General features: G+C 42.6%; 72 protein-coding genes and 14 pseudogenes (1 of these 86 running past the window's edge). 36 read left to right on the forward strand and 50 right to left on the reverse strand.

Annotated features, from left to right (window positions below):
• The first annotated feature begins 374 nt into the window (after positions 1-374).
• The 3 genes from DXA05_RS13195 to DXA05_RS13205 all read left to right on the forward strand — a co-directional run bounded on the left by DXA05_RS13195 (position 375) and on the right by DXA05_RS13205 (position 3,980).
• Complete coding sequence (locus DXA05_RS13195; RefSeq protein WP_015532999.1) at positions 375-755, forward strand: hypothetical protein; 381 nt, start codon at positions 375-377, stop codon at positions 753-755.
• Between the two features lie 35 nt (positions 756-790).
• The gene (locus tag DXA05_RS13200) at positions 791-1,648 is read left to right on the forward strand and encodes an IS3 family transposase (RefSeq protein WP_015533000.1); all 858 of its coding nucleotides are present in this window, start codon (positions 791-793) and stop codon (positions 1,646-1,648) included.
• A 775-nt stretch (positions 1,649-2,423) separates the two neighbouring features.
• Entirely contained in the window at positions 2,424-3,980 is a 1,557-nt protein-coding gene (locus DXA05_RS13205) for an ATP-binding protein (RefSeq protein WP_004315119.1), read from the forward strand.
• A 10-nt stretch (positions 3,981-3,990) separates the two neighbouring features.
• Here the strand turns inward: DXA05_RS13205 and DXA05_RS13210 are convergent.
• Positions 3,991-5,192, reverse strand: a pseudogene (locus tag DXA05_RS13210) (hypothetical protein).
• A gap of 161 nt (positions 5,193-5,353) precedes the next feature.
• Between DXA05_RS13210 and DXA05_RS13215 the strand changes: the two are divergent.
• Positions 5,354-6,531: pseudogene (locus DXA05_RS13215) on the forward strand (AAA family ATPase).
• Between the two features lie 32 nt (positions 6,532-6,563).
• Positions 6,564-10,112 carry a pyruvate:ferredoxin (flavodoxin) oxidoreductase gene (gene nifJ, locus DXA05_RS13220; RefSeq protein ID WP_128859243.1) on the forward strand — a complete coding sequence of 1,183 codons (3,549 nt, stop codon included), beginning with the start codon at positions 6,564-6,566 and terminating at the stop codon, positions 10,110-10,112.
• 152 nt (positions 10,113-10,264) lie between these two features.
• On the opposite strand, the pseudogene DXA05_RS13225 reads toward nifJ, so the two are convergent.
• From DXA05_RS13225 to DXA05_RS13240, 4 genes and pseudogenes are all read right to left on the reverse strand, one after another.
• Positions 10,265-11,130 (reverse strand): annotated as a pseudogene (locus DXA05_RS13225) (glycine betaine ABC transporter substrate-binding protein).
• A 20-nt stretch (positions 11,131-11,150) separates the two neighbouring features.
• Positions 11,151-11,975 carry a proline/glycine betaine ABC transporter permease gene (locus tag DXA05_RS13230; protein WP_128859244.1) on the reverse strand — a complete coding sequence of 275 codons (825 nt, stop codon included), beginning with the start codon at positions 11,973-11,975 and terminating at the stop codon, positions 11,151-11,153.
• Positions 11,972-13,198, reverse strand: coding sequence for a glycine betaine/L-proline ABC transporter ATP-binding protein (locus tag DXA05_RS13235; RefSeq protein ID WP_128859245.1), 1,227 nt, complete (start codon positions 13,196-13,198; stop codon positions 11,972-11,974). Before DXA05_RS13235 ends, DXA05_RS13230 begins: the two co-directional genes overlap by 4 nt.
• A 299-nt stretch (positions 13,199-13,497) precedes the next feature.
• A complete protein-coding gene (locus tag DXA05_RS13240) occupies positions 13,498-13,836 on the reverse strand; it encodes an MGMT family protein (protein ID WP_128859246.1) in 339 nt (112 codons plus the stop codon).
• 83 nt (positions 13,837-13,919) lie between these two features.
• Here DXA05_RS13240 and DXA05_RS13245 point away from each other — a divergent pair, with 83 nt between their 5' ends.
• On the forward strand, positions 13,920-15,308 hold the full coding sequence (locus DXA05_RS13245; protein ID WP_128859247.1) for an LruC domain-containing protein: 1,389 nt from the start codon (positions 13,920-13,922) through the stop codon (positions 15,306-15,308).
• An 80-nt stretch (positions 15,309-15,388) separates the two neighbouring features.
• On the opposite strand, the pseudogene DXA05_RS13250 reads toward DXA05_RS13245, so the two are convergent.
• From DXA05_RS13250 to DXA05_RS13295, 8 genes and pseudogenes are all read right to left on the reverse strand, one after another.
• A pseudogene (locus tag DXA05_RS13250) lies at positions 15,389-18,212 on the reverse strand (substrate-binding domain-containing protein).
• A 435-nt stretch (positions 18,213-18,647) separates the two neighbouring features.
• A complete protein-coding gene (locus tag DXA05_RS13260; protein WP_008025948.1) occupies positions 18,648-19,535 on the reverse strand; it encodes a carbohydrate kinase in 888 nt (295 codons plus the stop codon).
• A gap of 35 nt (positions 19,536-19,570) precedes the next feature.
• Complete coding sequence (locus DXA05_RS13265) at positions 19,571-20,737, reverse strand: MFS transporter (RefSeq protein ID WP_128859248.1); 1,167 nt, start codon at positions 20,735-20,737, stop codon at positions 19,571-19,573.
• A 559-nt stretch (positions 20,738-21,296) separates the two neighbouring features.
• The gene (locus DXA05_RS13275) at positions 21,297-23,144 is read right to left on the reverse strand and encodes a GH32 C-terminal domain-containing protein (RefSeq protein WP_117683573.1); all 1,848 of its coding nucleotides are present in this window, start codon (positions 23,142-23,144) and stop codon (positions 21,297-21,299) included.
• A 125-nt stretch (positions 23,145-23,269) separates the two neighbouring features.
• A complete protein-coding gene (locus DXA05_RS13280; protein ID WP_015531541.1) occupies positions 23,270-25,222 on the reverse strand; it encodes a DUF4960 domain-containing protein in 1,953 nt (650 codons plus the stop codon).
• A 37-nt stretch (positions 25,223-25,259) separates the two neighbouring features.
• Positions 25,260-26,390 carry a glycosyl hydrolase family 28-related protein gene (locus tag DXA05_RS13285; RefSeq protein WP_015531542.1) on the reverse strand — a complete coding sequence of 377 codons (1,131 nt, stop codon included), beginning with the start codon at positions 26,388-26,390 and terminating at the stop codon, positions 25,260-25,262.
• Positions 26,391-26,412: 22 nt separating this feature from the next.
• Positions 26,413-28,170, reverse strand: a complete 1,758-nt coding sequence (locus DXA05_RS13290) for a RagB/SusD family nutrient uptake outer membrane protein (protein ID WP_117683572.1) — start codon at positions 28,168-28,170, stop codon at positions 26,413-26,415.
• 24 nt (positions 28,171-28,194) lie between these two features.
• Positions 28,195-31,278, reverse strand: a complete 3,084-nt coding sequence (locus DXA05_RS13295) for a TonB-dependent receptor (protein ID WP_117683571.1) — start codon at positions 31,276-31,278, stop codon at positions 28,195-28,197.
• Positions 31,279-31,555: 277 nt separating this feature from the next.
• On the opposite strand from DXA05_RS13295, the gene DXA05_RS13300 reads away from it, so the two are divergent.
• Positions 31,556-32,428, forward strand: a complete 873-nt coding sequence (locus tag DXA05_RS13300) for an aldose 1-epimerase family protein (RefSeq protein WP_009039311.1) — start codon at positions 31,556-31,558, stop codon at positions 32,426-32,428.
• Positions 32,429-32,598: 170 nt separating this feature from the next.
• On the opposite strand, the gene DXA05_RS13305 is transcribed toward DXA05_RS13300, so the two are convergent.
• Positions 32,599-34,479 carry a DUF4980 domain-containing protein gene (locus DXA05_RS13305; RefSeq protein ID WP_128859250.1) on the reverse strand — a complete coding sequence of 627 codons (1,881 nt, stop codon included), beginning with the start codon at positions 34,477-34,479 and terminating at the stop codon, positions 32,599-32,601.
• A gap of 224 nt (positions 34,480-34,703) precedes the next feature.
• Between DXA05_RS13305 and DXA05_RS13310 the strand changes: the two genes are divergently transcribed.
• Positions 34,704-35,726: a WYL domain-containing protein gene (locus tag DXA05_RS13310; RefSeq protein WP_008644805.1), complete on the forward strand. Its 1,023-nt coding sequence runs from the start codon at positions 34,704-34,706 to the stop codon at positions 35,724-35,726.
• 90 nt (positions 35,727-35,816) lie between these two features.
• Here DXA05_RS13310 and DXA05_RS13315 read toward each other — a convergent pair whose 3' ends face one another.
• Together DXA05_RS13315 and DXA05_RS13320 are read right to left on the reverse strand one after the other, a co-directional pair.
• Positions 35,817-36,662 carry a patatin family protein gene (locus DXA05_RS13315; RefSeq protein WP_120144084.1) on the reverse strand — a complete coding sequence of 282 codons (846 nt, stop codon included), beginning with the start codon at positions 36,660-36,662 and terminating at the stop codon, positions 35,817-35,819.
• Positions 36,643-38,865, reverse strand: a complete 2,223-nt coding sequence (locus DXA05_RS13320) for a cation:proton antiporter (RefSeq protein ID WP_128859251.1) — start codon at positions 38,863-38,865, stop codon at positions 36,643-36,645. The genes DXA05_RS13315 and DXA05_RS13320 overlap by 20 nt, the downstream gene beginning before the upstream one ends.
• Positions 38,866-39,049: 184 nt before the next feature.
• Here DXA05_RS13320 and DXA05_RS13325 point away from each other — a divergent pair, with 184 nt between their 5' ends.
• Complete coding sequence (locus DXA05_RS13325) at positions 39,050-39,577, forward strand: hypothetical protein (RefSeq protein ID WP_004314253.1); 528 nt, start codon at positions 39,050-39,052, stop codon at positions 39,575-39,577.
• On the opposite strand, the gene DXA05_RS13330 is transcribed toward DXA05_RS13325, so the two are convergent.
• Together DXA05_RS13330 and DXA05_RS13335 are read right to left on the reverse strand one after the other, a co-directional pair.
• A complete protein-coding gene (locus DXA05_RS13330) occupies positions 39,541-39,855 on the reverse strand; it encodes a hypothetical protein (protein ID WP_008025926.1) in 315 nt (104 codons plus the stop codon). The two genes, DXA05_RS13325 and DXA05_RS13330, sit on opposite strands and share 37 nt — an antisense overlap.
• Positions 39,842-40,072 (reverse strand): annotated as a pseudogene (locus DXA05_RS13335) (hypothetical protein); the annotation flags it as partial. The gene DXA05_RS13330 and the pseudogene DXA05_RS13335, both read right to left, overlap by 14 nt.
• A 127-nt stretch (positions 40,073-40,199) precedes the next feature.
• Between DXA05_RS13335 and DXA05_RS13340 the strand changes: the two are divergent.
• A complete protein-coding gene (locus DXA05_RS13340) occupies positions 40,200-41,384 on the forward strand; it encodes a C1 family peptidase (protein ID WP_004314251.1) in 1,185 nt (394 codons plus the stop codon).
• 707 nt (positions 41,385-42,091) lie between these two features.
• On the opposite strand, the gene DXA05_RS13350 is transcribed toward DXA05_RS13340, so the two are convergent.
• A complete protein-coding gene (locus DXA05_RS13350; protein WP_128859252.1) occupies positions 42,092-42,943 on the reverse strand; it encodes a helix-turn-helix transcriptional regulator in 852 nt (283 codons plus the stop codon).
• Between the two features lie 239 nt (positions 42,944-43,182).
• Here DXA05_RS13350 and DXA05_RS13355 point away from each other — a divergent pair, with 239 nt between their 5' ends.
• The 13 genes and pseudogenes from DXA05_RS13355 (at position 43,183) to DXA05_RS13415 (ending at position 62,722) form a co-directional block, all read left to right on the forward strand.
• Positions 43,183-44,541 (forward strand): DUF4925 domain-containing protein, encoded by a 1,359-nt coding sequence (locus tag DXA05_RS13355; RefSeq protein ID WP_128859253.1) that lies wholly within the window; start codon positions 43,183-43,185, stop codon positions 44,539-44,541.
• Between the two features lie 31 nt (positions 44,542-44,572).
• A complete protein-coding gene (locus DXA05_RS13360; RefSeq protein WP_128859254.1) occupies positions 44,573-47,419 on the forward strand; it encodes a TonB-dependent receptor in 2,847 nt (948 codons plus the stop codon).
• A 135-nt stretch (positions 47,420-47,554) separates the two neighbouring features.
• Entirely contained in the window at positions 47,555-48,235 is a 681-nt protein-coding gene (locus DXA05_RS13365; RefSeq protein WP_120067354.1) for a hypothetical protein, read from the forward strand.
• Positions 48,236-48,275: 40 nt separating this feature from the next.
• On the forward strand, positions 48,276-50,150 hold the full coding sequence (locus DXA05_RS13370) for an alpha-L-fucosidase (protein WP_128859255.1): 1,875 nt from the start codon (positions 48,276-48,278) through the stop codon (positions 50,148-50,150).
• Between the two features lie 103 nt (positions 50,151-50,253).
• Positions 50,254-50,568: a nucleotidyltransferase domain-containing protein gene (locus DXA05_RS13375; protein ID WP_009039295.1), complete on the forward strand. Its 315-nt coding sequence runs from the start codon at positions 50,254-50,256 to the stop codon at positions 50,566-50,568.
• Positions 50,565-50,969 (forward strand): HEPN domain-containing protein, encoded by a 405-nt coding sequence (locus tag DXA05_RS13380; RefSeq protein WP_009039294.1) that lies wholly within the window; start codon positions 50,565-50,567, stop codon positions 50,967-50,969. The genes DXA05_RS13375 and DXA05_RS13380 overlap by 4 nt, the downstream gene beginning before the upstream one ends.
• 237 nt (positions 50,970-51,206) lie before the next feature.
• Complete coding sequence (locus tag DXA05_RS13385) at positions 51,207-52,079, forward strand: electron transfer flavoprotein subunit beta/FixA family protein (RefSeq protein WP_004314244.1); 873 nt, start codon at positions 51,207-51,209, stop codon at positions 52,077-52,079.
• A gap of 2 nt (positions 52,080-52,081) precedes the next feature.
• Positions 52,082-53,101, forward strand: a complete 1,020-nt coding sequence (locus DXA05_RS13390) for an electron transfer flavoprotein subunit alpha/FixB family protein (RefSeq protein ID WP_008025914.1) — start codon at positions 52,082-52,084, stop codon at positions 53,099-53,101.
• A gap of 6 nt (positions 53,102-53,107) precedes the next feature.
• The gene (locus DXA05_RS13395; protein WP_055235590.1) at positions 53,108-54,814 is read left to right on the forward strand and encodes an acyl-CoA dehydrogenase family protein; all 1,707 of its coding nucleotides are present in this window, start codon (positions 53,108-53,110) and stop codon (positions 54,812-54,814) included.
• A gap of 151 nt (positions 54,815-54,965) precedes the next feature.
• On the forward strand, positions 54,966-56,720 hold the full coding sequence (locus DXA05_RS13400; protein WP_008025912.1) for a rhomboid family intramembrane serine protease: 1,755 nt from the start codon (positions 54,966-54,968) through the stop codon (positions 56,718-56,720).
• Between the two features lie 7 nt (positions 56,721-56,727).
• Positions 56,728-57,146, forward strand: a pseudogene (locus DXA05_RS13405) (hypothetical protein).
• A gap of 37 nt (positions 57,147-57,183) precedes the next feature.
• Positions 57,184-62,244 carry a DUF4132 domain-containing protein gene (locus DXA05_RS13410; RefSeq protein ID WP_128859256.1) on the forward strand — a complete coding sequence of 1,687 codons (5,061 nt, stop codon included), beginning with the start codon at positions 57,184-57,186 and terminating at the stop codon, positions 62,242-62,244.
• Positions 62,245-62,251: 7 nt separating this feature from the next.
• A complete protein-coding gene (locus DXA05_RS13415) occupies positions 62,252-62,722 on the forward strand; it encodes a GAF domain-containing protein (protein ID WP_044130181.1) in 471 nt (156 codons plus the stop codon).
• 111 nt (positions 62,723-62,833) lie between these two features.
• Here DXA05_RS13415 and DXA05_RS13420 read toward each other — a convergent pair whose 3' ends face one another.
• The 6 genes from DXA05_RS13420 to DXA05_RS13445 form a co-directional block, all read right to left on the reverse strand.
• The gene (locus tag DXA05_RS13420) at positions 62,834-63,148 is read right to left on the reverse strand and encodes a chaperone modulator CbpM (RefSeq protein WP_008025905.1); all 315 of its coding nucleotides are present in this window, start codon (positions 63,146-63,148) and stop codon (positions 62,834-62,836) included.
• 14 nt (positions 63,149-63,162) lie between these two features.
• Positions 63,163-64,134 carry a J domain-containing protein gene (locus tag DXA05_RS13425; protein WP_128859257.1) on the reverse strand — a complete coding sequence of 324 codons (972 nt, stop codon included), beginning with the start codon at positions 64,132-64,134 and terminating at the stop codon, positions 63,163-63,165.
• Positions 64,135-64,221: 87 nt separating this feature from the next.
• Positions 64,222-65,925: a phosphoethanolamine transferase gene (locus DXA05_RS13430; RefSeq protein WP_055235592.1), complete on the reverse strand. Its 1,704-nt coding sequence runs from the start codon at positions 65,923-65,925 to the stop codon at positions 64,222-64,224.
• Positions 65,912-67,111, reverse strand: a complete 1,200-nt coding sequence (locus DXA05_RS13435; RefSeq protein ID WP_044129982.1) for a BamA/TamA family outer membrane protein — start codon at positions 67,109-67,111, stop codon at positions 65,912-65,914. Before DXA05_RS13435 ends, DXA05_RS13430 begins: the two co-directional genes overlap by 14 nt.
• Positions 67,112-67,200: 89 nt before the next feature.
• The gene (locus DXA05_RS13440) at positions 67,201-68,214 is read right to left on the reverse strand and encodes a low specificity L-threonine aldolase (protein WP_055235593.1); all 1,014 of its coding nucleotides are present in this window, start codon (positions 68,212-68,214) and stop codon (positions 67,201-67,203) included.
• 169 nt (positions 68,215-68,383) lie between these two features.
• A complete protein-coding gene (locus DXA05_RS13445; RefSeq protein ID WP_004313999.1) occupies positions 68,384-68,602 on the reverse strand; it encodes a winged helix-turn-helix domain-containing protein in 219 nt (72 codons plus the stop codon).
• A gap of 236 nt (positions 68,603-68,838) precedes the next feature.
• Between DXA05_RS13445 and DXA05_RS28375 the strand changes: the two are divergent.
• The 5 genes and pseudogenes from DXA05_RS28375 to DXA05_RS13465 all read left to right on the forward strand — a co-directional run.
• A pseudogene (locus tag DXA05_RS28375) lies at positions 68,839-69,129 on the forward strand (thiamine pyrophosphate-binding protein); the annotation flags it as partial.
• Positions 69,130-69,141: 12 nt separating this feature from the next.
• A pseudogene (locus DXA05_RS28380) lies at positions 69,142-70,577 on the forward strand (thiamine pyrophosphate-dependent enzyme).
• 155 nt (positions 70,578-70,732) lie between these two features.
• Positions 70,733-71,649 (forward strand): annotated as a pseudogene (locus DXA05_RS28385) (DUF2157 domain-containing protein).
• On the forward strand, positions 71,633-72,607 hold the full coding sequence (locus DXA05_RS13460; protein ID WP_128859258.1) for a DUF4401 domain-containing protein: 975 nt from the start codon (positions 71,633-71,635) through the stop codon (positions 72,605-72,607). Before DXA05_RS28385 ends, DXA05_RS13460 begins: the two are co-directional and overlap by 17 nt.
• Entirely contained in the window at positions 72,594-73,091 is a 498-nt protein-coding gene (locus tag DXA05_RS13465) for a GDYXXLXY domain-containing protein (protein WP_004307158.1), read from the forward strand. The genes DXA05_RS13460 and DXA05_RS13465 overlap by 14 nt, the downstream gene beginning before the upstream one ends.
• Positions 73,092-73,456: 365 nt before the next feature.
• Here the strand turns inward: DXA05_RS13465 and DXA05_RS13470 are convergent, their stop codons facing one another.
• From DXA05_RS13470 to DXA05_RS13495, 7 genes are all read right to left on the reverse strand, one after another.
• Positions 73,457-76,351 carry a MepB protein gene (locus DXA05_RS13470; RefSeq protein ID WP_128859259.1) on the reverse strand — a complete coding sequence of 965 codons (2,895 nt, stop codon included), beginning with the start codon at positions 76,349-76,351 and terminating at the stop codon, positions 73,457-73,459.
• Positions 76,352-76,727: 376 nt separating this feature from the next.
• Positions 76,728-77,666 carry a site-specific integrase gene (locus DXA05_RS13475; protein ID WP_004311770.1) on the reverse strand — a complete coding sequence of 313 codons (939 nt, stop codon included), beginning with the start codon at positions 77,664-77,666 and terminating at the stop codon, positions 76,728-76,730.
• Positions 77,667-78,116: 450 nt separating this feature from the next.
• On the reverse strand, positions 78,117-80,108 hold the full coding sequence (locus DXA05_RS13480) for a hypothetical protein (protein ID WP_284515547.1): 1,992 nt from the start codon (positions 80,106-80,108) through the stop codon (positions 78,117-78,119).
• A complete protein-coding gene (locus tag DXA05_RS27595; protein ID WP_284515548.1) occupies positions 80,056-80,742 on the reverse strand; it encodes a PL29 family lyase N-terminal domain-containing protein in 687 nt (228 codons plus the stop codon). Before DXA05_RS27595 ends, DXA05_RS13480 begins: the two co-directional genes overlap by 53 nt.
• Positions 80,743-81,116: 374 nt before the next feature.
• Positions 81,117-82,055 carry a site-specific integrase gene (locus tag DXA05_RS13485; RefSeq protein ID WP_004307167.1) on the reverse strand — a complete coding sequence of 313 codons (939 nt, stop codon included), beginning with the start codon at positions 82,053-82,055 and terminating at the stop codon, positions 81,117-81,119.
• A 190-nt stretch (positions 82,056-82,245) separates the two neighbouring features.
• Entirely contained in the window at positions 82,246-83,883 is a 1,638-nt protein-coding gene (gene groL / locus DXA05_RS13490) for a chaperonin GroEL (RefSeq protein ID WP_004301061.1), read from the reverse strand.
• A gap of 43 nt (positions 83,884-83,926) precedes the next feature.
• Positions 83,927-84,199, reverse strand: coding sequence for a co-chaperone GroES (locus DXA05_RS13495; protein ID WP_004301062.1), 273 nt, complete (start codon positions 84,197-84,199; stop codon positions 83,927-83,929).
• 244 nt (positions 84,200-84,443) lie between these two features.
• Here DXA05_RS13495 and DXA05_RS13500 point away from each other — a divergent pair, with 244 nt between their 5' ends.
• Entirely contained in the window at positions 84,444-85,490 is a 1,047-nt protein-coding gene (locus DXA05_RS13500; protein WP_099146567.1) for a L,D-transpeptidase, read from the forward strand.
• Between the two features lie 388 nt (positions 85,491-85,878).
• Here the strand turns inward: DXA05_RS13500 and DXA05_RS13505 are convergent, their stop codons facing one another.
• The 3 genes from DXA05_RS13505 to DXA05_RS26515 form a co-directional block, all read right to left on the reverse strand.
• Complete coding sequence (locus DXA05_RS13505; RefSeq protein WP_004301066.1) at positions 85,879-86,607, reverse strand: DUF5039 family protein; 729 nt, start codon at positions 86,605-86,607, stop codon at positions 85,879-85,881.
• A gap of 59 nt (positions 86,608-86,666) precedes the next feature.
• On the reverse strand, positions 86,667-87,215 hold the full coding sequence (locus tag DXA05_RS13510; protein ID WP_004314010.1) for an NUDIX hydrolase: 549 nt from the start codon (positions 87,213-87,215) through the stop codon (positions 86,667-86,669).
• A 70-nt stretch (positions 87,216-87,285) separates the two neighbouring features.
• Positions 87,286-87,459, reverse strand: a complete 174-nt coding sequence (locus tag DXA05_RS26515; RefSeq protein WP_008015767.1) for a hypothetical protein — start codon at positions 87,457-87,459, stop codon at positions 87,286-87,288.
• Between the two features lie 147 nt (positions 87,460-87,606).
• Here DXA05_RS26515 and DXA05_RS13515 point away from each other — a divergent pair, with 147 nt between their 5' ends.
• The 4 genes and pseudogenes from DXA05_RS13515 (at position 87,607) to hydF (ending at position 92,874) form a co-directional block, all read left to right on the forward strand.
• The gene (locus DXA05_RS13515) at positions 87,607-89,076 is read left to right on the forward strand and encodes a 4Fe-4S dicluster domain-containing protein (protein WP_128859260.1); all 1,470 of its coding nucleotides are present in this window, start codon (positions 87,607-87,609) and stop codon (positions 89,074-89,076) included.
• Positions 89,057-90,142, forward strand: a complete 1,086-nt coding sequence (gene hydE, locus DXA05_RS13520) for a [FeFe] hydrogenase H-cluster radical SAM maturase HydE (RefSeq protein WP_128859261.1) — start codon at positions 89,057-89,059, stop codon at positions 90,140-90,142. Before DXA05_RS13515 ends, hydE begins: the two co-directional genes overlap by 20 nt.
• 45 nt (positions 90,143-90,187) lie before the next feature.
• A complete protein-coding gene (gene hydG / locus DXA05_RS13525; protein WP_165861517.1) occupies positions 90,188-91,609 on the forward strand; it encodes a [FeFe] hydrogenase H-cluster radical SAM maturase HydG in 1,422 nt (473 codons plus the stop codon).
• Positions 91,610-91,685: 76 nt separating this feature from the next.
• Positions 91,686-92,874, forward strand: a pseudogene (gene hydF / locus DXA05_RS13530) ([FeFe] hydrogenase H-cluster maturation GTPase HydF).
• Between the two features lie 141 nt (positions 92,875-93,015).
• Here hydF and hisS read toward each other — a convergent pair.
• From hisS to DXA05_RS13570, 8 genes and pseudogenes are all read right to left on the reverse strand, one after another.
• The gene (gene hisS, locus DXA05_RS13535) at positions 93,016-94,380 is read right to left on the reverse strand and encodes a histidine--tRNA ligase (protein WP_128859262.1); all 1,365 of its coding nucleotides are present in this window, start codon (positions 94,378-94,380) and stop codon (positions 93,016-93,018) included.
• A gap of 240 nt (positions 94,381-94,620) precedes the next feature.
• A pseudogene (locus tag DXA05_RS13540) lies at positions 94,621-95,300 on the reverse strand (zinc metallopeptidase).
• Positions 95,301-95,420: 120 nt separating this feature from the next.
• Positions 95,421-96,719, reverse strand: a complete 1,299-nt coding sequence (locus DXA05_RS13545) for an alpha-L-fucosidase (protein ID WP_117683553.1) — start codon at positions 96,717-96,719, stop codon at positions 95,421-95,423.
• A gap of 109 nt (positions 96,720-96,828) precedes the next feature.
• A pseudogene (locus tag DXA05_RS13550) lies at positions 96,829-98,099 on the reverse strand (adenylosuccinate synthase).
• Entirely contained in the window at positions 98,096-98,584 is a 489-nt protein-coding gene (locus DXA05_RS13555; RefSeq protein WP_008025868.1) for a transcriptional repressor, read from the reverse strand. Before DXA05_RS13555 ends, DXA05_RS13550 begins: the two are co-directional and overlap by 4 nt.
• Positions 98,585-98,840: 256 nt before the next feature.
• The gene (locus tag DXA05_RS13560; RefSeq protein WP_004314019.1) at positions 98,841-99,506 is read right to left on the reverse strand and encodes a DNA alkylation repair protein; all 666 of its coding nucleotides are present in this window, start codon (positions 99,504-99,506) and stop codon (positions 98,841-98,843) included.
• A gap of 6 nt (positions 99,507-99,512) precedes the next feature.
• On the reverse strand, positions 99,513-101,561 hold the full coding sequence (locus DXA05_RS13565) for a dihydrofolate reductase (protein WP_049703436.1): 2,049 nt from the start codon (positions 101,559-101,561) through the stop codon (positions 99,513-99,515).
• A gap of 95 nt (positions 101,562-101,656) precedes the next feature.
• The gene (locus tag DXA05_RS13570) at positions 101,657-102,121 is read right to left on the reverse strand and encodes a helix-turn-helix domain-containing protein (protein ID WP_004301101.1); all 465 of its coding nucleotides are present in this window, start codon (positions 102,119-102,121) and stop codon (positions 101,657-101,659) included.
• A gap of 270 nt (positions 102,122-102,391) precedes the next feature.
• Here DXA05_RS13570 and recQ point away from each other — a divergent pair, with 270 nt between their 5' ends.
• Positions 102,392-104,200: a DNA helicase RecQ gene (gene recQ / locus DXA05_RS13575; protein WP_008025863.1), complete on the forward strand. Its 1,809-nt coding sequence runs from the start codon at positions 102,392-102,394 to the stop codon at positions 104,198-104,200.
• A 206-nt stretch (positions 104,201-104,406) separates the two neighbouring features.
• Here the strand turns inward: recQ and DXA05_RS13580 are convergent, their stop codons facing one another.
• On the reverse strand, positions 104,407-105,225 hold the full coding sequence (locus DXA05_RS13580; RefSeq protein WP_009039275.1) for a tetratricopeptide repeat protein: 819 nt from the start codon (positions 105,223-105,225) through the stop codon (positions 104,407-104,409).
• Positions 105,226-105,252: 27 nt separating this feature from the next.
• Positions 105,253-106,203 (reverse strand): cysteine synthase A, encoded by a 951-nt coding sequence (gene cysK, locus DXA05_RS13585; RefSeq protein ID WP_128859263.1) that lies wholly within the window; start codon positions 106,201-106,203, stop codon positions 105,253-105,255.
• A 131-nt stretch (positions 106,204-106,334) separates the two neighbouring features.
• On the opposite strand from cysK, the pseudogene DXA05_RS13590 reads away from it, so the two are divergent.
• Together DXA05_RS13590 and DXA05_RS13595 are read left to right on the forward strand one after the other, a co-directional pair.
• Positions 106,335-108,169 (forward strand): annotated as a pseudogene (locus DXA05_RS13590) (sulfatase-like hydrolase/transferase).
• 95 nt (positions 108,170-108,264) lie between these two features.
• Positions 108,265-108,954, forward strand: coding sequence for a phosphatase PAP2 family protein (locus DXA05_RS13595; RefSeq protein WP_118408791.1), 690 nt, complete (start codon positions 108,265-108,267; stop codon positions 108,952-108,954).
• 217 nt (positions 108,955-109,171) lie between these two features.
• On the opposite strand, the gene leuB is transcribed toward DXA05_RS13595, so the two are convergent.
• From leuB to DXA05_RS13620, 5 genes and pseudogenes are all read right to left on the reverse strand, one after another.
• The gene (leuB, locus tag DXA05_RS13600; RefSeq protein ID WP_004311790.1) at positions 109,172-110,233 is read right to left on the reverse strand and encodes a 3-isopropylmalate dehydrogenase; all 1,062 of its coding nucleotides are present in this window, start codon (positions 110,231-110,233) and stop codon (positions 109,172-109,174) included.
• 60 nt (positions 110,234-110,293) lie between these two features.
• Positions 110,294-111,840: pseudogene (locus DXA05_RS13605) on the reverse strand (alpha-isopropylmalate synthase regulatory domain-containing protein).
• Complete coding sequence (gene leuD, locus DXA05_RS13610) at positions 111,822-112,418, reverse strand: 3-isopropylmalate dehydratase small subunit (RefSeq protein WP_004307192.1); 597 nt, start codon at positions 112,416-112,418, stop codon at positions 111,822-111,824. Before leuD ends, DXA05_RS13605 begins: the two are co-directional and overlap by 19 nt.
• A gap of 41 nt (positions 112,419-112,459) precedes the next feature.
• Positions 112,460-113,854: a 3-isopropylmalate dehydratase large subunit gene (gene leuC / locus DXA05_RS13615; RefSeq protein WP_004311792.1), complete on the reverse strand. Its 1,395-nt coding sequence runs from the start codon at positions 113,852-113,854 to the stop codon at positions 112,460-112,462.
• Between the two features lie 81 nt (positions 113,855-113,935).
• A protein-coding gene (locus tag DXA05_RS13620) for a 2-isopropylmalate synthase (RefSeq protein WP_004315472.1) crosses the window boundary here: on the reverse strand, positions 113,936-115,343 show its 3' portion. Its footprint extends 89 nt past the window's final position; the window shows 1,408 of its 1,497 coding nt (coding positions 90-1,497); its start codon lies off the right edge, out of view; it ends in the stop codon at positions 113,936-113,938.

Below are 115,343 nucleotides of genomic sequence, written 5' to 3' on the forward strand. Positions count from 1 at the left end.
CTAAAAAGCAAACATATCTACAACTTTTTATAGGATTAAGAAAGAAGAAGAGGAAAACCATCGAAATAAAAAAGAGATTACCACCAAATTTGACGAAGAACCTGAAAAACATAAAAACATCTGCCACCTGCAACCAAACGCATGTAATACAGTAGTTAATAAGTAGTTAGAACGTGGCAGATACCTGTGGCAGATAGGTTGCAGATAAAGTATCTGCAACACGTTATATAATCAAAGAAAAAGCCTTGATTCCTTTATGCAAAGCTATGGGATAATTGGGATCACTCTATGGAGAAATGACAGTGTCTCTACGGGGAAACGACAGTATCTGTAGTGTACTAAATAAGTTGACACTTCTTAAATGCGAAATTCCCATGAAAGAATTAAAAAAGAAGTACACTCCTTACACAGAATCCGAACGAATGTCTTATATTCGTGAGTATTTATCTACTTCGGAAACGAAGTATCAGTTTGCCAAACGTACCGGTATTTGCCGTCGTCTGCTGATTCTTTGGCTTGATAAGTATCATATAAATGATAAAGTTATGAGTACAGACCACCCCTCTTTCAACAAATACTCTGCTGAGTCTCTCAATGAACTGGAGAAAGAACTCGCTGCATTGCGTGCCGAAAATCGCAAACTTCAGCGTGCTCTTCAGGAGGAAAGTCTTCGTCATGAAGCTTGTGAGGAATTAATAAATCTTGCTGAGTCAACCTATCACATCAAGGTTCGAAAAAACTCCGATGCCAAGTAATCGATACCTTGTCACAGGGGAACTCTGCCCGTCATATGCGCGGTAGGCTACAGTTCCTCTGTGATTACTTCGGCATAACCAGACAAGGTTATTATAAGCATGTCAACAGAAAAAAGGAAATAGACATCCTCACATCAAGCATTGTGTTGTATTGTAATGAGTTACGTAAACTTATGCCTAAGGCTGGTATACGTGAACTCTATGCATGCTGTCTCCGCAAGTTTGGTGTCAGGATGGTCATTGGGCGTGATCAATGCTATAATATTTTTCGTGCTAATGGCCTGTGTCAACGTGTCAGACATGTGAGACCAAAGACAACAAATTCTAATCATAATTATTACATTTATCCGGACTTGCTAAATGTTACTCCTAAATTTGTAGCTGACACATTCGGTTCAATGGTTGTAGCGGACATAACCTATGTTGCCACGTACCAGGGATGGGCTTACCTGTCTCTTCTTACCGATGCGGGCAGTCGGGCGATAGTTGGATATGCCCTGTGCAAAACACTTGAAGCGGAAGGTCCCTTAAAGGCACTGAGGATGGCTATAGACTTTTACAACAGATACAATGTTGATTTGAGTAGTCTCATACACCATTCTGACCGGGGAGTGCAATACTGCTCAAACCTGTATGTGGATATGCTCAAGAAACATCATATCAATATTAGTATGACGCAGTGTGGAGATCCGCTACATAATGCCCTGGCTGAACGGATGAATAACACGATCAAGAATGGGTGGTTGTTTGACTGCGAAGATGACAGCTTTGAACAGTTGGATAAACGTATAAGCGACGCCATATATGCATACAATTATGTTCGACCCCATCAAGGTATACAAATGAAAACACCGATGGAACATATTCGTAAGTACGCGGAAAAAGGTAGTTGAAGTCCCGCTCGTCGGGACGGGTGCTCCCGCCCCTTGCCGCGAGGGCGATCCCCGAGCGAAGAGTTTTTGTTGTTTAATGAAGTTTACAGCCCGAAGTCTTGCATTTATAAGAAAAGATACATATGTTTGCAACATCTTTAATATGACAACTTATTAAGGAATTACAAAGGGACAAGTAAACTTATTTAGGTTTTAAAATATATTGAGTTAACTAACTTAGGTATAACAAACGAAGTTGTCAACTAAATCCAGTACAGTACAATCCTTACCTAGAAACTGTAGTGTCCCGCCTTAGAAACTCTCGTTTCCTGCCGTGGAAACTGTAATTTCTAATGCCGGAAACGACAGTTCCCCGCCTGGAAACGGGAAGTTAATGTATACAATAAACTTTTGCACTCATGGAGAATTAGTTTATGTAAGGTTTATACTGTGTTGCAGATACTTTATCTGCAACCTATCTGTCGCAGGTATCTGCCACGTTCTAACTACTTATTAACTACTGTATTACATGCGTTTGGTTGCAGGTGGCAGATGTTTTCATGTTTTTTCAACTTTATAGAGGAGGATTACGCATTAAAATTAGGGTCACAACCGTAAGTCATAAAACAAATTCACCTCTGTGTCCTCCGTGTCCTCTGTGGTGAAAACCGTGCAAGAATGAGCTAAATGATAATTTTCCAGTTAAACAAAATTATAACGCCCGTTCTTTGAGATATTGAAAACGAAATATTACGAAAATAATGATTATCTTTGAACCACTAAAAGGAAAATAACAATGAATGACCTGCTTCGTAAACTCCCTATCGGGATACAGACCTTTGAGAAACTTCGTAAGGGCGATTATCTATATGTAGATAAAACAGAGCTTGTATGGAAAATAGCTTATACATCTACTCCATACTTCCTGAGTCGTCCACGCCGTTTTGGTAAAAGTCTTCTTCTCTCTACCTTTGAAGCCTACTTTGAAGGAAAGAAAGAACTCTTCGAAGGGCTTGCCATTGAAAAACTGGAAACGAAATGGGAAAAGCATCCTGTGCTGCATCTGGATTTAAATGCCGAGAAGTACGATTCCCCAGAAAGACTTTATGATATCCTCAGCCGTCAACTCACCTTATGGGAAATCCAATATGGCAAAGGAATAGACGAGAACACTCTTTCCGGTCGTTTCTCCGGCGTCATCCGTCGTGCCTACGAACAAACCGGTAGCAGCGTCGTAGTTCTGGTAGACGAATACGACAAACCTCTATTGCAAGCTTTAGGCAATGATGTCTTACTGGATGAATACCGTAAAACTCTGAAAGCCTTTTACGGAGTATTGAAAAGTGCCGACCGCTACCTACGTTTCGTCTTCCTCACAGGAGTAACGAAATTCTCACAAGTAAGTGTATTCAGTGACCTCAACCAATTGCAGGACATCACTTTATGGCCCGATTACGGAACCCTTTGCGGCATCACTCTTCAAGAATTATTGGATACCTTCCAGCCGGAAATCAAGATACTGGCAGCCAATAATTCCATTTCTTATGATGACGCGGTACAACGAATGACACGTCTCTACGATGGCTATCATTTTTGCATTAATTCAGTAGGTATCTTCAACCCGTTCAGTGTACTGAATGTCCTGAAATCAAAAGTGTTCGACAATTACTGGTTCCAGACCGGCACACCGACTTTCCTCGTCGAGATGCTGCAAGAAACCGAATACGACCTGCGTACTTTGCTTGACGGGATCGAAGCACCGTCTTCCATGTTCTCCGAATATCGTGTAGATTCCAATAATCCGATTCCGTTAATTTACCAAAGTGGCTATCTGACGATAAAAGATTTCGATAGGGAATTTGGTAACTATCTATTGCAATTTCCTAATGATGAAGTCCGCTACGGCTTCATTAATTTCCTGGTTCCATTTTACACCGGAGTGAGAAACAGTGACCAAGGATTTTACATCGGCAAGTTTGTACAAGAACTTCGTTCGGGAGACTACGATGCCTTTCTTACCCGCCTGCAAGCCTTCTTTGCCGATTTCACCTACGAATTGAACGAGCAGACAGAGCGTCACTACCAAGTAGTTTTCTATATTGTCTTCAAACTTATGGGACAGTTCACCGATGCCGAAGTACGCAGCGCCCGCGGTCGTGCAGATGCCGTAGTGAAAACACCTAAATATATCTATGTCTTCGAATTCAAGCTGCATGACACAGCAGAAGCGGCATTGAAGCAGATCGACGATAAAGGCTATCTGATACCGTATCAGGCAGACGGACGTGAAGTGATAAAGATCGGGGTAGAGTTCAGTGCGGAAAAACGCAATATCAGTCGCTGGCTGGTGTGAACAGATAAAGTTAAATATTATCAGGAGTTACCCATATCCATGCGCGATAGCAACTTCTCCTATGAACAGGAACCAAAGGTAAATAACCGGAGTACACTCTACCTTCCCTGATTTCCAACGGATAAGTTGCGGACATTCGTTCATGTTCCTGCAAGGCTTCACCTTCCGAAGGATGATAATCAATCACAAAACGCCCTGTTGAACCAGAACGTACATAACGGTCATATAAAAAACGCGCAACAACTCCCATATTCATGCGCAGATTAATTTCCACACAGGGATGAATCCGAAAAACCGGCTTTTCATTTTCCGGAAACCGACAAATCATCATATCAACCCCAAGATAACCTTTATAAACGGTTCCTACCAACGCAGAAAGTCTATATTTCAAACAGTTCTCCAAATCCGTCAGAACCTTTGAAGGGACATATTGCGAAAGTTGTTTCCAGATTGCCTCATTAGAAAGCAAACGATTCCCTTCATACATTCCACTCTTTCCGGTATGGAAGAGGGAATATCCCATAAATGTCACTTCACCTGTACCATCGGAATAAAACTCCATGGCAAAGTCTTCTACCTTATTATATATAGTTCCGCAATGATTCCACCCTGCGAAGCAGCCACACGCGTACACCAACCGGATATAAAAGGAGTAAATATGCCTTTACACCAGTTCAAGCCTTTACCGCTTCCCGAAAGCGGAGCTTTCAACAGGCAGCATTCCCGCTCTTCCACAAAGGTTTTCCATTCTTCTTGTGTCTTCAAATAATAAGATTCTCCGCAGAAATATTCATTCAGTTGTAATTCCGGAAGCAATGAGACGGCTTTAGAACGATGGGAGTATTCCCGCAGACCGTTTAATTGCTCCATAGAAGGCAACAGGGCTTCATCCACGCCCAGCCCTGAAAGCCGTTTCCGCAAAGCTACATCCCACCCCCAAGGACGAATATCCAAATTCGGTTCAATAGCAAGTTCCGGCTCTGTCATCAAATCAACCGAAAGTCCTAATAATTCCTGTATCTTCTTCACATAGCCGAGATTATAGGCGGAAGAAGCTAATACAGCACTCCCCTCCTCTACATACCACATCGGAAGCAAAGCCAACTCGGAAGCCATACGTCTGGCCGAAGCCGGAGCCATATAGTTCGTTTCACCGCTAGCCAACGCCAAGTCATGTTCCGGATTGAATATATAAAGAGCCTTTTTTGTCATTTCAAATGAATTCAAAACTTTATTCTGCAAATATATACAGGAAATAGTCAGGAATGACTACAATAACAGAAAGTTGGAATTAAACACACAATTTTGCCATCTCTACTTTGCAAATCCTAAAAAAAGCAGTATATTTGCCACCCGAAAAACAAAGAACTGAAATGGAATCATTCTACCGCACACACGCCTACCTCGTTGAGCACACCAATGCCCCCGTTCGCCGCGATCTTATGGACGAGATCGACTGGAGCGACCGCCTGATTGGTATCAAAGGGACACGTGGCGTAGGAAAAACCACTTTCCTTCTCCAATACGCCAAAGAGAAATTCGGGAACGACCGTTCCTGTCTGTTCATCAACATGAACAACTTCTATTTCTCGGGCCACAGCATTGTAGACTTCGCCAACGAATTTCAGAAACGTGGCGGAAAAGTATTGTTGATCGACCAGGTGTTCAAACATCCGGAATGGAGCAAAGAGTTACGCATGTGTTACGACCGTTTTCCTAACCTGAAAATTGTCTTCACCGGCTCGTCCGTGATGCGACTGAAAGAAGAAAATCTTGAATTACGTGATATCGCCAAGAGCTATAACCTGCGTGGATTCTCTTTCCGTGAATTCCTAAACTTGCAAACAGGCATGAAATTCAGGCATATAGCCTCGAAGAAATTCTTAGCACTCACGAACAGATTGCCAAAGGAGTACTCTCCAAAGTCCGTCCGTTGGATTATTTTCAGGATTATCTGCACCACGGATTCTATCCGTTCTTCCTTGAAAAACGTAACTTTTCGGAGAATCTGCTGAAAACGATGAACATGATGGTGGAAGTAGATATACTTCTCATCAAACAAATTGAACTGAAATATCTTTCAAAGATAAAAAAATTGCTATATTTGCTCGCTGTCGACGGGCCGAAAGCTCCAAATGTGAGCCAACTGGCAAGCGACATACAGACATCTCGCGCCACGGTGATGAACTATATCAAGTATCTGGCAGATGCGCGACTCATTAATCTGGTTTATCCGAAAGGGGAAGAATTCCCTAAAAAACCTTCAAAGATAATGATGCACAACTCCAACCTGATGTATTCCATCTATCCGGTGAAAGTGGAAGAGCAGGATGTGCTCGACACATTCTTTGCAAATTCTTTATGGAAAGACCATAAGGTACATAAAGGAGATAAAAACGTCTCTTTTATGGTAGACGAAGTAATGCCGTTCAAAATTTGCCAGGAAGGCGCAAAGATCAAGAACAATCCGAATGTAACGTACGCGTTGCATAAGGCTGAAATAGGTCGGGGCAACCAGATACCTCTCTGGATGTTCGGCTTTTTATATTAAAAGATTTATTTACTTAAATATTTAATTTAGTTATGACTAAACAGAAGAAATTCATCACTTGTGATGGTAACCAAGCTGCAGCGCATATCTCGTATATGTTCTCTGAAGTAGCAGCTATCTACCCCATCACTCCTTCTTCGACTATGGCTGAGTACGTAGACGAATGGGCTGCCGCAGGACGTAAGAACATCTTCGGCGAAACAGTATTAGTACAGGAAATGCAATCTGAAGGTGGTGCTGCCGGTGCAGTTCACGGTTCTCTTCAGGCTGGTGCGTTGACTACTACTTACACTGCTTCCCAGGGTCTTCTCCTGATGATCCCTAACATGTACAAAATTGCCGGTGAGTTCTTGCCTTGCGTATTCCATGTGTCTGCTCGTACATTGGCTTCTCACGCATTGTGTATCTTCGGTGACCACCAAGACGTAATGTCAGCTCGTCAGACTGGCTTTGCTATGTTGGCTGAAGGCTCTGTACAGGAAGTTATGGATTTGGCTGGTGTTGCTCACTTGGCTACCATCAAATCTCGCGTTCCGTTCATGAACTTCTTCGATGGTTTCCGTACATCTCACGAAATCCAAAAGATTGAAATGTTGGAAAATGATGATCTTGCTCCGCTGATCGACCAAGAAGCTTTGGCTGAATTCCGTGCCCGCGCACTGAACCCGATGAAACCGGTAGCTCGTGGTATGGCTGAAAATCCTGACCATTTCTTCCAACATCGTGAATCATGCAACAACTACTATGAAGCAGTTCCTGCTATCGTAGAAGAATACATGAATGAAATTTCTAAGATCACAGGTCGTAAATACGGTTTGTTCGATTACTATGGTGCAGAAGATGCAGAACGCGTAATTATCGCTATGGGTTCTGTAACAGAAGCTGCCCGCGAAGCTATCGACTACCTGGTAGCAAACGGCGAAAAAGTGGGTATGGTTGCCGTACACCTATATCGTCCGTTCTCTGCTAAACACTTCTTGGCTGCTGTACCTAAGACTGCTAAAACTATCGCAGTTCTTGACCGTACTAAAGAACCGGGTGCTAACGGCGAACCTCTTTACCTTGACGTTAAAGACTGCTTCTACGGTGCAGAAAATGCTCCGGTTATCGTTGGCGGTCGCTACGGTTTGGGTTCAAAAGATACTACTCCTGCTCAAATCCTTTCAGTATTCGAAAACTTGGCTATGCCAATGCCGAAGAACCACTTCACTATCGGTATCGTAGACGACGTTACTTTCACTTCTCTTCCTCAAAAAGAAGAAATCGCTTTAGGCGGCGAAGGTATGTTCGAAGCTAAATTCTACGGTTTGGGTGCTGACGGTACAGTAGGTGCTAACAAGAACTCTGTAAAGATTATCGGTGACAACACTGACAAACACTGCCAGGCTTACTTCTCTTATGACTCTAAGAAGTCGGGCGGTTTCACTTGTTCTCACTTGCGTTTCGGTGACAATCCAATCCGTTCTACTTATCTGGTAAATACTCCGAACTTCGTTGCTTGTCACGTTCAGGCTTACCTGCACATGTACGATGTAACTCGTGGTTTGCGTAAGAACGGTTCTTTCTTATTAAACACAATTTGGGAAGGTGAAGAACTGGCTAAGAACCTGCCTAACAAGGTTAAGAAATATTTCGCACAGAACAACATTTCTGTATACTATATCAACGCAACACAGATTGCACTAGAAATTGGTTTGGGTAACCGTACCAACACAATCCTTCAATCTGCATTCTTCCGTATCACAGGCGTTATTCCTGTAGAACAAGCTGTTGAGCAGATGAAGAAATTCATCGTTAAGTCTTACGGCAAGAAGGGTGAAGACGTTGTTAACAAGAACTATGCTGCCGTTGACCGTGGTGGTGAATACAAGACTTTGGCTGTTGATCCTGCTTGGGCTAACCTTCCGGATGACGCAAAAGCTGAAAACAACGATCCTGCATTCATCAACGAAGTAGTTCGTCCGATCAATGCACAAGACGGTGACTTGTTGCCAGTATCTGCATTCAAGGGTATCGAAGACGGTACTTGGTATCAAGGAACTGCTAAATACGAAAAACGTGGTGTAGCTGCATTCGTTCCTGAATGGAATGCTGAAAACTGTATCCAGTGTAACAAGTGTGCATACGTTTGTCCTCACGCTTCTATCCGTCCGTTCGTACTCGACGCTGAAGAGCAGAAGGGTGCTAAGTTCGAACAACTGAAAGCTGTAGGTAAAGCATTCGACGGTATGACATTCCGTATCCAGGTGGACGTTCTCGACTGTCTGGGTTGCGGTAACTGTGCTGACATCTGTCCGGGTAATCCGAAGAAGGGTGGCAAAGCATTGACAATGAAACACCTCGAAAGCCAATTGGCTCAAGCTGAAAACTGGACTTACTGTGCTGAAAACGTGAAGACTAAACAACATCTTGTTGATATCAAGGCTAACGTGAAGAACTCACAGTTCGCTACTCCGTTGTTTGAGTTCTCCGGCGCTTGCTCTGGTTGTGGTGAAACTCCGTACGTGAAATTGATTTCTCAATTGTTCGGTGACCGTGAAATGGTTGCTAACGCTACCGGATGTTCTTCTATCTACTCTGGTTCTGTTCCTTCTACTCCGTATACTACAAACGAAAACGGACACGGTCCTGCTTGGGCTAACTCACTGTTCGAAGACTTCTGTGAATTCGGTTTGGGTATGGAACTGGCTAACGAAAAGATGCGTGCTCGTCTCGTGAAAGTGATGAACGAGGCTATTGCTGCTGATTGCACTCCTGCTGAAGTGAAAGAACTGTTCGCTGAATGGATCAACAATATGCTGGATGCGGACAAGACTAAGGAATTGGCTGCTAAGATCATTCCGGTTGTTGAAGCTAACAAGGATAAATGTAACCACTGCAAACAAATCGCTGAACTGCAACAATATCTTGTAAAACGCAGCCAGTGGATCATTGGTGGTGACGGTGCTTCTTACGATATCGGTTACGGTGGTCTTGACCATGTAATCGCTTCCGGTAAGGACGTTAACATCCTCGTTCTGGATACTGAAGTTTACTCTAACACAGGTGGTCAGTCTTCTAAAGCTACTCCGGTAGGTGCTATCGCTAAGTTCGCTGCTGCTGGTAAGCGCGTACGTAAGAAAGACCTCGGTCTGATGGCTACTACTTACGGTTATGTATATGTTGCACAGATCGCTATGGGTGCTGACCAAGCTCAAACTCTGAAAGCTATCCGTGAAGCTGAAGCATATTCAGGACCATCTTTGATTATCGCTTACGCTCCATGTATCAACCACGGTCTGAAAGCAGGTATGGGTAAGAGCCAGGAAGAAGAAGAAAAAGCTGTTAAGTGCGGTTACTGGCACTTGTGGCGTTACAACCCGGCTTTGGAAGAAGAAGGCAAGAACCCATTCCAATTGGATAGCAAAGAACCGAACTGGGAAGATTTCCAAGGTTTCTTGAAGGGTGAAGTTCGTTACGCTTCTGTAATGAAACAATATCCTGCTGAAGCTGAAGAACTGTTTAAAGCTGCTGAAGAAAACGCTAAATGGCGTTACAACAGCTACAAACGTTTGGCTAGAGAAAACTGGGGTGCTGAATAATAGTAATACCCTATAAATATAAAGCGGTAATCTTGTAGAAGATTACTGCTTTTTTATTGTATGAACTCTGTCCAACATAAACAGTACTCCCTTTTTCCCACTAGAGTTCATGTCTATTTTATATTTAAAATTAAGAATCACAATGCTCCAATCTATTTATTCTCTGACTTCGGGATCCAACTATCCACCAACTGCCGATGTTCATCCTCCATTTGCGGGCTATTTCTTCTTCATCCATCCGGGCATCCTTCATAGCTGTCATAAAAGAGCTAAGTTCTTCTGTCGTTAGTTTAATGTTGCCAAAGAATTCGGCAGCAAACGGATCTTTCTCACTGAATCCTTTCCATGCAATAGCATGTATTTCTTCCAAGTCTCCATATACTTTCTTCGGATCATCCAAGAATTTCAAGTCAAACTGGTCGAACATCCAATGCGGTGTCCACCCCGTGATGACAATCCATTCTCCTTTGTCCATCGCTTTTTTCAAAGAAGCCAGCATGGTGGAACTACTTGAAGTCATGAGGGTATACCCATCAAGTCCATAAGCAGCAATGGCCTTATCGGTCGTCTTCATTATCCCTGCTCCGGCATCAATTCCCACTATTTCGGAAGAAAAACGGTCTTTGTTAGCTTCCAGCTCACTAATAGACTGGATCGTAACATATTGAGGAACAACCAGTCCTACACGGGCTTCTCCATATACCTCACCCAGGAATTCGATGCTGTCTCCATACTGATCCATATAATCTTTCATCGTTATTGGTAACCAGGCATCCAGAAAGACATCAGATTTCTTTCCTGACATAGATACAAAGATGGGGGCAAGGTCAGCATTTTGCAGTTCAACCTCATATCCATGTTCTTCCAATACCACCTTAGCCAAATGACTCATGGCAATACCTTCCAGCCAATTGGCATAGGCTATTTTTACTTTCTTTTTCTCTAAGTCTGAATTAGTACAGGAAGCCAGCAAAAGTATAACTGACAATACTATTCCTACTATTTTATATATTCTCATACGTATTTTATCCTTTCCGTTTAGTTCTTATTTTTTCGTCCTGCCATTCCTTGTGTGATACGGTCTAAGATGATAGCTAAAATAACAACTGCGATACCACCTTCAAACCCAAGTCCGATTTTCATTTGGGTAATACCTTTCAATACAATTTCTCCCAGACCACCGGCAGCAATCATGGCAGCAATGACAACCATAGAAAGCGACATCATTATTGTCTGATTGACACCTGTCAGGATGGTTGGCAACGCCAAAGGAAGCTGCACTTTATACAATAACTGCCAACGGGTAGCCCCGAACGAACGGGAAGCTTCCACTACATTTTTAGGAACTTGCCGAATTCCCAATCCGGTAAGGCGGACCACAGGAGGCATAGCAAAGATAATGGTGGCAAACACTCCCGGCACTGCTCCCAATCCGAAAAACAAAACGGCAGGAATCAGATAAACAAAAGCAGGCATCGTCTGCATTAAGTCGAGAACAGGACGAAGTATTTTCTCTGCACGCGGACTGTTTGCCGTCCACACTCCTAAAGGTACACCAACAATCAGAGCCAGACAGGTAGATGAAAAAACGAGAGCCAGGGTTTGCATAGTAGCCTCCCAAAATCCCATTCCATAAATCAGTAATAATCCTAATGCGGTGAAAATTGCCGTACCATGTCCTGCCTTCATCCATGCGAGTGCAGCAAGCACTAGAATGGTTATATAAAAAGGTATTCCAAAAAGTACGTGTTGGAATCCTATAATAAAACTACCGATGCCTGCATTCACGGCATCAAAGAAAGTGGAAAAATGTACCATCATCCAATTGATGACCATCTCTATATATTGTCCTATATTTATCATAAATCTATTGCGTTTTGAATTATTTCGTTTATTTCTTCTTTATCTTTCCCCGTCACTTCGATGATTAAGGAGGAAAGCGGGATTGTCCCTAAAAACTCATGCGTCTCATCAATCACCCATACCGGCGAATTGCTCTTTGTCATTAAAGGAAGTATATCCTCCAACACTGTATCCTCCAATACAGAATGCACCTCGGTACGCACAATCGTATCAATGGATTTTTCCTGTCTGCTACGTAACTTAAGCAGGTCGTTCAGACGTACTTCTCCGACCAGTTTATCATCGGCGTCTATGACAGGTAATACGGTGATATTCTTCGCACGCATCTTACGAATCAATACTTCAGGTCCCTCTTTCTTCAGACGGGCCACCAGTGGTTTGTCAATCATTAAAGAAGAAGCGGTGATAATTTTACTCCTGTCCACGTTTTCAACAAAACGGGCTACATAATCGTTAGCCGGTTCGGTCAGTATTTCTTCTGAAGTACCTACCTGCACCACCTCTCCGTCTTTCATAATGGCAATACGGTCGCCCAGTTTAATCGCTTCACTCAAGTCATGGGTAATAAAGACAATTGTTTTTTTCATCTTCGATTGCAAAGCCAACAGTTCATCCTGCATTTGCACACGAATCAGAGGATCGAGTGCAGAGAAAGCCTCATCCATTAGAAGTACTTCAGGATTATTAGCCAGGGCACGGGCCAGTCCGACACGCTGTTGCATTCCACCGGAAAGCTCGCCTACCATCTGATTTTCGTATCCTTTCAATCCGACAAGCATCATGCTTTCCATAGCTTTCTTCGCACGTTCCTCTTTCTTCACTCCCTGAAGTTCGAGACCGAATGCAATATTGCTCAATACGGAACGGTGAGGTAACAGACCGAAATTCTGGAAAACCATCGCCAGCTCTTTCCGACGAACCTGCAATAATTCTTTTTCGGAAATTTTAGATATATCTACTCCGTTTACAAGCACTTGCCCGGTAGTAGGACGTATCAGACGATTGATACAACGCAGTAATGTCGATTTTCCACTTCCCGAGAGTCCCATTATCACGAAAAACTCTCCTTCATTAATTGAAAGATTGGCATCTTTCACTCCTACCGTACAACCGGTATCTTTCAGAATTTCCTCTTTACTCTTATCTTTTTTCAACATCTTGAGGGCTTTCTGCTTCTCGTTACCAAAGATAAGGTACAAATCCTTTATTTCTATTTTACTCATATAATATATTGGTTTAGATTATAATATTTGTTTTGTTTTCAACTGCCGCATTCCTTATTCTCACTTACGATAAACAAGTTGAATGTTCGCATGGTTCAGTCATGTCACATGATAACATGACGGTCCGACGTTTTTTAAATGGTTTAAAAAAAACAGACAGAGTAGTTTAAAAGGAATAGAATTTGATAAGATTATCCTCTTAATGAACAGTAGAAAACAGTATTTTCATAAATAAATAACAGTCTGTTCTTGCATATTGTTGGCACAAAGGTAAGGAAAATAGATTAAATATGCAAATTTCATTCAGGTACGGAGTAATTCCAAAGATGCTTTTTCAAGTCTACGCATCCATTTTGTTTGAAAGAGATCCCTTCTTCCAACAAGAGTTGTTTCTGCTCTGTCCAACCCGGAACAAGCCGTCCCGACGCATTGACAACCCGATGACAAGGCGCAGATAAATCATCCGGAATCTGTTTCAAAGCACGCCCCACCATACGGAAACATTGAGACATTCCCAATAATGCGGCAATTCCCCCATAGGTAGAAACTTTACCTACCGGAATTTCTCGGACAACCTGATACACCTCTTGACAAAAGGATGCGAAAAGGCTCGCCTTATCTACTTTATAATCTTTCATCACTCAAACATTACTTTATTTCAGTTCCAAAACTAGATAAAAAGAAAAGAATTTGCAAATAATAAAAGCATTTCAAATAAAATATGCAACTTTATTTGCTTTATTTACAAATAATCCCGACCTTTGTACCCATTAAAAGCAACCCTATTATTAACAAAACAAGCACTGCTGTTATGAAAAAGAAGACAATTCTATTCGCTTCTTGTTTATTGGGAGTATTCGCTTTCAGCTCCTGTGAGAAGAACCTTTATGATGAAAGCAAGCAACCTGAAAAAGAAATTCAAGTAAAAGACCTGAATATACCCGCAGGCTTTCAATGGAAATTAACTCAAGTAGCCGCAGGAACAGTAGCTGCTACTACCCCCACTATGGTTTCCTTCTTTTTGGATGAAGCATGTAGTAAAGAAGAGAAAATAGCCGACATTCCTGTAGATACAGAAATTTCAAGTCTCCCTTTGAGCATCCCAACCTACGTAAATACATTGTATGCCCAGTACAAAACCAGCACCAATGAAACAAAAAAAGTAGCCATACCTGTAAATGCAGATAGAAGTTTCTCACTGAACATTGCTAATGATGCCAAATCCAAATCTAACACCACCCGGTCAATCACTCGTGGGCATGATATAGAAGATGACATCCAATTGGCAAAAGGAGTCATTTTTCATCCCAAAGATGGTTGGGGAACAATCATGTTTGAAGACCAATTCCCATCATTAGGAGATTATGACTTTAATGATTTTGTAGTCAATTATAAGGTGCAGTTCCAAGGCATTAAAAAGGTTGACAAAAAATACACTGCGCAGTATATGCAAATAGGATTACGTCTAAAAGCTATCGGAGGAATATTCCCTTATTCTCCTTATTTAAGACTGAAAGAAATAGATTCTGACGAAGTGGAAAGTATAGAAGTTTATGAAACTAAAAACGTGATTCCTGCGATCGACGGAGTAGATCTTGTCCCCAATAAACATCTTATCATTGATTACAGCCCTTTAATTAAGAATCTGGCTAAACCTGCAGGCAGCCAATATTATAATACAGAAAAGAATGCTTTGGTAGCAACAAGTGATTTACCGGAGATCAATATTCTGATCACCCTAAAAAAGAGAAAAGAAGTAAAGGAAATATTAGAAGGCGATGAATTCGACTTGTATTTAAAACGTAATGATAGCGGAACAGAAATCCATATGAATGGTATTGAACCGATCACTTACCAATATCCATTCAATGATAAAAATCTGCTACCGGTATATACAAACGGGGACGAAGAAGATGATAATTATTATTTTAGTGCAGGACGCCTGATTTGGGGATTAAGAGTACCAGGCAACGCAGCGCATGCTATTGAAAAAGCTAATTTCTTGGAAGCCTATAAAGGATTTGCAAAATGGGCGCAAAGTAGTGGCAAAAACGAACAAAACTGGTATAATCAAGGAAACGCAGATAAAAGTTTATTGATTCATAACTAACACATATCAATAAATCCCGGTAAACATTGAAAATTCAAGTTACCGGGATTTATTGTATTCTGACGTGAATAGTTTTGATTCTATCCTTTCCTTTTCAGCAAATCTGTCGGACTTTCACCAAACTGCTCTCTATAACATTTGGTAAAATAAGAAGGAGAACTAAAACCGACTTCATAACCAATCTCCGCCACTGTCATATCTGACGAAGCAAGCAGGGAAGCAGCCTTCTTCAAGCGAGCGATGCGAAGCAATTCATTCGGAGAATAATTAGTCAGGGATTTTATTTTGCGATAGAGTTGCACACGACTTAATCCCATATCCTTACCCAAATCCTCTACATTCAAATTTGAATCTCCCATCTTTGCTTCAATTAAAGCCTTGAATTTTTCCACAAAGTCTTTATCCATATCACAGACATCCTCTTTCGCCAACGTTTGTCCGTCACCAAAGAACTGTTTCAGGCGGCGATGTGAATCTATCAGATTACGAACGCGTGCCAACAGCAATTGCGAACTGAAGGGCTTGGAGATATAAGAATCCGCACCTCCGTCATATCCCTGAATCCGTTGTTCATCCAAAGAACAGGCTGTCAATAGGATGACAGGGATATGGCAGGTTTGCAGTTCGCTTTTCAGCCGACGGCAACACTCTATTCCATCAATACCAGGCATCATCACATCAGAGATTATCAAGTCCGGAACATATTTCATTGCTTTGCGGATACCCTCCGAACCGTCTGCTGCTTCAATAACAGTATAATCGGTATGGAGTAATCCGCGTACATACGAACGGATATCTGCATTATCATCAATTACCAAAACAGAGGTTTGGAAGAATCATAGCCTTTTTCCAGTTCCTCTTCTTCGACAGCTAAAGTTTCATTCAGGTTGGAAGAGGCAGGAGAACCGGAAGAAGCAGGATTTAAAGGAACTGCAGAGATTGATGACTTTAGAGAATCTTCGGCCAGAATAGTCTCACAAGTCTGTACCGGTAAATCAACGGTAAAGACAGTGCCCTGCTTTTCATCACTTTCCACAGAAATTGTACCTTTATGCAATTCAACGAAAGCTTTAACCAGTGCAAGCCCGATTCCCGAACCGGCGTGGTGCATGTCTATTTTATAAAAACGATCGAAAATACTCCGGATATGTTCGGCGGAAATCATTGAACCGGTATTGGCAACAGTAAAACGAATCCAGCGAGTATCCTCTTTCGTCAAGGAAGATAAACGAACCGTTATCTTTCCATTTTCCGGTGTGAACTTGAACGCGTTGGAAAGAAGATTAAAATAAATACGTTCCAACTTTTCCATATCCGCCAATGTATGGTAATCCGTATCCGGCATATTATCAAAAAAGAAATGAATGTGTTTCTTCCGGGCCGCTGCAAGGAATGATTCGTTCCAGCCCTCAAAAGAGGAAAGAACATCTACCTGACAGGTGTATATTCCATCTTACCGTTCTCGTATTTACGGAAATCCAGAATCTGATTGACAAGACGTAAGAGGATATTCACGTTTCGTTGAATCAGCATCAACATTCGATGCTGATCTACACTTAGTGTATGATCGGCCAATAAATGTTCTACCGGATCGGCAACCAATGTCAGCGGAGTACGGAAATCGTGAGATATATTTGTGAAAAAAACCAGTTTGGCATGCGTTGCCTCTTCCAGTTGATGAGAAAGCTGGATGAGCTGATCCCGTTGCTCTTCCAGTTTGTCCCGCTGTTCTTCTAATTGGTCGCGTTGTTCCTCTAACTTGTCCCGCTGCTCTTCCAACTGTTTCTTCTGCTCGGAAAGTTCCTTATTCAGACGATTTTTAGCACGGAGAGATTTATAGACTACCAATAATAAGCCTGCCACCAATAGAAGAATGACCAAACCGCCATACATCACCACCTGCTGTGTAGCAACACGAGACAGATATCCGCCGATACGTCCGTTCAATGTTTCAATCTTCTGATCCAGTTCCGAGATGTGAGTTGTCTGAAGTTGCATGACATGCGCATTCGTACAGTCGACCACCGCAGTGTTCATGACCGTTTCCCGGGGATAAGGCTTTTTCTCAAGGATATTCATTGCCAGTTGCATCACTTTGTCGCCATTGGTCGGATAAATAAAAGTAGCATTCAACACACTGTCGAGTACCATTTCCAATCCGTTGCCTTTGCCGGGGAGAGCATCGATACCGACAAAAATCATTTCCTTCTCCCGTCCCACTTTCTTTGCAGCCTGATAAGCTCCCGGAGCGATACGGTCATTATGCGCATACACGGCGTCTATCTTCGGATGCCGACGGAGCATACTATCCATTTCCACTTCCGCCGGTTCACGCTCCCACGCAGCATCCGCTTTATCAATCAGTTTGATATCCGGAAAGTTACTGATAGCAGCCATAAATCCTTGATGGCGTTCCATGGCAGGAGTTGAGCCACCCAGTCCGGTAAGTTCCACCACATTCCCTTTTCCTTTCAGGCTTGACGCAATATAATTACCTACCGCACGTCCTATTTCATAATTGTCGGCACCGATATAGGCAGTATATTTATCAGAAAGAATCTTCCGGTCTACCAGGATGACAGGTATTCCCTTTTGATAGGCTTCCTCTACAATCGGAGTCATGGGGGCCGCTTCGTTGGCAGAAATAATCAATAAGTCAACCCCTTCATCTATAAAATAATGAACGTCTTCCGCCTGTTTGCGATTATCATCCGCAGCCGACCGGATTTCAACCGATACCCCATCGTAGAACATTGCTTCGCGAAGAATTTCATCATTCATCTTATGCCGCCAGGAGTCATCACTACATTGCGCCACCCCGATACGGAAACGCGGTGCATCCTGCCGACAAGCCGTCATGCCAAGAAGACAGAGCAAGACTGCTATCCACTTTGTATATCCCATCATTCTAATCATTCTCATTTTTTTCGTATTTCTTTCTATGACCCAAATGGACGATTGAGAACAAAAATAAGAAATAAAACTGTGAGTATGCTATCTATCACCCAATTATTCTCATCATTACCCTCCAAAGAAATGCAAAACAGTTCCCAATATTCAACCGGAAACTATTAACAAAAGTATAAAGCGTAAGACAAACACTCAATAAATGTTATAAAACATCTCTTTTTATTTGGATTATTTGCAGATTTAGCAGAAGTCCGTATCTTTGCAATGTGTTTTTCATAGTATTAGATTTAAGGTTAACAAAGGTTGGAGCAAGGCGTTGCTCCTTTTTTTATACCCCTACCTCTCATATCATACGAATCATGCAAAAAGAACAAGAGGTATATTCCCACGGAATGAGATATACCTCTATACTTACTTTCCATCAAACAATTACATTAGTCTGTCTTTCAAAACCTGCGGAAGTTCGGGCATTGCACCGCTTTGCGTGCAGACATAAGCAGAAACTTCAACAGCAAGTTTGTGAGCTTCGGGAACCGGTTTTCCATTCAAAATGGAAGCACAGAAAGCAGCCGTAAAGGAATCACCTGCCCCCACCGTATCGGCAACCGGAACTCTCGGTGTCTCCTGGAAAGAGACAACACCCGGGGTAAACACATAACTGCCATTAATTCCGCAAGTCAGAATCAGCATCTTCAGGTTGTATTTTGCCAACAGAATCCAACATTTATCCTGTAAGTCGATGCCGGGATAGCCAAACATACGGCTGATGGTCACCAGTTCTTCGTCGTTTATCTTCAGAATGTTGCAACGGCGGAAAGATTCGCGCAATACCTCTTTGGTGTAGAAGTCCTGGCGGAGATTAATATCAAAGATTTTCAGTTGTCCGTCTATATCGGGCATCGTATCCAGAAAACGGTTGATAGTGGCACGGCTCACTTCATTACGTTGAGCCAGGGAACCGAAGCAAACGGCACGCGTACTCAATGCCAAACGTTTCAGTTCATCCGTAAAAGGTATGTTATCCCATGCCACGCCTTCTTTGATTTCGTAACAAGGTACACCCTCGTTATCCAGTGTCACCTGTACCGTACCGGTAGGATAATCCACTTGTTCAATCTGCGTTTTCAGTTTCTTTTCGTTGAATACGTTCAGAATCTCGTCTCCCAACTCATCTTTGCCCACGGCACTCACCACGCGACTGTCAAAACCAAACTGTGATACATGATAGGCAAAGTTTGCCGGAGCACCACCTATTTTCTTTCCTTCGGGCAACACATCCCAAAGTGCCTCGCCCATTCCTACGATTATATTATTCATGATCTACGGATTTTATTGTTTCCAAAGTTATAAAATTATTTTTTAATACGGAACGTATAGAACAAGAGATAAAGCACGCCCACTGTCATTACGGCTACTGCCCCACTCTGTCCCATGGCATCGGATGCTACTCCCATAGCCAACGGAAATACCGTGCCGCCGAACAGTCCCATAATCATCAGACCGGAAACTTCATTTTTCTTACCCGGCAGGTAAAGCAATGCCTGCGAGAAGACTACGGAGAACACATTGGAATTGCCGAAACCAATCAGACCGATACATACATAAATCATTGTCTTGTCATGGAATATAAACAAGCCTGCCATCGCTATCAGCATCATCAAAACGCTAATGCCGAAGAAAGACTTCGGTGACATCTTACGTAAAATGAAAGAACCGAGGAAGCAGCCTGCCGTACGGAAAATAAAATAAAGGCTTGTCGCAAAAGCCGCGTCGTCGAGTCCCATGCCGAGACGTTCCATCAAAATCTTGGGGGCAGTGGTATTTGTTCCCACATCAATTCCTACGTGGCACATGATGCCGATGAAAGAAAGCAGGATAAACGGTTTGCCAAGCAAAGCGAGACATTGTCCGAAAGTAGACGGTTTGCCTTCTTCTTTTTCCTCTTTAATCTGTGTGACATTGAGCAATAGGATAGCAATGACGGCTACAATCATGTAAATCGGGAACAGGATGCGCCAGCCCAAATCAAAAGTCGGGATGGCTTGTGTCGCTCCCCACATGGCAATATAAGGAGCAAGGAAAGAGGCAATGGCTTTCACAAACTGGCCGAAAGTCAGGCTACTTGCCAAACGGTCGCCACGTACGATGTTAGAAAGCAACGGATTCAGGGAAGTCTGCATCAACGCGTTTCCGATGCCCAGAAGGGAGAAAGAAATCAGCATCAGCATATAGCTGTCTCCGAAAACCGGCAATAACAAAGAAGCAAAAGTCACAAGCAAACTAAGCAATACGGTTTTCTTCTGACCGATACGGCTCATCAACATACCTGTGGGTACGGAGAAGATGAGGAACCAGAAGAATACCAGTGAAGGGAAGATATTCGCCTGCGAGTCCGACAGACCGAGGTCTGCCTTTACATAATTGGAGGCAATGCCTACCAGGTCAACAAATCCCATGGCAAAGAAGCAAAGCATCACCGGGATTAGTTTGGAAAGGGAAGAGTTTTTACTGTTTTCCATTGTTTTTTTTATCTAAATATGTTATCATCATTTGTTTATATCATAAATTTAGGCACGGATTACGCGGATTACACGGCTTCTCGAATGATGGCTGTCAGATAGCAACCCTGTAATCCGCGTAATCCGTGCCTAATAATATAAAATTATATTTTGCATGAGTACTTATTCTATTTATATCATGCAGTTATATGATTCAATTTGCAATCTGCTGTTAGTCGTGTGGGTACTTACCGTTAGTTATCTGTTCGTCGCCTATATGAATCACGCTCTCCTTATTGCATCAATACCTCAAGCCTACGGTATTTTTATCTTAAACCTACGGTATAGTAACCTTGAAGCTACGGTATTACTAACTTCCCACGGCCGTGGTAGGAATTCGTCATGGCTGTGGGAAGATCTTTCCACGGCCATGGTAGGAACTCGTCACGGCTGTGACGAATCAGTAATACCGTAGGTTTAACACAAGTATATCCCTACTATCCACCTACTATCCCTTAAGGAAAGACGTATTCATCCATAGGGAAACATACAAAGAGCGCATAGGGCGAACAAGAGATATTTATGGCTTCAACTTATGGACCACAAACGAATCTACTTTATAAGCTCCTCCTTTACTGTAAAAATCGATATGATTGTAAGGTTCCGAAGGGAATACCTGATTGGTCATCACAAAACGTCCACCATCTCCAAAGGCTTCCACACTGGATTTATCCACAAACAGACGGAGTTTCAATGCCTCTTTGCCGCCTTGTTCCTCGTTTCCACCTTGTTCAATTGCTGTCCAGGTCAACATCGGGAAATTCTCATTGAAGCTGACCTCTCCGCTCTTGCGACGATCCATTGAGAATTTCTTTTCTTTCATGTCATACTGCATATCCACTTCTTCGCCTTTGTCATTGTAGAGACGGAAGCCGATTACGTCTGCATGTTGATTTTCAATCGTCAGTTCTATTTCGTATGCACCGTCATTGCTGGGAATCATTTCTTTAATTGTGCGTGTTCCGTTTACTTTGAACGAGCGTTTCTTGGAAGCATCACGCAAAGCCAGCAGTTCGGGAGAGGGAGCTGATTGGAGGTAAGTCTCACCATCTACGGTAAACAGGCTCAAGTCGCGGGGAACGGAGTTCGGGCTACGGTATTGGGAGGTAGGAACATCGTTGGCGTATTGCCAGTTGCTCATCCATGCGATAGCGATGCGGCGGTTGTCGGGAGCATCACTCCAAGTCACGGTGGCATAATGGTCTTTTCCCCAGTCCATCCATTTGGTTTTGGAGGGTGATTCGTTTACAAACTCTTTTCCGTTGAAGGAGCCTACAAAATATTGAGTAGCACTTCCTCCGAAAGGACCTCCGGGATTCAAATTACAAAGCAGCACCCATTTCTTATCATTGGTACCTTCTACTGGAAGTTCAAACAAATCGGGACATTCCCAAACACCACCATGTGCACCTTGCCCTTCACCGAAACGACTTTCAAAGGTCCAATCTTTCAGATTAGGAGAAGAGAATATCTGCATCTCCTGCCCTACTGCTAATACCATGATCCAGCGTTTGGTGCTTTCATACCAAAATACTTTCGGGTCGCGGAAGTCACGCGCTTCGGACGTCAGTACCGGATTATTCTCATATTTGGTGAAAGTACGTCCGTTGTCAGTACTGTAAGCAATGCTTTGTACTTGTCGGTCACTGTTTTGTGTATAGATGGCGATAATGGCACCTGCACCAAAACCAGCTGTATTATCAAAATCGACAACTGCCGAGCCACTGAAAATTGTCCCCAATGCATCGGGAGCAATAGCTACAGGAAGATGTTTCCAGTTTACAAGATCTTGGCTGATAGCATGTCCCCAACTCATATTTCCCCATTTGGAACCATAAGGATTGTATTGATAGAAAAGGTGGTATTCACCGTCTTTATATACCATTCCATTAGGATCATTCATCCACCCATAAAGAGGTGAGAAATGATAAGTAGGACGGAACTTTTCACGGTTGCCCGTATCGAACGTGTCGGACAATTTCATTTCCTTGCAACAAACAGCAGAAAGTTTCCCCCGTATAGGATCATTCGAGCCTAATTTAAATTTCAACAGTATGTTTTTACCAGCATAAGCCGAAAGATCCAGCGGAACAAAATAGTCCACTCTGTTCACTGCCAGACGAACATCCGCAACATTCACCTCTTTATTATTAACGATCATGCTGACACGTACATCAGGCATTACCTCCTCTACAGGTAAAAGCAAATAACGTTGATTTGTATTTATCTGTACCAGGCAATGTCCTTCACCCAAATCTTTTATTAATAAGGAAGAAGTATCGGCCGAAGCATCCAAAAATGAGAAAATCATCATAACCAGAATAGTCAAAAAGGTCTGTACTTGTTTAAACGAGAATAATACATTCATGTCAGATGGTATTAGAGTTAATTATTAATATTCAATGTCTTCTATTTGTCACCATGCAAAGATAGGTGCAACGGATAGTTACACCTATCACTTTTGTTTCAAAAGATAAAAAAAATGTTACCGATCTATTTCTTAGCGCTTAGATAATGTAATATATTCTTCGTCATGAGCACAATATTATCTTGATAAACGTTTATATTACTATTCTGATTCCATTCGTAAGCAGCCAGACCGAGAGCTATACATGTACCTTGATATTCCGCTGTCGGAGCAAACTCTACCATTCCGGCACAACAATAATCCGTTACGTGTCCCCAAGTCGCCAAAACGGTAGCTTTATTTTCTTCTTCAAACGCTTTCACCACATTTCCTGCATTGGGATAAAGAGCGGGGAAGCCATAAGAATTCAAGTCCCACATACAGTTATGGTCTTCACGCCGTCCAGGCCCGATCAACGGGAATGTTTCATGGGGGAATTGGGAAGAAGTAACCATACCAGCAAAAACCGGATGAGCCCGATGATCATACTCCATTCCGATATTGGCATTAATTGTCCAAATGTCTGCCCCATCTCCTCCTTCACCATCTGCAAATATTCCTGGTAGCCGTTCGGTACGTCCAAATGGTACAACCAATTGAGTCGCATGATTGCTTAAGAACAGATTTCCGCCATTCTTATAATAAGTAGCCAACGCGGCAATTGCATCAGCAGACAAAGGTAATTTATCCCATCCTGCTCCAATGCCGACACGGTCTATATGTACCCAAATAACATCATAAGCAGAAAGGTCCTCATCAGTCAATGTAGCGGAAGTAATGACTTTACCATTTACAAATTGCTTCTTGAACCACGCATAGGAAGCTTTTTCATCATCATCTTCTATCTCTTCGGGAGTATCATACGTTATCACGTAAGCTGCATTTGTCAAATCCTGCGCTTCGGAAGGTTTCACCTTTATATTTTCTTCCGTCACTCCACAATCTATCACTTCGGACGACTCGCTGATATAAAATACCTGATTGCTGCTCGTATTCTCTATCGTGAAACTTGCGAAACGATTATTTTCACCTTCCGCAGCATTTACAGTCACAGGGTTTTCTATATTGTCACTCCAAGACACCTGAATGGTGTTCGATGTGAAATGATTATATTCGCCTTTCACATGAATCACGCCATAGTCTGCTTCTTTGCCATTGAGTTGATTTTCGCTTCTGTTTACAGTGAACAAGTTATCGCTTATCAGATTGTTTTGTCCGCTTATATCAAAGAAAGTCATTTTGTTTCCTGTAAATTCATTATCCGAGATATTCACCCGGTTACAACCTATAAAATTAGCACAGCGATCATCATTTGCCGTTAGTTTGTTGTGAGAAAATATCAGATTACTTTCTCCGGAAATACGTGCCGTTACACCGCCCTGTGTTGAGCCGAATACAGAATTGGTTACCATATTCTGTATGCCACCATTCATATCAATGCCATTCACTACATCGGTTGCATCTATCCGAGCTAATGTTATGGCGTCACACCCTTGGAGTTTAATGCCCTGGTACATATTTTCCATTTTAATATTGAAGAAGTGCAGGCGGTCATTATCATGTTCTACATAAATTCCGGTTCCCTGATGGTCCCCCTTCCCCACAAGCGTAAGTCCGTTTACCTCCACACCGCTAATGCGGTTTTTGCGTCCGTCTATATCGGCAACAGGGGCAACGTGTAACGCATATTCGGCATTTCCAAGCACCAGACGACTTTCCCGCGTATCGGCAGCAGCAGTAACCGCTTCATCGTTCACACCTTTCAATGTTACGAAATTACGCGTAAGTTGAATGGGACTATCCAAACGAAAAGTACCTTCGGGAATAAGTATCGTTCCTCCCTCGGGCGGAAGATCGGCTATAATAGCATTTATAAGATCAGCACAATCAGTGGACCCATCGGTTGGAAGTCCGAATTGGGTTATGTCTATAATCTTCTGACCGTTACATTCATCACAGAGAGTATAGGTATCGTCATTGCTGCAAGATGTGCCCAACATCAGGAGCATTCCGCTTATTAAGAATTTATTTATCTTCATGGTGTTACTATATTAATAATGGTGTATGTTGAGGAGGTTATTCTACTATGCTCACCTTATCAGATGATACACAATTAGAAACTTCAGTTCCTGAGTTCACCAGGAATACCCGATAACTCTCCAAATTATCTATAAAGCAGTTTTTGAACACATTTCCTGTTCCTTGAGTAGCATTTACGGCCACAGCATCAGTATAAGCCCATTCACATGACAAACTGTTGGATACAAACATATTGTTGTTACCCTTTACATTGATTATGCCAAAGTCATCACCATGGTCGAGCATCTGATTTTGAAGAGCTCCGGTAAGCCAAAAAATATTCTTATTTACCCGATTATCATTACCACTCAACACGAGAATACCATTGTAGTAGCTTTTAAAATTATTACCTTCAACAATACAGTTATTACAACCATCAAGCACTAAATTTTCACGCCCGTCAGGATAGACCTGATTATTAACAAACGAAAGTTTGTTCACTCCCTGCGCCTTACAGGTTATGCCAGTGGGCTGAGCACCCAGTTGGCAATTCTTGATATTAATATTCTCGCCACCAATCAGCACCATACTATTGGGAAGCTCACATACCCAGCAATTGATTATCTGCATGTTTTTCGCTTGTTCTATCTTGACGCCTGTATGCAAATTTATACCAATAATATTAGAAAGCATTCCATCATCACTCGTACCGGCAAAGTGTATGCCGATGTTCTTAGCTTCCGTACCACCGGACACCATCAGGTTCATAATCTTTACACCCTTCACGCCTGTCTCTACTTTTATAGCAGCTTCGGCATTACGCGCCACCAATTTACTTCCGCCACCAGGGCCCAACAACTCATTTATTCCATTCACATCAATATTGCTACGCATACCGGGATTCAACCCTTTGAATGTCACATTGTGCTTATTAATCACAATGGGAGCGTCGAGCACAAAATCACCTTCAGGAATAACCACTACTCCCCCTTCGGAAGGCAAGGAAGCAATAGCACTATTAATGGCTTTCGAACAATCCGTCTTTCCATCGCCAACAGCTCCGAATGTGGTAACATCGCCTTCGATTTCAGTATGAGTGCCATAACACAACAGATTATCATCACTATCGCAAGCCGTGAACAAACACAGACAGAAAGTGCTAAGCAAATATCTTTTTATTTTCATCATATTTATATTTAAGGAATTTATACTAGTTAAACTTACCATATCCGGGATTCTGCACATAATTGCCTTCAGAGAAGTTATATTGTGCATTGGGAATAGGCAAATATTCATCTCTACCACGAACAAAGCGAGCACCACGATAATAAACGCGCTTATTCTGCTCCACACTAATGTAACTGTTCATGGTTTCCGCAGCAATCCCCCAACGTACCAAGTCGAAGAAACGGTCACCTTCCATAGCAAACTCCATACGGCGTTCCCAACGTAATGCCTTGCGGGCAAAGTCCTGACTCCAGCCCTCAGCAGGATATTCGCCTATCAGATAATTAGCTGCATCCTGTTCGGAATGTTTAAAGTCTTTTACATAAGGACTATTTTTGGCACGCAGACGAATACGGTTAATAATTTTGCGAGCCTCTTCCAGTCCGGTAGCTTCGCCAATCTCTATCAAGGCTTCAGCCTTCCATAACAATACATCAGCATAGCGGATTATCTGCCAGTTGAGATGAGAAGCTCCCCAAGGCCAACCTTGGAACATATCTTCACTTTCAGGCGAGATGTAGAAGCGCTTTGTACAATTAAAGCCATATTCACCGCTGTTACGTATCCAGTTTGCTTTACAAGGCTCAACGGTATATGTTTTCCAAGTGATACCAGGACGACCGGTAACGAAATCCAAACGAGGATCCACAGTTGCATCAATGTTGGTGAGCTCACTTCCTTCGTATATTCCATAGTCATCGGCGTTGAAAGTATCAAACAAAGGCAATCCATAGTTATCTGTCTTATAGGCATTGATCAAGTTCTGACTGGGTAAGAAAAATCCGTCACCACCATAAGGACCTTTAGGAGCATTCAACAGATTACTCCAGTTTATATTCCCGGCACCATCGGTTTCATCATCCATCGAATATTGTACGGCAAACACAGACTCTACCCCATTTTCATATTCCAATTGATCAAGTTTCTGAAAATCGTTCAAAAGAGTATATGCCTTTCCTTGCGCACCTACTTTGTCGCAAAGAGTCACCACTTCAGCTAACAATTGTTTATCAATAGCAACCACTTGGTTATTATCATCTTGTCGGTAAGCCTGATAAAGTCTAGCTTTGGCAGCATAAGCATAAGCAATGTTCTTAGTGACACGCCCTACTTGAGATTGAGTATCAGGCAAATCGTTAGCAGCATCAAGAAATTCTTGTGCTATTTTACCCAGAAGTTCTTCACGGGTAAACTGATTGTTGGGAATGTACTTATAGTCATCATTTTCCACATTCTCATCAAAATAAGGTACTTGCTTGAAAAGGCGAACCAGTTCAAAGAAGAAGTGTGCACGAATCACTTTCATTTCGGCTTTACGACTTTTAATCATCGGCAAAGCGTTCTCATCAAGCGTATTCATTACCCGCAATGCGCTGTTACAACGTTGCAAGCAACAATAAAGTTGAAACCATTTTTCGTCGGCATTGCCCCATGTAGCATCTATTTTAAAGGTTTCAAGCAGCGTACAAAAGTCTCCATCATTTACACCGCCACCACCTTTGTAGGCATTATCCGAACGTACTTCACCATACGTCCAATTGGTCATCGGCACCCAGTGCATATCACGATTAGGACCTTTCAATCCTGCATAAGCTGAAGTAACCAAAAGCTCTACACCATCGGCCGATGATAACAAATCGTCATTGAGTGTACCCTGAGGTTTAATATCTAGAAAACGACTCTCATCGCAACTTGCCAATAGTGCCATCACACCTACTGCAAAGATATATTTCAATTTCATAATGTTCTGTATTTAGGATAAAAATTAAAAACCAAGTGATAGACCGAATGTATAGGTACGAGGTTGGGGATATGGATAGCCCAATCCTTCCGGGTCGGCACCAGTATAATTAGTCAGCGTAAAAACGTTCTGTGCTTGCAGATACAAACGCAAATTGGAAAGATGCGCTTTCTTAATCCACTTATCCGGGAAAGTATAACCCACAGTTAGAGTTTTCAACTTCACATAAGAACCATCTTCAATAAAGAAAGTGGAACTGCGTGTTTCTACATTATTATCAACCACAGTCAATGCAGGGATATCACAATTATAAACTCCGGTTTGCTCATAAGCATTCCAAGCATGCATTGCATCCATCAAACGTACAGAGTGATTACCTGTCCAACCTTGAAAAAGGTCGGTATAAAACTTGGAATTGTTCCATGCATCGCGAATCATACCATTGAAGAATACAGAAAGGTCAAATCCTTTGTAAGATGCACCGATGTTCAAACCACCAATAAATCTAGGTTGGTCACTCCCTTGCCAATCCATATCAGCAGTATTGATAATGTTATCACCGTTAAGGTCTTTGTAGCGAATACGCCCTACGCCGGGAGCACCAATCTGTACATCATATTTGCTTAGGTATTCATATACCTCCTGTTTTGTTTTGAATACACCATCAGCTTTATAGGACATCCATGATCCGTAAGGTTGACCTACAATAGTTTTGTCCACACCATTACCACCTCCCCAAGTATATTTGATTACATCCGGAAGTTCGGTAATTTCATTTTTATAATAGGAAAGGTTGAACGAAATATCATACTTGAAATCCTTTATTTCATCTCGCCAAGTAAAGGTTGCTTCCACACCGCTATTATCCATACTGGCAGCATTGTACCATTTATATCCACCTTCACCGATCACTCCTATATAAGGTTTCTGGATTAACATACCAGTAGTCTTTTTTTGAAAATAATCCAGTGTCAGTCCCAAACGGTTGTCAAAGAAAGCAGCATCAATACCAAAGTTCAGTTGTTTGGTCTCTTCCCATTTCAGGTCGTTGTTACCCGAACGGTCTTTCTGTACTCCGGGCAATACCGTTGTACCATCCCCATTGAAATTGTATGAGCCATTGGACATGTTAGTGTAATAGAGGTTGTAAGTAGCATTGTTATCAATCTGATCATTACCATTTATCCCCCACGATGCACGCAATTTAAGATCTGAAAGCCAGTTTTGCGTACATTCCATAAATTTTTCACGCGATACTCTCCAACCGGCAGATACTGAAGGAAAGATAGCAGAATTATTCCCTTTACCGAAACGTGAAGAAGCATCACGACGCACTGTTCCTGATATAAGGTATTTATCATCAAACGCATAGTTCACCTTACCAAAGTAAGAGACCATAGCATAGGTAGAAGCATTGTTACTCACACTTTTTCCTTCAGTTACAGTGTCTAAGTAACGATAATCGAGATCTTCTATCACCAATCCGCGACCATATCCCTGTAAATGTTCACCATTCTCTTTCTTAGCTTCAGTTCCTATCACTGCACTGATATTGTTCTTCCCAAGGTCTATGCTATAATTGGCAGTGTTCGACCATACCCATTGCACGCTATTATCTTGTCGTACGGTCAGTTCATTTACATCTACCTTACGATCGGCTTCACTCCATTTGGGGACGAAAGTTGAGTTGAAACCGGTAGTATAGTTCAAACCAAATTGACTCTTCAACACTAGATTTTTAATGGGTTCCACTTCCAAATAAACATTGCCAAAGATACGCCAACTTTTGTGACGATTATTGGCTTCATTGTCTGTCAAGCGAATGGCATTCGGCTTATCCCCCAATATATCCACATAGCCACCGGCATACCCTCCATTTTCATCATACACAGGAATGGCCGGATGCTGGGCAATAACCAATTCTTCTATACCGGCAGGATTAAGATGCTCCAACCAGTGATTCACCGAAATACTTTCACCCACACGCACTTTACCATCTACAAAGCGAAAATTAGAGGCTAAACGCGAATTAAAACGTTCGTAGTCTGTATTACGGCAAAGACCATCCTGATTCATATAATTTAAGGTAAGAGCCACATTCCCATCCTTAAACCCTTTAGAAAGAGAAAGATTATAATTTTGCATTAAAGCCGTACCAAATATTTCCTTTGCCCAATCAGTGTTGCCCGACTTTATTTTCACTCCATTCTGGTCAAAATAATATTCTTGCAGTTGGGCCTTTTCTCCATTTCCATATACTACACTATTGGGATTGGTTCCAAAAGTATTTTTATAAGCCTGCCAATACACATCACCCCATTGGTAAGCGTCAAGCATATCAATACCACCAGTAAAAGTCTGGGCAGTGAGCGACATATCAAAACTTACTTTTACATCGCCTTCCTTAGCACGTTTTGTGGTGATAATAATGACACCATTGGCAGCTTGCGCACCATAAATGGCAGCCGAAGCTGCATCTTTCAACACCTGAATGGATTCAACATCATTGGATGAGATAATAGAAGCCACATTATCATGTGTCTGAACACCGTCTATTACATAAAGAGGAGAAGAATTGTTGATGGTAGTAATACCACGTAACTTAGTATCTGTGTTACCACCTCCGGGTTTACCATCAGTTGTTACGTTCATACCGGCTACACGTCCCTGCAAACCTGACATCACATTACCAGTAGGTATGTCAGCCACCTCTTTCATCTTCACTACAGCTACCGAACCTGTCAGACTGGCTTTCTTTTCAGCCATATAACCTGTCACAACCACTTCGTCAATCATCTTAGCATCCTCTTCCATCACTATCTTCAATGAAGGTTTAGCGGCAATAATTACTTCTTTATATCCTATATAAGAAATTGCCAATAATGCATTCGTTGGTACACTAAGAGTAAAGTTACCATCCAAATCTGTGATAGTTCCAGTTGATTTAGAATCATTTTGCACTACGGAAGCACCAATAATTGGTTGACCATCAGTCTTTGAAGTAACGTTTCCTTTCACTGTTATGTTTTGCCCCCAAAGGACTGACATGAAAGTAAACAGGAAACAAACGCTACAAAGAAGTTTTTTGTTCTTCATAATACTAAGCATTAGTTTGATGTTATTAAATTAAAAGTACGAATTTTACTAAATCGATGATGCAAATTACGGTTGATTTATATCAAACGACTGAAAAAAATGTTTCAAAGGCTATAACATTTGTTGCATAGAACGCTATTTTATAGGGTTTTATACATTATTCTTCGAAATAGAAGAATTATAGAATATCTATTCTCCAGTAAGTATGGAAAATATTACCTTTGCAGGTGATAAGAACTTAAAAAATGGAGTTAACTACTGGTTGTAGTCAACTGAAAAAATCAACGATATGAAAACAATCTCCAACAAACAACTCACGATTCAAGTATCTCCTCACGGAGCTGAACTCTGCAGCATCGTCGCCAATGGAAAAGAATATCTGTGGCAAGCCGATCCTGCTTTTTGGAAGCGACACTCTCCTGTCCTATTCCCGATTGTAGGGAGCGTATGGGAAAATGAGTATCGGAATGAAGGGATTCCTTATACGCTTACTCAACATGGTTTTGCCCGTGACATGGAATTTACTCTTATTTCTGAAAAAGAGGATGAAGTACGTTACCGCCTTGTCAGCAATGAAGAAACTTTGCATAAATACCCTTTTTCATTCTGTCTGGAAATAGGCTATCGCATCCAGGGAAAGAAAATTGAGGTTATGTGGGAAGTAAAGAATAGCGGTGAAAAGGATATGTATTTTCAGATTGGGGCACATCCAGCTTTCTATTGGCCGGAGTTCGATGCAAGCAATTCTGAAAGAGGGTTCTTCGGATTTGACAAGGAAAACGGTTTGAAATATATTCTCATTTCAGAAAAGGGATGCGCTGATCCTTCCACAGAATATTCTTTAGAGTTGACAGACGGATTATTACCACTGGACACGCATACTTTTGATAAAGATGCTTTGATACTGGAAAATGAACAGGTCCGTAAAGTTACCTTATATAATAAAGAGAAACAGGCTTATCTTAGTTTACATTTTAACGCTCCGGTAGTCGGTCTTTGGTCTCCACCTGCAAAGAATGCTCCTTTCGTCTGCATCGAACCTTGGTACGGACGTTGCGACCGCGCACATTATACTGGTGAATATAAAGATAAGGACTGGATGCAGCACTTACAACCAGAAGAGATATTCCAAGGAGGATATACAATTGAAATTGATGAATAATTGATGAATAAAAGTAGCTGCCGGATTTCACATCTGACAGCTACCAAACACCTAATTCTAATCTACAAAACCTAACTTATAAATCTAACCTATGAATCTTTAAAAAGCAATCAATACTTGTTGCTTTCACTGAATCTATGCAAACATCTATTGTGTAACTTCTATTTCTATTATAAACCCAACCGATACACATTGAATGAATCTACTTGAAATGAACCTCCTTTGCTATAAAAACACATACGGTTGTATGGTTCCGATGGAAAGATAAGATTAGTCATTGCTACCTTTCCTCCATTCAGGAATATTTCTACAGAACATTTATCAACAAAGACATCCAACGTATATTTATTCTCTTTCTTTATCGGTGCCCAGGTAGCTAATGCGAAATCATCTATATAATTGATGGAAGTCGTCTTTCTGCGGTCGTGAACCTCTATTTCATGAGATACACTCTTCTTTCCGAAATCCACGATACCACTTTTCGTCCGGTCCATAACCAATCTCTTTTCCGGAAGATTGAAGTAGATATCCACCTTTTCCCCTTTATCATTAAAGAGGCTGAATCCCATTATCTCCGCTTCTCCGGCGGTAATTTCCAATGCCAGTTCATAAGCACCGTCATTATCAGCCAATAAAGAATCAATATGATAATCATTGGCAACCGTAAATGCCGGAATCTCTTTCTTTTCTTTTCGCAGAGTCTTTATCTCCGGTACCGGAGCTGCTGAAAGATAAATTTCATTGTCTTGTGTATAAAGACTTAACTCACGCGGCAAAGCGTTAGCACTACGGAATTGCTTTGTCGGAACAATATTACAATATTGCCAGTTACTCATCCAAGGAACAGCAATCGTCCGTTCTCCAGTGTTTGAGAAACAAACGGTAGCATAGTGATCTTTACCCCAATCCAACCATTTCGTGACATTCGGCTGACTGTCACAACTGAATTTTTTTCCATCAAAGTCTCCTGTAAAGTATTGAGTGGCACTTCCTCCGAAATAACATCCCGGATTGACGTTCACTATCAATGCCCATTTCTTACGGTTCAGATCTCCATCTACCGGAAGTTCCACCATGTCCGGACATTCAAATTGACAAGGTTGCACTCCGTATCCTTCTCCGAAGCTGCTCATATAGTTCCAGTCCTTCAGATTCTTAGAGTCATAGAAACGCATTTCCTTATCGGCGGAGACAATCATCACCCATTTATCTTCCGGTTCATACCGAAACACTTTCGGATCACGAAAATCTTTCAAACCATCAGCAGGGCACAAGATGGGGTTCTTCTCGTATTTAGTAAATGTCCGTCCGTTATCCTTGCTAAAAGCAAGACATTGGATCTGCCCGTTTTTGTCACTGGCAGAAGTATAAAAAGCCAGGATACTCCCTGCTCCGTAACCCGCTATATTCTCCTGATCGACAATAGAGCTGCCGGAAAAGATATGTCCCAATGTATCACGGGCAATAGCTGGGGCCAAATGTTCCCAATGTACAAGGTCCTTACTGACAGAATGTCCCCAATGCATATTTCCCCATTTAGAGCCGTAAGGATTATATTGAAAATACAAATGATATTCTCCATCTTTATACACCAATCCGTTGGCATCATTCATCCAGCCATAGAGAGGAGTATGATGGAAAACAGGACGGAACTTTTCTGTATTGGTAGTATCAAATGTATCAGATAACTTGATTTCTTTCCAGCAAAGTGCATCCTTTGATTTATTACGAATACGCACGGTGACAGTCTTCACTCCGGCAGGCAAAGCAAAGGGAACAAAATAATCCACTTGATTCTGTGCCAAACGAATATCCATATCGGTATCGGCAGCTTCTCCTGTATTGAGGAGAACCTGACTTTCCGCTGCTTCCTCTTCTATAGGAAGCAATATATAATTAGTCGGATTGGTAATGTGGATGACAGTCAGGCTATCCCCTTTCTGTTCCAAAGTCAACTTGCTTTTAGTTGTGTGGCAATAAGTCAGTCCATAAGAGACTGCTAACGCAAGTATTGCACCTTTACATAGTTTCATCCAAGGGTTTGTTTTCATGGCAACAAAGTATTCCTAGTTTATACAAGCTTTTAATCTAAAATAGACGAAGGCAAAGATAGGGGGTATCTTCGCCTTCGTCTATAACTTTGTTTCAAAGGGTATCAAATTTGATACAAATCCTAAGAATTTTCTTTTTATCATCCAAGAATAAAGACCTGCAACCTCTTTGTTTTCCTGAATTTATTTTTCTACTTTTGAAGCCAATCTTTATTCTTCTACTTATGCCAGCAAATAGAAATGCCTTAATTCGTTATAAAACAATTGATAACTGTCTGCGTAATCCTTATCGACGCTGGACGTTGGAAGATTTGGTAGATGCTTGCTCGGATGCTCTTTATGAATACGAAGGCATCGATAAAGGCATAAGCAAACGTACGGTACAAATGGATATACAGATGATGCGCAGCGAGAAGCTGGGTTATAACGCTCCGATTGTGGTGTACGAAAATAAATACTATAAATACGAAGATCCGGAATACAGCATTACACAAACTCCGCTGAACGAACAAGACCTGAAAACGATGTCGGAAGCCGTGGAAGTGTTGAGGCAGTTTAAAGGTTTCTCCTATTTCACGGAAATGAGCGATATTATCAACCGCTTGGAAGATCACGTTGCTTCTGCCCGGATGAAAACCACTCCTGTCATTGACTTTGAAAAGAATGAATCGTTGAAAGGACTGGATTATCTGGATACGATCTATCACGCGATTGTAAACGAGCATCCGATACAGCTCAAATATCGTTCGTTCAAGGCACGTTCGGCCAACAGCTTTATTTTTTATCCTTATCTATTAAAAGAATATCGCAACCGGTGGTTCGTTTATGGTGTCAGAGGAAACGGACGGATCTTGCAAAATTTAGCTTTGGACAGAATACAATCATTGGAAGTTCTGCCACAAGAACATTACATAAAAAATACGTTCTTCGATCCGAACACGTTCTTCGATGATCTGGTAGGAGTCACTAAAAACTCCGGAAGCGTAGCGGAGAAAATCGGTTTCAAGGTAGCCGCTGCCGAAGCACCTTACATCATAACCAAGCCTATACACCGCAGCCAGCAAGTGGTGGAAAGATTGGCTGACGGAAGTGTCATACTGGAAATTGAAGTCGTCATCAACCATGAGTTAGAACGAGTATTCTTCGGATATGCCGAGGGAATACAAGTTCTTTATCCGAAGACTCTGGTAGAATTGATGGGTAGGAAACTAAAAAAGGCTGCTGAACAATATACCCATTCAAAATGAAAAGGGAACACGCCCAATTATCCTATCTGACATTCAAGAAAAACAAAAAAGCATGGAGAGCCTGTCTGTTGTTCAACTATGGAGACTTGTTTATTCTTCAAGTAAGGCTCTCGCACATTCGTACCCTTCCTGATAAAACTCTGTCAACTTTTGCACATCTTTCTCGATGCGGTCTACGGCTACAGGTTTTAACGGGCGAATAACGATAATCTGTCCTTCATCCTCCATGCGCTCTACCATTTCCAACTGCTCATTATAAACAGCACACCGCCGACTTAACGCTTCGCGCAACTTCGGATATTTCCGATATACAAACGAAGGGATACGAATGTCTTTCGAATCTTTCCGATACCCCCGGTTACGGGTGAGTACCACAACATTTCTCGTGCAGCCATCCGTAATGGCTCTTTGCAAAGGAATGGAATCTACAATTCCTCCGTCGAGCATGGGAACCCCGTCAACATAAGTAATAGGACATACAAAAGGGAGACTGCTGGATGCGCGGACAATATCAATCACCCTGCGACTGTCTTTTTTCTCTTCGAAATAGTTGGCTTCTCCCGTGATGCAATTCGTAGTCACCATCACAAAACGTTCCGGTGAAGCAAAGTATGTTTCATAATCGTAAGGAAGAATATGTTCGGGGAACTCATTGAATAATAGATCAAAGTCCAATATATTACGCTTTTTGAACAAATGTTTCAGACCGATATAATTATACTTCTCCAACAAGTCAATGTTGCTGTACTTGGCACGTCCCCGTTGCCGTGATGCATACGACAACCCGTTGCACGCACCGGCAGACACTCCTATCGCATAGGGAAACCGGATATTGTGATCCATAAAATAATCAAGCACACCGCAGGTGAATACTCCGCGCATTCCCCCACCTTCCAACACTAATCCCGTAGATTCATCAATTTTCAAATCCTTCATTTTTATCTCCCGTATTCTTATTCCGGCGGATTACCAGCAAAGATGACAATTCACGCATCACAGCCTCATCCTCGGATAATTTCGTATAAGAAAGATGGCTCATTATCAATAATCCGTCTTTCTCTTCAGTCACTAAATCTTCTACTCCCGCAAACCACACTATCATCGTTTGTTCCGGATAACGCACCTGCAAATCGTCAATGCGTCCACGGAACTCTTCATCGTCCGTATCAAAAAGAAAAAGACGCACCGAATGTCCGTTCTGCAACATCTTATCCAAATAGGAAAAAAGAAACAGATCAATCATTCCGCCAAGCACGAAACTGACTGTCGCGCCTTCCCGATACTGACGATTGACAAATACGGCCACCGGACACTTCACCTGCTCCATAATCTCATCAATCTTATCCCGGAAGAGCGTTAACCATAAAATTGCTCCCGGAGTTCCCGGCATATCCGAACGATAATGACTCCCGGCTCCCAAAAGTAGCATATCAGGATGTTCGTTACGGACAAAATGGATGATTTCCTGTACAAGTTTGTCTGTCACCCGATAATGGTTATCTACCTGGATATTCAATTTCGCCGCCTGTTGATTGAGCAAAGCAAAACTCTCGCTGGCATAATGTTCGGCATTCAACGGATTCAGATCCGTGCCCACCGTATAGTGTGCTGCAATCAAATGATTTTTCTTCAATTGCTTTCCAAATAACAAATCATAAATGGACAGCAACACACGCCCGGATTCCGGACGCCCGAAACAAAATATCAATTTGTGCTTCAAAGATAATTTTTCTTCCCGACGTACGAAAATATGTTCCACCAAATGAAGCAAAGGAGTAGTCATAAAGGTCGTAACTAGCGCCATAATGACCAAAATTACGAATATAGAGGGAGGAAGAACTCCCATTTCATAACCGATATTCAAAGCGACAAGCTCCATCAATCCCCGTGTATTCATCAATGTCCCTATCGTCAGACTATCCTTCCACGACTCACCCACCAAACGGGCGGCAATGGCACATCCACCCAGTTTGCCGACAACAGCAACCGTCACCAACAGTAAACATACCATCCACAACTCCGGACTGTTTATCAAACCGATTTCCGTGCGCAATCCGGTGAAGGCAAAGAACAGAGGTAAAAAGAATACTAATGAAATATCCTCCACCTTTTCCATCATCACCTTCCGGAAACCCAGATTGGACGGCATCACTACCCCTGCCATAAAGGCTCCGAACAGTGCATGAATACCAATAATCTCGGTCAGGCAAGAAGAAATAATAAGAATGAGCAGAATAAATGCCACGAATGTTTTATTGATTGCTTCCCGGTTGGCATATACTTCTCCCACTTTCTTCAGAAACGGTCGAACAACCAAAAACATGACCGCAATATAGACAACTGCCAGCCCCACTGAATAAAGTGCACTGGCAAAACTTCCTGCTTTGGAGATAGCAATCACCACTGCCAACAGACACCAGGCTGTCACATCATCATTGGCAGCGGAAGCAATGGTCAGCGTCCCTAAAGGAGTCTTCGTCATATTCCGCTCCTGAATGATGCGCGCCAATACCGGAAAAGCGGTGATACTCATAGAAATACCTATAAACAAAGCAAATGGAAGAAACGGAGTTTGGGCAGCTGCATATTCTTCGTACACCCAGTAAGAAGACAAGATGCCCAGGAAGAAGGGTACTAGGATTCCGGCATGGCTAATCACCAGCGTTTCATTGATTTTATTTTTCAGTACACTGAAATCCAGCTCCATACCGATGACAAACATAAAAAGGATCAGTCCCACCTGACTCAACAGTTCAAGATTGGTAAGCGAGTGTGCCGGAAAAAGGAAATGAAAAGCATCCGGAAAGAAAAAGCCGAGTACGGAAGGTCCTAACACAATACCGGCAACAATCTCTCCAATCACTCCTGGTTGCCCGATCAGACTGAACAAATAGCCAAAAAGACGCACCATCAGCAGTACGGCTATAATCTGAATCAACAAGGTAGTGAGCGGATGATGAAGATTATCCTGTATAAACTGGAGAAACATAGTGAATGGATTCCCCTGTACTATGTTCTGCGCATTTACCGCATAGTGCGAAAACCGGTCACCCTCTTCAATAGCAACATAAATCAACCCTCCAAACAGGAGTAACATCAGTACATAAATGACATAATTCTTCCGGGCCCTGTTCCGCATAAACTTTATTTTTACGATTTGTGCATATTTATGGTAAAAACAAACGAAAAAGGCAGATAGTTTGGCGAAAATAACAAATTCTCAAACAAAATCTTGTTTTTTTGCTTCAATCTATGTAACTTTAGGCTAGCTTAATTGTTTAAGGAGGAAAAAATCAAAAAAGTCCTGCCCGCAGGCAAGCACCATGAGAATACAGTTTGAGATTAAAGAAAATTTGCCGGAAATTATCGAAGAAATCTTACACTCTGATAAGTGGCAAACTTCCGTGAAGGAAGAACTGAGCGGTCGGACGACCGTTGTGATCCGTGACCAAGCGTATGGTTCAGAAGCTACCATTGAAATTTATGCTACATCTATTGAAATCAAAACCGCATGGTCAAAGTACTCCTATCGTATATTTGTAACCAACGATATTGTATGGTGCGAATATAACGGTGCCTATCGTGGTCTGTTGGAACAAGTGCTCCTACCTACTATTACTCCTAAAGAAAACCTGCTCAATTCTGACGTGACTGAAAGTTCGCTCTACGGAAATGAGCATAAGAAATTGAGAGAGTATGCAGAAGATAACCTGAAACTGAAACAATTCCGCAGGGAAAACTTCAATGAACAGAAGAATGGAACCGCTCCATTCGATCATCCCAAGCGTGTGTATGATGAGTTTATCAAAGAAGATTATGTAGTAGCACCCAAAGAAGAAGAGAACAAATAATCTGTACTTAATGCTTTACCTTGTGCCATCGTATTGGCACTCCAGTGCCACCATATTGACACAGTCGTGCCAGTAAGGTGGCATGATTGTGCCAATAAAAAAGGTTGAACAATTATCAAACGCTCTCTCTCATAAATTTTATAGCCGTACCCACTACCTCCAACCCGGGTCACTTCCAAACGGTATCTATTTACCGGATGCACATACACATACATGATTCCCACTAAAAGCAGTAAGACAAAGCAACTAACACCTATTACTTTTTTATTTCTCTTCATATTCGTATGGTTTCAACTCCCAGGTATCATCGTAATAATAAGTGGAAGATCCTCCTGTAGCTATAATTCCCCGTTTTCCGGTAGAAAAACATACAGCTTTCGAGCGTGTGCTTCCTTCGAAATCGGTCAAATCCTCCCCATCCCACAGGTCTGTCAAAGGGTCGTAAATCCAGTAGTTAGAGCGGTAACTGCTTCCTGCAGTCTGTCCTAATCTCAATTTTCCTTTATCTTCCTCTGTGTCCTCTGCGTCCTCTGTGGTGAAATAATCTGTGTAAATCTGTGTAATCTGTGGTGAAACTTTCCTATATTTGTAGCCAAAACAATTTAATATTAATTTCATAGGAATGAAAAAGACAATCCTTATTGCTGCTTTAGGCTTGTTCAGCCTAAACATCATGGCACAAGATGCAAAACCTGAAGAAGGTTTTGTTTTCACGACAGTGAAAGAAAACCCGATTACTTCTATCAAGAATCAAAATCGTTCGAGCACTTGCTGGAGTTTCTCAACTCTCGGATTCATTGAATCAGAATTGCTTCGCTTAGGTAAAGGCGAGTATGACCTGTCTGAAATGTTTGTCGTACACAAAACGATGCAGGATCGCGGAGTAAACTATGTACGCTATCATGGTGACAGTTCTTTCTCCCCGGGCGGAAGTTTTTATGATGTAATGTACTGCATCAAGAATTATGGTATTGTTCCTCAAGAGGTGATGCCGGGTATCATGTACGGTGACACGTTGCCGGTGCATAACGAGCTGGATGCTGTTGCTTCCGGTTACATCAATGCTATTGCGAAAGGTAAGTTGAGCAAACTGACTCCGGTATGGAAAAACGGACTAAGCGCTATTTATGATACTTATCTGGGAGCATGCCCGGAGAAATTCACATACAAAGGCAAAGAATATACTCCGAAGACTTTTTCTGAATCACTGGGATTGAACTGTGACGACTATGTATCACTGACTTCTTATACACATCATCCATTCTATTCTCAATTCGCAATCGAGATTCAGGATAATTGGCGCAATGGTTTATCCTACAACCTGCCTATCGAAGAGCTGATGGCTGTAATGGACAATGCTGTAAAGAAAGGTTATACTTTTGCATGGGGTAGCGACGTCAGCGAACAGGGATTCACACGTGACGGTATCGCCGTTATGCCGGATGTAAACAAAGAATCTGAACTTTCCGGTTCGGATATGGCTCGCTGGACCGGCCTGACTGCTGCTAACAAACGTCAAATGATGACAACCAAACCATACCCGGAAATCGATGTCACTCAAGAAATGCGCCAAGTTGCTTTCGACAATTGGGAAACTACGGACGACCACGGAATGGTAATCTACGGTATCGCTAAAGACCAAAACGGAAAAGAATACTTCATGGTGAAGAATTCTTGGGGTAAATCAGGCAAATACAATGGTATCTGGTATGCTTCCAAAGCATTCGTTGCTTACAAGACTATGAATATTCTTGTACACAAAGACGCACTGCCTAAAGAGATTGCTAAAAAACTGGGAATCAAATAAACGAGTACCCGTCCTTTATAAATAAAAAGCCTCATTAGCTACGAATAGCTTCTGAGGCTTTTTTAAGCAGTTATTTTCCGGGATTACTCCATGTTATCGAAACAAAAGTAAGACTGCAGCTTTTTTCCTCCAAATAGAATCGACCAAAGAACGGATTTCAACAGTAAACAGTTTTGTTCTATTTTTAAGATTCTACCGTTTGACAGTGGCTATGAATCAAATCAAGCAGAGAATAAAATGCATAAATTAATGCAAGATTATACACATACAGCCCCTTATTATGCATAAATACAAGGAAAAACAGACGGTCTTTATGGTATAAATGCACCCTTGCTTTTAATGAAACGCAGGCTTGGTCGGTGAGAAACGCATCCTTGCTCACCGACCAAGCCAGCGTTCATCGGTGAGAAAGGATTTTTGGGCTGAAAGAAGAGCCATTTCTAAGTTAATTCACTTCAGAATCCATTGATTCTTTATATAGCAAATAGCTATATAATAGGAAAAGAATCAATCATTTACTCCGACTCTGAAAGCAAATAAGTACCAAAAGGATCTTCCATCAGCAAAGCGCTGTCTTTTCGCATTTCCCCGATACATATTTAAGCGATTTTTTATCAACCTCTTGCATACCGGCTCTGATTGACAGCAGGGAGAATGTATAAAACATCCCATTTTTATGTATAGTCCAATTTTAAGCAGACGCAGATTTATTTCTCGCGATATTCCAGCGGAGTCATCTTCACCTTTTTACGAAAGTATTTATTGAAAAAAGAATGATTGTTAAAGCCTAACGAGAAAGCTATTTCTTTCACCGACAACCGGGTGGTTTTCAATTGGGCCTTCGCATTCATAATAATAATTTCTGTAATGATTGCCAACGGACTGTATCCGCTTGCCCGACGGATGGCACTTGAGAAATGTGCCGCAGTAACCCCACACTTCTCCGCATAAAACGCCACTTCATGCTCTTTGGTATAATGAGCCATCAACAACTGTATAAACTGCCTGTACAACTCCTGTTCTCTTCTCAAAGGTTCATCGAGTTTCTTGCCATAGCGTTTATACAATTCTTTCGTTCCCTGCAAAAAAATAGCCAGTACGGAACGTATGATCTCTTTATTTTCTAATGAATGTGGGAGTGTATAAGCACGAATCAGTAAAAGATATACATTCCGGTATAAGCCGGCAACATCCTCTTGCAGAGAAATGACCGGACTGTTCAATATCATAGGCATAAAGTCCAGCAGGATTTCCACATAATTGCCCGAAAGCATAAAATCGGACGAGAAACCGGCAAAAGAAATACGGGTATCAGACGAAACTTCGTGTATCTGAATGAATGAATTAGGAAGAACAACGATGAAATCATTCTTACGAATGACAATCTCCAACAAATTAATGGTAGCTCTGACCATCCCTTCCGTACAAAGCACAAAGACACCGGCTTTTATTTTGCAGGGGAAATTACCATAGTAGTTTAAGATATCTCCGGTGATACTGTCATCTGCTATAAAATCAACCGGAAGGTCAAATTTAGGAAAGGATTCGTTCGTTGTCATCGTCAGTTCTTTTTTAATTTACCAAAAATATCCATTTCATCCGGATTCCGGGCAACAAGTTCAAAAATAGTATATTATATCCTACAAATAGAACATTATTTTCTTCTTTATTAGGATTGTATTTAAGAAAATAGCAAATATAGAATATTGAATCCCAAGAATGGAGCTTGACAGCAGTCACCTATTAGCCGTACTTTGCATCGTTTTAATAAATATGTTGAAATAAAACCTAGAAGAGAATGAGAACTTTAAAAAGACTTTTTTATGTAGCTTGTACGGCTTTCCTCCTTACATCTTGCGAGGAAACCTATAATGACAAGCTATTCTGGCCGGGTGAACTCTGCCAGGAGTATGGCTCATACATCAAACCGGCTACCTTGAACCTGACCTACAGCGGGGAGAAACTCGTTGGAAAAACTGTCGACTTTAAAACAGAAGACAGTGAAAAAGGAACCTTGACACTGAATGATATTATCCCGGGAGAGAAACAAACTCCTCTTCCAATCAGTCTGTGCGAACAGGAAGACTCTTATACATTTAGCGGCAAAAACGTCACGATGGGAGGAGCAACCGTGACATACAGCGGTGCCATCACTCCAAAAACAATGAAACTGGACCTGGACGTGGTAATGCCGCAAAGTAAATGGGAGAAAAGTTATGGCATATCCAATTTCACTAAAGGAAAGAAAATGACTGTCACCTACAGCGGAGGGCAGTATATATGGAAAGAAACGAATGAAATCTTAACCGGAGGATTCTATGTCCATCTGGATGACGTGGAACTAACCAAAGCGGGCAGTACACTGTTTTTAAGGATGAAACTGATTCAAAATGCACTTTGCTATTTCATACCGCAACTTCTTCAGACAATCACCCTACAGCCCGACGGTAACCTTGTAGCCAATTATACGACGAGTCCGGTCTACATCGGCAGCGTACCGATCAATAACATAGATCCGGATAAAGATGTCGGTACCATCGCAACATTTGTCACCAAGTTTATGATCGGCTTACTGACAGAAAAAGATATCAATAATGCATTAACAGACCGTACATGGACCGCTTCACCTATTAATCTAATCACTTGGACAGAGGAGAACGGTAAACTTAAAATAAACCTGAACTTACCGGCAATTATCAGTCTGGCAACCAAGGACGGTGAAACTCCTATCGATTCAGGACTGGTTTCCGGAATTATGGAAGCTCTTGCCCAATCCAATCCTGTGCAACTGAAACTGTTGCTCGGAATCGTAAACTCCATGATCGACAATCCATTGCTCGGTATCATAACCAGTATGGATACGGCGAGCTTCCAACAGGTATTCTACTTACTGACTGAAGGAATTATCTTTCATATAGAAGAGGAAGACGGACATACCCATCTTTACTTAACCAAAGAGTCGACAACTGCTTTCATTCAATTATTGCCCGGACTGCAACCGATAGTGGAAGGAATGTTGCCGGAAAGCATGGCTAACAATACTGTATTTAAAAACCTGCTCGGACTTCTCATGGGAAATGACGAAAACGGTCTGCCGGTTTTATGGAATGCAGCCAATACTATTGACTTAGGATTGGATCTTCTGCCACAAGAATAAACATCAACTATGAATATCAAAAAAGAAAACAATGAAGAAAATATATATTCTAACTTTGCTACTATGCTTCACCAGCCTTGGGAGTAGTTTTGCCCAAACGCTGAAAGGACATATATATGATGCAAATACCAATGAGCCATTGTTGGGAGCAGCTGTTGCGTATAAGTTACAGGGTAACCAGGGAGTAGTGTCCGACATCCATGGGGCTTATGAAATCAAGCTGCCCGAAGGGGGTGTCGATCTCGTATTCAGTTATGTAGGCTACGAAGATGTACTGATGCCGATCGTAATCGACAGGCGTGAGGTAATCACCAAAAACGTCTACATGAAAGAAAGCACCAAACTATTGGAGGAAGTCGTGGTCAGCGCCGGACGCTTTGAACAGAAATTGAGTAATGTCACTGTTTCCATGGATGTAGTGAAAGCCGGTGACATTGCCCGCCAGGCACCAACAGATATATCGTCTACCCTCCGCACTCTTCCGGGAGTGGATATTGTAGACAAACAACCTTCCATACGTGGTGGTAGCGGATGGACATACGGAGTAGGTGCACGTAGTCAGATTCTGGTGGATGGTATGAGTACCCTGAATCCCAAGACAGGCGAAATCAACTGGAACACCGTACCTTTGGAGAATATCGAGCAGATTGAAGTAATCAAAGGAGCCTCTTCTGTTTTATATGGTTCATCGGCTTTGAATGGTATCATCAATATCCGCACCGCACGTCCGGGGTTAGCTCCGAAAACACGTTTCAGCGCATATCTCGGTATCTATGGTGATGCGGAGAATGACGAATACCAATGGAGTGACAAGAATTTCTGGAAAGAAGATAAATATTCGGTCAAACCGATTCTGCGCGGAAATCTTCTTAGTGGTGTGCGTAATCCGATTTACGAAGGATTCGATCTCTCCCACGCCCGTCGTATCGGTAATTTCGACGTCAGTGGCAGCCTCAATCTTTTCACCGATGAAGGATACCGCCAGCAAGGATATAACAAACGTTTCCGCATGGGAGGTAACCTAACCTATCACCAACCGGACATGGGAATGAAACTGTTGAACTATGGTTTTAATATCGATTTCCTGTCTAATCAATATGGTGACTTTTTTATCTGGCGTTCACCGACAGAGGTGTACAAGCCCTCTCCTTTCACCAACATGGGCAGGGAAGATAATAATTTCCATATCGACCCGTTTATCAACTATGTGAATCCGGAAAACGGTACGTCACATAAGATCAAGGGACGTTTCTATTATAGTGCCGACAATATCGTACGTCCTACCCAGGGAGCATCCATCATGGATATTCTGGGCAATATGGGGACAGATGCCCAAACGATACAGAATATTGCAGGCGGTGATTACAGCTCGCTCTATCCGGCATTGGTGGGAATCGGTTCAGGACTAATCAATGGCAATCTGGAAGACGCTATGAATGGAGTATTTACTTCATTAGGCAATATCTTCCCTAACGCAACGACTGCCGATTATTGTGATCTGATTTCCTGGGTGATGGACAGCGGGCTACCCAGTGATTTGGGAGGACTGACGAACGGACAATTGCCTGGTGACCTGATTCCCTGGGTGTCCGACGTACTCAATCCTTCACGAAACACTCCTAAGACGCAGACTGATAAAAGCACTAACTATTATCTCGATTATCAGTTCAACAAGAAATGGGACAGTGGCGCACAAATCACTACCGGAGCCACTTATGAGCATGTACGGTATAATTCGGCCATCATGGACGAAATCTACAAAAGCGATAACATAGCTGCTTTCTTCCAGTACGACCAACGTTTCTGGGACCGTCTAAGCGTATCTGCCGGTGTGCGTGCCGAATACTATCGTGTAAACAATCACCATCGTGAAGCAGAAACAAAGATATTCGGAACTAAAGTTCCATTCCGCCCTGTGTTCCGTGCCGGACTGAACTATCAGTTGGCTGATTACAGTTTTATCCGTGCCAGCTTCGGACAAGGTTACCGTAACCCGTCCATCAACGAGAAATACCTGCGCAAGGATATTGGAGGAGTCGGCGTTTACCCGAATCTGGATATCAAACCGGAAAAAGGGTTTAATGCGGAATTGGGATTCAAGCAAGGATATAAGATTGGCAATTTCCAGGGATTTGTAGATGTTGCAGGATTCTATACACAATATAAGGATATGGTCGAATTCCAGTTCGGACTATTCAATAATGCAGACTATACGATGATTAACAGCATCAGTGATGCCATCCGGATGATAACCGGTGGTCAAGGTTTCGGAATCGGAGCACAGTTTCATAACGTATCGAAAGCACAAATCTACGGGATGGAAATATCGACAAACGGTGTTTATAACTTCAATAAGAACACAAAGTTGTTCTATAACTTAGGGTATGTATACACCGAACCCCGTGACGCGGATTATAAGGAACGCAATGAAGCGGAAGATCTTTATACCGATCCTCTTCAAATGAAAGAAAAATCGAACACCGGAAAGTACCTGAAGTATCGTCCGAAACACAGCTTTAAAGCGACGGTAGATTTCCTGTGGAAACGTATCAATCTGGGTGCGAACGTTGCCTGGAAGAGTAAAATCCTCGCAGTGGATTACCTGATGATGGATGAACGTCCGAAAGCACAACTCAACTTGATGGATTACGTTCGCGGCATCGCTTTCGGTTATTCTAAAGGAGAGACTTTGGCTACTTATTGGAAAAAACATAATACGGACTATGCCACTGTGGATATGCGCCTTGGAGTAAAAGCGTCCAAAGAAGTAGCTTTTCAGTTTATGGTCAACAACTTGTTAAATAAAGAATACAGCTACCGCCCGATGGCAGTTGCCGCTCCACGCACGTTTGTTGTTAAGATGGATATTACTTTCTAAATAACTTTTAGAATTTACAACCGATTCAGAAGCGGCTGCATGATGCAGCCGCTTTCTTTTTTCCCTCATCTGTCATCATTTATCTATATATTGCGTATCTTTACCCCGCGAAAACGAGAAAAAACAGTCGATAAAATGAAAAAACAAATCCTACTTATTGCTATCTTATTATGTACAGCCTTTGCACAGGCACAAGAAGTTTTTGTAACCGCAGATTTTGTAAGTAGCTACATCTGGCGTGGTATAGACAGCGGCAATGCAAGTGTACAACCCTCGCTCGGCCTCAACTGGAAAGGCCTGACCGTCTATGCATGGGGTTCTACCGAATTTCGCGAAAAGAATAATGAGATAGACTTGTCATTGGAGTACGAATACAAAAACCTGACTCTCTACGCCAACAACTATTTTACCCAAACAGAAGAAGAACCTTTCAAATACTTCAATTACAGTTCACATTCCACGGGACATACTTTTGAAGTAGGAGCCGGATATATGCTTAGCGAGAAATTTCCATTATCAGTCAGCTGGTACACCACCTTTGCCGGAAACGACTACCGTGAAAACGGAAAACGTGCCTGGTCCAGCTATTGCGAATTGAGTTATCCGTTCAGCGTGAAAGATGTAAACATGAGCGTCGAAGCAGGTTTTACCCCTTGGGAAAGTATGTACTCCGACAAATTCAATGTAGTCAATATCGGATTATCCGCAACGAAAGAAATCAAAATAACATCCAACTTCTCTCTGCCCATATTCGGAAAACTAATAGCCAACCCCTATGAAGAGCAACTTTATTTTGTATTCGGAATTACGTTGTAGATGATTCTTACACTCAATTATTAACTAATAAATTACCCCCATGAAAAAACACTTTCTTATTTTCGGAGCAGGCCTCCTTCTATTAAGTGCCTGTAATTCGGTCAAAGCACCGGAAGCTATCCTGCCCATTCCCGAAGCCAAGCAGGTAGAATGGCAAAAAATGGAAACGTACGCTTTCGTACACTTCGGACTTAACACATTCAACGACCGCGAATGGGGATACGGTGATTCCGATCCTAAAACATTCAATCCTACCCGACTGGATTGCGAGCAATGGGTACAGACCTTTGTGAAATCCGGCATGAAAGGAGTGATCCTGACAGCCAAACATCACGACGGATTCTGCCTGTGGCCTACTCAACTGACAGAATATTGCATCCGTAACACCCCGTATAAAGACGGAAAAGGCGACATCGTTCGCGAACTATCGGATGCCTGCAAGAAGTACGGCATTAAATTCGCTGTTTATCTGTCTCCCTGGGACAGGCATCAAGCCAACTACGGTTCTCCCGAATACGTAGAATACTTCTATAAACAACTCAACGAGCTATTAACCAACTACGGTGATGTTTTTGAAATCTGGTTTGACGGTGCCAATGGCGGAGACGGCTGGTATGGCGGAGCAAAAGACAGCCGTACTATCGACCGCAAAACTTATTACGATTATCCGCGAGCCTATAAGTTGATCGACGAGTTGCAACCACAAGCTGTTATCTTCTCGGATGGAGGTCCGGGCTGCCGTTGGGTAGGTAACGAAAACGGATTTGCAGGAGCTACCAACTGGTCTTTTCTCCGTGCCGGAGAAGTTTATCCGGGTTACCCCAAATATCGTGAATTGCAATATGGCCATGCCGACGGCAACCAATGGGTAGCCGCAGAATGTGACGTATCCATCCGTCCGGGATGGTTCTATCATCCGGAAGAAGACGACCGTGTGAAAACAGCAGATGCATTGACCGATCTGTATTACCGTAGCGTAGGTCATAACGCAACATTGTTACTCAACTTCCCGGTCGATCGTGACGGACTGATTCATCCGACAGACTCTGCCAACGCCGTAAACTTCCACCAGAACGTACAAAAGCAACTGGCACACAACCTATTGGCGGGACTTTCTCCCAAAGCATCGGACGAACGGGGGAAAACATTCTCTGCAAAAGCGGTGACCGATGGTGAGTATGATACTTATTGGGCTACCAATGACGGCGTCAACTCTGCCACCATCGAGTTTGACCTGCCTCAAACGGAAAAGATTAACCGCATGATGTTACAGGAATATATACCTCTGGGGCAACGTGTCAAATCATTCGTTGTAGAATACAACCAGGAAGGCGAATGGCTTCCGGTAAAATTGAATGAAGAAACGACCACTATCGGATATAAACGTCTTCTTCGTTTCGAGACAGTCACCACAGATAAGATCCGTGTCCGTTTTACAGATTCGCGAGCTTGCCTCTGTATCAATAACATAGAAGCCTACTATGCAGGAGAGACTTCCGATACATATACTGCAAAAGCAGAAGAGTTGAAGAGTTATCCGTTCACGCTCATTGGAGTAGATGCGGAGGAAGCACAGAAATGTATGGATAAAAACAATCAGACCACCTGCTTCATCAACAGAAATACATTATTAATTGATTTGGGAGAGGAACGCACAATCACCTCATTCCACTATCTTCCCGACCAGAGTGAATATAATAAAGGAATAATCAGCTCTTATGAAATCTCTGTCGGAACGGATAGTAATGCTGTCAATCAGGTAGTAGCCAAAGATGAATTTTCCAATATAAAGAATAATCCGATTCTGCAATCGGTTTACTTTACTCCGGTTAACGCCCGCTATGTACAACTGAAAGCAACACGGATGATACATGATGGTGAACCAATGGGACTGGCCGAAATCGGTATACAATAAAATAAGTAACTGTCATTTTAACACTTAAAGAGAATAAATAGCTGTATCTCTTGACTTCTCGAATAATTTATATAACTTTGTTCGTAAATAAAAAGCAATAAATATGAAACGTCCACAAATTGTAGAACGAATACGGAAGGCTTTAACACAGGTGGCACCGGAAGCTCAAGCCATTTTATATGGTAGTGAGGCACGTGGGGATGCCCGTCCTGATAGCGATATTGATTTACTGATATTGGTTGACGGTAATAAATTGACCGTCAAAGAAGAAGACCGTATCATCACTCCGCTCTACGATATAGAAATAGAAACGGGAGTGCAAATAAATGCACGTGTCTTGCTGAAAAAGATTTGGGAAAACCGTCCTTTTCAGACACCTTTTGGTATGAATGTAATGAAAGAGGGGATCGTACTATGAAAGAACAATTAAACAGGGAAAATATTGAGGCACTGTCAGCTTACCGTTTTCTACGTGCTAAAGAAACGCTGAAAGAAATACCCTATCTAAAACAACAAGGCTATTATAATACAGCTGTAAACCGTCTTTATTATGCCTGTTATTATGCAGCAGTCGCTCTGCTTATTAAACACGAGATAAATCCTGGTACCCATGCAGGTGTCAAACAGATGATAGGATTGCATTTCGTCGCTACCGGTCGTATGTCACGTGAATTGGGACGTTGTTTTTCCTTACTTTTCGAACGTCGGCATAGTAGTGATTATGATGATTTTGCCTATTCAAGTGAGGAAGAAATAGACGAATTGCTGCCTAAAGCAACTGACTTTATTGAAGCCATCGAAGTTCTGCTGAAGGAATAAAAGGATGTTATATTTGTAACTTCCATTTCTATTCCGCCATTTTAAGAACCCTATAAAAACCCTCCTATTTTGCTCAAAATTCTTAAACCTGTGCATTTTTTACTCGGATTTCTTGTCAGAACCAAGTGTTTGAGTAAATTTGCACGCTGATAGTTAACCGGATAGTTGGATAGCAAGAGATTACTACTTGACTACTGGCTGCTAACTTGTAGAAATACTAATACTAAAATTTATAGCATGAGTTTGAAAATTGTTGTATTGGCAAAACAAGTTCCCGACACACGTAACGTTGGGAAAGATGCCATGAAAGCCGACGGAACGATTAACCGCGCGGCACTCCCCGCCATCTTCAACCCCGAAGACCTGAATGCTCTCGAGCAAGCTCTCCGATTGAAAGATGCTCATCCAGGCTCTACCGTAACCGTTCTGACAATGGGACCGGGACGGGCAGCCGACATTATTCGTGAAGGACTTTTCCGTGGTGCAGATAACGGTTACTTATTAACCGACCGTGCTTTCGCTGGTGCAGACACACTGGCTACGTCTTACGCACTTGCCACTGCCATCCGCAAAATCGGTGAGTATGACATTATTATCGGTGGCCGTCAGGCAATCGACGGTGACACGGCACAGGTAGGTCCGCAGGTAGCAGAAAAGCTGGGATTGACGCAAATCACATACGCAGAAGAAATTCTGGAAGTAGGCGATGGTAAGATTAAGGTGAAACGTCACATCGACGGTGGTGTTGAAACTGTAGAAGGCCCGCTGCCTATCGTGATTACTGTCAACGGTTCTGCAGCTCCTTGCCGTCCGCGTAACGCTAAATTGGTTCAGAAATACAAGCATGCCAAAACTGTGACTGAAAAACAGCAAGGCAATCTTGATTATACCGACCTGTACGACAAGCGCGATTATCTGAATCTGGCAGAATGGAGCGTAGCCGACGTAAACGGTGACCTCGCACAATGCGGTCTGTCCGGTTCGCCGACAAAAGTGAAAGCCATCCAGAACATCGTGTTCCAGGCTAAAGAGAGCAAAACCATCAGCGGCAGCGACCGTGACGTGGAAGACCTGATTGTTGAACTATTAGCTAACCACACCATCGGATAATCATGAATAACTTATTTGTATATTGCGAAATAGAAGAAGGTAACGTTTTAGACGTTAGTCTCGAACTTCTCACCAAAGGTCGTTCGTTAGCCAACCAGTTGAACTGTCAGCTCGAAGCAGTGGTTGCCGGAACCGGCCTCAAAGATATTGAAAAACAAATCCTTCCTTACGGAGTAGACAAACTTCACGTTTTCGACGGCGAAGGACTTTACCCTTATACTTCACTTCCTCACACAGCTATCCTGGTGAACCTTTTCAAAGAGGAACAGCCGCAAATCTGTCTGATGGGTGCTACTGTGATCGGTCGTGACCTCGGTCCGCGCGTTTCTTCTGCTTTGACCAGCGGATTGACTGCCGACTGTACTTCACTTGAAATCGGTGACCACGAAGACAAGAAAGAAGGCAAGACTTACAAGAACCTGTTGTATCAGATCCGTCCGGCTTTCGGCGGTAACATCGTTGCTACGATTGTGAACCCGGAACACCGCCCGCAGATGGCAACCGTTCGCGAAGGTGTGATGAAGAAAGAAATCCTCTCTCCGAACTATCAGGGAGAAGTGATCCGTCACGATGTAAAAAAATACGTAGCCGATACGGACTATGTAGTGAAAGTAATCGAACGCCACGTAGAAAAAGCAAAGAACAACCTGAAAGGCTCTCCGATCATCATCGCCGGTGGTTACGGTGTAGGCTCGAAAGAGAACTTCGACCTGTTGTTCGACCTCGCTAAAGAACTTCACGCAGAAGTAGGTGCCAGCCGTGCTGCTGTTGACGCAGGTTTCGCAGATCACGACCGCCAGATCGGTCAGACAGGTGTTACGGTTCGTCCGAAACTCTACATCGCTTGCGGTATCTCCGGACAGATTCAGCATATCGCCGGTATGCAGGAAAGTGGTATCATCATCTCCATCAACAACGACCCGGATGCTCCGATCAACACGATTGCCGATTACGTAATCAACGGAACTATCGAAGAAGTTGTGCCGAAGATGATTAAGTATTATAAACAAAATAGCAAGTAAGGAAAGATGGCTAATTATTATACAGACATACCGGAACTCAAGTTTCACTTGAACAATCCGATGATGAAACGTATTTGCGAACTCAAAGAACGCAATTACAGAGATAAAGATGAATTCGATTATGCTCCGCTGGACTTCGAAGATGCTGTAGACTCTTATGACAAAGTGTTGGAGATTACCGGAGAAATCACAGGAGAAATCATTGCCCCTAACGCAGAAGGTGTAGACGAAGAAGGTCCTCACTGTGCCAATGGTCGCGTAGAATATGCATCAGGAACCAAACAGAACCTGGACGCAATGGTAAAAGCCGGCTTGAACGGTATGACCATGCCACGTAAGTTCGGCGGTCTGAACTTCCCGATCACCCCGTACACCATGTGTGCAGAAATCGTGGCTGCTGCCGACGCAGGTTTCGGAAACATCTGGTCATTGCAGGACTGTATCGAAACTCTTTATGAGTTTGGCAATCCCGACCAACACAGCCGCTTTATCCCACGCATCTGCCAAGGTGAAACCATGTCAATGGACTTGACAGAACCGGATGCTGGTTCCGACCTTCAATCTGTTATGCTGAAAGCTACTTACAGCGAAAAAGACGGATGCTGGTTACTGAACGGTGTGAAACGTTTCATCACAAATGGTGACGCGGATATTCACCTCGTACTGGCACGTTCGGAAGAAGGAACGAGAGACGGCCGTGGTTTGTCTATGTTCATCTATGACAAGCGTCAGGGTGGCGTGAACGTACGCCGTATCGAAAACAAACTCGGTATCCACGGTTCTCCTACCTGCGAATTGGTATATAAGAATGCAAAAGCTGAACTTTGCGGTGACCGCAAACTCGGTTTGATTAAATACGTAATGGCTCTGATGAACGGTGCCCGTCTGGGTATTGCTGCACAATCTGTAGGATTGAGCCAGGCAGCTTACAATGAAGGTTTGGCATACGCTAAAGACCGTAAGCAGTTCGGAAAAGCAATTATCGAATTCCCGGCTGTATATGACATGCTGGCTATCATGAAAGGCAAACTGGATGCCGGACGTGCTTTACTGTATCAAACCTCTCGCTATGTTGACATTTACAAAGCATTGGATGACATCGCCCGCGAACGTAAACTGACTCCGGAAGAACGCCAGGAACAAAAGAAATATGCTAAATTAGCAGACAGCTTTACTCCGCTGGCTAAAGGTATGAACTCTGAATATGCCAACCAAAACGCTTACGACTGTATTCAGATTCATGGCGGTTCAGGTTTCATGATGGAATATGCTTGCCAACGCATCTATCGCGACGCACGTATCACCAGCATCTACGAAGGAACTACCCAGTTGCAGACAGTAGCCGCTATCCGTTACGTAACCAATGGTTCTTACATCGCTACTATCCGCGAGTTTGAAACCATTCCTTGCTCACCGGAAATGGAACCGCTGATGTCTCGTCTGAAAAAGATGGCTGACAAATTCGAAGCAAGCACCAATGCAGTGAAAGAAGTACAAGACCAGGAATTGCTTGACTTCACCGCTCGCAAACTGGTGGAAATGGCTGCTGACATTATCATGTGTCACCTGTTGATTCAAGATGCCAGCAAGTCTTCCGAACTGTTCTCCAAATCTACACATGTATATTTGAACTATGCAGAAGCGGAAGTAGAAAAGCACTCAAACTTCATCGAAAACTTCGATAAAGAAGACTTGGCATTCTACAAAAAGTAATAAATACTCTATCAAATCTCATAAAAGCATCCCTTCTTAGGAAGTGGATGCTTTTTTATTTGTCACATTCTATTATTTTTCATTATTATTCTATACATTTGTCAGTGAGATAAGTAATTTTTAATCGACGACTCTATATAAGAATAGAAATATGGCACTCAAACCTTCATATAACGACAAACTGCATTTACCGGGTTTATCAAAAACAGAAATCCTTATACTGGCTCTTGAAGCTTCGCAAAAGCTGGAGTGGAATATCGAGGAAGTGACTCCGGAAGGAGCACGATTCGAAGTCCCGTTCAATATGTATTCTCATGGAGAGGAAATAACCTTCACCATAGAACCGGGAAGCGACGGAGAAGTAGCTGTGCGCAGCCAATCCTCTTCCGTACAATTTGTAGACTATGGAAAGAACAGAAAAAATATACAAAAGCTACGCGAGACGATGGAAGAAATAAAAACATCCCTTACCCCGGAAGAGCTAACCCAAAAGGCAAAAGATTTCGAGGAAGAGTGTAACCGTCCGCTCACAGAAGAAGAGAAAGCCTATCTGGAAGAAGAAAAGAAAAGGAACTCTTTCTGGTCGTTCTTTATTCCCCGCAAAGGTTTTATGGCAACACCTATCCTGATAGACCTCAACCTCCTTGTATTTATTGTGATGATTGCATCCGGAGTGGGAATCATGTCTCCTTCCACCTTATCACTGCTGAAATGGGGAGCCGACTTCGGACCGCTGACCCTTACAGGCGACTGGTGGCGTGCAGTGACCTGCAACTTCATACATATCGGTGCTTTTCATCTACTAATGAATATGTACGCTTTCATGTACGTAGGACTTCTACTGGAAGGACTGATAGGAAGCCGTCGGATGTTCATGTCTTATTTACTGACCGGATTATGCTCGGCGGTATTCAGTCTTTATATGCACGGCGAGACAATCAGTGCCGGAGCCTCCGGAGCTATCTTCGGACTTTACGGTATATTCCTCGCCTTCCTGTTCTTCCATCGCATCGCAAAGGAACAACGGAAAGCATTATTGACTAGTATCCTTATTTTTGTCGGTTACAATCTGGTTTATGGCATGAAAGCCGGGATTGATAACGCTGCACATATCGGCGGGTTATTAAGCGGTTTCCTACTGGGAATCATCTATGTATGCAGCTATAAATTTGAAAAAGCTGATGCACAACGCACCGTTTCAATCCTAGGGGAGCTTGGTATCTTTTGTATTTTCCTGTTCAGCTTCTTGATGCTTTGCAAGAACGTTCCCCCTCTTTATCAGGACATACGCGGCGAATGGGAAAGCGGTATTGTAGAAGCCTATCTGAATGGTGAACTGGAAGAAGAAAACGAAAACGGTAACCAATCAGGCAGGGAGACTGCCAACAGTTCTTCTACCAGCCAATATCCTCCATACGTTCCGGTAGGCAATAACGATACATGGCTTTCTTATTACGATGCAGAAACAAATTTCAGTTGCCAGTATCCTACCAACTGGAGGAAAATAACAGGAGCGAAAGGATTGACTCCCAGCGCAGAACCTCCGTTGCTTAGGCTCGTCAACGGCGCCAACCAACTGACGGTTACCGCTCTGACCTACGATACACAAAAAGAGTTTGAACATATAAAGAAGTTATCGCTCACTCTCCCGCGAAATGCACAAGGAGAACCAGCGGAAGACTATAAGCAGAGCAATGTCAACATCAACGGGCTATCCATGACAAGAACTACAAACCCTCTGCACATCGGAGCTCCTGATGAACCGGGAGAAGACATACAACAAATTGTATTACACTATTTCCAAGAAAGCAAGAAGCGAACTTTTACCATTGTTATGCTTGTCTATGACGAAGAAGCCGAAACCGATCTGAATGCTATTACATCAAGTATTCAGATCACCCAATAAAGAGAATATGAGAGTATATGTCCAAGTCAAACAGTTAGGAAAGCGAAAGTGCAATATCGAAAAGATTCCTGTCGATTTTCCTGTTCCGCCTGTCGATGTACAGGGGTTGATTGAAGCCATCGTCAGTTGGCAAGTCTGTGAATATAATGAACGCTTGCAACAAAGCGAAGTACTGAAATACCTCACACAGGAAGAAGTGGAAAATAAAGCAACTTCCGGCAAGGTTGGGTTTGCAGTAAACTATAACGCAAACCTGCCGCAGAAGTAGAGGCAATCACCAACGCCCTGCAATCTTACGAGGACGGAATTTTCCGTATCTTCATTGACGATACGGAAACTGAAGACTTATCCTCTCCCACCGGACTCAAAGAAGAATCTACCATCACCTTCATCCGATTGGCTATGCTGTCGGGAAGACTTTGGTAATCATTTTCTTATAAACACACTTAAAACGAAAATAATCATGAGACTCATTTATAATGACGCATTAAACAAACGGATTGCTCCGTACCTGGAAAGGTTAACGAAAAAGAGAACCAGTTTAGACAAAGAGACAATGACACTGTTGGATGTATTTATGCAATACTTCAACATGGATACCCGGTATGGCACATACAGCGATAAACTAGAGCCTTGCATCATACATATTATTCAGGAAGAGAAAATAAAGAGTGTTGCCAATCTTTTCGACGGAAAGTTGAACAAAGTGCTCCGTTATCTATTGGGAGACGAATATGCCAACCTGTTCCACACCTATCTGAAGCTCAAAGCACGGTGTCCGTACACTCATGGATATTCGCGCCGGTCACAGCGGTCGGCGAATCCTCTTCTGCATTTCAGTCACATTATAGATGCGCTGACGGAATTTCTAAAACTACGTGCCACCGGATTCAGCGAACAAGCCATACTGAACGGAGGAAACACTCCGGAAGAAATAGAAACATACAAGGATGCGATGAACTGTCAAAACTGGATGGCCGCCCAAATAGCAGAAGGCAACCAAACTGTCATTGAATACCTCAACAACGTATTGACCAGCGAGAATAATACCAACCGCCTCAACCAGGGACATCTCCAGGCTATCGCCGTGAGCGGTTACCGCCCGTTGCTGGAACTGGAAGGGAAGTTACTGCTGGCAGCCAAACTGCAGGAAGGTCTCCGTCAGGCTATCGTGGAAACGATGGACGAAGGATGCCCCGAAAGTTATCTCCATCTGTTCTCGGTGATCTGCGACAACGGCCTACAACGATTTGCCTCCGTGAAACGCGGCATTGCAGTCTGTACGGGTATCGGAGAACAAGACAGCAGCGAGCGTATCACCAACAAATATGTGGAACTGATCCGCCGTTTTCTGAACGACCGGGAACAAGCACGCAAAGCCCTTCAAAGCAAAGATACGGTCGAACTTTATCTGGCTCTATGGAGTATCGGATTCTATAATACGGAAGAAATCCAGGCACTTGTTCCGGGAATAATTAAAGACGGTGCCAAATATCAGGTGCAGACCTTACTTTACTTTTTACGCTGTACGCAATACTCCGGCATGAACCACCGTATCAGTAAAGATGCTTTTGAAAAATGGTATAACGAACCGTCGGTAGTGGCAGCTATCCTGCCACTGTATCTGTCCGGACTCTATCTTAGCCGGTACGGAGGACATAAGGACGCCCCGTCGCTCCATGATTATTTTGATAGCAAAGAAGAAGCGATCCGCCATTATGACTATCTGAAGAACGTCTATCAGTCCATCTCTGCTAAAGAGATTTATTCTCCATACGTATTCCCATGGGAAAGTGCAGAGCTCACCCGTTCGGAAATCGTTCTCAAGATGGCGTATATCACCTGGATGACCAACGATTCTGCATTGAAAGACGATCTTTGCACCTGTCTGCCCTCTTTGGATACCTATATGCGGGCAGGCTATATCGGCGTCGTATTAAATCCCCCGACCAGCCATTTACAGGAAGAATATGTGCTGCAATCACTGGGCGACCGTTCGCAGGACGTTCGTGACGAAGCCTACAAAGTCTTGTCCGAGATGACTTTGTCGCCCAAACAGAATCAGAAAGTAGAAGAGTTGCTGCGCTTCAAATATAGTGAGATGCGTATCAACGCCATCAATCTATTGATGAAACAGCCGAAAGAACAATTGTCCGGCAGTATCCGCCGCTTACTAACAGACAAGGTGGCCGAACGCCGCCTGGCCGGATTGGATATGATGAAGACTATTCACAACGTAGAATTTCTGCAAGATACCTATCAGGAACTAATCCCCACCGTCAAAGAAATTCAGAAACCGAACGCGAAAGAAAAAGTGTTGATAGAATCTCTGATCGGCGACGGAACGGAAAAGAACACCGCACAGCACTATACCAAAGATAACGGCTTCGGTCTGTACGACCCGGCTCTTGAAGTCAATCTGCCGGAGATTGCCCAAGATAAAGGATTCAACGTGAAAAAAGCATTCGAATTCATTTGCTTCGGAAGGGCTAAACTTGTATTTAAAAAACTAAGCAAATACATCGAAATCTATAAGAATGAAGAGTTCAAGAATGGGTACGGAGAAGCACGCCTGGTAGGCAACAGTGTCCTGATAAACTGGAGTAACTACGGAGGATTGAGCGGACTCGGTTTCCCGGAACTGTGGAAGGCCTTCTACGAAGAAGAAATCGGAAGCTATGACAAATTACTGATGATGAGTTTCATGCTTGCATCGACAGGCGCACCTAAAGACGATGACGACTACGATGAAGAGGATGAAGAAGACATCAAGGCAGACCAGAAATCAAGCAACACTTTCGAGCCGCTTGTCAACCGGATGTATGCCGGCATCACTTACCGCGGATTGCAGAAAGAGCTCCGCAAGATGCCGTACTACGAACAGATGAGTGATATTATCGAAGCATTGTCATACGAGTACAAAGACGAAGCAGTCTACCAACGATTGGCTGTCAATATGCTGCTCCAACTGTTGCCTTTGCTGAATACTAAAAACATTTTCCGCCAGTACACCAACAAGCATGCATGGCTTCGGGACAAACTGGAATATGGAGAAAAAGAGATTGTTTATCCGATACATAACAACAAGTTCGTGAATTTCTGGCTTGAAATGCCTCAAAAGCCCATGAGTGATGATCTGTTTATCCGCTACTTCACGGTGCGCTACCAACTTTACAAGCTCACCAACTACATGGAACACACACCCGAACTGGAAGAAACAGACTCTTACCTTCATGCCACAGACTTCGCCCGTGCATGGATGCTCGGAATCATCCCGACAGAAGAAGTATACCGCGAAATGATGGGACGCATCAGTTCGCCCGCCCAGATCAAGGCAATCACCACGGTATTGAACGACAACGTTCGTTTCAATAAGGAAAAAGAAAGATACGCCGACATCAAAAACATCGATTTCTCTCTCTTCCGTTCTCTTGCACAGAAGATAGTAGACCGGATTCTTGAAATCGAACTGAAACGGGGAGACTCCGAGACACAAGTCACCAGCCTTGCAGAGGAATTAAGTTATATTTATGGAGCGGACACATTTATCCGCATTCTGCAAGCATTCGGCAAAGATACGTTCATACGCGACAGCTACAACTGGGGCAGCACCAAACGAGGTGTATTGAGCAGCTTGCTCCATGCTTGCCATCCCCTGCCGACAGATACCAGCGAAAATCTGAAGAAACTGGCGAAGCAAGCCGAAATCAGTGACGAACGACTGGTAGAAGCCGCCATGTTCGCTCCGCAATGGATTGAACTGACCGAAAAGGCAATAGGCTGGAAAGGACTGACAAGTGCTGCCTATTATTTCCACGCCCATACCAATGAAACATGTGACGACAAGAAAAAAGCAATCATCGCCCGCTACACCCCTATCGACGTGGAAGACTTGCGGGAAGGTGCTTTTGATATCGACTGGTTCAGGGATGCATTTAAGACAATTGGCAAACGACGCTTCGAAGTGGTCTACAATGCCGCTAAATATATATCATGCAGCAATAGCCATACCCGTGCCCGCAAGTTTGCCGATGCCACCAACGGCGCGGTGAAAGCGGCAGATGTAAAGAAAGAAATAGTTGCCAAACGCAACAAAGACTTATTGATGAGCTACGGCCTCATCCCATTGGGACGGAAACCGGACAAAGAACTGCTGGATCGTTATCAATACCTGCAAAAGTTCCTGAAAGAGAGTAAGGAATTCGGTGCTCAAAGGCAGGAAAGCGAAAAGAAAGCGGTAAACATCGCCCTGCAAAACCTAGCACGCAACTCCGGCTACGGAGACGTTACCCGTCTGACCTGGAGCATGGAAACGGAACTAATCAAAGAACTTCTCCCCTACCTGTCTCCCAAAGAGACAGACGGTGTAGAAGTGTACGTGCAAATCAACGAGGAAGGCAAATCGGAGATTAAACAAATCAAAGACGGCAAAGAGCTCAACAGTATGCCTGCCAAACTGAAAAAGCATCCGTATATAGAAGAACTGAAAGCGGTACACAAAAAGCTGAAAGACCAGTATACCCGCTCCCGCGTGATGCTGGAACAGGCGATGGAAGACTGTACCCGTTTTGAAGAAAGCGAATTGCGCAAGTTGATGCAGAACCCTGTCATCTGGCCATTGTTGAGACATCTTGTCTTTATCTGTAACGGACAGACGGGCTTCTACACCGACGGATTGCTGGTGACTGTGAATGCCGTTTGCCTACCGTTAAAACCGAAAGACGAGTTACGCATCGCCCATCCCACAGACTTGTACGCAAGCGGTGACTGGCACGCCTATCAGAAATTCCTGTTCGACAAAGCAATCCGCCAGCCTTTCAAACAGGTGTTCCGTGAGCTCTATGTTCCGACTCCGGAAGAAGTGGAAGCCACTCAATCCCGCCGTTATGCCGGTAATCAGATCCAACCGCAGAAAACGGTTGCCGTACTGAAGGGCCGTCGCTGGGTAGCCGACTACGAAGACGGTCTCCAAAAGATCTATTACAAAGAGAACATCATCGCCACCATCTATGCGCTGGCAGACTGGTTCTCTCCTGCCGACATCGAAGCTCCGACATTAGAATATGTTTGCTTCCACAACCGCAAGGACTACAAGCTGATGAAAATCTCGGAGATTCCTCCTGTCATCTTCTCGGAAGTGATGAGGGACGTAGACTTGGCAGTAAGTGTAGCCCATGCCGGAAGCGTCGATCCGGAAACCAGCCACTCTACCATCGAGATGCGCAGCATGTTAGTGGAACTGACAATGCCGTTATTCCATTTCAAGAACGTGAAGATAAAAGGAAGTTTCGCTCACATCGAAGGCAAGCTGGGTAAGTACAATATCCATCTGGGCAGCGGCGTGATCCATCAGGAAGGCGGCACGCAGATTGCCGTTCTTCCGGTACATTCGCAAAATCGCGGACGCCTGTTCCTGCCTTTTGTAGATGAAGATCCGAAGACAGCCGAGATATTGACTAAGATTATCTTCTTTGCAGAAGACGATAAGATAAAAGACCCAAGCATCCTGAACCAAATCAAATAGAAAAGAGATGGCAGAGAATTTAATCATCGGCACAGGAAATAAGGAAGAGAAATACCGGGAGTTACTTCCGCAACTGCACGCTTTAATAAGTACGGAAACGGATCTCATAGCCAATCTTGCCAACGTTGCAGCAGCGCTCAAACAAACTTTCGGTTTCTTTTGGGTAGGCTTTTACCTTGTGAAAGAGGATGAACTCGTACTGGGTCCGTTTCAGGGTCCCATTGCCTGCACCCGCATCCGCCTCGGCAAAGGGGTTTGCGGCACAGCTTGGAAAGAGGCCCGGACACTGATTGTACCTGACGTAGAACAGTTTCCCGGACACATTGCTTGTAGTTCGGACTCGAAATCAGAAATAGTAGTACCGATCCTCCAACAGAGTGAAGTCATTGGAGTGCTGGATATTGACAGTAATGAACTGGATAGTTTCGACACCATCGACGCACGCTATCTGGAAGAGATTTGTACGTATATTGGATAAGTTGACAACCATGCAAACGTCCTGAAAAAACAGAGGCTCTGATTGAGTGAATCAGAGCCTCTGTTTACTATAAATAGAGCTCTGTTCGGATCAAACAGAGGCTCTATTTTTTTACCAGTCCATATCTTCTATTTCTCGTTCCCGGTACAGCAGAAGTTGTTTGCGAAGCGAACTCATTTCGCGTCTCATATCTTCCATCTTTTCCAGTAAATGATGAATGGCATCGATCCCTTCCATATTGATGGATAAGTCGTAGTACATTCTGCTGTAACGCTCCACGTTCGGGAGTTCCGACAAAAGCAGATAATGTTCGCCGCCTTCGGTATGTACGTTAATCAAACCGCCCTCTTCCAACAAGTCGATGAATGAAGGCTCAATATGACATTTGTGACAGTATTCACTGACAATAATTAATTCGGTCTGCATAGTGCTCATTCATTTTAGTTCATACTCTGTAATTGACGGAACAACTCTTTCTGTTTGTCGGTCAAGTTCGTAGGAATCTTGACGGAATAGGTCACAATCAAGTCACCGAATTGTCCTTCCTTCTTATAAACCGGGAATCCTTTACCTTTCAGGCGGACTTTCGTACCGTTCTGCGTTTCCGGTTTTATCTTCAGTTTCACTTTACCGTCCAGCGTGTCGATCACTTTCTCACCTCCCAATACAGCAGAGTAAAGGTCTACTTCCACATCTACGTACAGGTCGTCGCCCAGGCGTTTGAACACCGGGTCTTCAGCTATCACAAACGTAATGTACAAGTCGCCCGCAGGTCCTCCGTTGACACCTTCGGCTCCGTAGCCCTTCAGTTTGATTACCTGTCCGTCGGCGACACCGGCAGGGATGGTGATACGCACTTGTTTACCATTTACGGTCAATATCTGCTTATGCGTTTGAGCAGCATCACGAAGGGAAAGATGAAGTTCGGCATTAAAGTCCTGTCCGCGGAATCCCGCAGAGCCTTGTCCTCTTCCTCCCCGATGTCCGAACATGGATTCGAAGAAATCTGAAAATCCACTGGCATTGCCACCGGAAAATCCCTCTCCATCGGAACTATACCAATAACTTCCGTTACCGTCGGAGAAACCTTGACCTGCACCGCCGAATCCGCCGAAACCTCCCGCACCGCCATAGCCTCCGGCTTGTTGCTGTGCACGTTTCTGCGCTTCGAATTCATCGGCATGTTTCCAATGTTCTCCGTACTCGTCATACTTTTTACGTTTCTCTGGATCACTTAGTACTTCATTGGCTTCATTGATTTCCTGAAACTTATCCTTTGCACTCGGGTCATTAGGATTCAAGTCAGGATGATACTTTCGGGCCAACTTACGAAAAGCCTTTTTGATATCATTCTGCGAAGCACTTTTGTCTACTCCAAGAATCTTGTAATAATCTATATAGCCATGTTTTATGAATTTAATCGTTCATACATCATACGGCAAATAACACGCCAATCCCGCTTTTGGATGCAAGATTTAACAAGGATTAATACCTAATACTTAATACTTGATATTCCTCTTTTCCAGCATCCGGAAGTCTTGCTTCTTCATACCCAAATCATCCAGCGGACGGGGTTCGTTGTGATCGTTCAGATAAACTCTCGGTTTTAGGATGTAGTGCGGAGCCGTTACAGATTGCGAATCATCCCGGTAAGGAGTTTCTATTCCGGCTAAAGACAACATGGTCGGGAAGAAAGAGCTGCTGGAAGAAATATTCTTATCCTTATTATCCACAGCATTTTTCCAATGTTCGGGATAGGTCTCAAGGTAGTTGTCGGACATCCAGATGAGGAACGGCACGTGAAGTTGATAATAAGAAGGTACGGGAGAAGCGTGGAGGAACAGATGGCGGGAATCGTCGAAAATATCCTCACCATGATCGGAAGTGTAGAGCATAGCGGCATCTATCTGCTGTTTTTCCAGCATGTGGATAAGGCGTGACAAGAAACCGTCCGTGTAACGGATGGAGTTGTCATAGGCATTGACCAGGTTATCCCGGTATTTTCTTTCTGCTTCCATCGGATAATCGGGCGTAAAGAAAGCACTTTCCGACGGGTAACGTTCGCGGTAATTAAAGTGAGAACCGTAGGTGTGGAGCACGATAAATTGTTTCGTCGCACCTTTAGCCAGTTCCTGCTCCACCAATTTCAGAAGTTCGTCGTCAGAAGGATTATAGGAGGAACTGACAGAATCTTCTTTTATAAAATCGTACGTATCGGCTTCCATTCCGAAGAAGTCAATAAACGAATGGTTGTAACGTTGGTTGGAGAAAAAGGCTGTCCGGAAACCTGCCTCTTTAAAGGCAGTGATGATTCCTTTCTGATGATAGATAGAATCGTAGTTGCAGGCGGTAGCGTCCGACATCAACATGGGGACACTTTTATGTGTCGTATTCGACTCTGTCAGTACTTTCGGGAAAGCAATCAGACCCGGTTGCCGGGATAAAAGAGGGTTTGTTTCACGTTCGTAACCATACAGTTGCCAGTTCAGGGCACGGGAGGTTTCTCCTACGACCATTACGTATACTTCCCTTTTCTCTTTCGGATGCGTAGGCAGGGCATGGAAAGTAAAGTCCTTCGAAGTACGGTGATAATTCTGCGTCAAGGCGGTTCGTTGGAAGGCAAGACCTACGTTGTAGCATACGTTCAGCGGATATAAATCGGACTTCAACTCATATCCCGGGTCCTGCATATATGCTCCGGCAAGACTAAGGAGGGAAATCCCAAAGACTATGGAGGCTCTCTTCCGTTCTCTGCGGATAAATTCTGCCGTAAGTTTCCGCTTACGTATAATTGAAATGGTCCCTAATATCAGGGCAGGTACGTAGAGTATGATGACAGCAATAATGGCAGGTGTGAGATTATCAAGCAATTCGAGGGCTTCACTCGAATTGGTAGTCACCAGGTTCAGAAACATATCGACAGCGATAATGGACTGGCCGAACAAATAAAGCAATACAATCTGAAAGGCTCCGAAAAACAGGAACAGGAATAAAATCCAAAGCATCTTGCCACAGTTTCTCGACAAAGTCATCAACAGATAATAGCAGCCGAAAGGCAAAAGCACATTACACACCTTTGCCATCAACGGTAAAGGCTCTGTCAAACAGAGCACAAGGTTGGGTACTATCAAGATGAAGAGGAACAGATAAAACAAATGTTCCTGATTCTCTAACCAATTCTTTATATTCTTAAAAAGCTTCATTGATATTAAAAATAAATCCGGTCTGGTGTTTGCCAAACCCTAAATCCAAACGTACATTTACTCTCTTCTTAAACTCCCAACGATAACCGAAACCATAATTAGGCAGAATATGTTTCGGAGTAAACTCGGAGAGTCGTGGAAAAATCGTTCCCGCTCCTGCCCATACAGCCACTCCATTCCGCTTCCAGACGTGTTGCCGGAGTTCTATTTGCGCATCCATTGCTCCTTTGTCCCGATAGCGTCCTTCGTAATATCCGCGCATGGAGTAAGAGCTTCCCAGCGTTGCCATCAATCCCCACGGGGTATCGCCATAGGTAAGCAATGTGTGGAATTGTCCTGCCAGCACTCCGCCTTTCCATACGGGCTGATAATAGCTGGTAGTCAGTTCGGTGCTGCTAAACGCATATTTATTGCCGAGAAAAGCCGGGCTGAATCGCTGGTCTATCCGCAAGTAATAGCCGTGAGACGCATTTGTCAGGAAATCACGTGAATCGTAAAGGAGGGAAAGTCCCAGGCTGATATTGGTGGTCCGTGCCGCCATCCCTTCCCATAGTTCCGGTTTATCAAAGTCCCGCCCGTCAATATAATCGAATATGGCCATCGGGCCGATGTAGAAGTTCTTTGCCAGCCGGAACATAAAATCGACTTTCACCTGTGCTTGAAAACGTTTATAGTCGCTTTCATTATCAGAGTTGGCTCCATTGTCATATCCTCGTCCCCAATACAGGCTGGGGAAAGAATAGAAATAGAGATTGTAATTCAAGCGGTATTTGTCTTGCGGAAACAGATGGTTCCCACGGATTCCCAACAGGTAGAAGCCGACCGTCGACACATCTCCGTAAAGAGAGACATTGGAGGGAGGAAGAAGTGAATCGTTCCGATCGGTGCGATATAGTCCGGCTGCCACCAGTCCGAGCCCGAACTTGGTATCACTGGAATAGTGGGGACCGCCTATCACACTGAAATCAAACTTTTTATTCTTTTTTTCCTTATTGGCGTCATTGAAGTAATCAAGAAACTTTTTAAAGAAGCTGCGCTTTGCCGGAACGGAATCTTCCATGGTTACAGATATAGAATCCTCCGGCAGTTCAATTTTAGTAGAATGCAGCTGTGCGCCCAACGGGGTTTGTGTCAACAACAAAAGCGCGAATATGATTAGCCTGTTCTGTCTAGTATTCATAATCATAAGAAGTAGAAAACTTTGCGGACAAAGTTAGTTTCAAACTTCTTATTACAACAGAGTTTCAAAGGCTTTTGTTGTCCTGAATTTCCTTTTTAACGTTTCAAAAGTCCTATAAACTCGTCAACATCTTCTTCTGTCGTATCAAAAGAAGTTACCAAACGGATTTCATCCTTCTCTTCGTTCCAGAAATAAAAGAAATAAGACTCCAGCATCCGGTCGATAACCGGGCGGGGCAGGATGAGGAATAGTTGGTTACTCTCGGCTTTTTGAGTAAAAGTGACTTCGGGCAGTTTCTCTAATTCCGCACGAAGTTTGGCAGCCATCGCATTGGCGTGGCTGGCATTCTTCAGCCAAAGGTCGTCAGTAAGGTATGCCGTAAACTGGCAAGAGAGGTAACGCATCTTCGAAGCGAGCTGGGCGGATTGCTTACGGATGAAACGGGCTTCCGATTGCAGGTCTTTATTAAATACAATCACGCACTCTCCCATCATCAGTCCGTTCTTCGTTCCGCCGAAACTAAGAATATCGACTCCGCAATCCACCGTCAGTTCTTTAAGGGAAAGATTCAGGGCGGCACAGGCATTGGCTATTCTGGCTCCGTCCATGTGTACATACATACCATTCAGATGGGCAAAGTCAGTCAGGCGTTTCAACTCTTCGGGAGTGTAGATGGTGCCAAGTTCGGTACATTGGGAGATGTAGAGAGCTCTAGGTTGCGAATGGTGCTGGTCGCCGAAACCGTGCAGGTAAGGTTGCATCAATTTCGGGGTAAGTTTACCGTCGGGAGTAGCAATCGGGCGAATCTGACAACCTGTCATTTTCACAGGAGAGCCACACTCATCGACATAGATATGAGCAGTTTCCGCACAAAAGATAGAATGATACGGGCGAGTCATCAGTTGCAATGCTACCACATTGCTGCCTGTTCCGTTGAAAACAAACAAAGGGACACAGTTCGGGGTGAAGGTTTCTTTGATCTTCGCTACGGCTTCTTCTGTCCATTTGTCATCGCCATATCCTAAAGAATGGTCTATATTGGCCCGGTTCAAGGCTTCCATTACCAACGGATGCACACCGGAATTATTGTCAGAGGCAAAACTTCTCATTGTTTCTTACATTTTAATTCGTGGTGCAAAGTAACAGAATTATTTCTGGAAATCAATTGAAAGGAAGATACATTAAAAGGAAAAAGGATAAAAACGAGAATCTCCGAGGACTGACCGGGCTGTCATCCCTCCGGAGATTCTGCTGTTTTCGTTAAAGTGCCAAATTCTTTTAGCCAATATAAACATTCACACAGAGATATACATAGAGTTCTTCATCACACTGATCGAACTCAATCTTGTTCTCTCTTGACAACCACCCTAAAGCGGCACCCAGCTCTTTATCTTTCAACCCGGATTTTCTCTTCAGAAGTCCGTAGCTCCACTTTTCGTTATTGCTAAGCAGTTGCCAAACCTTACCGGCATTTACACCGATTTCATTTCTATTCATTTTTCTAGAGTAATTAAGAGGTTTAATACATTAGGTTAAGATTTCGCCTATAAAGATAACAAAAGGATATTGCATTTGTTTATACGTCTTTACTAAAAAGTTGTTACAGAATTATTTTTAACATAAAAGCGGTGATGTGTCCCGACACAAAGGCGTTATTAGCATATGTTAAATTAGAACTTTTCCTTGCAGACATCTGTTATTACATAAAAATCAATCCTAAACCAATTACAGCTATGGCAAAAAAAATAGCAGAACAACTGATAGATACTTTGGTTAAATCCGGAGTTGAACGTATTTACGCCGTAACAGGCGACAGTCTGAATGAGGTAAACGAAGCAGTCAGAAAAAACGATCAAATAAAATGGATACATGTGCGCCATGAAGAGACAGGAGCGTATGCCGCTGCTGCAGAAGCACAACTGACCGGCCATCCGGGATGCTGCGCGGGAAGTAGCGGACCGGGACACGTTCATCTTATCAACGGTTTGTATGACGCGCACCGTTCCGGGGCACCGGTAATCGCCATCGCTTCTACGATTCCTACCGGAGAATTCGGTACGGAGTATTTTCAGGAGACGAATACAATCAAACTTTTTAACGATTGCAGTTATTATAATGAAGTAGCCACTACTCCCAAGCAATTTCCACGTATGCTCCAATCGGCCATACAAACGGCTGTCACCCGTAAAGGGGTGTCCGTCATCGGGCTACCGGGAGACTTGGCAAAGGCTTCTGCCGTCACTGTCGACTCGTCGGTCCGGAACTATCCTGCCCCACCGGAGGTTTGCCCGTCGGAAGAAGATTTGGCTCAATTGGCCGACTTGCTAAACAAACATACACGTATCACTCTTTTCTGCGGCATCGGTTGCCGGGGAGCTCACGAGGAAGTGATCGCGCTTTCCGAGAAGCTGAATGCTCCGGTGGTATATACTTTCAAAGGAAAGATGGAGGTGCAATATGAGAATCCGTATGAAGTGGGTATGACGGGATTGTTGGGAATGCCTCGGGATATTACAGTATGCATGAAGCTGAAGTACTTCTCATGCTCGGCACTGACTTTCCGTATTCTGCTTTCCTGCCGGATGACATCAAGATAGCCCAGATTGATATAAAGCCCGAACGTCTGGGACGTCGTGCAAAGGTGGATATCGGACTTTGCGGAGACGTCAAACTTAGCATCCAGTCTTTATTGCGTATGCTGAATCCGAAAACGGATGATTCTTTCTTACTGAAACAACTCAAAAGATACGAGGGAGTAAAGAAGGATTTGGCCGCTTACACAGAAGATAAAGGGGACGTAAATAAGATTCATCCCGAATATGTGATGTCTGAAATAGACAAACTAAGTTCGGACGATGCTGTGTTTACGGTAGATACGGGAATGACTTGTGTATGGGGAGCACGTTATCTGCAAGCAACGGGCAAACGGCACATGCTGGGTTCCTTCAATCATGGTTCGATGGCAAATGCGTTGCCGCAAGCTATCGGTGCCGCGTTGGCTTATCCGGATCGTCAGGTGGTTGCGCTTTGCGGAGATGGCGGATTATCGATGACTTTAGGAGACTTGGAAACCGTTGTACAATATAAGTTGCCGATTAAAATCATCGTATTCAACAACCGTTCATTGGGAATGGTGAAGTTGGAAATGGAAGTAGACGGACTGCCGGACTGGCAAACGAACATGTTGAATCCTGACTTCGCCCAAGTGGCCGAAGCAATGGGAATGACCGGGTTTAATGTCAGTGATCCGGAAGAAGTGTTGACTACTTTATTGAATGCATTCGAGTTGGATGGTCCGGTACTTGTTAATATCATGACCGATCCGAACGCACTGGCCATGCCTCCCAAAATAGAATTCGGGCAAATGGTGGGCTTTGCGCAGTCAATGTATAAGCTGTTAATCAACGGCCGTTCACAAGAAGTGATTGATACGATCAATTCTAACTTTAAACATATACGGGAGGTATTTTAAGTTATTCTATTTTTAATATTTTCATTATCTCTCTCAAAGTATGACTTGCTATTATTGTCTATTACAATAAGGTAAGTCATACCTTTTTATAGTCTATCTTGAGGTGATAATCATTTTATTTTCTTATGTTTGTAATCATCAAAAAGTAAAAACACATGGAAAAGACCGACTCTTCGCCTTTATCCCGACAAGCACTGTACGCTGATAAAAAACAATGGAATCAATTCCTTTCTGTTTTTTTATTGGCAGTGGGCGTTGGTTTTACAGTGGCAGGCATTATCTTCTTTTTTGCCTACAACTGGGATGAATTACCTAAATTTGCAAAGTTAGGAATAGTAGAGGTGTTATTAATAGCTTCTGTCCTGCTCGTTACATTCACCCGTTGGAATAGCTCGTCAAACAGATTCTTCTGACCGGCGCTACGTTCCTGATAGGTACGCTTTTCGCTGTCTTCGGACAAATCTACCAAACGGGAGCCGATGCTTACGATCTTTTTCTGGGATGGACTCTTTTCACCATTCTCTGGGCGGTTGCTACCCGTTTCGCTCCGTTGTGGCTGACGTTCATCGGATTACTTTGCACTACGATATGGTTGTACAATATACAGATAGCTAATACCAACTCTTGGGAAATGACTTTGTTGGCCAATGCAGTAACCTGGATATGCGCCTTGGCAACGATCATCACGGAATGGATGAGCACAAAAGGTCATTTGGACAGAAACAATCGTTGGTTTGTCAGTCTTCTTTCACTGGCTACTATTCTACACACCAGTTTTCTGTTAATGATGGCAATCTGCGAAGAGAGCGCCATATTGTCTGTTCCCCTCATAAGCACTGTCCTTCTATTTTCTGCGGAACTTTGGTATGGATGGAAAGTAAAAAGCTTGTTCTATCTGGCTATCATTCCATTTGCCGCATTAATGATTCTATTGACTACATTCATATCACAAAGCAATCTTAGGGATGTTCAGATATTCTTCTACGGAGGAGTTATTGTCATCACCGGAACAACTTTGCTCATTTACATCATTCTTCATTTAAAAAAGCAATGGTATGGCACAGAAGCATAACCTCACTATTCAAGTCGTATCCATTATCGGAGGAATCCTGACGGCTATTTTCTTTTTGGGATTTCTGGCACTTGCCAGAATCCTCCGCTCCGATATTTCTTGCCTGATTGCCGGAAGTATATTAATTCTCACTACGCTAACAATCAGCCGCATGGTGGTCCGGTCTTTTCTGGATGCAATGAACATCACTTTATACATAGCCGGATGTGTATTGATTGGCTTCGGTATAAATGCCAGCATTAATCTCCTCTTCATTACACTTATGGGAATCAGTATTCTCACATTCTTATTATCAAGAGGATTTATTCTCCCCTTTCTTTCAGTCATTCTGTTTAATATATCTTTTTTCGGAGAAGCTGCCCATGTCTTTTCTTCATTTTATCCCTTGCAAATAGCCGTAGTCCCTATTCTTGGAGTGTTTCTATTTACCAACATCTTTGAAAACAAGTTGTTTGAGTGTATAGGAACAGAGAATTACCTTTCCAAATACAAACCATTTCATTTCGGATTATTCGTATCCGGTATCGTCTCACTGGGAGGATTATCAATCAATTACATGATATCAGAAACAAATAGTTGGCTTGTGTCCTGCATACTGTCTGTTTGTATATGGTTCGGAATTCTTATCATGGTTCAACGAATCATGCAGGTCATGAAAGTGGATCATCCGGTGAATCAGGTTGGTATCTACATTCTTTGCATTGTTATCTGTCTGCCCACCGTGTTTGCTCCTTATTTATCCGGTAGTTTGTTACTGATTTTAATATGTTTCCATTATGGTTACAAAGCGGAGTGTGCTGCCTCGCTTCTTCTTTTTATCTATGCCGTTTCCAAATACTATTATGATCTGAATTTAAGCCTGCTCACCAAATCCATGACACTTTTCTTCATCGGAATTGCATGTATTACAGCCTGGTATTTCTTCACTCAAAAAAGAACAAGACATGAAAAAGTATAGCCGAATATTGATTATTGCAAACCTGATACTGCTACTGGGATATTTCAACTGGTCGGTTTATAAAAAAGAGCAAACTTTGAAAGACGGACAGTTGATTTTGTTACAGCTAGCTCCCGTCGATCCCCGCTCTCTTATGCAAGGAGACTATATGAGGCTTAGCTACAAAGAAGCTTCATCAGATCTGCTAGACCAACAAACTGCCATACGCGGTTATGCCATACTTCAAATTGACAGTAATCAAGTAGGAAAAATAGTGCGGCTGCAAAACGCTTTAGAGCCTGTAAACGACAATGAGCTAGTCATCAAATATAAAATAGTACGTCACCGGATCTTCCTCGGTGCCGAGTCTTTCTTCTTTGAAGAGGGACAAGATACTCTTTATCAAAAAGCCGTATATGGCGGGCTGAAAGTGGATGGTAAAGGCCAAAGCCTGCTCGTAGGACTGTATGACGAGAACTTCCATTATATTCAATCCGATAAATAAATAATAATGAAAAAGCCCGTACTTTCGCAAGCCCGGGCTTTCTATATTCTCAAAACATCTCCTTAATCTATAGGGAAATAAGGGACTAGCAAATTGGTTTCTAGTGCAAATAAGGAGATGTTATGAAATAAAAAAAAGGGATACCTGTGGGAAATAAGGGAGGTATCCCTTTCTATAAGAAGAACAGAATTGGAAGGATTGACTTTCACAAGCCAAATCCTTCACTCTGTTTCTTCTCGGCGTATTCTTCACACAAGGTGAAGAAGGGTTTTATTATTCTGAATTTGGAGTAGTTTCAACTGTAATACAATCCTTTGCTTATATAAAGCATTAAGAGGTTTGAAGCAACTCTCCAATTTTTCTTCTTATTCTGCCGGAATAGTTACTGTAATTGTATTCTTTCCTTCATAATTCTTAATTGTACCCCACTTAGATGTAGCTTTTACTTCTACAGTATAAGTTACAGCTTCGTAGAAATGGTGAGATTTACCTTCTGCTGTAAAGGTCACCTTTCCTGTAGCATCATCAAGAGACAGATAAGTTGACGCAGCTGCTTCTTTGAATTCAAAAACAGGAGCTGCCAGACCATAGATATCAAGAGGATTAGTAACTGAATTTGCAAATCCATTGCTTCCTGTTCCTGCTACCACAGCACCATCCTTCCACATAGTCTTACCTGCCAAATCATTCCAAGCAAAACCTGTTGAAACATTATATTCTACAGACTTATCAGATAAAGAAAGAGTCGTTGCAGTCGGAGCAACCCAAGTTCCACTAATATCTTTCACTTCAACAATACCTTCAATCGTATCCTCAACTTTACCATTATAGCTAGCTTTAATAGTAAACTTAACTACAGCAGGTACAGTCTTACCACCAACAGTCATCTTACCAGTATAGAGATCTTTATCAAACGTAAACTTAGCCTCGTTTTCATCATAGCTAACGCCAGCAATGCTATTTTCCGTAATGTTAGTAGTAATTACGAAAGTACCACCTTTAGCCAAAACAGCAGCTTTAACAGCATCAAAGTTGGAGAATATAGTAGCAAGCTTAAATTCGGAAGTAATAGCAGTAGCCGCTGTCTCAGAATCTTTTGTCGGAGTAAAGCCTGTACGAGTTTGATCTGAAGACCACATTTCCGACACTCTAGCCAATTTAGCCAAAGTGATAGGCTTAATCTTAACTGGAACATTTACAACAAGCGTATAGCCATCTCCTTCGAACTTAGCTGTTGCGGTATAATCACCAGCAGCTGTATTTTTAGGAATGATTAAAGTCAAGGCATTATTTGCACCATTTTCTAAGCGTATACCTATTGTAGGAAGAAGTTCAACCAAACTCAAACTTTCATAAGCTGATGGGCGGATATTCACAGCCGGATCGTTATAAATGTCAGCAACATTTAGAACTACTCTCTCCTCTGCAGCAACTGCTGTTTCATTAGTCCAGTCACGTTCTACCAAAGCATACGCATGTGTAAGTTCATCAATAGTACGTGTTACTTTTACAGTTCCTAACTTTTTAGGATTATCAGAACTAGTTTCCAAATAGAAACCTGGAGCCGTTACTTTAGCCATAACATTAGCAGTTTTATCCAAAGAAGCAATCAGACCGGATGTTTTTAGACTAACGCTACCTGCAGTAGAAACTTCAAATAGATTTGCATCTGTTCCAGTCAAGCTATAAGTCGTCGCAAAGATATTCTCTACATTCAGTTCTTCTAATGTTTTTGTAAATGCTGTGCTTCCACTTGCAGTTGTTGTATATGAAACCGTCAAAGTTCCAACTCCTGAATAATCAACCGGTTGGGGAGCATCATAGATAATCTCGCCTGCTTTCTCTGTTGCTACCTCATAATAAGCAGTCTTCAGATAATAACTAGACTGTATCACTGCGATATAATCAGAATTAACATTTGTCGGAGTCAATCCTTCTTTACCTTCCGCATCTTTTGTACTTACAATATTCAAAGATATCGCATGGCTCTTTTCGCTTGAAGTTGTTAATGATACTGTAAGAACACCAGCTTCACAGTTCTTCACTTCTACGGCAAACGGTTCAGCAGCACGAGTCCAGTTACGTTCTTCAGCATTTAACTTGATTTCGTAGTTTTTATTGAAATCCTCCAATGTCATAGCAGCAGAAGCCGGAGAAATACGGAATTGCAATTCTTTTGCATCTGCACTCTTCGCTGCAACAACATAAGAAGATGAGGTTGAAGTTTTCTTAGCATACAAAGTATAGAAATCTACGCTACGATCTATGCTTGTAGGAATATATACTACACTCTGAATCATACCTTTAATAGCAACACCCAGTTTTGCAAGGTCATCTTCTAACGTATCTATACGGCTATTTACAGTCGTCAGTTCTGCTGAAACAATCGCCTTGACTTTTTCACTGAATTCTGCGCTTGCATAAAGACCGGAAAGAGTCGTTTTAAGAGATTTCACCTCTGCAATAACGGCTTCTACACTCTCGAAACCATTTTCTACCGCTTTATCTTCCAATGCTGTTTGATAGTCTTCCAGCGCAGTCAGTTTAGCAAGGATACCAGTTTTATCAGCATTAATAGCAGCATACAATTCTTTAATAACATCTGCTACAGTTGCATCCTCTCCGGCAAGAGCAGCAACTTCCTTCATACTGCCAAAGTCTGCAAGAACCTTTGTTTGAATAGCATCATTTATTGCAGCGGCAATCTCCCCATCTTCTCCCAAAGCTGTGGCAATTTCATCACTGATAAGTCCTGACAGTTTTGCAGATTCAACGTAGTTCTTCAGCTCTTCTTTTGTAGCGAAATTGACTTTTAAACCATCCAATTCCTCTTTAAGGGCTTCCAGCTTTACAATTCTTGCTGTCAAACCATCAATATCAGACTTTTGAAGTTTCTTCAGTGCTTCTAAATCATTCTTAGCTGTTGCCAAGTCTTTTGTCAGCTGGTCGACCGTTGCCTTATCAGCAGTCTTTGACAATTTGTCCTCCAAATCAGTAATTTTCAGACCCAAATCTTTAATTTGAGAATCCTTATTCTCCAATTTTGTCTTTAAATCAGCCAACTGACTTTCCAAAGCACTTTTAGCCACATTAATGGCAGTTTGCATGTCTCCCACGCTTACAGGATTGTTTGACTTGATCTGGTCAATTTGTTCCTGTACACTTTTTATGTCATCATCATAGTCCTTACAACCTACATAGGTGACAGTAGAAAGCGCCAACGCCCCGAAGAACATCACTTTTACAAATTTTCTTTTCATAACTACTTAAAAATTACATTAATAATATATTATTAAACACTAAGTTTCAATAATAGCACAACCCGTTACTCTGTAGGTAACAGAGAAACCTTTGTGCCTGCTCTTCTGGAGTAGTCGATACTGAAAAATGATACCAAATGTGATGAAATTTTTTTACCCCTGCTTCTGAAAGGCAGTAGAGGGGAAGGAAATCTTTTGCAAAATTTAGAAGTTAACAAAGCCCTAATACAAAGAATCCGCGTGTTTTATTTGTCCTAGTTCTACTTTTGAATGCTTTATTAGAAAAAATGTGTGATTTCGTTTGGTTGTTTTAAGAAATATGCTCATATTTGCACCGATATTCATTCCCGTTACCTACAGAGTAACAGAATAATTTTCAAGCACTTACACCTGTCACTGAACGCTTTACAAAATCGAGAACTTGCTTATTTGCTTCATCAATTTTCTTATTCCTGAAAGGCTTCAGATAAGTTTCAGTGACGGTGATAGACGAATGTCCCATCGCTTCGGAAATAATACCCGGATGGATTTCACAATAATAAGCCGTCGTAGCCCAGGTATGACGGGCAGTGTATGAACTAAGTTTATCTCCCAATCCGAGCAATTCACCCAATAACATCAGCTGTTGGTTAAAACTACGTAATGCAAGCTGATATTCGCGATAGGCTTCTTTAGTTCCTTCCCGACTTCTCAACAATGGAAATAAATAAGGAGAAGAAGAATCACGATTCATGTATTTCTTTACCAAAGCCATTGCTTCCGGAGTCAATGTCACCGACAATGGTCGCCCGGTTTTACGTCTGCGATACGTTATTACATTACCGCGCAAATCACTCTTACGCAAATAAGCAAGATCGACAAACGGCATACCACGAAGCGAAAACATCAGGATGAATAGCTCCTGCGCCTGATATACCGCTAATGGTACACCCGATGCACGAGATAATTTAGTAAACACCTTCTTCATATCGTCATCACCCAACGCACGTTTATGGTCAGCCCGCGTTCCGGTATAAACAGAACGAAATAAATGAGGAACATAAGGAGCCTTCTGAAGATCGACCGCACGATTGTAAACCGCACGAAAGGTCCGTAAATAGGTGGAAACGGTGTTCCAACTACATCCACGACTGCGAAGATATACTTCGAACCCTTTCAACCACTCCGAAGTCACTTCACTAAAAACAAAATCATTTTTCCCACGATAAGCAATGATGGCATTCAGACTACTACGATAGACATGTGCAGTCCCAAAGTTTCCCTCCATCTGTAACCCAGTGGCTACCTGCTTCATAAATGCTAGTACTTTCAACATCTCATAATTTATTAATAATTTAGACGATAAATATACGAGTATTATCCCATCAATGGAAATACCCCGCATGAACAAACAAAGGAAATAGCTAAGATGTTCCAAAGACAAAAGAGCACGAAAAGCCCGGACTTTCACAAGCCCGGGCTTTCTATACTCTCAAAACATCTCCTTAATCTATAGGGAAATAAGGGACTAGCAAATTGGTTCTAGTGCAAATAAGAAGATGTAATGAGACAAAAAAAAAGGGATACCTGTGGGAAATAAGGGAGGTATCCCTTCCAAGAGACAAACATTTGAGAAAACATACTTTCACAAGCATAATTTTCAGTCTATCTCTTAGCATATTTCTTTTTAAAGGATTTATTATCCTATATTACAACTTGTAAAGAGAAGGCATCTTAAGTCTAAGAAGAATTAGGATGCCCTCAATTACAAATCCTTTAATCCTGATTACTTATTTACTTTTACGTAGATTGATACAGATTTAGTTCTGCCCCACTTATCAAGAATATTAACATTTACTTTACAAGTAGGAGGAGTTAGGATTACGGCACCCTCCTTCTTAGATATAACAACTTTCTTTGGATCATCAGTAAGATTACCATCGTTCTTCGCCAAATAAGTTGTAGCGTCATCATCTGCTAATACAACTGAAACAGACTCTATTCTGTTATCGCTGAATTCATAGGAATTACCACGAGCATCTATTCTCTTGAAATCTTTAGCTGATATTTCTACAGTATTTCCTTCGATTATGAACGGATTTGCTTCTGTTCCTATAATTTTCTTATCTACTTCTTTGGTATATTCGAAAGTACCTTCAAAGATTTCTGATAGTATTGTCAAATTGAATCTATCAGTAATAGCTTTCAAACGAGAATTTCCGAATGGTGCATAAGACACAGTAATATAACGACCAGTATAAGCACCACCCCAATTTTCATCAGTTGCTGGCTTAGAAACATAAGGGAAAACTTTAATTTTTGAATTCTTTGTTGGTTGTGGGAGAGTCTCATCCAACCATGCAGGAGCAAACTGCTTTTTACCACTTACCACTCTAGAAGGTTTCTCTTCAGTGAATGTAATAGTATTCTGTTTATCCGCTGATATAGAACCTTCTTTATATAGGGTGTAAAGATCGAAGCCAATCTTTGTATCAGCAGTAGCAGCAAGAACTGCAGTAGTCGGTACTGTACCATAAGCCTTGGCATTATCACCATCAAAGTAAGCAGTTGCACGTTTAAATGTGAACAATTTATCATTCTGCTGATCTACAGTAATCTTGAATGTAGTTTCATACAAAAAGTCATTACCCAAACCTGCTTGGGAATCCTTATTTTTGAATTTAACTGTAGCAGTATGAGATACGGCAGCCACATTTTCTTCGTCAAATGTAGCTTGGATTACAAATTTAGTAATTTTAGCTATATCAGCTTCACTTGTTCCTGATACAGGCTTTCCGTCTTTATCCAGACCTACCAATTTTAACTGAATACTACCATCCATATAAGACTGAACCACCTTTCCATTGATCATTGCCTTATCATCAGTATAAGCAATAGTCGCAACTATTGGGTCTGACAGTTTAATTTGTCCTTTAATCTCATCTACTGAAGGACCTACTATTTCAGAAGTAGCTGTCTTATTGCTAGCATCTACGACCCAAGTCATATCTTTGATTTCAGCTTTCTTAGACACATAAGTAAACGTCAATTCAACTTCAGGATCTTGAGTACTTCCATCAACAAGAAGACAGTGAATCTTAACTTTCACCTGACCCTCCTTATTTGCTAGAATTGTATTCTTCTCTTTATCAAATTTTGCATCAGCTTTTTTAGCTTCTTCATCAGTTACCTCATAATAATAAGCTACCACCTTATCCAATTCACTACCAAACAATTCATCCAAATTATAGGTAGTTTGGTAAGGCATAGGTTCAGGAGCAGTAAAATTAACATCCGGTATATTTTGGCTGCTAGCCTTAATTTTCACACCATACTGGGAAATGATTTCATTACCCCATGCATCTTTTGTTGTAAGCGCATAAGCAGTTTCAGCACTTTCCAAAGCTGTCAATTCGTCCTTAGTCAATCCGTCTACAAACTTCAGAGTCAAATCGTATACACCTTTATTTGCTGTAGGCTCTTTTTCCGGATCCGCTGCACGAGTCAAAGCATCTATACTAAAATTATCTGCTATATTTGCAACAGCAAAATTAGTATTACCCTTAGAGTCCGTCAAGCCTATTTCATAAGCTTGAATATCTGCTGCTTTCAAGTTTACAGGATTAATCAATGCATGAATCTTGCTGCCACCTCTAGCAACAAGCAAATCCCCTTTCTTCTTGAAAGTTTTGTTTCCATTAAACACAATATCTTTGCCAGCTATGCTATAATATAAAAGTAGTTTCAGCCTCTGTAGAACCAACATCAACAGAACCATCGCCTTTTATACCAAGCACACTCATACTAGTGATACGAGCCGATTTCGGCATAGAAACCGTTTCCCATTCTTTAGTCTCCTTATTGAAAATATTCAATATCCAAACCAATGGATTACTAGCATCAGCAGCTACATAAATATCAGTAGCAGCTTTAATTTTTGTCTCTACAGGTTTTTTAGTTTCAGCATCCCAAACCATCCAGAATCCATTTTCTGAAATTTGAGGTGCATATCCGTCTTCTCCTTTACCACCCGGAGATCCTGCAGCGCCCGGTTTGCCATCAGCACCTTTCTTTCCTTCTGCACAAATACCAAGATCATTATCATTGACAATCCAGTTCTTTGTTACCGGATCAATCTTAATAGTCGTTGGTGTAGCATCCTTACCGCTTGTAATAGAATAACTTTTATTATCATTAAAAGTTATCTTAAATCCATCGGTAATTTGTTCAACATTGGTAATCCATTTACCTTCTTTCACAAAATTCTGCAACTCGGCTATACTAGCTTTGTTTGCGTCAATCTGTGTTTGCAGATTGTCGATGTCATCATCGTAGTCTTTACAGCCTACATAGGTGACAGTAGAAAGTGCCAGCGCCCCGAAGAACATCACTTTTACAAATTTTCTTTTCATAACTACTTAAAAATTACATTAATAATATATTATTAAACACTAAGTTTCAATAATAGACTGCCCGTTACTTTGTAGGTAACGGAGAAACCTTTGCGCCTGCTCTTCGGGAGTAGTCAATACTGAAAAATAATACGATATGCAATGAAACTTTTTTACCCCTGCTTCTGAAAGGCAGTAGAGGGAAGGAGATCTTTTGCAAAAATTTAGAAGTTAACAAAGCCCTAATACAAAGAATCCGCGTGTTTTATTTGGTTAATTCCTGTTTTGAGTAGTTTATTAGAAAAAATGTATGATTTCGTTTGGTTGTTTTAAGAAATATGCTCATATTTGCACCGATATTCATTCCCGTTACCTACAAAGTAACAGAATAATTTTCAAGCGCTTACACCTACAACAGAGCGTTTCACGAAGTCAAGAACTTGTTTATTTGCTTCATCAATTTTCTTACTTCGGAAAGGTTTCAGATAGGTTTCAGTGACGGTGATAGACGAATGTCCCATCGCTTCGGAGATAATGCCCGGATGGATTTCACAATAATAAGCTGTCGTAGCCCAGGTATGGCGGGCGGTGTACGAGCTCAACTTATCGGATAATCCCAATAATTCACCTAGCAACATCAACTGTTGGTTAAAGCTGCGCAATGCCAACTGATATTCGCGATACGCCTCTTTGGTTCCTTCACGGCTTTTCAACAATGGAAACAAATAAGGAGAAGAAGGATCACGATTCATATACTTCTTCACCAGGATCATCGCTTCGGGAGTCAATGTCACTGACAATGGCCGTCCTGTCTTACGTCTGCGATACGTTATTACGTTATCACGCAAATCACTCTTACGCAAATAAGCGAGATCCACAAATGGCATACCACGAAGCGAAAACATCAGAATAAATAACTCTTGCGCCTGATATACCGCTAATGGCACACCGGACGTACGAGACAATTTTGCAAATACCTTTTTCATATCTTCATCGCCCAATGCACGTTTATGGTCGGCACGAGTACCGGTATAAACAGAACGGAACAGATGAGGTACATAAGAAGCTTTCCGAAGATCAACGGCACGATTGTAAACCGCACGAAACGTGCGCAAATAAGTGGAAACGGTGTTCCAACTGCAACCACGACTGCGAAGATATACTTCAAATCCCTTTAACCACTCCGGACTCACTTCATCAAAGGTGAAGTCCACTTTCCCACTATAAGCAATGATGGCATTCAGACTGCTACGATAGACGTGCGCAGTACCGAAGTTTCCCTCCACCTGTAGCCCGTTAGCTACCTGCTTCATAAATGTTAATACTTTCAACATCTCACTTTTATTAATAAATTTGATTCTAAATATACGAAGTATTCTCATTACTAAGAATACGTTGACCAAACAAAATATAAAGCAAGGATGTTTTGAAAAGATCAATTTGCAGAATAGATTGATAATAAAAAGAACGAGGGTACCCTTTTCGGACACCCTCGTTTTCATATTCATTCAGCGAAAGCCGGAATTACATCATTCCGCCCATGCCTCCCATTCCGGGAGCGCCCATCGGCATTTCTGGCTTATCTTCCTTCTTTTCTACAATTACACATTCAGTAGTCAGGAACATACCAGCGATAGAAGCTGCATTTTCCAAAGCTACACGAGCAACCTTAGCAGGATCTACTACACCGGCAGCGTGCAAGTTTTCGTAAACGTCCGTGCGGGCATTGTAACCGAAATCACCTTTTCCTTCACGTACTTTCTGAACAACTACTGCACCTTCTTTACCAGCGTTAGCAACAATCTCGCGAAGCGGTTCTTCGATGGCACGTTTGATGATACCAATACCAGTTGTTTCATCAGCATTATCACCCTTCATTCCTTCCAAAGAATCAATAGCACGGATATAAGCTACACCACCACCCGGGATGATACCTTCTTCGATAGCAGCACGAGTTGCACGCAAAGCATCGTCCACACGGTCTTTCTTTTCTTTCATTTCTACTTCAGAAGCAGCACCTACATAGAGAACAGCTACACCACCTGACAATTTAGCCAGACGTTCCTGCAATTTCTCACGGTCATAGTCAGACTTAGTTGCTACAATTTGTGCTTTGATCTGTTCGCAACGTTCCTTGATGCTGTCTTTGTTACCTGCACCGTTTACAACAGTTGTATAGTCTTTAGTAACTGTAACTTTGTCAGCAGTACCCAACATTTCGATGGTAGCCTGTTCCAGTTTCAAACCTTTTTCTTCGCTGATAACAACACCACCTGTCAGGATAGCGATATCTTCGAGCATTTCTTTACGACGGTCACCGAAGCCCGGAGCTTTCACAGCACAGATCTTCAATTGAGAACGCAGACGGTTTACTACCAATGTAGTCAACGCTTCGCTATCTACATCTTCTGCAATTACCAACAGAGGACGACCAGTCTGTACAGCAGGTTCGAGGATAGGCAAGAAATCTTTCAGGTTAGAAATCTTCTTGTCATAGATCAGGATGTAAGGTTTCTCCATCTCACATTCCATCTTTTCCGTATTTGTCACGAAGTAAGCAGACAAATAACCACGGTCGAACTGCATACCTTCTACTACACCGATAGTAGTGTCTGTTCCTTTTGCTTCTTCGATAGTAATCACACCGTCTTTAGAAACTTTACGCATAGCGTCAGCAATCAATTTACCGATTACCGGATCATTGTTTGCAGATACAGTGGCAACCTGTTCAATCTTGTCATAGTTGTCACCTACAGTTTCAGCCTGATCCTTGATTGATTCTACCACTTTGGCAACGGCCTTGTCGATACCACGTTTGATATCCATCGGGCTAGCACCGGCAGTTACGTTCTTCAAACCTTCAGCTACGATAGCTTGTGCAAGAACGGTTGCAGTAGTTGTACCGTCACCGGCATCGTCACCTGTCTTAGAAGCAACTTCTTTTACCAACTGTGCACCAGTGTTCTGGTAAGCATCTGCCAATTCGATTTCTTTTGCTACTGTCACACCGTCTTTTGTGATGTGCGGAGCACCGAATTTCTTCTCAATGATAACGTTACGTCCTTTCGGGCCCAGAGTTACTTTTACTGCATTTGCCAAAGCATCGACACCTTTTTTCAATTGGTCACGGGCATCGATATTGAATAATATTTCTTTTGCCATCTCTTTATTTACTATTTAAAGATTTACTATTTACTATTATTAATTAACCCAAAACAGCGAGAACATCGCTCTGACGCATAATCAGATATTTAGTACCTTCAACGTCAAGTTCTGTTCCGGCATATTTACCATAAAGAACTGTATCGCCTACTTTCAATACCATTTCTTCGTCTTTCGTACCGTGACCTATTGCCACAACTTCACCTTTCAAAGGTTTTTCTTTTGCTGTATCAGGGATAATGATACCACCAATTGTTTTTTCTTCTGCAGGTGCAGGGAGGATAAGCACTCTGTCTGCTAATGGTTTAATGTTCATAGTTACTTGTTATATTTTAGTTATACATTTAATAGTAGATGTTACCCGCCATTTTTCAGGCGGAACGCTAAAGTTATTGCGAAAAGCGTGCCAAAGTAAATAAATGATTCTTTGTCAGAAATAGACTGACAAAATGACTGACAACTTGCATTGTATGGCAAAAAAGTATATTTGTCACCTACTTTTTAAACAAAACAAAAGGATTATTCCTTATAATGACGTATATTCGTAAACGAACCATCAAATGCACTGTATAAATAATATGAATGGAATAGCATCCGGCCTCATCATCGCCTCTTGCGTCTTCTACTCCTGCACTTCGCGTACAGGAGAGATTTCTCCTGTACACGAACAACAAACAGACTCGCTGTCACAGGATACAATAGTTCAACCCGAGGTTAAACCTGTTAATAAAAAACTCACGGCAGAGCAGATAGAAATCTCCAAAGATTTATTGTATGATCAATACACATTGGAAGACACCTATCCTTATAAAGACACTACCCGGCAGTTTCAGTGGGATAAAATCAAAGAACAGCTGGCCTTGCTCGAAAATATACAGTTGCAGCCTTCCACCTGGGCTATTCTCCAGAATTACAAAAACAGAAATGGAGAAGCACCACTTGTGAGAAGTTTCAAAAGAAACGCTTACGGACGAGTGGCAGATACTCTTGGCATAGAACGTTACCAATCCGTTCCGCTTTATCTATTGACTGACACATTAGTACCCGAACGTTACGGACAGGATGGGGAATTAACCCGTTTTATCGAAGATGGAGAGAAATTCATAAAAGCAGAGCCAATGTTTACCGGAGATGAATGGATGATTCCTAAAAAATATGTCAAAGTAATCGGAGATACGATTGTTTTTAACAAAGCTGTTTTCGTAGACCGCCACAATCAGAATATCGCTTCTCTTGAACGTAGCGGAAAAGGGCAATGGGTGGTTCGCAGTATGAATCCTTCCACTACGGGACGTCATCTGCCCCCGTATGCACAGGAAACTCCTTTAGGAATGTTTGTTTTACAGGAAAAGAAAGTAAAAATGGTATTTCTAAAAGACGGCTCGAAAGAAACGGGAGGTTATGCTCCTTATGCGAGTCGTTTCACGGACGGGGCCTATATTCACGGAGTACCGGTCAATGCTCCCCGCAAGACGCAGATAGAATATAGTCCGTCGTTGGGAACTACTCCACGCTCACACATGTGCGTGCGGAATGCAACTTCCCATGCCAAGTTTATCTATGACTGGGCCCCCGTAAATGAAACTATTATTTTTGTATTGGAATAACCGTTGAACAAATCAGCATCGCCATTCCCTGATTCTTATTATCTATCTTATGAAATATGGTTAGAAAACATATTCTCTATAAGGAGGAAACTTACTTTCTTCCTTGGGAAAAGTTGCTTTTCCCTTATCCCAAACTATAACTGCAAGTTCCGGTTATAAAACTGCAACTTTCAGTTATGTAATCAAAAGTTTCAGTTATATAATCAGAACTTATGGTTATAGTTTATCTTATACTCTAAACAAGTTTTCTCCCTATGCAAAAGAAGTTGGCATAGGATGAAAAGAAACTTACCTATACGTACTTGAGAGAGAAAACAAAGAGGTCCGAACTCTTCAGTCCAGACCTCCAATTATAAAAAGGGATTTCTTTATCCCAGATGATCTCTTATCAATCAAATATCTTCTCTCTTTTATTTTCTCCGGTTTCACTCAACCCATACTTTGCCCTCGTTATATTCTGAATTATCTCTCTCTGTACACTTTCCAATGCACTTATTTCTTTTTGTAATAACTCCAAGGCAGAACCTTTCTGCAATAAATAAGACCGTTCAGTATATTTTATATAAGAAGTCGGAATCTCCTGCTTCTTTTCTTTATAATAGGCAATCGCATATCGCAAAGCTTCCGATCTATATTTGCAGACAGCCTTTCGTTCGGCATAGTACAAATCTTTATAAGCATTCTCTTCACTTCTCAACTTTTTCCAGAATGCAGAAAAGGCTGTTGATACAGCATCTTTCTCTTCCTTGGTTACCGCTTCTTTTTGCTTCTTCACCAGATCTTTATATTCTTTGTATGTATTTAAAAACTTATCCAGTTCCTCTTTATTGGCTTTATGTTCCAGACGATAAGTCTCCAAAGAAGCAGGACGCTCATATTCGACAACCTGTTGCAGATAAGGCAAATCATTCCAACTTATATATTTATTGTTTGCTTCACAATAATCTGCGTAAGCAGCTGCAAGCTGCCAACTATATTCTTTTGTCTTTTGACTCAATTCCTCGTTGATGGCGGACAAGTTCTTTTCCATCTCTTTCAAGTCCTGTGCTAATACCGCTTGCATACTTCCCCATCCGGAGAGAAACAAACAAAGCATACTCCATAAAACTGTTTTCATAATAAGATAATTTAAATTTTCTCCAAAGTTATTATTTCTCTACAGAATTCCAAACGATATTACAAATTTGCTATATATTTCCACAATGGAGCAGCATTCAGCGCTTGCATAATTTCGTTCTTATCAAGCAGGCTTCTCACCTCTTCCAATGTAAGCAGATGTACGCTGATATCTTCAGTAGCTTCCAGATGCTGATGGTCTATCAGTTCTACGTCTGTAGCAAGAAAGCAATAAGTCAGATTGGTATGAGTGCTCGGATTAGCGGAAATCACCATATATTCCTGCCAGTTTCCTTTTCCGTAGCCTGTTTCCTCCCACAATTCACGTTGGGCGGACACTAACGGTGAAGCGTCTTCCTTCTCACAGACACCGGCACAAAGTTCATAACAAGTTCGTTCAATTCCCGGACGGTACTGGCGGACAAAAACAAATTTACCATCTTTTGTAATGGCAATCGTATTTACCCAGTCGGGATACTCAAGAATATAATATTCGGGGATATGGTTACCGTTGGGAAGCAACATATCTTCGCAACGCACAGTCAGCCACGGACGGCGAAATAGATATTTACTACTCACCGTTTTCCAGGCTCTATTCTTTTCTTCCATAAGGTCTGTTTTTTCTTCCGGCAAAAATACAAATTTCCCCCGGGTTATCCTACCTTTCGGTTGCTTGTTTTTATTCGTCTGTGTCGATACAAGTGATCTCTATCCCTTGTATCTGCTCCAGATATTTTTTGGTAGAGCTTACCAAAGAACTTCCCATGTAGAATAAAAACAGCAGGCTGATAATAACCATCAATGCGCCAATCATGGCAAAACGACTACGTTGCTCGAAAATACTGCTATTCATAACTCTGCCTCCTCTAAGTTTTTTTGTCCACCCCAAAGATAACACGCGAGGGCTACAAAAAAGTTACAAGAATGTTTCAAAAAACTTAAATATTGAAATTCTGTTCGTATCTTTGCACCAACTAACTAACAACCTTTTTATTGCAATATGGCATTTACGAATAATATTATGATTGTCCGGCATAAATTGCTGGCAGACCTCGTTAAACTCTGGAAAAACGACGAATTAGTGGAAAAGATAGACCGGCTCCCGATTGAATTGAGTCCACGAAAATCAAAACCCCTAGGACGGTGTTGCGTACATAAAGAACGCGCAGTGTGGAGGTACAAGACTTTTCCTCTGATGGGATTGGATATGACAGACGAACACGACGAAGTTACCCCGCTTTCCGAATATGCGCGATTGGCATTGAGCCGCCCCGAACCGGACAAGGAAAATATCATGTGCGTCATCGACGAGGCCTGTTCTTCCTGTGTACAGATCAATTATGAAATAACCAACCTTTGTCGCGGATGCGTGGCACGTAGCTGTTACATGAATTGCCCCAAAGATGCGATACGTTTCAAGAAAAACGGTCAGGCAATGATTGACCATGACACATGTGTCAGTTGCGGTATTTGTCACAAGAGTTGTCCTTATCACGCTATCGTATATATTCCCGTGCCTTGTGAAGAGGCTTGCCCGGTAAAAGCTATCAGCAAAGATGAACACGGCATAGAACATATTGATGAAAGCAAGTGTATCTACTGCGGAAAATGCATGAATGCTTGTCCGTTCGGTGCTATCTTCGAAATCTCGCAAACATTCGATGTATTGCAACGCATCCGTAAAGGAGAAAAGATGGTTGCCATCGTTGCTCCGTCTATTCTGGGACAGTTTAAGACTTCTATCGGACAAGTGTACGGTGCTTTCAAAGAAATAGGATTTACGGATGTGATCGAAGTGGCCGAAGGTGCTATGGCAACCACCAGCAATGAAGCACACGAATTACTGGAGAAATTGGAAGAGGGACAGAAATTTATGACTACTTCCTGTTGCCCTTCTTATATCGAACTGGTTGAGAAACATATTCCGGATATGAAACCATACGTTTCTACCACCGGATCACCGATGTACTACGCCGCACGGATTGCCAAAGAGAAGCATCCGGATGCTAAGGTTGTGTTTGTCGGCCCTTGTGTGGCTAAACGCAAAGAAGTACGTCGTGACAAAGCAGTGGATTATATTCTGACGTTTGAAGAAATCGGTTCGATTCTCGACGGACTGGGTATTGAACTGGAACAGGTACAGGAGTTCTCTGTATTACATACGTCTGTTCGCGAAGCACATGGATTTGCACAGGCAGGTGGTGTGATGGGAGCTGTCAAAGCTTATCTGAAAGAAGAAGCGGATAAAATCAATGCAATACAAGTGTCGGACATCAATAAAAAGAATATCGCTCTGTTGCGTGCCTGCGCCAAGACAGGAAAGGCTGCGGGACAGTTTATTGAAGTGATGGCGTGTGAGGGTGGATGCATCACCGGGCCAAGTACGCATAATGATATTGTTTCGGGACGTCGCCAATTGGCACAAGAGCTGCTCAAACGAAAAGAGAGCTATGAAACAATGGATCGATAAACTACGGCAGGAAAGAACACTTAGCCCGGAAGAGCTCCGGCAACTGTTGACCGGATGTGACGCAGAAACCCTGCGTTACATCAATAAACAGGCGCAGGAAGTCGCTCTCCGCCACTTCGGAAATAAGATTTATATCCGTGGACTAATTGAAGTCAGCAATTGCTGCCGGAACAACTGTTATTACTGTGGCATCCGAAAAGGAAATCCCAATATCGAACGTTACCGATTGAACCTGGAAAGTATACTGGATTGTTGCCGGCAAGGATATAAATTAGGTTTCCGCACTTTCGTGCTGCAAGGAGGAGAAGATCCCGCACTGACAGACGATCGGATAGAAATGACTGTTGCCCGTATCAGGCAGGATTATCCGGATTGTGCCATTACACTGTCGCTCGGAGAAAAGTCGCGTGATGCATACGAGCGTTTCTTCCGTGCCGGAGCCAACCGTTATCTGTTACGTCACGAAACATATAATGAGTCGCATTACTGGCAACTGCATCCGGCAGAAATGTCCGGCAAACAGCGCCTACAATGTTTAGCGGATTTAAAAGACATCGGCTATCAGACAGGAACCGGAATTATGGTCGGCAGCCCAGGGCAAACAGTAGAACATATCATCGAGGATATCTTGTTCATTGAAAAGCTACAGCCGGAAATGATCGGCATCGGTCCTTTCCTACCCCATCATGATACGCCTTTTGCCCAATATCCCAGCGGAACGGTGGAACGGACGATTCTTCTATTATCGATCTTCCGTTTGATGCATCCATCCGCATTGATTCCGGCAACAACGGCTCTCGCCACTCTTGTTCCTGATGGTAGAGAGCGGGGTATATTGGCAGGTGCAAATGTGGTTATGCCCAACCTGTCTCCCCGGGAGGAACGGAGAAAATATGAATTATACAATGACAAAGCTTCACTCGGAGCGGAATCCGCCGAAGGACTGACTACCTTACAAAAGCAGTTGAATACCATCGGTTATGAGATATCTACCGAAAGAGGCGACTTTAAGTGCACCACAGATTACACGGATTCACACAGATTTTATTTCGAATTTAAATTTTAATCTGTGTGAATCCGTGTAATCTGTGGTGAAAAAACAAAGAATATTATGATATACCAAAAAGATTCATCCAAAGCAGAAGAGTTTATCCATCACGAAGAAATTTTGGATACGCTGGAATATGCACAGAACAATAAGGATAATCGTGTCCTGATTGAACAACTAATTGAAAAGGCAGCGTTGTGCAAGGGACTGACACACCGGGAAGCGGCCATTCTGCTGGAGTGTAACCAACCTGACCTGATAGAACGTATCTTTCATCTCGCTAAAGAAATCAAACAGAAGTTTTACGGCAACCGTATCGTCATGTTCGCACCGCTTTATTTATCTAATCATTGCGTAAACGGTTGCGTATATTGTCCGTATCATGCCAAAAACAAGACTATTGCACGCAAGAAACTGACACAGGAAGAAATCCGCCGGGAGGTAATTGCTTTGCAGGATATGGGACATAAGCGACTGGCTCTTGAAGCCGGTGAGCATCCGTCACTGAACCCGATAGAATATATTCTGGAATCTATTCAGACGATTTATAGTATCAAGCATAAAAATGGAGCTATCCGCCGGGTAAACGTAAATATCGCAGCCACTACGATAGAAAATTATCGCCGATTGAAAGAAGCGGGTATCGGCACGTATATCTTATTCCAAGAGACTTATCACAAAGATAACTACGAAGCTCTCCATCCCACCGGACCTAAAAGCAATTACGCTTATCACACCGAAGCGATGGACCGCGCGATGGAAGGAGGAATCGATGATGTAGGCATTGGCGTCCTTTTCGGTTTGAATACTTATCGGTATGATTTTATCGGATTATTAATGCATGCCGAACATTTGGAAGCCAAATTCGGTGTAGGGCCGCATACAATCAGTGTGCCGCGCATCTGTTCGGCAGATGACATCGATGCGGAAGATTTCCCGAACGCTATTTCGGATGAGATATTCAGCAAGATTGTAGCTGTTATCCGAATTGCCGTTCCTTATACGGGAATGATTATTTCTACACGTGAATCGCAAGAATCACGCAAGAAAGTGCTCGAATTGGGTATTTCACAAATCAGTGGCGGTTCGCGTACCAGTGTAGGCGGATATGCTGAAACGGAATTACCCGATCATAATTCTGCCCAATTTGATGTGAGCGACACCCGGACATTGGACGAGGTGGTCAACTGGTTGCTCGAACTCGGATATATCCCCAGCTTCTGTACAGCCTGTTACCGGGAAGGAAGGACGGGAGACCGTTTCATGTCATTAGTGAAATCCGGTCAGATAGCAAACTGTTGCGGACCGAATGCCCTGATGACTCTGAAAGAGTATCTGGAAGATTATGCTTCAGAAGATACGCGACAGAAAGGATTGGAACTGGTTCTAAAAGAAACGGAACGAATCCCCAATCCCAAAATCAGGGAAATAGCTATCCGGAATCTCAAAGCAATAGCTGCAGGACAAAGAGACTTTAGATTTTAAATAATACATTGATGTGCTAACATATCAATCTGCCAATTAGCTACGCACGAATTAACAAGTTGAAAAATTATCAATTATGAGCTTAACAGATACTCCAAATGCTAACAGACTTCATATCACCCTTTTCGGTAGACGGAACAGTGGTAAGTCTTCTCTTATCAATGCGTTGACAGGACAGGACATCGCGCTCGTTTCAAATACTCCCGGAACGACTACCGACCTTGTGTCTAAAGCAATGGAGATTCAAGGTATTGGTCCTTGTCTTTTTATAGATACTCCGGGATTCGATGACGAAGGAGAGCTTGGAGAACTGCGTATCAGCCGGACTTTAAAGGCTATTGAAAAAACGGATATTGCATTGTTATTATGTGAAGACACTTACTTTTTCATGAAAAGAGATACTGGCGCTATTGAAAGAGAAGAATATCCCTGTCATTCCGGTATTGAATAAAATAGATATACGAGAGAATAGCGATCATTTAGCTACATATATCGAGGAACAATGTAAAATACACCCCTTGCTTATCAGTGCCAAAGAAAAGATAGGAATCGAACTGATCCGGCAAGCCATCCTCGAAAAATTACCTTCGGACTTCGGTCAACAAAGTATCACCGGGAAACTTGTTGCGGAGAATGACCTTGTACTTTTAGTAATGCCGCAGGATATCCAAGCTCCCAAAGGCAGACTGATCTTACCGCAAGTGCAGACTATCCGTGAATTGCTGGATAAAAAATGCCTCGTAATGAATTGCACCACTGATAAGTTTTCTGCAACCCTGCAAGCCCTTGCCCGTCCTCCGAAGTTAATCATCACCGATTCACAAGTTTTCAAAGCGATTTATGAACAGAAACCAAAGGAAAGTGAACTGACTTCTTTCTCGGTGCTTTTCGCAGGTTATAAGGGTGATATTCACTATTATGTAGAAAGTGCAGCTGTCATCGAAAGACTGACGGAATCGTCACGTGTACTGATAGCGGAAGCTTGTACGCACGCTCCCCTTTCAGAAGATATAGGAAGAGTGAAACTTCCTCGTTTGTTACGGAAACGGATTGGAGAGAATCTGCAAATTGATATGGTAGCAGGAACCGACTTTCCACAAGATCTGACTCCTTACTCTTTAGTTATCCATTGCGGAGCATGTATGTTTAACCGTAAATACGTACTTAGTCGCATCGAACGTGCGCGGGAGCAGCACATTCCTATGACGAACTATGGAGTAGCAATTGCTTTCCTCAATGGAATACTAGATCAAATAAAATACTAAAAAAGAAATCTTCTCTTTTTTATTTTGAAGCGAACCCCAAAAGTTCTTTATCTAACTTTTGGGGTTCACTTCATTTTTATGTTAAGACGACCTCTTTATATTAACTAATTATGATGACATACTTAGTTCTAATATCTCCGCTTATTTCTTCACAATAGCAATCAGTTCGTCTGCTGAAACAAGGTTCTGTTCTCCAGTCTCCATATTCTTCAACATCACTTTGCCTTCGTTCATTTCATTCTCACCGACAATAGCTACAAACGGAATATTCTTCGCATTGGCATAACTCATTTGTTTCTTCATCTTGGCTGCATCCGGGAAGATCTCGGCACGAATATTGGCAGCACGTACCTTAGCCAAAATTCCCATTGAGTATGCAGCTTCCTTTTCACCGAAGTTGATAAACAGAAGTTCTGTTCCGTTTACAGCTTCTTTCGGGTAAAGTTCGAGCTGGTTCAGGACATCAAAGATACGGTCTGCACCAAAAGAGATACCCACTCCGGACACTCCTGCCATACCGAATACTCCGGTCAGATTATCATAACGACCACCACCAGTGATACTGCCAATCTGTACATCCAGTGCTTTCACTTCAAAGATAGCTCCTGTATAATAGTTCAGTCCGCGAGCTAAAGTAAGATCAAGCTCTATTTCATTCTTCAAGCCCATTGTTTCCAATGTATTCAGAATAAATTCACTCTCTTCCACTCCCTTCAGCCCTACTTCACTGGCTGATAACACATTCTTCAGTGTTGCCAATTTCTCCGCATTCGTACCACTAAGAAGAATGATCGGCTGCAACTTGGCAATAGCTTCATCACTGATTTCCTTCTCTTTCAATTCAGCATTTACATTATCCAGACCGATTTTATCCAGTTTGTCAATTGCTACGGTAATATCTACAATCTTATCCGATTCGCCTATAATTTCAGCAATACCGGAAAGAATCTTACGGTTGTTAATCTTAATACATACACGAATATTGAAACGACTAAAAACGGTATCGACAATCTGCATCAATTCCACTTCGTTCAATAACGAATCGCTTCCTACAACATCGGCATCACATTGATAAAATTCGCGATAACGTCCTTTCTGCGGGCGGTCGGCACGCCATACCGGTTGAATCTGATAGCGTTTAAACGGAAAAGTGATCTCATCACGATGCATCACTACATAACGGGCAAAAGGCACTGTCAAGTCGTAACGCAAACCTTTCTCACAGAATTTGCTTGCCAGTTTGGCAGCATTACGGCTTAACAATTCTTCGTCAGTAATCCCGGAAAAATAATCTCCAGAGTTCTGAATCTTAAAGAGTAGTTTATCTCCCTCATCGCCGTACTTTCCCATCAGTGTAGAAAGCATCTCCATCGAAGGAGTTTCTATCTGCTGGAATCCATACAAATGATATACGTCACGAATCGTATTGAATATATAATTACGCTTCGCCATTTCTACCGGCGAAAAGTCACGAGTTCCTTTAGGAATACTTGGTTTTGCTGCCATAATATTACTGTTTATAATTTTAATTGCGCAAATTTACTGCAAATTTCCGAGCAATGCTTACATATATTTGAAAAAATCACCCGTATTGTGTCCATCCCCTATCAATATCGTAAAGAAACACTCAAGTAAGGCCCTAAACAATACAAAAAATCCTCCATAGTCTTCGGAAAGACTGCGGAGGATCTTTTTATATTCTATGGAGAAAAGTTAATAAACGCACTTTTCTCCCTTTTTCATTTCTTAATCTCTTCTACCCATGAAGATCATGATGTAGTATACCAATGTTGCCAATGAACCTAATGCAGCAACTACATACGTATAAGCAGCAGAACGAAGAGCATCTTCAGCCTGTGCATGATTGCACGAATTAGTAATGCCGGATGAACTCAACCATACCAACGCACGTTTACTTGCATTGATTTCCACCGGCAGCGTGATAAAGCTAAACAGTGTAGTCATAGCAAACAGGATAATACCTGCCAGCAATAACTGCGGGAAAGAGTTTATCAACAAGATACCACCCAACAATACCCACGTCATAATGGAAGAGGCAAAGTTTACCACCGGAACCAGCGCACTACGCATTTTCAGCGGAGCATACATGCGTGCATGTTGTACAGCGTGTCCACATTCATGAGCTGCTACGCAGCTGCCATTATACTGTTACTTTCATACACCCCTTCACTCAAATTCACCGTTTTGTTAGTAGGATTGTAGTGGTCGGTCAACCGTCCCGGCGTATGTGTAACCTGTACGTCATAAATTCCATTGTCATGCAACATTTTTAAAGCAACGTCGCGTCCTGTCATTCCGTTTCCTGTAGGAATCTTAGAGTACTTCTTGAATTTGTTTTGCAAATTCATCTGTACCAACCAACTTACAACAGCGATTCCTATAAATAATACCCAATAAGACATCATATACTTTTCAATTTTAATTATTACTCTATATCTTTATAAACAAATTGTTTGCCAAAAATAAGAGGAAACGTTCAATGTCAGAATAGTTTCCCCTTGCTTTTATGAAGAATTAGCTAAAAATTAGTCAATTGTCAGTTCTACCACATAGTCAATATCTTTCGGAACCTCGGCGAATTCGAGCAAAACACCGGCTTTCGTCTTTGTGAAACGAACCGGAGACTGGTCTTTAAACAAGACTGCCTTCTTGACCTTCTTATCTGTCAACGGCAGGAACAAAGCCGCATCTTTCAGGTCGAGAATATGCACATAGAGCTTATTTCCTTTTTGTGTTGTCACTCCCCAATCGTGTGGAGCAACTGCACCGCTTCGTGTTCCATAAATCGTTTCACCATATTGTTTCATCCACTCTCCCATCTCTGCCAAGCGTTGTACAGCTACCGCAGGAAGTTCCCCATCAGGTTGAGGGCCGATATTCATCAAAAGATTGGCATTCTTACCGGCTGCCTTCACCAGATAGTGAATCAATGTCTTTGTAGATTTATAATTCTGGTCGGTAATCTTATATCCCCACATACCATTCATTGTTTCGCAAGTTTCCAACGGCAGACGACTCACCTCCTGTCCGGAAAGCCCCGAAGCATTTTCACCGGGCAGATCGCGTTCGAAAATCTGGATATCTTCTCCATCAAAAGGCGTTTGATGATGATTATTACCCACCAGACACCCCGGTTGGAGTTTGTGAATCAGAGCATACTGTTCCGGTAATTCCCAGTTAAAAGTTTTGGGCTGATCCCACCATCCGTCAAACCAGATGGCACCTATCGGGCCGTAATTCGTCAGCAATTCTGTCAACTGGTTATTCATGAATTGATAATAACTTTTCCAATCTCCTTTCGAGTTCGAGCGACCTGTGCCCTGCCCTGTACGTCCCCAGGGATAGTCCTCACGCGCCCAGTCAAGATGTGAATAATAAAAATGGAGCTTGATGCCCTGCTTGGCACAGGCTGCTGCCAGCTCTTTCACAATATCTCTTTTAAAAGGAGTAGCTTTGACTACGTTATAATCCGAATACTTAGTGTCAAACATAGAAAAACCTTCGTGATGACGGGTAGTGAAACAGATATATTTCGCTCCTGAAGCTTTAATAGCTGCCACCCATTTGTCCGCATCAAACTTGGAAGGATAAAATCCGCCTGCCAGTTTGGCATACTCTTTATAATTCAGATTATTGTTTGTCATAGTCCACTCACCGGTAGCGAGCATAGCGTATAGCCCCCAATGAAGAAAAATACCAAACTTATTGTCCTGAAATTCCTGCCGTGCCTTCAGATTCTCTTCGGTAGGCTGATAGGAAGATTGCGCAAATACTCCCAAGTTCATTACGAACAACAAAAGGAAAGCTATAAAACGTGTTTTCATAAGGCATACATTATTTTTGTGTGTTTAGGATAGACTATACAAAGGATTGAACAAGAAAGGCGGAGTTTTTCTTCAATCTCCGCCTTTCCTCCATATAATAAATCAATTGTTATTTTTCAGTATAACGTTCGATGGTCTGTGCTCTGTCCGGTCCTACAGATACAATCTTGATTTCTACACCAAGCTGTTCTTCCAGGAAAGTCAGGTAAGCATTGAATTCTTCCGGGAATTCATCTTCGCTTTGCATCTTGGTCATATCTGTCTGCCAACCCGGAAGCTCTGCATATACAGGTTCTACGCCTTCTGTGATGTCATACGGGAAGTAGTCGATCTCTTCACCGTTCACTTTGTAAGCAACGCACGCTTTGATTGTTTCGAAAGTATCGAGTACATCGCTCTTCATCATTATCAATTTGGTAACTCCGTTTATCATAACGGAATACTTCAACGCTACCAGGTCGATCCATCCGCAACGACGTTTACGACCAGTTACAGAACCGAATTCATGTCCCAACGTACACATCTTGTCGCCTGTTTCGTCAAACAGTTCTGATGGGAACGGACCTGCTCCTACACGAGTACAGTATGCCTTGAAGATACCATATACTTCACCGATACGGTTAGGTGCCACTCCAAGTCCGGTGCAGGCTCCCGCACATACGGTATTGGAAGAAGTCACAAACGGATATGAACCGAAATCAATATCAAGCATAGTACCTGCGCTCCTTCACAAAGCACGCTCTTACCATCCTTCAACAGGTTATTCACTTCATGTTCGCTATCTACGAAATGGAATTGTTTCAGGTATTCGATACCTTCCAACCATGCTTTTTCCAGTTCAGTAAGATCGTATTCATAATTCAAGCTCTTCAGAATTTGTTCGTGACGAGCTTTCGCAGCAGCATACTTCTGGTCGAAGTTATGAAGAATATCACCTACACGAACACCGTTACGGCTCACTTTATCCGTGTAAGTAGGGCCGATACCCTTACCGGTAGTTCCTACTTTAGCATCGCCTTTGGCTGCTTCGTATGCAGCATCCAGAATACGGTGTGTCGGAAGAATAAGATGAGCTTTCTTTGAAATGTGCAAACGTTCTTTCAGCGGATGACCCGATGCTTCAAGTGCTTCTGCCTCTGCTTTAAACAATGCCGGATCAAGTACCACACCGTTACCGATGATGTTTACCTTGTTTCCTTGAAAAATACCGGAAGGAATAGAGCGAAGCACATATTTCTGTCCTTCAAACTCAAGCGTGTGACCGGCATTCGGGCCGCCCTGAAAACGAGCAACCACATCATACTTAGGTGTTAAAACGTCGACTACTTTTCCTTTACCTTCGTCGCCCCATTGTAATCCTAATAGAACATCTACTTTCATTTTTCTTTTTTATTGTTGTTATTTACTTTTTTCCGTTTGTTAGCTCTGTCGCACTTACTACATACTCCATATATATATAAGGAGTAATGCGAAAGCTGGAAGCGGCTCAATTTCGTATTTTCAATGGCTTGCTGCAGTTCCTCGTTCTGAAACTCGGTCACTTTACCACATTGAGTACATATCTGATGATGATGTGTCTCGCGATTATATGATTTTTCGTATTGGGAGGAAGTACCGAACTGATGCTTAATGACCAGCCGTGCATTGATAAGAAGAATAATGGTGTTGTAGAGAGTTGCCCGGCTCACCCGGAAATTCTCCTGGTCCATCATCCGTGAATAAAGCATGTCAATATCGAAATGACCGTCGATAGAATAAATAGTATCGAGTATGGCGTAGCGTTCAGGAGTCTTTCGATGCCCGTTCGCCGTGAGATATTCCGTGAATATCTGCCTTACTGTATCTTTCACGTTTTGAGTTTCCATCATCAGCCAAAATTAGCGCGAACAAAGTTAAGCCTTTTTTGCGGAAAGCAAATGATAAAGAGAAGTTTTTTTAGTTCATCACAGAGTTAGACAGTTTTTTTATAAATTAAATGGAGGCTATCATTCGTTTTGTAGATTGGCTTATATAATAAACGAATAACAAGACGGTTTATTTTTTAGACGCGTCATCCGTGTTATCCGCGTCTAAAAAATTAAACCGTTATTTAATAAAAGGACTTACTCCATGAAAATAAGATTAGTCTACAGCAAGCTCCTCTTTCACCATATTGTAGAGCATTTGCTCTCCTTCCAAGGTAGAATCAGCCATACCTTCCACCAGGCGGCATACTTGAAAAGCATGTTCCTCGCTATGCTGCATATATTTGCGGATAACCAGCAAAGCTGCGTTACGAATATGATAGCTGTCGGAATGTACCGCACAAATCGCCTGGTCGAGCAATTCGCCGGAGGCACGTTCGGTCATATCCCCTTTCTTCATCAGAAGACGGGCGGCAGTCAGGAAACCACAAGTCTGCACGTACTCCTGTTCGTCGGCAATCCAGTGAAAGGATTTGGCCGGAGCATACGGTAAATGCTGGAAGAGATTCATACAAGTCAGTTCTGCTATTTCGATATTCCGGATGTTTTCCACCCAAATATCGGCTATCTCGGGATAAAACGTTTCAATCGGCTGAAGCATTCCCGCCAGAATCTTACACTCGCGAATTTCCTCTTTCCATAAAGCCTGTGCCAGGTCATGATTCTTTTCGTAACCTTCGGCAATCATCTTGATACGAGGCAGTTCCACTCCGAAATTGAGTTTATAAACCAGCCCTTTCTCGCGCATACTTTGGGACACAGCCCCGTTCATAGAGAGACGGAGCTGTGTCTTGATATCTTTCAATTGTTCTTTAATATCCATTTCAGATCAGTTGTTTATGGAAGGCAGCGGAGAATAATCAGTGCTGTAACGCAACATTTGTTCTACATAACCTTCATCATAAGAAACCGTGACATCCGTAACGTTTCCGTTTTCATCTGTCACCAGTTCGTATTTCGGATTCACAAAACCTTTATAAGGAGCCAGATTCAACTTCTTATAACGTTCCAGAACTTCTGCATGTAAAGCCGGATCTACTTTTACGGCATAGTTTTCTACCAATGAACGGGCACCTTCAAAGTCACCTGTCGATTTGATTCGCTGGATTTCAGCCAACAATTCGCCGAAAAGTTCGCGTACTTTCTGATAGTCATTGATAACCACATAAGTCTTTCCGTCTTTCTTCACCAATTCCACCACTTTATCGGCAGCCCCCTTCTCAAATACCCAACGGGCTATCAACTGGCGGTTGCGCATGTGAGCTTCTTCCACAGTATTGCCTGGTTCGATACGTACCAACTGCGTCATCAGACCGTTCATCAGATAAGTATAATATTGAGCTTTATAAGCATCGGGAGAAGAGAGAAGTCCCAGTTCTACCAGCTTGGGGTCAGCCACATAATACAATCCGAACAAATCGGCACGCGCCTCTTCGATGGTAGAGCCGTATGCTTTCAAAGCATCAGGATCTACACCCGGAAGTAACTTACCGGAACCGTGTCCCAAACATTCGTGCAAATCCGTATGCAGCTCATCCGTTAAATCAGAATAAGCATCGATCAGTTGTATTTCCGCATCGCTATAAACAAATTCTTCGTTGAATCCGTTTCCGTGAGCGGCTTTGTTATAAGCATCTGTTATATTTCCGATTGTCACCGATTTAGAACCGTGGTGCGCACGAATCCAGTTTGCATTCGGCAGATTGATACCGATAGCCGTTGCCGGGTAAAGATCACCTGCAAGGATAGCGGCAGTAATCACTTTAGCCGATACCCCTTTTACCTTTTCTTTCTTGAAAGATTTATCTACCGGAGAATGATCTTCAAACCACTGCGCATTGCTACTGATTATTTCTGTGCGGTGCGTTGATTCCAAATCTTTGAAATTCACCAAAGACTCCCAGCTCGCTTTCATACCCAACGGATCACCGTAACTTTCAGTAAATCCATTCACAAAGTCGATTCGTGAATCAAGGTCTTTCACCCAAAGAATGGCATATTCATCGAAATCTTTCAGATTGCCTGTTTCATAGAATTGAATCAGCTTGGTGATAACGGCCTTTTGTGCCTCATTCTCTGCTACACCTTCCGCTTTCTTCAGCCAATAAACAATCTTCTCTATTGCCTGTGTATAGAGTCCGCCTACTTTCCAAACTTTCTCCTCCAACTTTCCGTTTTCTTTGACCAGCCGACTGTTCAGCCCGTAAGAAACCGGTGTTTCGTCTTTCGGATCTTTCAGGGCGCTATAAAAACTCTCTGCCTCTTTCTGCGTCACTCCGTCATAATAGTTACAAGCAGAAGTCAACACAAGATCTTCGCCATCTGCCTGGTTTACCCGTTTCGGCATAATAGTCGGATCGAAAATCACCGGAAACAGTTCGGCACAAAGTTGTTCGGCAGTCTGCCCTTTCGCCAACGGCAGCAACTGGGCATCTATACCGAGTACAGCCTGTTTCAAGAACTCCTGCGAGAAGTTGGGCACAAATTTCTCCGTACCATAGTGGTGATGAATACCATTGGAGAACCATACCCTTTTCAGATACACCTCCATATTTTTAAAATCAGGCGTTGTTTTATCTCCCTGATAGTTTGTATATACTGCTTCGAGCATCCGACGGATTCTCAAATTATATTTTCCATTCTGGTCAAACAGAATATCCCTTCCCTCCAAAGCAGCCTCTGTCAGGTAATAAATCAGTTCCTTCTGTTTCAGCGTCAGTTCCTCAAATCCGGGAACTTTATAACGCAATATCTGTAAATCAGCAAATTGTTCCACTGTATAATCAAATTTGTCTGCTTCAGCAGTTGTTGTTTTACTTCCTCCGCACGATGTTAAAAGCGTAGCGGCCACTGTCATTAAAATCAGATGTTTTTTCATAATGCTAGCATTGATTAATTAAAATGAGAAAAGGAATTATCTCCAAAATCTTTCATTTAGAGGTAATTCCTTTTGACTAATTTCGGAACGCGCAATTATTTCTTATTTTCGAGATGTTTTTTGCGATATCCATTAGGAGTCTCACCTACGTTTTTGTAAAATGCAGCGTAAAAAGATTGACGATTTGCAAAGCCAACCATGGCACTAATTTCTTCCACATTTTTGTCGGCATAACGTTTGTCAGTCAATAAATGCAAAGCATCTTTTACTCTGTATTCATTCAACAGGCAAGAATAGTTCATGCCAAAGCGTGAGTTTACTACTGCAGAAAGGTAACGAGTATTCGTCTTCAATTCTTTCGCCAAGTCCTTAGCTGAATAGTCAGGATCCTTGTACTTCTTCTGTACAACGATGATATTCAGGATCTTGTCATACAACTCGTCTGCCAATTCCGGTCTAATCAAAGACCTGTATGCAGCCTTCTTTTCTTTCTTTTCCCTCAAATTGTAGGGACGTTTTTTCGGAGTTTCTTCCGTTTTTTTGTTCTCTAAATCGCTCATTGAATTAACTGGTTAGGGTTTGTTCATTTGTTAATAATTGCTCATTTGCAACGTAACATGTTACAAATGTCTTACTTTTTTTTTAAACACACAATTATTTTGTGCATTTTTTTTCTAAATAAACAATCAAAAACCTTGAAAAAGAAGGAATGAGTCCGAATAATAAGAAACTTTAACTTATTTATAATTCATATCAGAAACAGAAATCTACACATGATGAAAAATTGCCAAAGAAAAATGTACCTTTGCAGCATGGATAAATCAGCATCAATGAGAGAGACTTTAAAGACATATTTCGGGTACGATAATTTCCGTCCTCTGCAAGAAGAAATCATCCGACACATCCTGAACAAACAGGATGCATTGGTATTAATGCCCACTGGTGGGGGGAAATCAATCTGTTACCAACTTCCCGCACTGCTTTGCGAAGGTACTGCCGTTGTCGTTTCTCCCCTCATCTCATTGATGAAAGATCAGGTAGAAGCATTGCTGGCAAACGGCATCGCTGCCGGAGCGCTGAACAGCAGTAATGACGAAACAGAAAACGCTAATCTGCGCCGCGCATGCATTGAAGGTCGCCTGAAGCTGCTTTACATTTCACCGGAAAAACTTTTAGCTGAAAAGGACTATTTGTTGCGGGATATGAACATCTCTCTGTTTGCTATTGATGAAGCTCATTGTATTTCGCAATGGGGACATGATTTCCGTCCGGAATACACACAAATGGGAGTGCTCCACCAACAATTTCCGCAAATACCAATTGTCGCACTAACTGCCACCGCGGATAAAATCACGCGTGAAGACATCGTACGGCAATTGCATCTGAACCATCCGCGTACCTTCATTTCCTCGTTCGACCGTCCCAACATCAGCCTGACTGTGAAACGTGGATTTCAAGCGAAGGAAAAGAACAAGGCTATCTTAGAATTTATCCACCGCCACGGGGAAGAAAGCGGGATTATTTACTGCATGAGTCGAAGTAAGACGGAAACCGTCGCACAGATGTTACAGAAGCAGGGTATCCGCTGCGGTGTTTATCACGCCGGGTTATCCACTCAACACCGGGACGAAACACAGAATGATTTTATTAACGACCGCATACAAGTGGTATGTGCCACCATTGCTTTTGGAATGGGGATTGATAAATCAAATGTCCGCTGGGTGATACATTATAACCTGCCTAAAAGTATAGAAAGCTTTTATCAGGAAATAGGACGTGCCGGACGTGATGGGTTACCCAGCAATACTGTCCTGTTTTATTCATTAGGCGACTTAATATTACTAACTAAATTCGCTTCGGAAAGTAATCAGCAAAATATCAATCTGGAAAAGCTCCAACGTATGCAGCAATACGCAGAGGCCGACATTTGCCGACGAAGAATCTTATTAAGCTACTTCGGAGAAACAACAACAGAGGATTGCGGTAACTGCGATGTTTGTAAAAATCCCCCTCAACGATTCGACGGTACAGTCATCGTGCAAAAAGCATTAAGTGCCATCGCACGCACAGAACAACAAATCAGCACAGGAGTGTTGATTGATATTCTTCGTGGAAACTATTCTGCGGAAGTAACCGGAAAAGGGTATCAGGAACTTAAAACGTTCGGTGCCGGACGCGATATTCCTCCTCGTGACTGGCAAGACTATCTGCTTCAAATGCTGCAACTCGGCTATTTTGAAATAGCTTATAATGAGAATAATCATCTCAAAATAACATCAAGCGGAAGTGATGTTCTCTTCGGAAGGACACAAGCGGCATTGGTAGTTATCCAGCATGAGGAAGCAGTTACCCGAAAAGGAAAAAAGAAAAAAGTGGTTATCGCCAAAGAACTCCCCTTTGGTGCGGCAGGTGGCGAAAGCCAAGATTTGTTCGAAGCATTGCGAGGATTAAGAAAACAGCTTGCCGATCAGGAAGCTTTGCCCGCCTATATCGTATTGTCAGACAAAGTGTTGCATCTGCTTTGCATCTCACGTCCCACCACCATCGAAGAGTTTGGAGAAATCAGTGGTATCGGCGAACACAAGAAAAAGAAATATGGAAAGGATTTCGTAAATCTGATTAGACAGTTCGTAGAATAAAAGAAATTCTTGAATAGTATATATTAACGAGTCACCTGACTAATGATTATTCGTTCCACTAAGGTTATCTTTCCGTTCCACAGTTGTTTCCCTTTAGTTCCACATAGGTAGAACTAAAGGGAAACAACTGTGGAACGAACTAATGTCCATAGCAAAAGGCGCTCACTTATGTAAACCGGAAAGATATAGTTGGCTTATTGATAACTTCACTTACATTGCCGCAATTGCTCGTGCAAATCAGCCGGAGGCACTCCCAATGAAATAGCTTTTTCAAAGTCGGCTTTTGCCAGTCCTTTCTTCTTCTGTGCCAGGTAGATATTTCCACGCAACAGATAAGCATCAGCCGAGGCAGCATCCAACCGGATGGCTTCCTCCAAATCGACCAATGCCAAATCTTCATGTTTCATCTCACGTTCCACATCGGCACGGGCAATATAGAGCGTCGCATCTTCAGGAGTGGCCGCAAGCATCTTATTCAATATTTCAAGAGCTTCCCGGAATTTTCCTTCTTTCTGCTCCAAAGTAGCCAGTCCCAGCCGTCCGCTATAGCTCTGCGGATCGAGCTCCAATAAACGATTATAATCTATTCTCGCAGCCGGATAATCGCGGCGGAGCACATAAATATAAGCACGCATCAACAAAGCTTCTTTGTTCTGCTTATCCTCGTCCAACACCTGGCAATAATCCGTATAAGCACGGTCTGTTTTTCCCATTTCCATATAAATGGCGGCACGGTCGAGCAAAATAGGGACTGCCAAAGGAGCAAAGTTCAGTGCAAAAGAATAAGATTCCAATGCTTTATCAAACTCGCCCAAACGGCGCTGAACCAATCCCAAGTTAGAAAAGAGCAGTGCATTCTTTGCGTTTTTCGGTTCCAACTTCAAAGCCTGAAGCAAAAGTTCCTCTGCCTGGGGAAGACTGTCTTTTTCGATACACTCAATGGCTCTCTCGGACAATTGCTGATAGGTTTGCGCAAAGGTAACAGCCGGAAAACAAAAAAGCAAAACTATAATTATTCTTACCATGGTTCAGGTCTTTTTATAGTGAATGAATTAATCCAATGGATATGCGTCAAAAGCAAACAATTCGGTCGACAAATAACGCTCTCCCGTATCAGGTAACAACGCTACTATTTTTTTGTTCTTAAATTCCGGACGTTGTAACAGTTGACGGGCGGCATACACAGCTGCTCCCGAAGAAATACCCGCCAACAGACCTTCTGTTGCCGCTAACTCACGTCCTGCACGAATCGCTTCATCATCTGGCACGCCTATTACTTCATCCACCACCGAAGCATCATAAAGCTTCGGGATAAAATTCGCTCCAATACCTTGAATACGATGCGAAGCCGCCTCTCCGCCTGCCAACACAGGAGACGATGCCGGTTCCACAGCAACAATATAAATATTCGGATTATGTTTCTTCAAAGCACGGGCTACCCCGCAGACTGTTCCCCCGGTACCAACTCCGGCTACAAAAACGGCCACTTCACCGTCTGTATCCCTCCAAATTTCTTCACCCGTTGCCCGTTCATGAACAGCAGCATTGGCCGGATTCTCAAATTGTTGCAAAATCACCGAACCGGGAATACTATCACGCAACTCCTGCGCTTTGGCAATGGAAGCTGCCATCCCTCCCAGCCCATCTGTCAATACAATCTGCGCACCCAACGCTTTCAACAGATTCCGCCGTTCCAGACTCATCGTTTCGGGCATGGTCAATATCAGGTGATACCCTTTAATAGTAGCCACCATTGCCAACCCTACACCTGTATTTCCGCTTGTCGGCTCAATAATCGTTGCACCGGGTTTCAATGCTCCACGAGCTTCCGCATCTTCAATCATCGAAAGAGCGACTCTGTCTTTTACACTTCCTGCCGGATTAAAAGCCTCCAGTTTGGCAATAATATTTTGTTCCAGACCATACTTTCCACTATAACCGGAAAGTTCCATCAAAGGGGTATTCCCCACTAAATCTGTTAGTTTCTTTGCAATCTTTGCCATCTTATTACTTCATTTTTGTCACAGACACGACAAAGATATGGAAAAAAAGGTATGTTTTACATCACATCATGAGAAAGATAAGGAAAAGTATAGTAACTTTGTATCCGTTCAATCTTTTTAAGTTTACATATATGAAAAAGAGAATTATACAATTTCTCACGACCTATTTTTTATTTGTTCTTTTATTCGTTCTTCAGAAACCAATCTTCATGGTTTACTACCATGACTTATATACTAATGCATCTTTGGGTGACTATTTCCGCGTCATGTGGCACGGATTACCACTGGATTTATCTCTTGCAGGCTATCTGACCGCTATCCCCGGCATCCTGCTCATTGCTTCCGCCTGGACAAATTCATCCATACTCCGCCGCATCCGGCAAGGATATTTCGGAGTAATAGCCTTTGTCATGGCCTGCATTTTTATCATTGACTTGGGATTGTACGGATTTTGGGGATTCCGTCTGGACGCCACTCCTATTTTCTATTTCTTCTCTTCTCCCAAAGATGCCATGGCAAGTGTCAGTTTTTGGTTTGTTCTACTTGGAATTCTGGCTATATTGATCTATGCAGCAATTCTATACTGTATTTTCTATTGCGTCCTTATCCGGGAGAAAAAGCCTCTGAAAATACCTTATCGACGCCAGAATGTCTCGCTTGCACTGCTTTTGCTGACAGCGGCACTCTTCATCCCTATCCGGGGCGGATTCAGCGTATCCACCATGAATTTAAGCAAAGTGTATTTCAGTCAGGATCAACGCATGAATCATGCAGCCATTAATCCGGCATTCAGCTTCATGTATTCTGCCACCCATCAGAATAATTTCGATAAGCAGTATCGCTTCATGGATCCGAAAATAGCCGACGAATTATTTGCAGAATGGTAGACAAACCCGTCGCAGCAACAGACAGCATCCCCCAATTATTGAATACACAACGCCCGAACATTATTTTCATTATCCTTGAGAGTTTCTCCACACACTTGATGGAAACTTTCGGAGGACAACCCAATGTGGCTGTCAACATGGATAAATTCGCAAAAGAAGGCGTATTATTCAGCAACTTCTACGGCAGCAGTTTCCGCACAGACCGCGGACTGGCATCTATCATCAGCGGATATCCCGGACAGCCGAGTACCAGCATCATGAAATATCCCGAAAAGACGGACAAACTTCCTTCCATCCCCCGTAGCTTGAAAAATGCAGGATACAGCCTCGAATATTACTATGGAGGAGATGCCGATTTCACCAATATGCGCTCTTACCTGGTATCTTCCGGTATCGAGAAGATTATTTCCGATAAAGATTTCCCTCTGTCCGAACGTACCGGAAAATGGGGAGCACAAGATCACGTTTTGTTCCAGCGCCTGATGAAAGACCTGAAAGAAGAAAAACAAGAAGAGCCATTCCTGAAACTGGTTCAGACATCAAGCAGCCACGAACCATTCGAAGTTCCGTTCCACAGGCTGGATGATAAAGTCCTCAACTCCTTTGCGTATGCCGACAGTTGTGTGGGAGATTTCGTGAAACAGTATCAGGAAACACCGTTATGGAAAAACACACTGTTTGTACTCGTTCCCGATCATCAGGGTGCATACCCATACCCGATAGAAAATCCGTTGGACGGACAAACCATTCCGCTGATTTTAATCGGAGGTGCAATAAAACAACCTCTCGTAGTAGATACTTATGCTTCGCAAATTGACATTGCCGCCACTTTGCTCGCTCAATTAGGATTGCCGCACGATGAATTTACTTTCAGCAAGAATATCCTGAATCCGGGCTCTCCTCATTTCGCATACTTTACCCGACCGGATTATTTCGGAATGATTACTGCCGATAACCAATTGGTGTACAATCTGGACGCCAATACCGTACAACTGGACGAAGGCACCGCCAAAGGAGCTAACCTGGAAAAAGGAAAAGCGTTCTTACAGAAGCTCTACGATGATCTTGCCAAACGCTAATTATTAAGAAATATGGAATATTTATAAGGTAATATAGGACATTTACTATTCTTTATTGTATATTTGCGACGTTAAAAATAGATCAATAAAGCCGGATGATACATAGCGAAATCGTGCAATTCCTTTCGGAGATAGATACAAATATCTTCTTATTTTTCAATGGTATACACTCCCCTTTCTGGGATTATTTCATGAGTTCCTTCACGGGTAAAATAATCTGGGTTCCCATGTATGCCACCATATTATATATATTATTAAGAAATTTCCACTGGAAAGTTGTCGTATGTTATGTGGCAGCTATCGCGCTCACGATAACCTTTGCCGACCAAATGTGCAGCAGTATCATCCGCCCGGTAGTGGCACGCCTGCGTCCCGCCAATCCGGACAACCCTATTGTGGATATGGTATATATCGTAAACGGGTATCGTGGAGGAAGTTATGGTTTCCCATCGTGCCATGCGGCCAATTCATTGGGGCTTGCCATGTTTGTAGTATTTCTGTTCCGTAAACGTTGGCTAAGTATTTTCATCGTAACTTGGGCAATTCTTAACTGCTATACACGTATATACTTGGGTGTACATTATCCCGGTGATTTACTCGTAGGAGGTATTATCGGAGGATTCGGCGGTTGGTTATTCTGTACTATCGCTCACAAAATAGCCATTTATTTGGAACCTTCCACCCGCACGAAGAGAAAAGATATAAAACAATGGTCAGTCACTATTTATGTAGGATTGCTGACAGTGCTCGGGATCATTATATATTCCACTATTAAAAGTTGGTAAGGTTCACCACAGATTACACAGATTCACACAGATTTCAAATGATAAAAAAGATATTCCATAAAAAGGATGAAGAGTAAGTGGAGTTATCAAACAAAATCTGAATATTAAAAATCACCCACGTTATAGCTATCTATAACGTGGGTGAAATTATTTATAAAGGGCTGTTATACAGCTCCATCAGCAATCTGTGTGAATCGGTGTAATCTGTGGTAGAATATCAAGCTTTCTTGATATAATCAACAATCCACTGTCCTACTTCTTTCGTTCCGTATTTAGCACCGTCAGCCACCTGAATTTCCGGTGTACGTACATTCTCATCCAAAGAAGCGTCTACTGCTTTACGAATCAGCGCACCCTCTTCTTTGCAATCGAAATACTCAAACAACATAGCTACGGAAAGAATTTGTGCCAACGGATTAGCAATATTCAATCCTTTAGCCTGCGGCCATGAACCGTGAATCGGTTCAAACACCGGAGTGCTCTCGCCTGTGGAAGCAGAAGGAAGCAAGCCCATAGAACCACTGATTACAGAACCTTCGTCAGTCAGAATATCACCAAAGGTGTTTTCCGTTACCATCACATCGAAGAAAGCAGGTTCCTGAATCATTTTCATTGCAGCATTGTCCACAAACATATAATCTGTTGTCACTTCCGGATAGTTCGGAGCCATTTCCTGTGCAATCTGACGCCATAGACGGGAAGAAGCCAACACGTTTGCCTTATCTACCACCGTCAGGTGTTTTCTGCGCTTCATCGCATATTCAAAAGCCACTTTCAAGATACGTTCGATTTCCGGGCGAGTATAATAGTTGGTATCATACGCCTTATCATTATCCTGATATTTTTCACCGAAATACATACCTCCGGTCAACTCACGGATACAGATAAAATCTGCGTTCTCTACCAGTTCCGCACGCAACGGAGATTTGTGAATCAGGCATTTGAATGTCTGCACCGGACGGATATTGGCAAAAAGTCCCAGTTTCTTACGCATCGCCAACAAACCTTGTTCCGGACGTACCTTAGCAGTAGGGTCGTTATCAAATTTCGGATCGCCTACGGCAGAGAATAAAACAGCATCCGCATCTTTACAAACCTGATAGGTTGCTTCTGGAAACGGATCGCCTACTTTATCAATCGCATCAGCTCCACAGATTGCATATTCGTAACTTACTTTGTGGCCAAACTTCTCGCAAACGGCACTCATCACATCTACACCTTGTACAGAGATCTCCGGTCCGATGCCGTCGCCTGCTAATACAGCAATTTTAAAATCCATAATCGTTTATTCTTCTATTTATATATTCTTATAAAAAACATTCTTTGGGAAAGTTATCTCTCACTTGCTCTTCTCGTATTCATCTTCGATGAGGTTCAACATCTTCATAGTAGCTTTGATGGCAGCTTCCGTCTGATCGGCATCAAGTCCACGGGTACGGAACACCTGCTCGTCATAACTCCATGTGATTACTGTCTGCACAAATGCATCCGTACGCCCACCGGGAGGGATTGTCACCGCATAATTGGTCAGCATCGGGAATTTGCGTCCCAATGTCACCTTATATATCTTACGCAATGCACGAACAAAAGCATCATACTGGCCATCACCGCCTGAACTCTCTTCGTACTCTTTTCCGTTGATTTCTATCTTCAACGTAGCCATCGGTTTCAATCCATGAGCCAGATTCACAAAATAGCTCTTCAGTTTGACCTTCTCACCAATCGCTCCATGCTTCAACACATCAGAAACGATGTACGGCAAATCTTCCTGTGTCACCAATTCTTTCTTGTCGCCCAGTTCGATGATACGCTCCGTCACCTTGCGCATAGCATCTTCATCCAACTCCAGTCCGAGGTCTTCGAGATTTTTGCGGATATTGGCTTTGCCGCTTGTCTTGCCCAACGCATATTCACGTTTGCGGCCAAAACGTTCGGGAAGCAAATCATTACAGTAAAGATTATTTTTGTTATCGCCGTCGGCATGCACACCTGCACTTGTGTAAAGACATTCTCACCTACAATCGGTTTATTGGCAGGTATCATAATACCCGAATAAGACTCCACTACCCGGCTGACATCATTCAAACGGCTCTCGTCGATATTGGTCGCCGCATTGAAATGATCTTTCAGGATGGCTTGCACACTTGCGAGAGGAGCATTTCCAGCCCGTTCGCCCAGTCCGTTGATGGTGGTATGCAGTCCTTTGACACCGCTTAATACGGCTGCAAGAACGTTGCTCACTGCCAAATCATAGTCATTGTGCGCATGGAAATCGAGATGAGTATTCGGATAACGTTTCTTCATCTTCCGCATATACTCTATCACTTGCAAAGGATTCAAGATACCCAGCGTGTCAGGCAACATATAACGCTTGACACTCGTCTCTTGCAATCCATCCATCAACTGGAATACATATTCGGGAGAATCCTTGATACCGTTACTCCAATCTTCCAGATAAACATTGACGGTTATATCCTGTTCGTCGGCATAATGCACCACATTAATGATATCTGCCAGATGTTCTTCCGGTGTCTTTTTCAGTTGTTGCGTACAATGCTTCAGTGAACCTTTGCAAAGAAGATTAATCACGCGGCAACCGGTACGCTGAATCCAATCGACAGAAGTATGCCCGTCAACAAAGCCGAGCACTTCCACTTTATGGAGCAGATTACGACGGGCCGCCCAGTCACAAATCATCTTCACGGCTTCAAACTCACCGTCCGACACACGCGCCGAAGCAACCTCCACCCGGTCTACCTTCAAATCTTCTAACAGCAAACGGGCGATCATTAGTTTCTCATGAGGCACGAAAGATACTCCGCTGGTTTGTTCACCATCACGGAGCGTTGTGTCCATGATTTCTATTTTCACGCCTTCTTTTCCCATTCTTCTATTTTATCTTTATTGCTTAACAAGAAATCGATATCGTCCAATCCGTTCATCAAACAAAGTTTCTTGTAAGCATTGATTTCAAAATGTTCACTTTTACCTGTCGCCTTGTTGGTGATGGTCTGTTCGGGAAGATTCACTTCCACTTCCATCTTCGGGTCTGCTTCTATTGAATCGAACAATTCTTGCAGAAACTCCTCGGTTACAACCACCGGAAGCACAAAGTTGTTCAACTCATTATTCTTATGAATATCGGCAAAAAAACTGGATACCACCACACGGAAACCATAGCCGGCAATTGCCCAGGCTGCATGTTCACGGCTGGAACCCGAACCGAAGTTCTTACCTGCCACCAATATCTGTCCGCTGTAAGTAGGGTTGTTCAACACAAAATCCTTGTTCAAAGAACCATCTGCATTGTAACGCCAGTCACGGAAAAGGTTATCACCGAAGAATTTCTCTTCACGAGTGGTTGCTTTCAAGAAACGTGCCGGAATAATCTGGTCGGTATCTACGTTTTCTAAAGGAAGAGGTACACAAGTACTTGTGATTATATTAAATTTTGTCTTAGCCATCGCCTTATTTATGAATTATAAATTATGATTTATGATTGAAATTACATCAGTTCTCTCGGATCGGTAATCACACCTGTCACCGCAGCAGCAGCAGCCACCAGAGGACTAGCTAACAAGGTGCGTGCACCAGGTCCCTGACGTCCTTCGAAGTTACGGTTGCTGGTAGATACCGAATATTTCCCGGCAGGAATCTTATCATCGTTCATTGCCAGACAAGCAGAACATCCCGGCTGACGAATAGCAAATCCGGCTTCCGTCAAAATCTTGTCGATTCCTTCCTTACGGATCTGTGCGTCTACCATCCATGAACCCGGAACCAGCCATGCAATTACATTTTCCGCTTTCTTGCGGCCTTTCACGATGGAAGCAAATGCACGGAAATCTTCGATACGACCGTTTGTACAAGCTCCGAGGAATACATAATCAATCTTTTTGCCCAACAAAGATTCTCCCGGTTGGAATCCCATGTAGTCCATTGATTTCTTGAATGAAACCTGTGCAGCTTCACTCATTCCTTCCATCGTGGGAATGTGTTGTGTGATGCCCATACCCATACCCGGATTCGTTCCGTAAGTAATCATCGGCTCAATATCAGCAGCTTCGAAACGGACTTCCTTGTCGAATACGGCATCGTCATCACTCTTCAATGTCTTCCAATATGCCAAAGCCTTGTCCCATGCTTCGCCTTGCGGAGCACTTTCACGTCCCTTGATATATTCAAAAGTCACTTCGTCCGGAGCAACCATACCACCACGTGCACCCATCTCGATAGAAAGGTTACAAAGTGTAAGACGTCCCTCCATTGTCAGATTGCGAATGGCCGAACCTGCATATTCTACGAAGTAACCGGTAGCACCGCTGGTAGTCATCTTAGACATCATATACAGAGCTACATCTTTTGCAGTCACCCCTTTACCCAGTTCACCGTCTACCGTGATACGCATAGTTTTCGGTCTTGACTGAAGAATACATTGCGAAGCCAATACCATTTCCACTTCACTTGTTCCGATACCGAAAGCGATTGCTCCCATCGCACCATGAGTAGAAGTGTGAGAGTCACCGCAGACAATCGTCATTCCCGGCAAAGTCAAACCACGTTCGGGACCTACCACATGGATAATTCCATTCTTCGGATGCATCATACCGTAGTGTGTCAAACCAAAATCCTTCGCATTCTTAGTCAATGTGTCGACCTGCGTTTTAGAAATCGGATCCTCAATCTCCTTATCCTGATCGTGTGTCGGTGTGTTATGGTCGGGCATACAAAATACCTTTTCCGGACGCAACACTCCGATTCCACGTTCACGCAATCCGGCAAAAGCTTGCGGACTAGTCACTTCGTGACAATATAAGCGATCAATATAAAGCTGTGTAGGACCATCTTCCACAGTAGTCACCACGTGGGCATCCCATATCTTATCAAATAATGTATTCATCTGTTTATTTACTATTTTACTAATTACTATTTACTATTTTAGTCAATCTCTACAATGCCGATACGACTGTCAGTCTCTTTTTTATGATTTGAATTTGTTAATACAGTCAATATAAGCTTCTACGGAAGCGGCAATAATATCTGTATTAGCTCCAAAACCATAATAAATCTGGTTATCGTATTCTACCTGCATGTGTACTTTACCTACATCATCACTTCCCTTGCTGATAGCCTGAATAGTAAACTCTTTCAAAGTCATGTGGCGTTCTACAATCTTCTTCAATGCTTTGATAGCTGCATCTACCGGACCGTTACCGCTGGCACAAGCCTCAAACTTCTCACCGGCAATGTTCAATCCCAAACTAGCTACCGAACGAACACCGACACCACTCGTCACCTGCAAATAATCCAGTTTGATGCGATGATTCTGGCTACGGTCTGCGCCTGCCAATACTAAAATATCGTCATCATTAATATCTTTTTTCTTATCAGCCAACTTCAAGAACTCATCATATACCTTATCCAGCTTTTCCTGCTCCAGGTCAACTCCCAAAATAGAAAGACGATTTTTCAATGCGGCACGTCCGCTACGGGCTGTCAATACGATAGAGTTATCATCAATACCCACATCATGTGGATCAATAATCTCATACGTCTGTACATTCTTCAACACACCGTCCTGATGGATACCTGAAGAATGTGCGAAAGCATTACGTCCAACGATCGCTTTATTCGGCTGTACCGGCATATTCATCAGGCTGGATACCATGCGGCTGGTCGGATAAATCTTCTGTGTATTGATATTGGTCTGAATATCTATTTCGTGGTGACTCTTGATAATCATGGCGATTTCTTCGAGGGCAGTATTTCCTGCACGTTCGCCGATACCGTTGATGGTAACTTCCACCTGACGTGCGCCGTTCAAAACACCGGCTATCGTATTGGCAGTAGCCATACCCAAGTCGTTGTGACAGTGAGTAGAAAGTATGGCATTATCGATGCCGTCTACATGGTCGATCAGGTATTTTATCTTAGCACCATATTCTGAAGGCAAGCAATAACCCGTTGTATCAGGAATATTCACTACGGTAGCTCCCGCTTTGATAACGGCTTCCACCACACGTGCCAGATATTCATTATCCGTACGGCCTGCGTCTTCTGCATAAAACTCTACATCGTCCACAAAACGGCGGGCGTATTTCACGGCAGCTACCGCACGTTCGATAATCTCCTCACGATTCGAATTGAATTTATATTTAATGTGCGAATCAGAAGTACCGATACCGGTATGAATACGTTTATGTTTAGCAAATTTCAGTGCATCTACAGCAACATCAATATCTTTTTGAACTGCACGTGTCAAAGCACAGATAGTAGGCCAAGTCACCGCTTTTGAAATCTCAATCACTGAATTAAAATCTCCCGGGCTCGAAATGGGGAATCCGGCTTCAATCACGTCTACTCCCAACGCTTCCAATGCCTTTGCTACC

This window comes from Bacteroides sp. AM54-2NS (assembly GCF_003602935.1).
Lineage (GTDB): Bacteria > Bacteroidota > Bacteroidia > Bacteroidales > Bacteroidaceae > Bacteroides > Bacteroides xylanisolvens.

Excerpts from the sequence above, each read along its gene's own strand:
- DXA05_RS13355 (WP_128859253.1), top strand. The coding sequence starts at position 43,183 with ATGAGAACTTTAAAAAGACTTTTTTATGTAGCTTGTACGGCTTTCCTC.
- DXA05_RS13485 (WP_004307167.1), bottom strand. The coding sequence starts at position 82,055 with ATGTTGAAAGTATTAACATTTATGAAGCAGGTAGCTAACGGGCTACAG.
- DXA05_RS13515 (WP_128859260.1), top strand. The coding sequence starts at position 87,607 with ATGGCATTTACGAATAATATTATGATTGTCCGGCATAAATTGCTGGCA.
- nifJ (WP_128859243.1), top strand. The coding sequence starts at position 6,564 with ATGACTAAACAGAAGAAATTCATCACTTGTGATGGTAACCAAGCTGCA.
- DXA05_RS13545 (WP_117683553.1), bottom strand. The coding sequence starts at position 96,719 with ATGAAAACACGTTTTATAGCTTTCCTTTTGTTGTTCGTAATGAACTTG.
- cysK (WP_128859263.1), bottom strand. The coding sequence starts at position 106,203 with ATGGCAAAGATTGCAAAGAAACTAACAGATTTAGTGGGGAATACCCCT.
- DXA05_RS13385 (WP_004314244.1), top strand. The coding sequence starts at position 51,207 with ATGAGTTTGAAAATTGTTGTATTGGCAAAACAAGTTCCCGACACACGT.
- DXA05_RS13420 (WP_008025905.1), bottom strand. The coding sequence starts at position 63,148 with ATGCAGACCGAATTAATTATTGTCAGTGAATACTGTCACAAATGTCAT.
- hydE (WP_128859261.1), top strand. The coding sequence starts at position 89,057 with ATGAAACAATGGATCGATAAACTACGGCAGGAAAGAACACTTAGCCCG.
- DXA05_RS13410 (WP_128859256.1), top strand. The coding sequence starts at position 57,184 with ATGAGACTCATTTATAATGACGCATTAAACAAACGGATTGCTCCGTAC.
- DXA05_RS13350 (WP_128859252.1), bottom strand. The coding sequence starts at position 42,943 with ATGACAACGAACGAATCCTTTCCTAAATTTGACCTTCCGGTTGATTTT.
- DXA05_RS13265 (WP_128859248.1), bottom strand. The coding sequence starts at position 20,737 with ATGGAAAACAGTAAAAACTCTTCCCTTTCCAAACTAATCCCGGTGATG.
- DXA05_RS13195 (WP_015532999.1), top strand. The coding sequence starts at position 375 with ATGAAAGAATTAAAAAAGAAGTACACTCCTTACACAGAATCCGAACGA.
- DXA05_RS13340 (WP_004314251.1), top strand. The coding sequence starts at position 40,200 with ATGAAAAAGACAATCCTTATTGCTGCTTTAGGCTTGTTCAGCCTAAAC.
- DXA05_RS13325 (WP_004314253.1), top strand. The coding sequence starts at position 39,050 with ATGAGAATACAGTTTGAGATTAAAGAAAATTTGCCGGAAATTATCGAA.
- DXA05_RS13200 (WP_015533000.1), top strand. The coding sequence starts at position 791 with ATGCGCGGTAGGCTACAGTTCCTCTGTGATTACTTCGGCATAACCAGA.
- recQ (WP_008025863.1), top strand. The coding sequence starts at position 102,392 with ATGAGAGAGACTTTAAAGACATATTTCGGGTACGATAATTTCCGTCCT.
- leuB (WP_004311790.1), bottom strand. The coding sequence starts at position 110,233 with ATGGATTTTAAAATTGCTGTATTAGCAGGCGACGGCATCGGACCGGAG.
- DXA05_RS13480 (WP_284515547.1), bottom strand. The coding sequence starts at position 80,108 with ATGGTTCTGTTGATGTTGGTTCTACAGAGGCTGAAACTACTTTTATAT.
- DXA05_RS13445 (WP_004313999.1), bottom strand. The coding sequence starts at position 68,602 with ATGAATAGAAATGAAATCGGTGTAAATGCCGGTAAGGTTTGGCAACTG.
- DXA05_RS13365 (WP_120067354.1), top strand. The coding sequence starts at position 47,555 with ATGAAAAAACAAATCCTACTTATTGCTATCTTATTATGTACAGCCTTT.
- DXA05_RS13465 (WP_004307158.1), top strand. The coding sequence starts at position 72,594 with ATGAAAAAGTATAGCCGAATATTGATTATTGCAAACCTGATACTGCTA.
- DXA05_RS13560 (WP_004314019.1), bottom strand. The coding sequence starts at position 99,506 with ATGGATATTAAAGAACAATTGAAAGATATCAAGACACAGCTCCGTCTC.
- DXA05_RS13285 (WP_015531542.1), bottom strand. The coding sequence starts at position 26,390 with ATGATGAAAATAAAAAGATATTTGCTTAGCACTTTCTGTCTGTGTTTG.
- DXA05_RS13295 (WP_117683571.1), bottom strand. The coding sequence starts at position 31,278 with ATGCTTAGTATTATGAAGAACAAAAAACTTCTTTGTAGCGTTTGTTTC.
- DXA05_RS13580 (WP_009039275.1), bottom strand. The coding sequence starts at position 105,225 with ATGGTAAGAATAATTATAGTTTTGCTTTTTTGTTTTCCGGCTGTTACC.
- DXA05_RS13415 (WP_044130181.1), top strand. The coding sequence starts at position 62,252 with ATGGCAGAGAATTTAATCATCGGCACAGGAAATAAGGAAGAGAAATAC.
- DXA05_RS13370 (WP_128859255.1), top strand. The coding sequence starts at position 48,276 with ATGAAAAAACACTTTCTTATTTTCGGAGCAGGCCTCCTTCTATTAAGT.
- DXA05_RS13320 (WP_128859251.1), bottom strand. The coding sequence starts at position 38,865 with ATGCGGAACAGGGCCCGGAAGAATTATGTCATTTATGTACTGATGTTA.
- DXA05_RS13510 (WP_004314010.1), bottom strand. The coding sequence starts at position 87,215 with ATGGAAGAAAAGAATAGAGCCTGGAAAACGGTGAGTAGTAAATATCTA.
- DXA05_RS13400 (WP_008025912.1), top strand. The coding sequence starts at position 54,966 with ATGGCACTCAAACCTTCATATAACGACAAACTGCATTTACCGGGTTTA.
- DXA05_RS13230 (WP_128859244.1), bottom strand. The coding sequence starts at position 11,975 with ATGATAAATATAGGACAATATATAGAGATGGTCATCAATTGGATGATG.
- DXA05_RS13260 (WP_008025948.1), bottom strand. The coding sequence starts at position 19,535 with ATGAATAATATAATCGTAGGAATGGGCGAGGCACTTTGGGATGTGTTG.
- DXA05_RS13500 (WP_099146567.1), top strand. The coding sequence starts at position 84,444 with ATGCACTGTATAAATAATATGAATGGAATAGCATCCGGCCTCATCATC.
- DXA05_RS13495 (WP_004301062.1), bottom strand. The coding sequence starts at position 84,199 with ATGAACATTAAACCATTAGCAGACAGAGTGCTTATCCTCCCTGCACCT.
- DXA05_RS13300 (WP_009039311.1), top strand. The coding sequence starts at position 31,556 with ATGAAAACAATCTCCAACAAACAACTCACGATTCAAGTATCTCCTCAC.
- DXA05_RS13290 (WP_117683572.1), bottom strand. The coding sequence starts at position 28,170 with ATGAAATTGAAATATATCTTTGCAGTAGGTGTGATGGCACTATTGGCA.
- DXA05_RS13435 (WP_044129982.1), bottom strand. The coding sequence starts at position 67,111 with ATGATTATGAATACTAGACAGAACAGGCTAATCATATTCGCGCTTTTG.
- DXA05_RS13395 (WP_055235590.1), top strand. The coding sequence starts at position 53,108 with ATGGCTAATTATTATACAGACATACCGGAACTCAAGTTTCACTTGAAC.
- DXA05_RS13275 (WP_117683573.1), bottom strand. The coding sequence starts at position 23,144 with ATGAATGTATTATTCTCGTTTAAACAAGTACAGACCTTTTTGACTATT.
- DXA05_RS13245 (WP_128859247.1), top strand. The coding sequence starts at position 13,920 with ATGCAACTTTATTTGCTTTATTTACAAATAATCCCGACCTTTGTACCC.
- DXA05_RS13280 (WP_015531541.1), bottom strand. The coding sequence starts at position 25,222 with ATGAAGATAAATAAATTCTTAATAAGCGGAATGCTCCTGATGTTGGGC.
- DXA05_RS13430 (WP_055235592.1), bottom strand. The coding sequence starts at position 65,925 with ATGAAGCTTTTTAAGAATATAAAGAATTGGTTAGAGAATCAGGAACAT.
- DXA05_RS13555 (WP_008025868.1), bottom strand. The coding sequence starts at position 98,584 with ATGGAAACTCAAAACGTGAAAGATACAGTAAGGCAGATATTCACGGAA.
- DXA05_RS13305 (WP_128859250.1), bottom strand. The coding sequence starts at position 34,479 with ATGAAAACAAACCCTTGGATGAAACTATGTAAAGGTGCAATACTTGCG.
- DXA05_RS26515 (WP_008015767.1), bottom strand. The coding sequence starts at position 87,459 with ATGAATAGCAGTATTTTCGAGCAACGTAGTCGTTTTGCCATGATTGGC.
- DXA05_RS13235 (WP_128859245.1), bottom strand. The coding sequence starts at position 13,198 with ATGAGTAAAATAGAAATAAAGGATTTGTACCTTATCTTTGGTAACGAG.
- DXA05_RS13240 (WP_128859246.1), bottom strand. The coding sequence starts at position 13,836 with ATGAAAGATTATAAAGTAGATAAGGCGAGCCTTTTCGCATCCTTTTGT.
- leuD (WP_004307192.1), bottom strand. The coding sequence starts at position 112,418 with ATGGCTAAGACAAAATTTAATATAATCACAAGTACTTGTGTACCTCTT.
- DXA05_RS13375 (WP_009039295.1), top strand. The coding sequence starts at position 50,254 with ATGAAACGTCCACAAATTGTAGAACGAATACGGAAGGCTTTAACACAG.
- DXA05_RS27595 (WP_284515548.1), bottom strand. The coding sequence starts at position 80,742 with ATGAAAAGAAAATTTGTAAAAGTGATGTTCTTCGGGGCGCTGGCACTT.
- DXA05_RS13380 (WP_009039294.1), top strand. The coding sequence starts at position 50,565 with ATGAAAGAACAATTAAACAGGGAAAATATTGAGGCACTGTCAGCTTAC.
- DXA05_RS13440 (WP_055235593.1), bottom strand. The coding sequence starts at position 68,214 with ATGAGAAGTTTTGCCTCTGACAATAATTCCGGTGTGCATCCGTTGGTA.
- DXA05_RS13390 (WP_008025914.1), top strand. The coding sequence starts at position 52,082 with ATGAATAACTTATTTGTATATTGCGAAATAGAAGAAGGTAACGTTTTA.
- DXA05_RS13505 (WP_004301066.1), bottom strand. The coding sequence starts at position 86,607 with ATGAAAACAGTTTTATGGAGTATGCTTTGTTTGTTTCTCTCCGGATGG.
- groL (WP_004301061.1), bottom strand. The coding sequence starts at position 83,883 with ATGGCAAAAGAAATATTATTCAATATCGATGCCCGTGACCAATTGAAA.
- DXA05_RS13330 (WP_008025926.1), bottom strand. The coding sequence starts at position 39,855 with ATGAAGAGAAATAAAAAAGTAATAGGTGTTAGTTGCTTTGTCTTACTG.
- DXA05_RS13315 (WP_120144084.1), bottom strand. The coding sequence starts at position 36,662 with ATGAAGGATTTGAAAATTGATGAATCTACGGGATTAGTGTTGGAAGGT.
- DXA05_RS13565 (WP_049703436.1), bottom strand. The coding sequence starts at position 101,561 with ATGAAAAAACATCTGATTTTAATGACAGTGGCCGCTACGCTTTTAACA.
- DXA05_RS13360 (WP_128859254.1), top strand. The coding sequence starts at position 44,573 with ATGAAGAAAATATATATTCTAACTTTGCTACTATGCTTCACCAGCCTT.
- DXA05_RS13475 (WP_004311770.1), bottom strand. The coding sequence starts at position 77,666 with ATGTTGAAAGTACTAGCATTTATGAAGCAGGTAGCCACTGGGTTACAG.
- DXA05_RS13595 (WP_118408791.1), top strand. The coding sequence starts at position 108,265 with ATGATACATAGCGAAATCGTGCAATTCCTTTCGGAGATAGATACAAAT.
- leuC (WP_004311792.1), bottom strand. The coding sequence starts at position 113,854 with ATGAATACATTATTTGATAAGATATGGGATGCCCACGTGGTGACTACT.
- DXA05_RS13570 (WP_004301101.1), bottom strand. The coding sequence starts at position 102,121 with ATGAGCGATTTAGAGAACAAAAAAACGGAAGAAACTCCGAAAAAACGT.
- hisS (WP_128859262.1), bottom strand. The coding sequence starts at position 94,380 with ATGGCAGCAAAACCAAGTATTCCTAAAGGAACTCGTGACTTTTCGCCG.
- DXA05_RS13205 (WP_004315119.1), top strand. The coding sequence starts at position 2,424 with ATGAATGACCTGCTTCGTAAACTCCCTATCGGGATACAGACCTTTGAG.
- DXA05_RS13310 (WP_008644805.1), top strand. The coding sequence starts at position 34,704 with ATGCCAGCAAATAGAAATGCCTTAATTCGTTATAAAACAATTGATAAC.
- DXA05_RS13470 (WP_128859259.1), bottom strand. The coding sequence starts at position 76,351 with ATGAAAAGAAAATTTGTAAAAGTGATGTTCTTCGGGGCGTTGGCGCTT.
- DXA05_RS13460 (WP_128859258.1), top strand. The coding sequence starts at position 71,633 with ATGGCACAGAAGCATAACCTCACTATTCAAGTCGTATCCATTATCGGA.
- hydG (WP_165861517.1), top strand. The coding sequence starts at position 90,188 with ATGATATACCAAAAAGATTCATCCAAAGCAGAAGAGTTTATCCATCAC.